Annotated in this window: 115 protein-coding genes and 1 pseudogene (1 of these 116 cut by a window edge); 36 read left to right on the top strand and 80 right to left on the bottom strand. The window is 45.8% G+C overall.

Annotated elements, in window-relative coordinates; translation table 11 throughout:
- The 3 genes from ABJ225_RS13650 to ABJ225_RS13640 form a co-directional block, all read right to left on the bottom strand.
- Positions 1-1131 (bottom strand): IS110 family RNA-guided transposase (locus ABJ225_RS13650; RefSeq protein WP_347320793.1); only part of this gene is annotated, 1131 nt, incomplete at its 3' end.
- A 261-nt stretch (positions 1132-1392) separates the two neighbouring features.
- Positions 1393-2802 (bottom strand): MFS transporter, encoded by a 1410-nt coding sequence (locus ABJ225_RS13645; RefSeq protein ID WP_347320792.1) that lies wholly within the window; start codon positions 2800-2802, stop codon positions 1393-1395.
- A gap of 314 nt (positions 2803-3116) precedes the next feature.
- A complete protein-coding gene (locus ABJ225_RS13640; protein ID WP_056533799.1) occupies positions 3117-3365 on the bottom strand; it encodes a hypothetical protein in 249 nt (82 codons plus the stop codon).
- Positions 3366-3470: 105 nt separating this feature from the next.
- On the opposite strand from ABJ225_RS13640, the gene ABJ225_RS13635 reads away from it, so the two are divergent.
- Positions 3471-3665 carry a hypothetical protein gene (locus tag ABJ225_RS13635; RefSeq protein WP_347320791.1) on the top strand — a complete coding sequence of 65 codons (195 nt, stop codon included), beginning with the start codon at positions 3471-3473 and terminating at the stop codon, positions 3663-3665.
- An 83-nt stretch (positions 3666-3748) separates the two neighbouring features.
- Here the strand turns inward: ABJ225_RS13635 and ABJ225_RS13630 are convergent, their stop codons facing one another.
- The 6 genes from ABJ225_RS13630 to ABJ225_RS13605 all read right to left on the bottom strand — a co-directional run bounded on the left by ABJ225_RS13630 (position 3749) and on the right by ABJ225_RS13605 (position 7296).
- Positions 3749-4612 carry a GNAT family N-acetyltransferase gene (locus tag ABJ225_RS13630; RefSeq protein WP_347320790.1) on the bottom strand — a complete coding sequence of 288 codons (864 nt, stop codon included), beginning with the start codon at positions 4610-4612 and terminating at the stop codon, positions 3749-3751.
- Between the two features lie 153 nt (positions 4613-4765).
- Positions 4766-5446, bottom strand: coding sequence for a metal-dependent hydrolase (locus tag ABJ225_RS13625; protein ID WP_238284379.1), 681 nt, complete (start codon positions 5444-5446; stop codon positions 4766-4768).
- A gap of 174 nt (positions 5447-5620) precedes the next feature.
- Positions 5621-6202 (bottom strand): histidine phosphatase family protein, encoded by a 582-nt coding sequence (locus tag ABJ225_RS13620; RefSeq protein ID WP_347320789.1) that lies wholly within the window; start codon positions 6200-6202, stop codon positions 5621-5623.
- A gap of 3 nt (positions 6203-6205) precedes the next feature.
- Positions 6206-6622 carry a GNAT family N-acetyltransferase gene (locus ABJ225_RS13615; RefSeq protein ID WP_347320788.1) on the bottom strand — a complete coding sequence of 139 codons (417 nt, stop codon included), beginning with the start codon at positions 6620-6622 and terminating at the stop codon, positions 6206-6208.
- Complete coding sequence (locus tag ABJ225_RS13610; RefSeq protein WP_347320787.1) at positions 6615-6815, bottom strand: hypothetical protein; 201 nt, start codon at positions 6813-6815, stop codon at positions 6615-6617. Before ABJ225_RS13610 ends, ABJ225_RS13615 begins: the two co-directional genes overlap by 8 nt.
- Positions 6816-6957: 142 nt before the next feature.
- Positions 6958-7296 carry a YolD-like family protein gene (locus ABJ225_RS13605; protein WP_218245501.1) on the bottom strand — a complete coding sequence of 113 codons (339 nt, stop codon included), beginning with the start codon at positions 7294-7296 and terminating at the stop codon, positions 6958-6960.
- Between the two features lie 203 nt (positions 7297-7499).
- On the opposite strand from ABJ225_RS13605, the gene ABJ225_RS13600 reads away from it, so the two are divergent.
- The 3 genes from ABJ225_RS13600 (at position 7500) to ABJ225_RS13590 (ending at position 9847) form a co-directional block, all read left to right on the top strand.
- On the top strand, positions 7500-7934 hold the full coding sequence (locus tag ABJ225_RS13600) for a YybH family protein (protein WP_218245500.1): 435 nt from the start codon (positions 7500-7502) through the stop codon (positions 7932-7934).
- A 174-nt stretch (positions 7935-8108) separates the two neighbouring features.
- Positions 8109-8561, top strand: a complete 453-nt coding sequence (locus tag ABJ225_RS13595) for a VOC family protein (protein WP_347320786.1) — start codon at positions 8109-8111, stop codon at positions 8559-8561.
- A gap of 290 nt (positions 8562-8851) precedes the next feature.
- A complete protein-coding gene (locus tag ABJ225_RS13590) occupies positions 8852-9847 on the top strand; it encodes a DUF4236 domain-containing protein (protein WP_481900623.1) in 996 nt (331 codons plus the stop codon).
- Between the two features lie 61 nt (positions 9848-9908).
- Here ABJ225_RS13590 and ABJ225_RS13585 read toward each other — a convergent pair whose 3' ends face one another.
- The gene (locus ABJ225_RS13585) at positions 9909-10568 is read right to left on the bottom strand and encodes a DUF4097 family beta strand repeat-containing protein (RefSeq protein ID WP_347320784.1); all 660 of its coding nucleotides are present in this window, start codon (positions 10566-10568) and stop codon (positions 9909-9911) included.
- A 194-nt stretch (positions 10569-10762) separates the two neighbouring features.
- Between ABJ225_RS13585 and ABJ225_RS13580 the strand changes: the two genes are divergently transcribed.
- The 3 genes from ABJ225_RS13580 to ABJ225_RS13570 are packed head-to-tail and all read left to right on the top strand — an operon-like array spanning position 10763 to position 12301.
- A complete protein-coding gene (locus ABJ225_RS13580; RefSeq protein ID WP_347320783.1) occupies positions 10763-10915 on the top strand; it encodes a hypothetical protein in 153 nt (50 codons plus the stop codon).
- A gap of 5 nt (positions 10916-10920) precedes the next feature.
- The gene (locus tag ABJ225_RS13575; RefSeq protein ID WP_347320782.1) at positions 10921-11664 is read left to right on the top strand and encodes a MerR family transcriptional regulator; all 744 of its coding nucleotides are present in this window, start codon (positions 10921-10923) and stop codon (positions 11662-11664) included.
- Positions 11654-12301 (top strand): GAP family protein, encoded by a 648-nt coding sequence (locus ABJ225_RS13570; protein ID WP_347320781.1) that lies wholly within the window; start codon positions 11654-11656, stop codon positions 12299-12301. Before ABJ225_RS13575 ends, ABJ225_RS13570 begins: the two co-directional genes overlap by 11 nt.
- Before the next feature lie 44 nt (positions 12302-12345).
- Here ABJ225_RS13570 and ABJ225_RS13565 read toward each other — a convergent pair whose 3' ends face one another.
- From ABJ225_RS13565 to ABJ225_RS13550, 4 genes are all read right to left on the bottom strand, one after another.
- Positions 12346-13737 carry a GntP family permease gene (locus tag ABJ225_RS13565; protein ID WP_347320780.1) on the bottom strand — a complete coding sequence of 464 codons (1392 nt, stop codon included), beginning with the start codon at positions 13735-13737 and terminating at the stop codon, positions 12346-12348.
- A 78-nt stretch (positions 13738-13815) separates the two neighbouring features.
- Positions 13816-14829: a 4-hydroxythreonine-4-phosphate dehydrogenase PdxA gene (gene pdxA / locus ABJ225_RS13560; RefSeq protein WP_079515040.1), complete on the bottom strand. Its 1014-nt coding sequence runs from the start codon at positions 14827-14829 to the stop codon at positions 13816-13818.
- Positions 14826-16133, bottom strand: a complete 1308-nt coding sequence (locus ABJ225_RS13555) for a four-carbon acid sugar kinase family protein (protein ID WP_347320779.1) — start codon at positions 16131-16133, stop codon at positions 14826-14828. The genes pdxA and ABJ225_RS13555 overlap by 4 nt, the downstream gene beginning before the upstream one ends.
- A gap of 22 nt (positions 16134-16155) precedes the next feature.
- Positions 16156-16914, bottom strand: a complete 759-nt coding sequence (locus tag ABJ225_RS13550; protein ID WP_347320798.1) for a DeoR/GlpR family DNA-binding transcription regulator — start codon at positions 16912-16914, stop codon at positions 16156-16158.
- A gap of 408 nt (positions 16915-17322) precedes the next feature.
- Here ABJ225_RS13550 and ABJ225_RS13545 point away from each other — a divergent pair, with 408 nt between their 5' ends.
- From ABJ225_RS13545 to ABJ225_RS13535, 3 genes are all read left to right on the top strand, one after another.
- The gene (locus tag ABJ225_RS13545; protein ID WP_347320778.1) at positions 17323-17733 is read left to right on the top strand and encodes a hypothetical protein; all 411 of its coding nucleotides are present in this window, start codon (positions 17323-17325) and stop codon (positions 17731-17733) included.
- Between the two features lie 139 nt (positions 17734-17872).
- On the top strand, positions 17873-18349 hold the full coding sequence (locus ABJ225_RS13540) for a DUF2975 domain-containing protein (protein ID WP_347320777.1): 477 nt from the start codon (positions 17873-17875) through the stop codon (positions 18347-18349).
- Between the two features lie 10 nt (positions 18350-18359).
- Positions 18360-18578, top strand: coding sequence for a helix-turn-helix domain-containing protein (locus tag ABJ225_RS13535; RefSeq protein WP_218245493.1), 219 nt, complete (start codon positions 18360-18362; stop codon positions 18576-18578).
- A gap of 409 nt (positions 18579-18987) precedes the next feature.
- On the opposite strand, the gene ABJ225_RS13530 is transcribed toward ABJ225_RS13535, so the two are convergent.
- The 5 genes from ABJ225_RS13530 to ABJ225_RS13510 form a co-directional block, all read right to left on the bottom strand.
- Positions 18988-20271: a TIGR02679 family protein gene (locus tag ABJ225_RS13530; RefSeq protein ID WP_347320776.1), complete on the bottom strand. Its 1284-nt coding sequence runs from the start codon at positions 20269-20271 to the stop codon at positions 18988-18990.
- On the bottom strand, positions 20249-24358 hold the full coding sequence (locus ABJ225_RS13525; protein WP_347320775.1) for a TIGR02680 family protein: 4110 nt from the start codon (positions 24356-24358) through the stop codon (positions 20249-20251). Before ABJ225_RS13525 ends, ABJ225_RS13530 begins: the two co-directional genes overlap by 23 nt.
- A complete protein-coding gene (locus ABJ225_RS13520) occupies positions 24351-25523 on the bottom strand; it encodes a TIGR02678 family protein (RefSeq protein ID WP_286188129.1) in 1173 nt (390 codons plus the stop codon). Before ABJ225_RS13520 ends, ABJ225_RS13525 begins: the two co-directional genes overlap by 8 nt.
- Positions 25495-27006 carry a TIGR02677 family protein gene (locus ABJ225_RS13515; protein WP_347320774.1) on the bottom strand — a complete coding sequence of 504 codons (1512 nt, stop codon included), beginning with the start codon at positions 27004-27006 and terminating at the stop codon, positions 25495-25497. Before ABJ225_RS13515 ends, ABJ225_RS13520 begins: the two co-directional genes overlap by 29 nt.
- A gap of 223 nt (positions 27007-27229) precedes the next feature.
- Positions 27230-27463 carry a hypothetical protein gene (locus tag ABJ225_RS13510; RefSeq protein WP_347320773.1) on the bottom strand — a complete coding sequence of 78 codons (234 nt, stop codon included), beginning with the start codon at positions 27461-27463 and terminating at the stop codon, positions 27230-27232.
- Between the two features lie 156 nt (positions 27464-27619).
- Here ABJ225_RS13510 and ABJ225_RS13505 point away from each other — a divergent pair, with 156 nt between their 5' ends.
- Positions 27620-28042 carry a helix-turn-helix domain-containing protein gene (locus ABJ225_RS13505; RefSeq protein WP_347320772.1) on the top strand — a complete coding sequence of 141 codons (423 nt, stop codon included), beginning with the start codon at positions 27620-27622 and terminating at the stop codon, positions 28040-28042.
- Positions 28043-28124: 82 nt separating this feature from the next.
- Positions 28125-28604, top strand: a complete 480-nt coding sequence (locus ABJ225_RS13500) for a hypothetical protein (protein WP_347320771.1) — start codon at positions 28125-28127, stop codon at positions 28602-28604.
- A gap of 26 nt (positions 28605-28630) precedes the next feature.
- Here ABJ225_RS13500 and ABJ225_RS13495 read toward each other — a convergent pair whose 3' ends face one another.
- The 4 genes from ABJ225_RS13495 to ABJ225_RS13480 all read right to left on the bottom strand — a co-directional run bounded on the left by ABJ225_RS13495 (position 28631) and on the right by ABJ225_RS13480 (position 31505).
- Entirely contained in the window at positions 28631-29968 is a 1338-nt protein-coding gene (locus ABJ225_RS13495; RefSeq protein WP_347320770.1) for a replicative DNA helicase, read from the bottom strand.
- A complete protein-coding gene (locus ABJ225_RS13490) occupies positions 29925-30227 on the bottom strand; it encodes a replicative helicase loader/inhibitor (RefSeq protein WP_347320769.1) in 303 nt (100 codons plus the stop codon). Before ABJ225_RS13490 ends, ABJ225_RS13495 begins: the two co-directional genes overlap by 44 nt.
- Positions 30217-30936 carry a hypothetical protein gene (locus ABJ225_RS13485; RefSeq protein WP_218245481.1) on the bottom strand — a complete coding sequence of 240 codons (720 nt, stop codon included), beginning with the start codon at positions 30934-30936 and terminating at the stop codon, positions 30217-30219. The genes ABJ225_RS13490 and ABJ225_RS13485 overlap by 11 nt, the downstream gene beginning before the upstream one ends.
- 134 nt (positions 30937-31070) lie before the next feature.
- Positions 31071-31505: a hypothetical protein gene (locus tag ABJ225_RS13480; protein ID WP_347320768.1), complete on the bottom strand. Its 435-nt coding sequence runs from the start codon at positions 31503-31505 to the stop codon at positions 31071-31073.
- Between the two features lie 142 nt (positions 31506-31647).
- Here ABJ225_RS13480 and ABJ225_RS13475 point away from each other — a divergent pair, with 142 nt between their 5' ends.
- The gene (locus ABJ225_RS13475; RefSeq protein ID WP_347320767.1) at positions 31648-32316 is read left to right on the top strand and encodes a haloacid dehalogenase type II; all 669 of its coding nucleotides are present in this window, start codon (positions 31648-31650) and stop codon (positions 32314-32316) included.
- A gap of 136 nt (positions 32317-32452) precedes the next feature.
- Here the strand turns inward: ABJ225_RS13475 and ABJ225_RS13470 are convergent, their stop codons facing one another.
- The 3 genes from ABJ225_RS13470 to ABJ225_RS13460 all read right to left on the bottom strand — a co-directional run bounded on the left by ABJ225_RS13470 (position 32453) and on the right by ABJ225_RS13460 (position 33841).
- The gene (locus tag ABJ225_RS13470) at positions 32453-32689 is read right to left on the bottom strand and encodes a hypothetical protein (RefSeq protein ID WP_347320766.1); all 237 of its coding nucleotides are present in this window, start codon (positions 32687-32689) and stop codon (positions 32453-32455) included.
- A 580-nt stretch (positions 32690-33269) separates the two neighbouring features.
- The gene (locus tag ABJ225_RS13465; RefSeq protein ID WP_347320765.1) at positions 33270-33605 is read right to left on the bottom strand and encodes a hypothetical protein; all 336 of its coding nucleotides are present in this window, start codon (positions 33603-33605) and stop codon (positions 33270-33272) included.
- Between the two features lie 59 nt (positions 33606-33664).
- On the bottom strand, positions 33665-33841 hold the full coding sequence (locus tag ABJ225_RS13460; protein ID WP_347320764.1) for a hypothetical protein: 177 nt from the start codon (positions 33839-33841) through the stop codon (positions 33665-33667).
- 173 nt (positions 33842-34014) lie between these two features.
- On the opposite strand from ABJ225_RS13460, the gene ABJ225_RS13455 reads away from it, so the two are divergent.
- The 4 genes from ABJ225_RS13455 (at position 34015) to ABJ225_RS13440 (ending at position 38427) form a co-directional block, all read left to right on the top strand.
- On the top strand, positions 34015-34695 hold the full coding sequence (locus ABJ225_RS13455; RefSeq protein WP_347320763.1) for a response regulator transcription factor: 681 nt from the start codon (positions 34015-34017) through the stop codon (positions 34693-34695).
- Positions 34692-36536 (top strand): sensor histidine kinase, encoded by a 1845-nt coding sequence (locus tag ABJ225_RS13450; RefSeq protein WP_347320762.1) that lies wholly within the window; start codon positions 34692-34694, stop codon positions 36534-36536. Before ABJ225_RS13455 ends, ABJ225_RS13450 begins: the two co-directional genes overlap by 4 nt.
- A gap of 139 nt (positions 36537-36675) precedes the next feature.
- Positions 36676-37191, top strand: a complete 516-nt coding sequence (locus ABJ225_RS13445; RefSeq protein ID WP_079515020.1) for a hypothetical protein — start codon at positions 36676-36678, stop codon at positions 37189-37191.
- Positions 37192-37491: 300 nt separating this feature from the next.
- On the top strand, positions 37492-38427 hold the full coding sequence (locus ABJ225_RS13440; RefSeq protein WP_347320761.1) for an LCP family protein: 936 nt from the start codon (positions 37492-37494) through the stop codon (positions 38425-38427).
- Between the two features lie 70 nt (positions 38428-38497).
- On the opposite strand, the gene ABJ225_RS13435 is transcribed toward ABJ225_RS13440, so the two are convergent.
- The 5 genes from ABJ225_RS13435 to ABJ225_RS13415 form a co-directional block, all read right to left on the bottom strand.
- On the bottom strand, positions 38498-39046 hold the full coding sequence (locus ABJ225_RS13435) for a GNAT family N-acetyltransferase (RefSeq protein WP_347320760.1): 549 nt from the start codon (positions 39044-39046) through the stop codon (positions 38498-38500).
- A 55-nt stretch (positions 39047-39101) separates the two neighbouring features.
- A complete protein-coding gene (locus ABJ225_RS13430) occupies positions 39102-39572 on the bottom strand; it encodes a GNAT family N-acetyltransferase (RefSeq protein ID WP_347320759.1) in 471 nt (156 codons plus the stop codon).
- A 188-nt stretch (positions 39573-39760) separates the two neighbouring features.
- Positions 39761-40183: a hypothetical protein gene (locus ABJ225_RS13425; protein ID WP_347320758.1), complete on the bottom strand. Its 423-nt coding sequence runs from the start codon at positions 40181-40183 to the stop codon at positions 39761-39763.
- A complete protein-coding gene (locus ABJ225_RS13420) occupies positions 40180-40737 on the bottom strand; it encodes a hypothetical protein (protein ID WP_347320757.1) in 558 nt (185 codons plus the stop codon). Before ABJ225_RS13420 ends, ABJ225_RS13425 begins: the two co-directional genes overlap by 4 nt.
- 29 nt (positions 40738-40766) lie before the next feature.
- Entirely contained in the window at positions 40767-41540 is a 774-nt protein-coding gene (locus ABJ225_RS13415; RefSeq protein ID WP_347320756.1) for a DUF7683 domain-containing protein, read from the bottom strand.
- 139 nt (positions 41541-41679) lie between these two features.
- Here ABJ225_RS13415 and ABJ225_RS13410 point away from each other — a divergent pair, with 139 nt between their 5' ends.
- From ABJ225_RS13410 to ABJ225_RS13400, 3 genes are all read left to right on the top strand, one after another.
- The gene (locus ABJ225_RS13410) at positions 41680-42030 is read left to right on the top strand and encodes a hypothetical protein (RefSeq protein WP_347320755.1); all 351 of its coding nucleotides are present in this window, start codon (positions 41680-41682) and stop codon (positions 42028-42030) included.
- Positions 42031-42247: 217 nt separating this feature from the next.
- A complete protein-coding gene (locus ABJ225_RS13405) occupies positions 42248-42871 on the top strand; it encodes an HNH endonuclease family protein (protein ID WP_347320754.1) in 624 nt (207 codons plus the stop codon).
- 63 nt (positions 42872-42934) lie between these two features.
- Complete coding sequence (locus ABJ225_RS13400) at positions 42935-43177, top strand: hypothetical protein (RefSeq protein ID WP_347320753.1); 243 nt, start codon at positions 42935-42937, stop codon at positions 43175-43177.
- Positions 43178-43238: 61 nt separating this feature from the next.
- Here ABJ225_RS13400 and ABJ225_RS13395 read toward each other — a convergent pair whose 3' ends face one another.
- A complete protein-coding gene (locus tag ABJ225_RS13395; RefSeq protein ID WP_079515012.1) occupies positions 43239-43673 on the bottom strand; it encodes a DUF4275 family protein in 435 nt (144 codons plus the stop codon).
- Between the two features lie 189 nt (positions 43674-43862).
- On the opposite strand from ABJ225_RS13395, the gene plsY reads away from it, so the two are divergent.
- Together plsY and ABJ225_RS13385 are read left to right on the top strand one after the other, a co-directional pair.
- Positions 43863-44450: a glycerol-3-phosphate 1-O-acyltransferase PlsY gene (plsY, locus tag ABJ225_RS13390; protein ID WP_347320752.1), complete on the top strand. Its 588-nt coding sequence runs from the start codon at positions 43863-43865 to the stop codon at positions 44448-44450.
- A gap of 334 nt (positions 44451-44784) precedes the next feature.
- Positions 44785-45021: a hypothetical protein gene (locus ABJ225_RS13385; RefSeq protein WP_347320751.1), complete on the top strand. Its 237-nt coding sequence runs from the start codon at positions 44785-44787 to the stop codon at positions 45019-45021.
- 567 nt (positions 45022-45588) lie between these two features.
- On the opposite strand, the gene ABJ225_RS13380 is transcribed toward ABJ225_RS13385, so the two are convergent.
- The gene (locus ABJ225_RS13380) at positions 45589-46494 is read right to left on the bottom strand and encodes a helix-turn-helix transcriptional regulator (protein WP_347320750.1); all 906 of its coding nucleotides are present in this window, start codon (positions 46492-46494) and stop codon (positions 45589-45591) included.
- Between the two features lie 81 nt (positions 46495-46575).
- On the opposite strand from ABJ225_RS13380, the gene ABJ225_RS13375 reads away from it, so the two are divergent.
- From ABJ225_RS13375 to ABJ225_RS13360, 4 genes are all read left to right on the top strand, one after another.
- A complete protein-coding gene (locus ABJ225_RS13375) occupies positions 46576-47019 on the top strand; it encodes a VOC family protein (RefSeq protein ID WP_318340807.1) in 444 nt (147 codons plus the stop codon).
- Between the two features lie 121 nt (positions 47020-47140).
- Positions 47141-47698, top strand: a complete 558-nt coding sequence (locus tag ABJ225_RS13370; protein ID WP_318340806.1) for a DUF2239 family protein — start codon at positions 47141-47143, stop codon at positions 47696-47698.
- A gap of 21 nt (positions 47699-47719) precedes the next feature.
- Positions 47720-48262 (top strand): GNAT family N-acetyltransferase, encoded by a 543-nt coding sequence (locus ABJ225_RS13365; RefSeq protein ID WP_347320749.1) that lies wholly within the window; start codon positions 47720-47722, stop codon positions 48260-48262.
- Positions 48263-48361: 99 nt separating this feature from the next.
- Complete coding sequence (locus tag ABJ225_RS13360; RefSeq protein ID WP_347320748.1) at positions 48362-48628, top strand: hypothetical protein; 267 nt, start codon at positions 48362-48364, stop codon at positions 48626-48628.
- A 322-nt stretch (positions 48629-48950) separates the two neighbouring features.
- On the opposite strand, the gene ABJ225_RS13355 is transcribed toward ABJ225_RS13360, so the two are convergent.
- The 7 genes and pseudogenes from ABJ225_RS13355 to ABJ225_RS13325 form a co-directional block, all read right to left on the bottom strand.
- Positions 48951-50177, bottom strand: a complete 1227-nt coding sequence (locus ABJ225_RS13355) for a DUF819 family protein (protein WP_347320747.1) — start codon at positions 50175-50177, stop codon at positions 48951-48953.
- A 151-nt stretch (positions 50178-50328) separates the two neighbouring features.
- Positions 50329-50781 carry a hypothetical protein gene (locus tag ABJ225_RS13350; RefSeq protein WP_347320746.1) on the bottom strand — a complete coding sequence of 151 codons (453 nt, stop codon included), beginning with the start codon at positions 50779-50781 and terminating at the stop codon, positions 50329-50331.
- Between the two features lie 3 nt (positions 50782-50784).
- Positions 50785-52815, bottom strand: a complete 2031-nt coding sequence (locus ABJ225_RS13345) for an AAA family ATPase (RefSeq protein ID WP_347320745.1) — start codon at positions 52813-52815, stop codon at positions 50785-50787.
- On the bottom strand, positions 52812-52982 hold the full coding sequence (locus ABJ225_RS13340) for a hypothetical protein (RefSeq protein WP_347320744.1): 171 nt from the start codon (positions 52980-52982) through the stop codon (positions 52812-52814). The genes ABJ225_RS13345 and ABJ225_RS13340 overlap by 4 nt, the downstream gene beginning before the upstream one ends.
- Positions 52979-55009 carry a DEAD/DEAH box helicase family protein gene (locus ABJ225_RS13335; protein ID WP_347320743.1) on the bottom strand — a complete coding sequence of 677 codons (2031 nt, stop codon included), beginning with the start codon at positions 55007-55009 and terminating at the stop codon, positions 52979-52981. Before ABJ225_RS13335 ends, ABJ225_RS13340 begins: the two co-directional genes overlap by 4 nt.
- Positions 55010-55019: 10 nt before the next feature.
- Positions 55020-58697 (bottom strand): sigma factor-like helix-turn-helix DNA-binding protein, encoded by a 3678-nt coding sequence (locus tag ABJ225_RS13330; protein WP_347320742.1) that lies wholly within the window; start codon positions 58695-58697, stop codon positions 55020-55022.
- 306 nt (positions 58698-59003) lie between these two features.
- Positions 59004-59479 (bottom strand): annotated as a pseudogene (locus ABJ225_RS13325) (DUF819 family protein); the annotation flags it as partial.
- Positions 59480-59723: 244 nt separating this feature from the next.
- Here ABJ225_RS13325 and ABJ225_RS13320 point away from each other — a divergent pair.
- Positions 59724-60464, top strand: a complete 741-nt coding sequence (locus ABJ225_RS13320) for a uracil-DNA glycosylase family protein (protein WP_347320741.1) — start codon at positions 59724-59726, stop codon at positions 60462-60464.
- Positions 60465-60479: 15 nt separating this feature from the next.
- Here ABJ225_RS13320 and ABJ225_RS13315 read toward each other — a convergent pair whose 3' ends face one another.
- The 8 genes from ABJ225_RS13315 to ABJ225_RS13280 all read right to left on the bottom strand — a co-directional run bounded on the left by ABJ225_RS13315 (position 60480) and on the right by ABJ225_RS13280 (position 71719).
- Complete coding sequence (locus ABJ225_RS13315; RefSeq protein ID WP_347320740.1) at positions 60480-61760, bottom strand: hypothetical protein; 1281 nt, start codon at positions 61758-61760, stop codon at positions 60480-60482.
- Between the two features lie 31 nt (positions 61761-61791).
- Complete coding sequence (locus ABJ225_RS13310) at positions 61792-63432, bottom strand: hypothetical protein (protein ID WP_347320739.1); 1641 nt, start codon at positions 63430-63432, stop codon at positions 61792-61794.
- A 202-nt stretch (positions 63433-63634) separates the two neighbouring features.
- Complete coding sequence (locus tag ABJ225_RS13305) at positions 63635-64759, bottom strand: DNA cytosine methyltransferase (RefSeq protein WP_347320738.1); 1125 nt, start codon at positions 64757-64759, stop codon at positions 63635-63637.
- Positions 64756-65817: a DNA cytosine methyltransferase gene (locus ABJ225_RS13300; protein ID WP_347320736.1), complete on the bottom strand. Its 1062-nt coding sequence runs from the start codon at positions 65815-65817 to the stop codon at positions 64756-64758. The genes ABJ225_RS13305 and ABJ225_RS13300 overlap by 4 nt, the downstream gene beginning before the upstream one ends.
- A 2084-nt stretch (positions 65818-67901) precedes the next feature.
- The gene (locus ABJ225_RS13295) at positions 67902-68879 is read right to left on the bottom strand and encodes an HNH endonuclease domain-containing protein (RefSeq protein ID WP_347320734.1); all 978 of its coding nucleotides are present in this window, start codon (positions 68877-68879) and stop codon (positions 67902-67904) included.
- Between the two features lie 19 nt (positions 68880-68898).
- Entirely contained in the window at positions 68899-69222 is a 324-nt protein-coding gene (locus ABJ225_RS13290; protein ID WP_347320733.1) for a nucleoside triphosphate pyrophosphohydrolase, read from the bottom strand.
- 39 nt (positions 69223-69261) lie between these two features.
- A complete protein-coding gene (locus ABJ225_RS13285; protein ID WP_347320731.1) occupies positions 69262-70629 on the bottom strand; it encodes a M20/M25/M40 family metallo-hydrolase in 1368 nt (455 codons plus the stop codon).
- Positions 70630-70687: 58 nt separating this feature from the next.
- Complete coding sequence (locus ABJ225_RS13280; protein WP_347320729.1) at positions 70688-71719, bottom strand: tetratricopeptide repeat protein; 1032 nt, start codon at positions 71717-71719, stop codon at positions 70688-70690.
- Between the two features lie 339 nt (positions 71720-72058).
- Here ABJ225_RS13280 and ABJ225_RS13275 point away from each other — a divergent pair, with 339 nt between their 5' ends.
- Positions 72059-72232, top strand: coding sequence for a hypothetical protein (locus tag ABJ225_RS13275; RefSeq protein WP_347320727.1), 174 nt, complete (start codon positions 72059-72061; stop codon positions 72230-72232).
- Between the two features lie 824 nt (positions 72233-73056).
- Positions 73057-73530 carry a CBO0543 family protein gene (locus ABJ225_RS22385; protein WP_367259237.1) on the top strand — a complete coding sequence of 158 codons (474 nt, stop codon included), beginning with the start codon at positions 73057-73059 and terminating at the stop codon, positions 73528-73530.
- On the opposite strand, the gene ABJ225_RS13270 is transcribed toward ABJ225_RS22385, so the two are convergent.
- The 6 genes from ABJ225_RS13270 to ABJ225_RS13245 form a co-directional block, all read right to left on the bottom strand.
- Positions 73525-74625, bottom strand: coding sequence for an L-dopachrome tautomerase-related protein (locus ABJ225_RS13270; RefSeq protein ID WP_347320725.1), 1101 nt, complete (start codon positions 74623-74625; stop codon positions 73525-73527). The genes ABJ225_RS22385 and ABJ225_RS13270 overlap by 6 nt on opposite strands.
- A gap of 146 nt (positions 74626-74771) precedes the next feature.
- The gene (locus tag ABJ225_RS13265; protein WP_347320723.1) at positions 74772-75281 is read right to left on the bottom strand and encodes an SDR family NAD(P)-dependent oxidoreductase; all 510 of its coding nucleotides are present in this window, start codon (positions 75279-75281) and stop codon (positions 74772-74774) included.
- Positions 75256-75741, bottom strand: coding sequence for an antitoxin YezG family protein (locus tag ABJ225_RS13260; RefSeq protein ID WP_347320721.1), 486 nt, complete (start codon positions 75739-75741; stop codon positions 75256-75258). The genes ABJ225_RS13265 and ABJ225_RS13260 overlap by 26 nt, the downstream gene beginning before the upstream one ends.
- A gap of 158 nt (positions 75742-75899) precedes the next feature.
- Positions 75900-76553, bottom strand: coding sequence for a hypothetical protein (locus ABJ225_RS13255; protein ID WP_347320719.1), 654 nt, complete (start codon positions 76551-76553; stop codon positions 75900-75902).
- An 18-nt stretch (positions 76554-76571) separates the two neighbouring features.
- The gene (locus tag ABJ225_RS13250) at positions 76572-78239 is read right to left on the bottom strand and encodes a T7SS effector LXG polymorphic toxin (RefSeq protein WP_347320717.1); all 1668 of its coding nucleotides are present in this window, start codon (positions 78237-78239) and stop codon (positions 76572-76574) included.
- Positions 78240-78250: 11 nt separating this feature from the next.
- Positions 78251-78532 carry a YwqI/YxiC family protein gene (locus tag ABJ225_RS13245; protein ID WP_347320715.1) on the bottom strand — a complete coding sequence of 94 codons (282 nt, stop codon included), beginning with the start codon at positions 78530-78532 and terminating at the stop codon, positions 78251-78253.
- 597 nt (positions 78533-79129) lie between these two features.
- On the opposite strand from ABJ225_RS13245, the gene ABJ225_RS13240 reads away from it, so the two are divergent.
- Positions 79130-79939 carry an STAS domain-containing protein gene (locus tag ABJ225_RS13240; protein ID WP_347320713.1) on the top strand — a complete coding sequence of 270 codons (810 nt, stop codon included), beginning with the start codon at positions 79130-79132 and terminating at the stop codon, positions 79937-79939.
- Positions 79940-80146: 207 nt separating this feature from the next.
- On the opposite strand, the gene ABJ225_RS13235 is transcribed toward ABJ225_RS13240, so the two are convergent.
- The 8 genes from ABJ225_RS13235 to ABJ225_RS13200 form a co-directional block, all read right to left on the bottom strand.
- Positions 80147-80647, bottom strand: coding sequence for an LURP-one-related/scramblase family protein (locus tag ABJ225_RS13235; RefSeq protein WP_347320711.1), 501 nt, complete (start codon positions 80645-80647; stop codon positions 80147-80149).
- A gap of 134 nt (positions 80648-80781) precedes the next feature.
- Positions 80782-82536, bottom strand: coding sequence for a dihydroxyacetone kinase subunit DhaK (gene dhaK, locus ABJ225_RS13230; RefSeq protein ID WP_347320709.1), 1755 nt, complete (start codon positions 82534-82536; stop codon positions 80782-80784).
- A gap of 143 nt (positions 82537-82679) precedes the next feature.
- Positions 82680-83453: a response regulator transcription factor gene (locus ABJ225_RS13225; protein ID WP_347320707.1), complete on the bottom strand. Its 774-nt coding sequence runs from the start codon at positions 83451-83453 to the stop codon at positions 82680-82682.
- Between the two features lie 2 nt (positions 83454-83455).
- The gene (locus ABJ225_RS13220) at positions 83456-85126 is read right to left on the bottom strand and encodes a sensor histidine kinase (RefSeq protein ID WP_347320705.1); all 1671 of its coding nucleotides are present in this window, start codon (positions 85124-85126) and stop codon (positions 83456-83458) included.
- Between the two features lie 64 nt (positions 85127-85190).
- Positions 85191-86018, bottom strand: a complete 828-nt coding sequence (locus ABJ225_RS13215) for a hypothetical protein (protein ID WP_347320703.1) — start codon at positions 86016-86018, stop codon at positions 85191-85193.
- A 16-nt stretch (positions 86019-86034) separates the two neighbouring features.
- Positions 86035-87696: an ABC transporter permease gene (locus tag ABJ225_RS13210; protein WP_218245432.1), complete on the bottom strand. Its 1662-nt coding sequence runs from the start codon at positions 87694-87696 to the stop codon at positions 86035-86037.
- A complete protein-coding gene (locus ABJ225_RS13205) occupies positions 87689-88795 on the bottom strand; it encodes an ABC transporter ATP-binding protein (RefSeq protein WP_347320701.1) in 1107 nt (368 codons plus the stop codon). Before ABJ225_RS13205 ends, ABJ225_RS13210 begins: the two co-directional genes overlap by 8 nt.
- Before the next feature lie 63 nt (positions 88796-88858).
- Positions 88859-89848 (bottom strand): ABC transporter substrate-binding protein, encoded by a 990-nt coding sequence (locus ABJ225_RS13200; RefSeq protein WP_048013878.1) that lies wholly within the window; start codon positions 89846-89848, stop codon positions 88859-88861.
- Between the two features lie 328 nt (positions 89849-90176).
- On the opposite strand from ABJ225_RS13200, the gene ABJ225_RS13195 reads away from it, so the two are divergent.
- The 5 genes from ABJ225_RS13195 (at position 90177) to ABJ225_RS13175 (ending at position 93458) form a co-directional block, all read left to right on the top strand.
- The gene (locus tag ABJ225_RS13195; protein ID WP_347320699.1) at positions 90177-90710 is read left to right on the top strand and encodes a sigma-70 family RNA polymerase sigma factor; all 534 of its coding nucleotides are present in this window, start codon (positions 90177-90179) and stop codon (positions 90708-90710) included.
- A complete protein-coding gene (locus tag ABJ225_RS13190) occupies positions 90703-91725 on the top strand; it encodes a DUF4179 domain-containing protein (RefSeq protein ID WP_347320697.1) in 1023 nt (340 codons plus the stop codon). The genes ABJ225_RS13195 and ABJ225_RS13190 overlap by 8 nt, the downstream gene beginning before the upstream one ends.
- Before the next feature lie 156 nt (positions 91726-91881).
- Positions 91882-92199 carry a DUF3784 domain-containing protein gene (locus ABJ225_RS13185; RefSeq protein ID WP_347320695.1) on the top strand — a complete coding sequence of 106 codons (318 nt, stop codon included), beginning with the start codon at positions 91882-91884 and terminating at the stop codon, positions 92197-92199.
- A gap of 20 nt (positions 92200-92219) precedes the next feature.
- On the top strand, positions 92220-92639 hold the full coding sequence (locus ABJ225_RS13180) for a PH domain-containing protein (RefSeq protein WP_347320693.1): 420 nt from the start codon (positions 92220-92222) through the stop codon (positions 92637-92639).
- A gap of 12 nt (positions 92640-92651) precedes the next feature.
- A complete protein-coding gene (locus ABJ225_RS13175) occupies positions 92652-93458 on the top strand; it encodes a hypothetical protein (RefSeq protein WP_347320690.1) in 807 nt (268 codons plus the stop codon).
- Between the two features lie 154 nt (positions 93459-93612).
- On the opposite strand, the gene ABJ225_RS13170 is transcribed toward ABJ225_RS13175, so the two are convergent.
- The 17 genes from ABJ225_RS13170 to ABJ225_RS13090 form a co-directional block, all read right to left on the bottom strand.
- Entirely contained in the window at positions 93613-94854 is a 1242-nt protein-coding gene (locus ABJ225_RS13170; RefSeq protein ID WP_079514977.1) for an MFS transporter, read from the bottom strand.
- A 14-nt stretch (positions 94855-94868) separates the two neighbouring features.
- Entirely contained in the window at positions 94869-95555 is a 687-nt protein-coding gene (locus ABJ225_RS13165) for a CPBP family intramembrane glutamic endopeptidase (RefSeq protein WP_347320687.1), read from the bottom strand.
- 48 nt (positions 95556-95603) lie between these two features.
- Complete coding sequence (locus ABJ225_RS13160; RefSeq protein ID WP_347320684.1) at positions 95604-98681, bottom strand: efflux RND transporter permease subunit; 3078 nt, start codon at positions 98679-98681, stop codon at positions 95604-95606.
- Positions 98678-99919: a beta-ketoacyl-[acyl-carrier-protein] synthase family protein gene (locus ABJ225_RS13155; RefSeq protein ID WP_347320681.1), complete on the bottom strand. Its 1242-nt coding sequence runs from the start codon at positions 99917-99919 to the stop codon at positions 98678-98680. The genes ABJ225_RS13160 and ABJ225_RS13155 overlap by 4 nt, the downstream gene beginning before the upstream one ends.
- Positions 99920-100072: 153 nt before the next feature.
- Entirely contained in the window at positions 100073-100483 is a 411-nt protein-coding gene (locus tag ABJ225_RS13150; RefSeq protein WP_053428474.1) for a 3-hydroxyacyl-ACP dehydratase FabZ family protein, read from the bottom strand.
- A gap of 19 nt (positions 100484-100502) precedes the next feature.
- Positions 100503-101600 (bottom strand): beta-ketoacyl-[acyl-carrier-protein] synthase family protein, encoded by a 1098-nt coding sequence (locus ABJ225_RS13145; protein WP_079514973.1) that lies wholly within the window; start codon positions 101598-101600, stop codon positions 100503-100505.
- Positions 101601-101657: 57 nt separating this feature from the next.
- Complete coding sequence (locus tag ABJ225_RS13140; protein WP_053428476.1) at positions 101658-101915, bottom strand: acyl carrier protein; 258 nt, start codon at positions 101913-101915, stop codon at positions 101658-101660.
- A gap of 7 nt (positions 101916-101922) precedes the next feature.
- Positions 101923-102969, bottom strand: coding sequence for a 3-oxoacyl-ACP synthase III family protein (locus tag ABJ225_RS13135; protein ID WP_079514972.1), 1047 nt, complete (start codon positions 102967-102969; stop codon positions 101923-101925).
- A complete protein-coding gene (locus ABJ225_RS13130) occupies positions 102969-104633 on the bottom strand; it encodes a thiamine pyrophosphate-binding protein (RefSeq protein ID WP_347320676.1) in 1665 nt (554 codons plus the stop codon). Before ABJ225_RS13130 ends, ABJ225_RS13135 begins: the two co-directional genes overlap by 1 nt.
- 3 nt (positions 104634-104636) lie before the next feature.
- Positions 104637-105863, bottom strand: a complete 1227-nt coding sequence (locus tag ABJ225_RS13125; RefSeq protein WP_347320673.1) for an aldehyde dehydrogenase family protein — start codon at positions 105861-105863, stop codon at positions 104637-104639.
- Positions 105851-107287, bottom strand: coding sequence for a class I adenylate-forming enzyme family protein (locus tag ABJ225_RS13120; protein WP_347320670.1), 1437 nt, complete (start codon positions 107285-107287; stop codon positions 105851-105853). Before ABJ225_RS13120 ends, ABJ225_RS13125 begins: the two co-directional genes overlap by 13 nt.
- A gap of 2 nt (positions 107288-107289) precedes the next feature.
- The gene (locus ABJ225_RS13115) at positions 107290-108201 is read right to left on the bottom strand and encodes a hypothetical protein (RefSeq protein WP_347320667.1); all 912 of its coding nucleotides are present in this window, start codon (positions 108199-108201) and stop codon (positions 107290-107292) included.
- A gap of 7 nt (positions 108202-108208) precedes the next feature.
- Positions 108209-109153, bottom strand: a complete 945-nt coding sequence (locus ABJ225_RS13110; RefSeq protein WP_347320664.1) for an ACP S-malonyltransferase — start codon at positions 109151-109153, stop codon at positions 108209-108211.
- A 17-nt stretch (positions 109154-109170) separates the two neighbouring features.
- A complete protein-coding gene (locus ABJ225_RS13105) occupies positions 109171-109923 on the bottom strand; it encodes an SDR family NAD(P)-dependent oxidoreductase (protein ID WP_079514966.1) in 753 nt (250 codons plus the stop codon).
- The gene (locus ABJ225_RS13100) at positions 109920-110561 is read right to left on the bottom strand and encodes a GNAT family N-acetyltransferase (protein ID WP_053428484.1); all 642 of its coding nucleotides are present in this window, start codon (positions 110559-110561) and stop codon (positions 109920-109922) included. The genes ABJ225_RS13105 and ABJ225_RS13100 overlap by 4 nt, the downstream gene beginning before the upstream one ends.
- 137 nt (positions 110562-110698) lie before the next feature.
- Positions 110699-111343, bottom strand: a complete 645-nt coding sequence (locus ABJ225_RS13095) for a LuxR C-terminal-related transcriptional regulator (RefSeq protein ID WP_159645996.1) — start codon at positions 111341-111343, stop codon at positions 110699-110701.
- A gap of 45 nt (positions 111344-111388) precedes the next feature.
- A complete protein-coding gene (locus ABJ225_RS13090) occupies positions 111389-111526 on the bottom strand; it encodes a hypothetical protein (RefSeq protein WP_159645999.1) in 138 nt (45 codons plus the stop codon).
- 116 nt (positions 111527-111642) lie between these two features.
- Between ABJ225_RS13090 and ABJ225_RS13085 the strand changes: the two genes are divergently transcribed.
- Positions 111643-112650: a helix-turn-helix domain-containing protein gene (locus tag ABJ225_RS13085; protein WP_347320660.1), complete on the top strand. Its 1008-nt coding sequence runs from the start codon at positions 111643-111645 to the stop codon at positions 112648-112650.
- A gap of 6 nt (positions 112651-112656) precedes the next feature.
- Here ABJ225_RS13085 and ABJ225_RS13080 read toward each other — a convergent pair whose 3' ends face one another.
- Positions 112657-113605 carry the 3' portion of a GntG family PLP-dependent aldolase gene (locus ABJ225_RS13080; protein ID WP_347320658.1) on the bottom strand. The gene runs 104 nt beyond the window's last position, so 949 of the gene's 1053 nt are visible here — the last part of the coding sequence; its start codon lies off the right edge, out of view — the gene reads right to left on this strand; the stop codon is at positions 112657-112659.

Genomic DNA, 113605 nt, shown 5'->3' with positions numbered 1-113605 from the left:
GCGATGTTCACTATAGTAATCGTACAGGGACCGAAACGCTGGTATGGCGTGTAAAATCGGGAAAATCGCCTTATATATCAAGGAGCGTAGCCGTTTCCGCCCGCGTTTCGATAATCGTTTGTTCCCTTCTTTTTTTCCCGAGGAATTGGTGACTAACGTAAGACCCGCTAATTTAAGAATTTGGCGTGGACTCTTATAGTGTGAAAAGGCTCCTATTTCTGAAAGGATTTCTACTACGGTGTTTTCTCCAATACCAGGGACCGAAAGGAACAGATCGAAATCTGTCATCTGTTTCGCCAACGTCACTAACTGCTTTTCTATGCTTTCCAGTTGTTCTTCAAGCAGCTTCATCTGTGTCAATAGAATTTGGATCTCTGCCCGTGCCATTTCAGGACTCTCCTGATAGCCAATAGATGTGGCCGCGACATCAAGAAGCTTAGTAAGGTTTTTAACCGAGAAATGCTTACCTCCCAGGTTCTTGAGGTTCTCCAAGAGCTTCTCAGGATCTTCTCTCACAAGGTCTTCCGGAAGAGGATAAGAAGAAAGAACAGTGGAGGCGTTCATTCCAATGGACTTATAAACCGAAATAAACTCAGGGAAATATAGATCAATCCATCGCTTGATCCGGTTTTGAGTCGACGCTCCTTGTTTTTTCAGACGAGCCCTAAATGCCGAACCATGACGCAACTCTGCTTCAATAGGAGTCATGTCACGAGGAATACTGTAATAGCCTTGCGGTATCATCTTGGCAATGACACGAGCATCTTTCGGATCGTTTTTACTCTGTAGGTTGTCATCCAATTCTTTGGTTTGCTTCACATGGAGAGGGTTGACGAGAACAAAGCGAATGCCCCGATCCGTAAGGTACGAGGATAAATTCATCCAGTAATGACCGGTAGGTTCAAATCCAACGACTACATTCTTCTTTTGATGAGATTCCATCACCTTTAGGATGGTAGCGTAAAAGGTTTCAAAGCCTTGTCTGGACTGACGGAATGAGAAGCTTTTCTTGACCTCCCTACCTCGTTCATCCACTGCGCAGGCATAATGTACACACTTGGCGATGTCGACTCCAATCACCAATGTGTCCTCAGAAATTTGATTAATGCGTTCATTTCGATTATCATGCATGTTAAAGATCCTCCTTTTTGTGTGTGGCTTCGCACCTGCATCATAAAGGAGGATCTTTTTTTGTGCAATAGGTCCATACTTTCCCCACAGGAATAGCTCCTGCGGGAAGAGTAGCTGATGTGAGACCCCGCAGGCTTGCCGAGGAGGCTCACAGGCTACCCGCGGAAAGCGAAGTCTTGCACGGAAATCATGAGCGGTATTAAAAGGATATAGTTATCGTCATTAAAGGGTTCTCTTTTTTCAATCCTTTACTGAATATCCTTACCCTTTTTCATCCTGCTCATCCTTCCACCATAGTGATTCTTCAGGATTCTCTACGGCTTCTCTGTAATCTGATTTAGTCGCAACAGTCGGATACGATCCTTTGAGGGACTTACCGGACGTACTCGTGAACATGAACAAGATGATGAAGAAACCGATGACGCTGACAATGGTTAGATACCATGCAGGTGCCAAGTTGTTCCCTGTTTGGTGTACAAGCCATGTGGCAACCAAAGGGGTCGTCCCACCAAAGATGGAGACCGAGACATTGAATGTGACGGATAAGGTGCGATAGCGTACATCACTGAAGAACATGGAAGGCAACGTTCCAGGCATGGTTCCTTCATAGCTCGCCAGTAGTATACCTAAGATCAAAATGCCCAGTGAGACGAAGAGCAGACCATTGAGGTTGACTAAGTAAAAAGCAAAAGCGGACAGGAGCGACAGGCCACCCAAACCAATCAAGATGGTCGCTTTGTTGCCGATCTTATCGCTCAGTTTCCCGAACATGAGGGCCAATGGAATCATGATGACCATGACACCTGTGATCAGGACCGTTCCCGTCGTGCTGGACAATCCGACGATTTCATCTAGATAAGAAGGCATATACGATAACAGCATATAATTCGTTATGTTAAAGAATGCTACTGCAACGAAACAAACGATAATGTCCTTTTTATGGTTCTTGAAGATCGACACAAAACTTTCTTTTTTCTCATCCTCATTATCATTGGCAAGTTCATTTTCGAAAATCGGTGATTCCTCCAAGCTCTTCCTTAAGTACAATCCAACAAGCCCCAAAGGCAAACCAAGCAAGAATGGAATTCTCCAGCCCCACGAACTCATTTGATCATCTGATAGCGTGATGAAAAGGATACTCGCAAGGAGAGAGGCCAAGATATAGCCGGTAAGGGTTCCGATTTCCAACCCACTAGCGAGGATATTCCGTTTATTATCCGGTGAAGATTCTGCAATATACACCATGGCTCCAGCATATTCACCGCCAGTTGAGAATCCTTGGATGATCCTTGCAACAAGCAGCAATATCGGGGCCCATACCCCAATCTGATCATAAGTAGGAAGCAGCCCGATCAATAAAGTGGAACAAGCCATCAAGATGATCGTGGTCGTTAGTACGACCTTCCTCCCTAACTTATCACCGATCCGTCCGAAAATAATACCGCCAAGCGGACGCATCAAAAAGGCAATGGCGAACGTTCCGAATGTGAAGATCAGCTTCAGTTCATCATTCTGGACAGGACTGAAAAAATTCTGACTGATGATAACGGCTAAATATGAATACAAACCAAAATCAAACCATTCCATCGCATTCCCTACACCCGTTGCGAAGACACTCTTCTTGGCCTTTTCAATACTAACAACGTTGATCTTCTTCTTATTGAATTTCATATACTATTGTCAACTCCTTTGATGTGGATGGATTTCTACATGAAATACCAGGTTGCCTGAATAATCGTTTATGGTTTTACTTCTACTTACTGAAAAGGCCTGTTACTGTATGATAGTACCCTCTATTCAAGAAATGTATTCCTCCTTAATAAACAGGCTTATTGTCATGTGTAAAGTATGCCAGCATAGAAATCCAAAGACAGTTACCTTAGTATTTGCCACAACCCCTATTGCTATTAGCAACGCGAACCCGATATAAAAAACAAAGCAGCCTCCATTGGGAGACTGCTTTGTTCGGGTGGTGCATGCGTCATTTATGATTTCTTTTTCTGATAAAACGAATAGCCTGTGAATCCAATCCCCACCACAGCCATGAGTATCGAAAAGACTAACGGAACGGTTCCGATCCTGCGAAACGCCGTCCCGAACACACCGTAGCGCGAATCCCAACCAAACCCTTCTTTGCTAAGAACCGTGGAATAAATCGCTGCGGTAATCAACGTCGATCCATATAAAATGGCACTGGATAAGATCAGCACCAACCCTGTCGCAAGTTTCTTCATGAGTATTCCCCCGATGTCTGATTTTGGACGACGCATGGGGACGGTTCCCATGCGTCACGTTTTTGACACACAGGAACCGTCCCCACACGTCATGCATAAAACCCAATGGCATTCAAGATCGCGACCCCGACCACCGTCACCAGGATCCCCGTCAACGCCGCAACGAAGGCCGACTTCATCTTCCTCGTATCCCACCATACCGTCACCCCGACGATGACCGTGAAGATCAACCCGAAAAAGATCGACGCCATGGGATTCGTCGGCGTAAGCCAGTCGTACCAGGATAGAAAGTCCATATAACTCACCCTCACTCCGGAACACCTTACATATATAATTTCACATAAAGGAAATAATTCCTTTTTACTAAATGGGGTCGGTTCACATCAAGCCTGCGCCGTCAACGGATGCTTCACCCCCTCGGGGATCCCTTCCCCAATCTTCATGGGCAGAACGAACAGCACCTCATCCCCTTCGAATACATCTGTCCGCATCCCTTCCGTCTCCTCCGGTGTGAAGTGAAAGACGATCTGCCGCGTATCATCGTCTGCAAGCTTTTCGGCAATCTTTCGGACATCCACGGTTTCGCGGCATGCGACATCAAACAGATCAAGCCGCTCCCCGTCACGCTGGAACATCACCACCGTGCCTTCTTCCTCAAGATAATAGAGATCCAGGAAGGAATAGAGAGCATAGAACATGAACAGCTCACCTGTGTTTCTCATCCCGAAGCGAGTGGATACCGGCAGCCTGTCCCTGGCGATCCCATATGCCAGATCGCGGTCTGCTTTCTCCTCCATATCAAGCTTCCTCATGCTCACTTCACCTGCGGTGCCTGGCACCATGCTGAATAGCGTTTCCTGCTGTGCCCGGAAGCCAAACTTCGGATAAAACTCCAAGACGTTTTGGTTCGCAAACAGATAGACAAAATCGACTTGATCCCGGTACTCATCCAGCACTTTCACCAGAAGGTCCTTAGATAACCCACGATTCCGGTAGTCGGGATGGGTCATGACGGTCCCAATTTGGATCGCCTTCTTTTCTTCTCCTTCTATAGTAAAGTCGATCAGGTTCACGGACACGTTGGCAATGACCCGGTCTCCTTCGATAAAGGAAAATGGCACGTATTTCTCTGTCCAGTATCCCCTCTCATACCACTGCCCAAAATGGATGCCGAATGTGTCATCGGCAAGCTGGTTGAAGCTGTCACGTAAGTTCTGATTCTCCCGAACGTTCTTCCTGAATTCCACGTACATTCTCCTTCGCTTTGTCAATTTCAACTAACGCTGCTACCTGTTCCTTCTATCATAACAAAAGGAAAATTATAACAAAACTATTTTTTCACTCAACAAAAAATCACCCGGAACCTCCTGTGAAGGTCCCGGATGATTCCGGTGATGATCTTATAGATCGATGGTGTCTCCTGCTTTCATGACGCGGCCTTTGCTGTCTTCAAGCATCTCGACGAATTTATGCGGATCCTGCTTGATCGGCGGGAATGTATCGTAATGGACAGGAACGACTTCCTTCGCTTTCAAGAACTTAGCGGCAAGTGCTGCATCCTCTGGTCCCATCGTGAAATTATCCCCGATTGGAAGGAAAGCAAGGTCGATCGGATGGCGTTCACCGATCAGCTTCATGTCGGAAAACAAACCTGTATCTCCTGCGTGGTAAATCGTCTTCCCTTCAGCCATCAAGAGGAAGCCTGCCGGCATGCCGGTATAGATGATTTCGTTATCTTCTGTTGTATAGCTTGAGCTATGGAATGCCTGGGTGAATTTCACCTTACCGAAGTCGAACTCTCGCGCTCCGCCGATTGACATCGGATGAGTATTGAGGCCCTGAAGGCCAAGATAGTTCGCCAGCTCGTTCGGTGCAATCACCAAGGAGTCATTCCTTTTCGCGATGGCGACAGTATCACCCACGTGGTCGTTATGTCCGTGGGTCAGGATGATCACATCAGCTTTGACGTCATCTGCATTTAGATCGGTATATTCATTCCCGTTGATGAACGGATCAACAAGGATCGTTTTTCCGTTGGTTTCGAATTTCACCACTGAGTGGCCATGATATGAGATCTTCATCATTATCTCCCCGCTTCCGTAAATGTTTACAGACGTAGTTTACCCGTTTGATCAGCCGGTAAAACAGAATGGCCCTTTACAATGAACACTTCTTCGGATTGCTGAACCGATTGAAAATCATCCGTGAACAGAACGCATGACTACCGGCTGCTGTGAGGCAGCCTCTTGTAGCGTTCACTGTCCATACTGCTCCCTGATCCAGCCCGCATCATTTAAGAAGTCGGCTCTGGATAGCGTTTCTCTTCTCAGTCGCTCCCGGTACGCTGTGATCGTCCCGTCATGGGATACCACGTACACGTGATGGGCGCCCTGATCCTCGATCCATCGTAAAAAGATGTCGGCCCATTCCGAAAACTCGTCATGAGGCATGACATTGATTCCCGACGCACACATATCCGGGTCCATCCCGAATTTCACTTCAAAGTCAGGGAACTCGTTCCGGATGGTCTTCAGGTCCAACATCCGATCGCATGGCAATGTCACTGCCCCCGGCTTTTGCGGGAACATCCTCGGGGACACCAACGGATGCACGACCCGCCTGCACCCCGATTCACCGGCAATCAAGGAGGCCGTTTGCAAGGTTCTCCGCACAGGGCTCACAACCACCAGATCATCCTTCGTAACAGTGAAGACCGTTGAAAGGCTCCTTGCCTGTTCCTTCCCCGCTTCCGTCAATGACGGATCCTCCAACTGCAAGCTTTCCGGCAGGCTCAGCGTATGCTCCCCCTGCCCATGTCGGATGAATGTGATCTCCATTGGCTACCCCTCCTTTGACGCTTGCGTCATTTCCATGATCACATACGCCTTGTCGCCTTTGGTGAAGTGGCGGTCGGTTTCACGCAACCCGAACCGGCTATAGAAGCCGGCTTTTTCAGTACGTGCGTTGCACCAGATGCGGCGGATGCCCTTAGCTTTCAATTCTTCAAGTACATGTTCAAGTAGTCGGCTCCCGTAGCCCTTTCCCTGCTCTTCTTCAAGGGTGGCAAACTTCCTGAACTGACACTCCTTTTCCTCGATGAAGAGGGAGATGACGGACTTCAGATCACCTTCATGAAAGAGTCCGTAGTGCAGGGCCGATTCATCGCCCTCTACTTTGATATAGTCATAGGGTCGGTCCGGCCACATGACGGTGTGGCGGAGCTCCCAGGCTTGCGGATGCTCGATTTGTTTAATCATGTAAGGCTCTCCTTTTGGATGCACGTTTGATTGTTAAAAAGTTGGAACTGATGGCCACTAGGGCACCGATGATCAACCCCATCTTCCAATAACCTTCCTCAGTGAATTCTGAATACAGAAAAGAGCTTAGTACAAATAGGATGAACCCCATCGTAAAAAGAATTTTCCCCGTCATGGTGAATTTCTTCAACATGATTTCACCCCCCATTATCTCTTCTTGATCAATAACCGCTCGTAAAAGCACTTCTCTATTACCATATCATATCCTCCGTATGATTTCCTTTTATTTCCCATAAACAAAGACACTCACGATTACGCAAGTGTCCCTTCCTTTCTTATTCCACTACATCCACCGAAATCAGGTCCTCCACGCGTACCCGGACGAACCCCTCATCGCCGCACTCAAGCATCACATTCCGGTCCCGTTCATTCAGATAATGAATCGTACCCGTCTTCATTTCACATTTCCCTTTCAATTCATTCCATATTTTCATCCGCAGGGGAAGGTGGTACTCCATGGCATAGCGGATCCGCTCCTCCATCTCGCTCAAGGCGAAGATGTCGACCTCAGGCTTCGGGTCGCGCTCGAATACCTCCCATATATCCCTCAGTTCCTTGACGTGCTCCGGGAGCATGAGCGACGTCCATTTGATTTTCCCTCTGTCTCTTATCATTCCAATCACCTCTGTCCGTTAGTATAACCGAACGTTTGTTCCTTTACGAAATGAGACGTATTGAGACAGAAGGCTTATAGGCTGCCAATTTTCCCCACCTATTTACCTAGATGATTAAACGGGATAATTCCTTTTAAAAAAAGGAATTAACCAGGTAGCCTCGAATGACTAGTCGAGATGCTTTTTAGAGAGGGGTACTCAAAATGAAAAATGGTGCCGCAAAAGATGTTCTTGAAGTATACAAAACGGCCGTTTACGAACAGGATGTGGAGAAATTCTTATCTGCGCATGCCGAGGATGTTCACATTTATGATTGTTGGGGCGACTGGGAATGCAGAGGGATCTCCGAGTGGAGAAAGAATGTGATCGAATGGTTTACAGGTTTGAATGAGGAAGGCGAGATCCTCAAAGCCCTATTTAATGAAATAAAGGTGGAGGAAAGCGATACAGTCGCTTTTGTTCATTGTGAAGTGGTGTTTGCTGCGTATACGAAAGAATCGGAAGAAAAACTTCGACAGATTGCGAACCGGTTTACATTCGGTCTCAAAAAGATTGAGGGGTCTTGGGTCATCGCCCATCAACATTCTTCGTTGCCGATCGATATGAACACCGGAAAAGGAATGTTCCACCTGAGATGAAAACCGAAAAAGCTTCTTCCCTCCACACAATTGCTGAAGGGACGAAGCTTTTTTCTAATGGGAGGAACCTCTCTATCCCCTTGACCTCCACCTTATGTCTCATACCAACCCGGCCATTTGCCCGTCGAATCCACCCGTTCGTCAAGGTACAGTATAGAAAAGGAGGTCATGACCATGATCAAAGGATTATACGAAGCCCATCTTCCCGTAAGGAGCGTAGATCGTTCCATCACCTTCTACGAGGGGCTGGGTTTGGAGCTCTCCCACCGCGCAGGGGACGGGCTTGCGTTCATGTGGATCGAGAAAGAAAGAAGCTGGCTCGGGCTATGGGATACGGATTGCGTGGAACTCGCGTATCACCCTTCCATCCGACATGTTGCCTTTCAGGTGGCCCTCGACGAGCTGAAACAATCCGTCGCTTGGCTCACTGAACGGGGATGTTCTCCACGGCGGGCGTTCGGCTTTGAGCCGGTGGAACCCTTCGTGATGGCACACAACGGGATGGCCCACGCAAAAATCCACTTCCCCGATCCCGATGGCAACAGTCTGGAGCTGATCTGCCCCCTTGAAAATCCAGGAGATGTGAACGGGATGATGTATTTGAGTGAGTGGGAGGCAATACACTGAGTGGCGCATGGGGACGGACCCTACGCACAGTTTTTTAAATACATAGGGACCCTATGATGTTAGGGAAGCGTTGTGCCCAGCAAACGTTCTTCTGTTCAGGGCAGGTACCTATTATTGATTCCAAGTATTCTATCTTTTACATATAATCGAAAATTCCATTTCAAAACCCCTGCTAAAATTCCTGTATGGTTTAATGGTATAGTAAGTTTACCAAACTCTAACATTTACTATACACTGACTAGGTATGACGAAAGGAGAAGATGAAAGTGGGTTTCCGTTTTAGAAAGAGCATGAAGATCGCACCGGGCGTACGGATGAATCTTAGTACAAAAGGTGTCGGCATGTCGGTCGGCGGGAAGGGATTGAGGGTTAATACAAGTTCTCGCGGGGTGAGTGTCGGGGCAAGCATACCAGGAACCGGATTATCTTATCAGAAACGCCTGTCATCTACGCAAAACAACCGAAACCATGTCCAGGTACAATACAACGGTGTTCAGGTTGAGGAGTACGAAGCCTACATTGCTTCCATTACGCATCTACATGAAGACGCCTTGCAACCTGTCGATTGGCCGGGTATTAGGGATACGCTCCCTCCCTTTTCACAAGGAGAAGACGGTCCCCGCGTGGTCGAAGCAAAGCAAAAACTTGCCTCTTTCGAACCCAACTGGATCGACCGCTTGTTTAAAAGAATAGAAGCACGACAAGCAAAAATGCAAAAAGAACTGACTGATAGCCAGAAAGTTGATGACGCATCGTACGCGGAATGGGTAGCTAAGACGTCCCTTGCCCAGAATGTTTTGAATGGTGACAGGGACGCATGGATCAGCGCTCTAGAGCGTCATCATATTTTCACCATCTTTGATGAACTGGGAAACGATATCGCATTTACCATCCTCGATAATGAGAGTGTATTAGTGGACTTGACCATTAATGTGGATCCGATTCCTGAGAATGCCTTGTCCCTTACGAAGACTGGTAAGCTCTCATCTAGAAAAATGGCAAAAGGAAAATACCTTCAGCTCCTGCAAGATTATGTGTGCAGTTCTGTGCTCAGAATTGGCTTGGATCTTATCCACTGCCTCCCGGTTGAAAACGTCGTCGTAAATGTCCTTGGTGAATCCCAAGCAGAAGAAGGCGCATCGGGGTGCCTCCTCAGCGTCAGCCTCAACCGCACCGGACTTTTAAACCTTACTGAAACAAGCCCATCCACCCTGATTGAAACCTTCCATCCCAACATGAAATTCCTAAAAACCAAAGGCTTCAAGCTAGTAGAAAAGTGGCACTAAATGTATGGCACATGGGGACGGTTCCCATGTGCCATTTTTTTGACATATGGGGACGGACACTTCACTCCACCCGCACCCCACCAGACCTTGTCTCAATCTTCACCTCATGGCTTCCGCCTCCCGACACCCCACTGACCCCTTTTTTCGAGGTCGATTTCCCGTCCAGGTCCACGCCGATTGACTGGCTTCCACTGTTCGTCGACACATCAAGCTTCAAGTCGGGGCGTTCCTCGTCAAACCTCACCGATGCCTTGCCACTTCTCGTCTTCACCGAAACCGGCGCCTGAAGTTCTGCCACATGGAGATCCACATTGCCACTGCTCGTTTCCACCTCGATCCGGTGACGCCCGAGCTCTTCTCCTGAAACATTCCCAGATGAACCATCAAGAACGAGTGTCCCATTGAAGCTCTCTGGGATTCGCACTTCCAGAGAAGGCTTCTTCTTCAGATTCACCAGTCGAATGGCATTACTGTCCACCTTGATCGTCAATCGGTCTCCGTTCCGGTCAAGGCTGACGCCGGGACCGCTGTCATACACCGTCATATGGGTCTCCACCTCATCCCCCTCGCCAACCGTGACCTTCACATTCGTACTCGCAAAATCGACGGCAACCTCCCCCAATTCCGCTGCCGATTCCTTCTGTACAAATACCTCTTCCGATCCTCCTCGGCAACCCGCAAGTATCACGGCACTCAAAATCATCATCATGATCTTTTTCATACTCCTGCCTCCTTTTGCGCGTAAGTTCATTGGGATGATTCCGATGCTTCAAAGAAGTGGCGCATCGGAACCGTCCTCATCTGTCATACCCATTATAAAAGATGACGCTGCGTCACCTTCAACTGATAAGGTGTTTCGTTCTTGCAAGTGACGTACCGTCATCTTTTATACTGAAAAAAAGGAGGAGATTCGGAATGAAGAAAGAAGATATGGTGATATACGGATGCGTCATCGTCGGTGCCGGGATCGGACTTGTATTCGATGCGGCCATTCCTGGTGTGCTTGTGGGACTCGGACTGGGCTACTTGCTAAAATCGGGAATGGCGACGAAGGATAGAGAGGAATGATGAGGGTGCTTCATATCAATGAAGTGAAGAAAATGAGCGGGGTGTCGGTACGGACGCTCAGGTATTATGATCAAATCGGCCTGCTGATTCCTGCAGGGAAGACGAACGGCGGACACCGTCTCTATACATCGGCGGAACTGAAGAAGCTTCAACAGATTCAGTTCCTTAAGTCGATCGGATTCCAGCTTTCCGAAATCGGACAGATCCTTGTATCAAAAGAGTGGGACTGGGCGGAGAGCCTGAATAAGCAACTGTCCTATATCCTCAATGAAAAGGACCGGTTGGCTGATATTGAAAAATCCCTGCGAGAGCTCATGAACGGCCTCGCGATTGACGGGGAAGAATTCCAAATCTCGAAGATCATGAGCCTGTATGCCAGGGGCAAGAAAGATTCCCTCCTGAAGTCGCGGGATAACTGGGATGTGCATGACGAACGCGTACTTGAGCGCCTGCCGAATATGAATAGCACCGACCCCGATTCCCTTGAGTGGATCGCCCTCCTCGGTCAGCTCAAGAAGTATATGGACCTCGGGCCATCCCACCCCAGAATCCAGGGCATCATCCACCGCATGGATGAGAAGCGCGCCCTCGACTTCGACGGCGAAGATGCGTTCCTCGATCAGCTCTGGGAGATCCGCATGTGCCCCGAGAAATCCGAAGAACACCGCCTCTATCCTGTCGATCAGGATGTCCTCGAGCTGATGGCCGAAGCGTACGACCTCTATCTGGAGGAAACGGATGGAAACTGAACTCCTCCTCTACCTCGGCGGCCTGGCCCTTCTAGACACCCTGAGCCCGACAATCATCGGCGTCACACTCTATCTGCTTTTAGGGAATCCACCAAAGAGCGCATCCCGTCTCTTCGTCTATCTGTTCACCGTGGCCACCCTTTACATAGCCCTCGGCATTGTCATGATGCTCGGCTTCACGACGATACTCGACGCCTTCAGCTCACTGACCGAGCATGTCATCGTCAGCAGGACCCTGTTCGCCATCGGGGTAATCCTCTTCATCGCAAGCTTCTTCATCCCTACCAACAAGAAGCGCACCATCCCGCTGCCGAAAACGGAGAGCCTCCTGTCGATCACCCTCATCGGCCTCACCACCTTCGTCATCGAAGCCGGCACCGCCTTCCCATATTTCGCGGCCATCGGGCTTATGACGTCTGAAGGAATTCCCCTGTATCTGTGGCTCCCCACCCTGATTGTCTATACCTTCATCATGATCCTGCCAGCTATATTGATTTTCATTGGCTATCGACTGATGGGGAAATGGCTGGAGGGACCTTTAGAGAAACTGAGGCTGAAGCTTGCGGAGCATTCGAATTCGGCTCTGAGCTGGGTGATGTGTATCGTGGGAGTGGTGTTGATCTTGAATACAATCTAAAAAACCGGATCGAATGGAGTTCGATCCGGTTTTCGTTGTATAGATCAGAAGATGAAGTCAGCTACCAACAGCATGACGAGGGATACACCCCAAGCGATAGTGGTTGGAACCGACCAGACAAGGATCTGTTCCTTTACGTTTTTGATTCCTAGCATTCTATTCAATACCCAGAACAAGCTATCATTGAAGTAGGAGAAGATCATCGCCCCAAGGGCACATGCTTGAGCAGCCAAGACAAGGTTCACATCAAGCTGGGCAATGATTGGCGCGGAGATGGATGCTGCAGTAATCATCGCAACCGTCCCACTTCCTTGAACAAGTCTTACAATCGTAGCAATCAGGAATGGCACGAGGATTGCAGGCAATGCCAGTTGAGAGATTTGCTCTGCGATATAATCTCCAGATCCACTTGCACGAAGGATGTTTCCTAGTGCTCCACCGGCTCCGGTAACGAGAAGGATGATTCCAGATGATTTAATTCCTTCTTCCATACGATCCAATGTATCCAGGCGTTTCATATTGTTGGTCAAGGTGTAGATGGCAATGATCAGACCGATTCCTACAGCGGTCACAGGGTTACCGAAGAACTTGATGTAGGATAGGAGCTGCGCGTTAACGCTCACCGTCCCCGCGTCTGCCAAGGCCGTCAGTGTAGTATTAAAGAAGATTAATAGAATCGGGAAAACAATCGGCATCAGTGACTTTGTCAAAGATGGGAGGTCCTTCGTCCGTTCCGCTTCAAGCTCTAAAAATTCAATATAGGCTTCTTGCTTAGAAGGCCGGATGAACTCATCCCCTTCTTCGGCAGGTAACTGATAGATCTTCTTCCCGATCCACTTCGCATAAAACACCCCTACAATTACAATACCCAGTCCGAAAATCAATCCAGAAAGAATCATCATCCCAATATCAACACCGAAGATTCCCGCTACTCCCAATGGACCTGGTGTCGGCGGAACCGCATGGTGGGTCGCAACGAGACCTACCCCAAGAGCCACTCCAAGTCCAACGACAGATTTACCTGTTTTTCTTGAAAGCGCTTTAACTAAAGGGTTTAAGATAACGAAGGCAGAGTCAACAAAGATCGGGATGGAAATCAGATAACCCGCTGCCGCCATGGCCCACTCTTCCTTCTTCTTTCCTAATGTTTTCACCAAGCTGTATGCCAATCGTTCAGCAGCACCCGACAGCTCGAGGATTTTCCCCATCATGACGCCAAAACCGATGACCACACCGATCGACCCCAGGGTCGTTCCAAATCCGGCCGATATCTCACCTACGACATTCTCAGGTGCCATCCCCCCGATGATTCCTGTTACGGATGCGGATATAATCAGTGCAAGGAATGCGTGAATCTTTGTTTTCACGACAAAAAAGATGAGTAAAATGACTCCGACAACTAAACCACCGATCATCTGCATAGCTGTTGCTTCCATATCCAAGTCCCCCTTGTTCGTCCTGTATTTTTAATAAGTCAAAGGCAGGACCTCTCCTGCCCCTGACGTTCCACTCTTTTATGCCATCGTTTCCCTCGTGAAGCTCGGTGCATACTGTGCTGCCAGGTGGATACATTCTTCCATGCTCTCGCTTGAGGCAATGTTTTTTCCAGCGATATCAAAGGCAGTACCGTGATCGACGGACGTGCGCAGGAACGGAAGACCATTGGTGATCGAGATGGTTTTATGGAAGTCCGTCATCTTCGCCGCGATATGACCTTGATCGTGATAGAGTGATAGAACCGCATCGTATTTACCTTGGAGAGCTTGGAAGAAGACAGAGTCAGCAGGTACCGGGCCGACTGCGCTGATTCCTTCTGCAACGGCTGCTTCGATTCCCGGCTTGATCTCATTGACTTCCTCCATGCCGAACAATCCATTCTCACCACTATGTGGGTTCAAACCGGCAACGGCGAAGTGGCGCTTTTCCACTCCAAGACGTTGAAGGGCTTTGTCACAGCGGATCAAGTAATCTTTCACACGCTCTTTTGTCATTTGATCTATGGCATCCTTCAATGAAAGATGGCGCGTAAGGAAGAAGATCCTCATGTTCCGTACTTGGAACATCGTGAGGGGATCTTTTGTATTCGTCAGTGATTCTAGCATTTCCGTGTGACCGATATAGGGCACCTTTGCCGCTTTCAGTGACTCTTTATTGATTGGAGTCGTTGCCATGGCCTGAACGGATCCTTCTGTCGCAAGCTTGACCGTATGCTGGATATATTCGAACGCAGCCTTTCCGCACTGAGCTTGTACTTCCCCATACTTCATCTCTTCAATATCGATGTTTTGAAGGTCAATGACATCAATCGTTCCATGTTCGAACTTTCCATCTTCAGGGTTTTCGATCGTATTGATCTCGAGTCCTGTCTGGGTAATGGCGATCGCTTTTCTTAGGACCGACGCATCTCCTACGACAACCGGCTTACACTCTTCGTAAATTTTTTCTGATGCCAGTGATTTAACTGTGATTTCCGGACCGATCCCTGCAGGATCTCCCATTGGAATGGCGATGATTGCTTTTTCATTCATAGTTGAACACTCCTCTTTGTGTTTTTGGTCATTAGGTATTTCACACTTGTATAAATGGCTTTTTTATCCCCGATCATGCCACCTTTGGTCACGACAGGCAATCCGTCGAGATGGCCACCGATGAAAGATCCATATGCGGCAAGTGGCAACACTTCATCCTCCAGGCGAATACCGCCTGCACGGCTGATGGCACATAGAGATGCTGTGACGTCTCCCCCACTGGAGAAGCAGCCTTGAATGTCGTTCCTTCTCTTCTCGATCACTACTCGGGTGATCTTCGCCAAGCCATCGGAGATCCTCTTAGCAAGTGCATCCTGACTGACTCCTTCTTCCAGGGCCAGCGTACGCAGGTCGAGGATCTTAGGATTGGTTGAATAAGTCGTGATGAGAAGGACCGTTTCTTGATCGATGCGCTCCAACGCTTCTGCCGTCGCCCGCTCGATCTCTGTCTCCCATGATTCAGAGAATGTTGCAAGTTTCGCAGCGTCCACGAACACCGACGAGGTATTGGTTTTATCAATCAAATAATTGATCTGTCTTCCCGTATGGGTGGTGACACTTCCGATGGTCACGACGATTTTCTTCGAATCGACCATTCGGTGGTGTGCAGATCGTGCATAGGCTGCCGTCAGCGGTCCCGGATCGATGGGGATCAATCTGCGGTCTGTGATTTCTGCCATTGCTTCGGCAATTGCTTCGATTTCCTCATCGGTGACAGCATCGAACACAAGAATACGGGTCCCCTTATCAACCTGTTCTTTTATAGCGCTTACAATTTTCTGTTTGCCTGCCAATACGGTTTCAAGACCAACGTGGCTTACTTTATTTTCACTCTGCTTTTGAATCAAGCCTGGCACGTAAGACTGGGTGATCGGCATGACAGGATCTTTTGCCACATCGGTCTCTTGCACGGGTACACCATCGACAAGAAGGTAACCGCCTGATGTGATCCTTCCCGAGCTCGGGAAGGAAGCGACCACGATGCCGATGGTGTTCTCACCTAACCGACTCAGCATCGTGTCGATCTCGTACCCGATCTTCCCCCTGACCGTACTGTCGATCCGCTTACATAGGATGCCTGCTCCCCATCGTTCCAGCTCGTCCATTGCCCGGTTGAGCCGTCGGTCGATCACCTCGTCCGGGGCGTATCGGCTGTCGGTATCGATGCAAACCGCCTCTACACCAGCATCCGCTATGATTTCCCGATCATACACAATCGTCGAAGCCGGGAAGCCCGTCTTCGTAAGGCGAACGCCGGTTGCGTTCGCTCCAGTTAAATCATCTGCTATAACGCCAATCTTCATAATCACTGCCCCCTCTGTGCTGCTATATGACTTCCACCATGTTGGAATACCTGTTCCGCATTTCAGGATTGATTCCCTCATCGACGATCATGCCTGCCAGCTCTGAGATCCCGCATACCTTGGCAAATGACTTATGCTGGAATTTACTCGAATCCGCTACAAGCCAGGTTTGCTGTGCTGAAGCCAGCATCGCTTTCTTGATAGCCGCTTTCTCATAGGTAGGGGCGGTCACACCGGCTTTTTCCTCAACGGCGTGGGCCCCTAGGAAGAACAGATCTACATGAACACCCTGGAGAAATTCTTGTGCAGATGGTCCGAAGAGCGCTCCCACTTCTGACTGCAGCTCTCCCCCGGTCACCATCACTTTGGATTTCGCTTCAAGAAGTTCAAAGGCAATACGGATATCATTGGTGATGATCGTCAGCCCTTCGATTTCTTTAATTTGCTTCGCAATTTCCAAGGTTGTCGTCCCGGAATCAAGGAACAAGGACGAACCCGGTTTTATAAGTGGGATCGCTTTGGTTGCGATCTCCCGTTTGTACTCAATGTTCTTGCTTTCCTTCCACATATACGGTGTTTCCGCTATGATCGGGTCCGGTAATACCGCGCCCCCATGCGTCCGGATCAACTTCCCTTCCTTTTCTAGAAAGGCAAGATCCCTTCGGATCGTCATGGCCGATACTCCGATATTGTCCAATAGCTCTTCCAACTCGACCTTCCCAGTCTGCTGGAGCTTTTCGATGATGATGGAATGCCGTTCTTCAGGTATCAAGAACTTCACCTCCATTTCGTTATCTTGATTTCATTATGTTCGAAACGAACAAGATAGTCAAGTTTATTTGTTTATTTTGAACATAAACAGTTAAATGATTGTTTGAATCAATCATAACTTAGAAAAAATAATTGTTACACACCCCATGCTCCTGAGACTTGTAGGGCTATCTTGATCGACTATCGTTTGTTAATTAAGTGGCTGGAGGGACCTTTAGAGAAACTGAGGCTGAAGCTTACGGAGCATTCCAATTCGGCTCTGAGCTGGGTAATGTGCATCGTGGGGGTGGTGTTGATGTTAAATACAATCTAGGATGTTGAAAAAAGAATATCATCCTGGAAACTCCCCTCTCTAATTGAAAATCTATACATCTATTTTTTCTAAATATTGTATAATGAACAAAAACGGGGTGTTTCTTTGAAACAATCAATCATTCTTTTTCTCATCATCGCACTGGTTCTGATGGCAGGCTGCGGCAAGGAAGATGAATTCCATACACATGAGATAACAGAATACAAGGATCCCCCATCCACTTACTATATGAAGGTACAATTCACTCCTAAAAACATCGGAAAAAATACGATACTCGAAGCCATCCAAGTGGGAAGCGTAGAACTCAAAGATGCTTATGTATTAGATGATCAGGACCTCAATACCGTTGAAGAATATACCACCAGAAAAATTGCCTCTCTTCCAGTCGAAATAAAGCAGGATGAACGATACTCGGTCGTTCTGATATCAGAAGATAAAGCGCTGTTTGAGACAGAAGAAATTGATTTCAGCTACAAAACGGGCTCGAAAAAATTGATCTACACTCATGAAAAGTAAAATACATCAACGAAACAGGAGTAACGTGTGCTTGAACAAGCATGGTTACTCTTTTTTATCTTTTATTAACAATTATTTATTGTAAATCAATAAACAAGGTGATATATTCATTTATAAGAAATCATAAGAGGTGACCAACATGAAACAACGTTCAACACTATTCCTCAAGGTCGTCCTGTTCTGTATGGGCATCCCCGTCTTGGTAGCATGTATCGCTGGGGCCGTGCAATTGATCCGGCATCCGGCCAATCCGGAGTACGCACCATTACTCTATCCAGCCGTTGTGCTGATCTATATCACCGTGATCCCTTTCATCATGGCACTGGTCCAATCCTATTCGCTCCTTGGGCTCATCGATCGCCAAGAGGCGTTCTCCGCTCGCTCCGTGACGATCCTGAAGAAGATCAAACGGTATGCGCTCACGGTCAGCGTTCTCTACGTTGCCGCGTTCCCGTTCGTCTTCATGGTCGCTGACAAGGATGATGCACCGGGTCTGATCCTTGTTGGGTTTGTCCCGATTTTCGCCTCCGTCGTCATCGCCGTCTTCGCTGCCGTCCTCCAAAAACTACTACGTGAAGCCATTTTCATTAAAACTGAAAATGATTTGACGGTGTGAGGAGGATACGATGGGAATCATCATTCATATCGATGTCATGCTGGCCAAACGGAAGATGAGTGTCACGGAGCTGTCCGAGAGAGTCGGCATCACCATGGCCAACCTCTCCATCCTCAAGAACGGGAAAGCCAAAGCCATCCGCCTTTCCACGCTTGAAGCCATCTGCAAAGCGCTGGACTGTCAGCCCGGCGATATTTTGGAGTATGTGAAAGAAGACGAAACATCCTGAAGAAAAACGCCATCTTCCTAACAAACGGAAGATGGCGTTTTCCTATTATGTATGCAATCTTTTATCCATCGCCTTTAAGAGAACATGCTGAATAACTTTTTTACCGCCCAATAGACCAGGCTTACACATAGTCCAAGAAAGAGTAAGATACCCAAAACAGCGACAATCGTTTCGAACATAGAAGCCTCCTTTTTACTATCTAGTTCTCATAAGATATGTATCTCTTGCTACCTAATGGCTCTGCTTACTCCTTCTCCCCCCTATTCCGCCACTTAGATCGCATGTTATAAAGAAACGATGGAGCAGGCTTGAACACTAAAAAAGAAAAATCCGAACGAGTTGGAATTCCATTCACTCGCTCGGATTTTTCTATGGTTGAAACTCTTGTGTCGTAGCCCCTCTTTGCTAATCAATCATGTATCTTCCGCATATCCTCAACAAGCCTTCCAATCAACGCTTCCTGATAACCGGCTCGAGGCTCCTCCCTCATCCGCATAGCCACTTCCTTCAGAGTCGGATGAACAAGCCCTCTTACCTTTTGCAACCTTTTCTCAGAAATCTCTTCATCCGACACGCTTTCTCCATACGCCTGAACATCCATGCGCCATAAATGCACCTTTTCCGGAAATTTTCTTATAAGCCGTTCCGCAATCATCATCCCTTCCGGATCGAGATCTCCGGAGTAATGAATATGAACGTCAGCCTCCCCGGCCAGCAGTTCAAGCAATCGCCAGCCGGCCAAACGGATCTGGCCGTGGGTGCAGACAACCGGCGCATGGGGGACAAGGTCCATGAGCGTCGAAGCGACGGATGAATTCTCCACGACCCAGACGTTGCCTCCTCCTGCGGGATACACGCGGTCCAGGCGCAACAGCTCCTTCATCGGTACATTCAGGACCGTACCGGTTTCGGCAGCCGCTTCCCAGACGGGATGGAGCTTCCCACCCGCTTCCGTCAGCAGATTCCTAAGCGTGACGAAGCTCCAAAGATCATCGCGGATCAATCCGTACTGGCCAAGGAGATCCATGTCTTCTCCTGTTGTTTTCTGGAAAATCACTTCTGCACCCTGATCGAGTTGATCGACCGTAAGGAAGTGGCTCAACCATTTCCCCAGCACCGCACCTCGATCGAAGGCATGGGGGTTCCCCGTGACCATTTGGGCAAATAAAGGGATGCGCAAATACGTGTGGTCTTCTTGAAGAAGAGAGTATCCCTTTTCCAACACACCAAGCCCGTCTTCCACAAATGCGCGGTCATTCCGGTACATCGTCCAGATCCACCTTGTATCGGCTGATTTCCCCTCGATCCACTCGATATACCATGCAAGCATCGGATGCCTGTCCTTCAGTGACGTCCAGAACGCAGCATCCCGCTCTTGTTCATCCCGCTCACGCTCTTTATTCGCTATCAGTTCTTCTCCAAAATACGCTTCCAAAAAAGCACGGAGGGAATCATAGCGGTACTTCGTCTGGTCCAACGTCTTTTCAAATGAGAGAAGAGTCATGGACCTTTTGGTCTTCAATTCTTCCACGGGTACCCCGGTCAGTCCGGAAATCGCACGGAGCTCTTCATCATCATATCGCTTCAAGCTCACCGACCCGCCGATCCGGCCGAGGGATTCATACTTCTTCTTGAAAGCGAGGAACAGCTTCTGAAAAGCCGGTTCCTGCTTAAGTGAATTCAAATCGCTCATGCTCTTCTTCCTCGTCTTTCATCGGTTTTCGCTCCACGCCGTCCCATTCATAGCGCATGACCGTGACGAAATCTGCGTTCTTCGGTCGCAAGAGATCGGCGATGGATAGGGCCGGAACCGTATCGTAGTCCCCCCATAGGGCCTGGGAGTTCATGATGTAGTTGAATCCGAGCTGCTCGATCACCTCGAACATGTCGCGGATATTTTGTTCATCGACCCCGGCGAATGCTTCATCTAACGAAATGATGTAAGGGGCATCTGGCGCTGCATCCTGATAGCGGGAATAGGCAGCAGTGAACAGCGGGATATACATGGCCATCGCCTTCTCTCCACCTGAGAAGCGGAAGAAGTGGTTGTTGGTGAGCTCGCGTTTGACGCCTTCATTTTCCCTTTTGTATGAAAGGACGAAGGAGAACCACTTCCGGTAATCTAGGACTTCTTTCAGAACCTGATGCAGGGTCGAGCCTTCATTCCGAAGTGAAATCAGTTCCTTTGCCCTTGCAATCCGGGATTGGAAGTGGCGCGTAATCTTATCAAGGTCATCTTCGTGAAGATGCTTGCTGTCACGCTCCAGGAGCTTCACGAGCTCCGCCGTATCCATCTCCTCTTCCATCTCCGCAGTCTGCGCCTTCCAAGCAATGGAGAAGATCAGTCTCGATGAATTATCGCGCGCCGACATGATCCGGTCCATCTCGCGTACCCACTTTGCAGCCCGTTTGATCCGGCTTCGGAGGATGGTCCCGATATGATTCAACATGATATCTTCGTAGAGCTTGCGGTCCTGATCATCTAGATTCCTCTTCCGCTGTTCATACATCTTCCCGAGGGCATCGGCAAGAAAGTATGGGCTCACCTGGCTGCCGTTGTAGGAGAAGCGGATCAAGCGCCGATCCTTGAGCCCATGGTATTCACCGAGGAAGGCTTCAAAACGGTCATCCCCAACACGATTCATCCATTCAGGGACCTCCTTCCGCTCACCACCTTCACTCATCCTGTACTCCGACAGCATCGATTGTTCTTCAAAGAATGCTTTCGTGAGCTGTTCCTGGACTTTTGCTTTCTCATAAGACGCCAGCACGTCTCCGAACACATCCAAGATTGCTTTTGGCTCCCGTTCTTCCACCTCGGCAAACCCGTGGGCGACCTCATCGGCCACTTGGTGATCCCACTCATCCTGCATATTTTCCCAAAATGCCGCTTCTGCTCTGGTATCTGTTAATTTTTCCTGAATCCGTTTCAAGTCGGACGCGGTTTGCGGGAGATCCTGGTGGATTTGCTTCAGACCAGATTTAGCCTCGGCAAGCCTTTTTTGTACGCTGTGGATTTCCTGTCTGATCTCTTCAGCCCCTTGAAGGGCAAGCTGCTCATCGATCGACCTCATTTCGCGGGAAAGGCGCTCCAGTGCGTCACGCTCCTGATCGATGTCCCCTTTCAGATGATCAAGCTCCTCTTCAATCTCTTCCAGGTAGATGAGGAGATCCGCAAGCCTTCGCCTCGTTGCTGCGAGTTCCACCATGGCTTGACCGAGGGTATTGAGGTCCTCCTCATAATCCTTCATATCTTCCTGCGCCCTCGTCACGCTCTCCACGTTCACATCAAATGAGAAGGGACGGCTGAATTCGTATAATTTCTGCTTCAATACGCTCAGCGGAGACTGGACCTGCTTCCATTTCCGATCGGTCTCTTCAAGGAGAGCCTGTTCCACCCGGCGATCACGATCAAGGGACATCCACTCTTCCTGTACCTGCCGGAGGGTCACGTCGGAAGGAATCGTGCGCTGCCATTCCAGGCTTTCATCCAGGTTTCCCTGAAGGATCTCAATGGCTTGTTCCACTTCCGCCAGGACCGACGTCCACTGAGCCAGCTCTTCTTCAAGGGTGGCCATTTTTTCTTTCATATACCGCTTCCTCGATGTGCGACCGATGAAACGCGCAGGCCCTTCATTAGGTGCATGACCTTTGATCAACCCCATCGTATACGTTCCGTCTGGATCGATGACGAACGCTCCATCCGTTTCTTCTAACGGGATCGTACGGAGGACATCGTCGACATTCTCCCTGGATATACCCATAGCCGGATCGACGTCGGGCTTCAGATAATCAGCCAGGGTCTGAGCCATGAAAAGAGGCTCGGGAACGAGGATCCCATCCTGCTCCGGGGTGATGACTTCTGATGTGATGAGGCTATCAAGTACCCCGGTCTTCCGTAAGACCGATTCGATCCGAGCCCGTTCTTCCTCAGGCACGTGATCGAGAAACTCCACGGCCTCGAAGAACGGGACCGCCCGGACGCCCGCTTCCTTCAGCGATTCCCGGTGACGAGTGGTTCCTTCATGGCGATCAGGCTCGATCATCTTCTGTTGCTTCAGACGATCGATTGCATCCTTCACCTCACCAATTCTCTCACTAGTCCGCTCACCCTCGTTCTTTTTCTCAGCAAGACGGCTCCGCACAGACTCCTTATATGCATCCAAGCTTTCCTGGAGGGCATCCTTCACCCGGCCATACTCATTATCTTCATACAGTCCCTGGATCGACCGGGCAACGCGCTGCCTTTGTTGATCGCTGAATGAAAGGGAACCATGCTCCTTCATCCACGTGAACACAGCCGATTCAAGCTTTTGCTGTTCCTCCGTGAACCATTGATCTGTGTGCTCGATCTGCTGAAGGATCCCATCAAGCTTGAGTTTCTTGGCAGACGACTCCCGTTCCAGTTCCCTGTAGGATTCTTGGAGGCGCTCGCGTTCCTCGAGCATTTTCAGCCCATCCGCCAGCATCTTCTGATGTTCCCTCAGCTCTCTCTTCCAGACGGCAAAGTCATACCCGCCGTCCTTTAAACGATGAAAATCAGCTTCATTCACGGCATGGGCGGCAAAATCGGCTTCCAAAGCGAGGTTTTGCAATTCTCCCAGCAACTCATCCACCCTCCGTTGCCTATTCGATTCCTCATACTCAAGGGATCCTCTTTCGGTCCGCTTTTTCAGATAATCCCCTTCTTTGCGATCCAAGGTTTTCTCAAGTCGTTCCCTCGCAGCCTTCTTATCGACAGACTGCCTGCTGAGCTCCTGCTTCCGTTTTTCAAGGTTCCAGATCTCATGGCGCCCCAACTGATCACGCTTTTCTTCGAGTACTTCCTCTTCCATCGTCAGCTCTTTTTCTCTCATAGAGAGACGGTCCATCGTTTCGACCAGTTCCTTCTCCGATGCGATGAACGAAGCAACCTGATCTTCCTTCTTCCTGAAGCGGTCGGCTGCTGCCTTCCATTTCTCTGCCTTCTCGGCAAGAATATAACGGTTGTAGAGATCATACGCATTCCGTACTTTTTCAACGGATACCTTCTGAGCCGACAGCCGCTCGAGTTCCTGCTGTGCCTGGTCCATATGATCGATGCTGTCCGACAAGTAGCGGATTTCATCATCCGTCAGAGGTGGCAGGGCCGACTCGAGGATTTCGTAGATGACCGTCGGTTTGAAGTCCTTGGAGAGCTTTGGGCTCCTCAGCTGGATCAGGAGTTTGATCAGATCTTCATAGGCATCGACAGACTGGAACTTGAATAAGTGCCGGTTGACGAGCTCCATGTATTCTCTCTGGGACGAAACGACCTCGCCCCCGGCGCCGAGGCGGTTGGACAGTTCTTTTTCGGACAGAGGAATCTTTTCCCCGGAATGAGTCTGGGTGAGATGCAGATCCCAGCCGATGCGGCGGTTGTCCGTGATGACGAAGTACCACGATTTCATCTGTTTGTTCCGCTTCGCCTGCATGCCGATCCCCGTCGTCACATACTGGCCGGTTTCCTTCTTCACGTATTCCATGAACAGATAGCCAGTCCGCTCATCACGGTTGACGATTTCCTTTTCACCGAGAAGATAATCCTCCATCCGGCGGGCCTTCGATCCGAAGGGATCCAGCCGATCGGGTGATTTCCTGCCATCGAGGAGGACAGGGAGGAAGCTCTGCATCGTCACCGATTTCCCCGATCCGTTCGCTCCCCTCAGTAGAAGCTTCCCGTCTTTGAACGTGAAGGTTTCCTCATCGTAATACCAGAAGTTCACCAGTCCTGCACGGTTGATTTGCCATTGATCACTCATGATCCTCACCCTTTTCTTTGTAGTCGTCCGGGTATTTCCCCGCCAGGATCCCGAAGAGCGGCTTGATATAAATCATGTCGCCTTCATCATCCGTCTCCGCCATCATCCAACTCTCCATGGCCCCAAGGCACTCACGGCGCACGGCGTCAATCGAGGCATCCCTGAAGTACTTGGACCACCCCGATCCGTTCTTCTCCTTCAGCTTAAGGAGGATTCCATCGAAATCTCCCCTCGTGAGCAAGAGTTCCCCGGTTTCCGATGGGACGAACGCTGCTGGATGCTGATGAAAATGGTAGGAGAGCTGAAGCAGGATGTCGGTCACCGCTTTATTGCTTGGATAATAATCATACCGGTAGTTCGGCTCCATCGATGAAAGAAAAGCCGTATTTTTAAAGAGCCTCAGCTGATAATGGGTATGCTTCTCGATATCCTCCATCATCCGGTTCCGGAAGTTCCGTATGTAGGCGAAATCAAGCTCGTTCTCTGGACCTCTGTGCATGCCCGGTGAAAAGAAAAGTTGCCGGTAGACACGCTTCCGTCGTTCATCTTCCTGCTGATATCTCCAGTCCTCTTTCAACAGATCCTGCCAGCCTGTGAACATGGTCAAATCTTCTGGGAAGGAACGGATGAAGTACTTGCTGTACACGGTGGTTTCGTACAAAACCTCATGCTCTTCATCCGTATCGAACCGCTGAATATTCCCGTCCACGGTCTGGATGAGATGCAGATCCGTCATCGTCTTGATCGTGCGGATCAGGGACTTCCGGTGCGTATACACCGTCCAGTCGATGCCTTCTTCCCCCGCGTATTCATGGCGGATCTCTTCTGATAGCTCAGACAATAGGAACTGCTCCCCAACCGTTTTGTCCTCGAGGAACGCCATGGCATAGGAAAACAGTGCATAATCCCTTTGCTCCTGGAATGAAGGGATTCCCATCCACGGCTCAGGCTCCACCGGGATCTTCTCAAGCTTGATGAAATGCTGATGCACGATGAGGAGGAGACCGAATTTATCGTCCAGGTACCGCCTCAGCACCTTCTCCCTTTCACGGACCAGCTGGTATTCCCCCGGATTTTTATCACGCAGGATCCAGAATTCATGAAGGAGGATTTCAAGCCCTTGTATTGCTTTATCATCAAACTCCACGCTCGTTTTTGTTTCCAAGCCCGGTCCCCCCTTTCATCTCGAACATCACATCCGGCATCTTCATGATGCCATCCTCAGAGCGGAGAAGCGTCGTCCGTTCACGATCCACCGTGACCTTCAATGTGAATCCATAGTCCGTCTTGATGACCCCGTCTTTGCTCGTCAACCCTTTCCCGATCCAAGAGAGGATCAGCTTCCGCACAAACGGGCGCACTTCCCCCATTTCAGACAACATCAGGGTCTCTTCGGTGAATAATTCCCTTACCACCTCTCGCTCCTCTGCCATTTCAGCGAGATGCTCCTCGAACAAGGCCTTCTTTTTCCCTTCATTTGACACCATCGCACCTGGTTTTGTCTTATCCTTATACTCCCGGATCCGCGGCTTCACCGTCAGGACGACGGGCTCTTCCTCCCAGATGTCGGCATGCATATTTTCAGTTGAATCCTCCTCGATCTTGAGGTGGCGGATCGTCATGGAGCCGAACACGACGGCCGAGAGCTTATGGGCATCTTCAAGAGATGCACTCTCACTGAAGAGTTTCGCCAAGTGCAGATAGTCCTTCTTGCGGCTGTGAAAACTGTGATGGCGCTCGCTCATCCTCTGCACGGAGCGTGTGATCCGCCTGATCATTTCATTCGTCTGGAGCTGAAGCATCTCGAGCTCGCTCGACTGGCTCTCACCTCCGATGAACCAGGAACGCATCACCCGCCAAAAATCATGGAATTCCTGATACCATTCAAGGACCGTTTCCTCCCCGATCTCTTCCAGTCTCGGAATCTGCCTCCTGTACTCAGCAAGCTTATCGAAGAAGGGAGACACCTCCCCCTGGCCCATCCGCTCAAGCTGATCGGAAATCTGGAACGACGTCTTCTGTAGAGATACGATAAAGTCGCGCAGATACGTGGTAAATTGATTCTTATACACAAGAAACGCCTCGCTCTGCATGCGCTGGTCCGTCTGTTCGCTATTGATATACGCTATGTAATCGGCCGTGCTCGTCCGGATCGTCCGGAAATACTGAAGCAGATCTTCCCACAGGAGCATGTACGTCTCAGACGATTTCACCAGACCGTCCTTCAGCTCCGACTCCAACCGGTTCACCGCCTCAAGCAGCCTGTCGAATTGGGATTTCTCCAGAGAACCACCAAAGCTCTCTCCGCTCTTCCTCTCAAGGGTCTCGACCATCCTCTCAATCTCGATCGTGTACGGCGTCGGCTGATAGCGGAACCGTTTCTTCTTATATTCTTCAATCGTCTTCGCATTGGTCATATCCTGCCTGGCATTCAAGTTCTTCCACTTCACAAGCTGAGCCAGCTGCACAAGGAGCGCCTCTTCCTCATACTGCTCATAATGCGGTAGCGACCGCATGTACCCCAGTACCTCTTCAGGCGAAATAAAATCCCGCATCCGCTCATGCTGCAGGTAAAAGTATCGCAGGATCGTCCGGTAATCAGACGCATTCTCCGCCGTCAGGTAGCTCGCTTCGATCAGTTTTTTCATCTGTCCATGCATGGATGCCACACCTCTTTTCACTAGGAGAATAACGAATCTCAACTCCCCTTGTATATAGGAACATTATACCAGTGGGCAGATGGGATTCCCATTGATCTTAGAGAAAATCAATGGGCATGAGGATTAAAAAAACAAGGATGCTGAGAACCAGCATCCTTATTTTATGAATATTTCGGTAATCAAATATGCGTACAGATCCTGTACTACCATGTCATTCAGGCTCCCCTCTATTCCGCCACTTAGATCGCATATTATAAAGAAAATCACTCCCAAAATACACCGCTACTCCCACCAGCATAATTGTAAATGAAGCCCCTGTCTCGGACGTCTGTACATACGTATAAACGGAATGCCCCAACAAGACGATCAATATAACGGAGAAGGCCGTCCCACTCGCTTTTGTTGAATTCCCCTTTTCTTCCTCCGTCATGTTTCTGAAGAACATGTTTCGTCCCCCTTTTCGTTTTCCTCCACTATACATCTTTTTACAAAAATTGTATCCCTCCCCTCCCTTCAATCCCATCAGTGGCATATTCAGGAGTCTATTGGTATGATTAGCTCCGGCAAAGGGAATTGAACATCGATTGGAGAGACAGAAGAAATGAAGAAGATTGAAGTGGATACATTGATTGAAGGCGGTCACAGCATGATGAACAGTGTCGTGGTGGATACGGCGATGGAACTGAGCGGGGCTCACTTTGTGGTGAAGCTTGATGAGCTGTTAAAAGAGCGGGGCGTCACCCAGAAGCAGCTGGCCGAGATGACGGGTATGAGGGTCGGAACGATTTCCGAAATGGTTAATGGAAAGGGAACCTCCATCAATAAAACACAGCTCTTTTCCATCATGGCAGCCTTGAAGGTCACACGCCTGAGCGACCTCTATGAGGTGGTCCTTCCTGAAGATATGCGCAAAGAGTATCTGATGCTCAAAGACGAATGGGTGAACGAACGCAAGATGCCCCTGGCCGTCAAAGAGATGTATAAGAAGAACGTGTTGAAGGCTTCGGGCCTTTCACTTGATTGATCAACCATACGCCCCATGTGCAGGGCGTATTTTTTTATGGAGAAAAGACATCCTATACGAAAAAAGGGACGAAATATGAAAAATGAAATCATGGTATGTTCTCTCCATCTTATTAGGTTTCATCCATCCTCATACTATTGCAGAAGAATCCACGCCTGAACAGGCTCTGCTCGAAGACATGTGGGAAGACGGATATATAGGGATCGAGGATGCCGTTGCTGCGTTCGAAGATCAACAACAGATGGATGTCAAGCTCCCCCGTCTCCCATTTCACGCCACGATCGCACTGGGGAAAGCCTCCCCTGACACACTGACCCTCCAGTGGTTCGACACGGTCAACCATACCCATATCCGGGTCACCATCGGCAGCGGGCCATCCCTCAACAAGAGCCATGCCGTTGCTGTCACTCTGAAGAACGGTGTCAAAGCCTTTTACAGGGAGGATCCGCCTCATCACACCCTGTCATTTATCAGCGGCGGGCTCACGTACGACATCTACACCAGTGAACCGGTTGTCACGAATCAACGCGAGATGGTGGAATTCGTCAATAGCTTCAACTAGCTACGGCCCTGTTTTCAGGGTCTCTTTTAGTGCTCCATCGTTCTCCCCTTCTTCCCCACAAACCGCCCAAATTCCTTCATGAACTCCACCTTCACCGTCCCCACCGGACCGTTACGATTCTTGGCGATCTTGATTTCCACTTCCCTCCCGCTCTTCGTGTCGGTGTGATAGTAGTCATCACGGTAGAGGAACAGGACGACGTCGGCATCCTGCTCGATGTTGCCGGAGTCGCGAAGGTCGGTTAGGCGTGGGCGCTTGTCTTCCCTGGATTCGACGCCCCGTGACAGCTGGGAGAGGAGGATGATTGGGATGCCGAATTCCCGGGCCATTCCCTTCAGCTCCTTCGTGATGTAGCCGATGGCAAGGTCGTGGCGGTCGAACCGGCCTTTCACCGTGATGAGCTGGAGGTAGTCGATGAGGACGAGGAACGGCTTGTCGGGATGCTCCTGTTTCAGGGTGAGGATCTGCTGCCTCATCTCCTGGACGGTGATCATCCCATTTTGCGACAGCTCGAAGTCCGATTTGTACACGTCGTTAAGGGCTGCATGCATCTTGGGCATTTCGTCGACGGTCAAGTACTTATAAGGGTTATTCCACTTCATCATATTGATGCCCGTAAGGCTTGAGAGCAGGCGCTGCATCACCTGACGCGACGACATTTCCAGGGAAAAGGTGAGGGAGACGCCGTCTTGTTTGATGCACTCCCACGCCAGCTGGATTGCGAACGCGGTCTTCCCCATGGACGGGCGCGCCGCCAGGATGATGAGCTCCCCTTCCTTCCAGCCCCCTGTGAGGGCATCAAGGGACTCGAACCCCGTCGCGACACCCGGCAATCCTTCCCGCTCATGATAGAGAGATTCATAGAGCTCCACCATCAATTCCTTCTTCGACTCTTCCTGATGCGTCATATGGGTCTTCATGCTCGCAAGCGCCTTGTACAGATCATGGGCCGATTCCGGCGTGTAGTCCCGGAGGAATTCATAGGCCGAGTCCCGTATAAGGGCGAGCTCATACTGCTTCAGGACGAGGGATTCGAAGTGGGCGACATTCGCCGCTGTCGGGCAATGGGCTGCAAGCTCCAAGAGGAACTGCACCCCGCCGACCTGCTCCACATCTTCCCGCAGCTCGTCCACGAGGGTGACGGGGTTGACATCCAGCCCCTTTTCCTCCACCGCCCGCATGGCGGCGAAGATCCTCCGGTTATGCCATTGGCTGAAATGCTCCTCCTCCAAGGTGATGTCCCCGATTACACCCGGCTCCAGAAGCACGGCCCCAAGGATCATGCTTTCTGCCTCAAGGATCTGACGCAGCATCTTCTCCTCATTCCCAGGGTGGTACTGCTCGATATCCCTTACACTGTTCAATGCGTTCCGCCCCTTCCTTTTCCCATTTCAAGATCATGTCCTTCAGGCGCGTCTCCTCGACAGGCTCCTCGTACAATTCACTGACGCTCGGTAAAAATCGGCTTTCACGAATGTGCACCGTCAGCCTTTGTTGCACCCGTTCATACGTACATCCCTTCAGCTCTTCCGCCCATACCTCAAGCATCGACCGCGATAAGGGCTGATTTGGATAGGCAGCCTGCATCCTCTCCAACACCTTTCCCAGTTCATCACGCGTCATGGTGCGGGACTACATCATCGAACAATTCGTGGAACTTCGCCATAACGGTATCCCCCTGTTCCTTCCGTGACTCCCACACCTTCTCGATGTAGATGGCGCTATTGATCGTCCCCTTCTCGGCAAATAACGCCTCCATGAACGCCAGCAGTTCCTCTTCAGATTCCTTTTCACACAGTCGTTCCAGTGCCATGGAGTCGGCAGGTGAAACGCTGAGCCCCTTCCCCCGCTTCAGGATGAAAAAGTCCGTCACCTCCTGCAGCTTGCGCGTACTCATCAATCTCTTCTCAATCTTCTCTTTCTTTACGATCTTCTTTATGTTTTCACCTTCATTTCGTAGCCCTTTCACATCCATTTCACGTTTATTTCGCAAAGAAGCCTTCCAATGCTCAGGGGCACGGAGCGTGACGATCAATCCATAGGCAAATGCTTCAGTCGTCAGAACCCCCACCTTCTCCAGGCGCTTGATGGATCGATGGATCCTGGACAGGGAATACACCTCTTTCTTCCGGCCGTCATAAAACCACAGATCCTTTTGGAGCTGCTTCAGCGACGTCACATACTGCCTCGAAGACAGCTCCACTTCCCCCACGCGCAACCCGGCCTTGAACGTCACATGAGTCAGCAACCAAATGAAGATCCGCATATCCTCCTGATGATGGAACACATTCATCTCCACGATTTCATTCTCAAACTTACTCCAACCTTCCATATCCACACCACTCCCATTTCAACGTATGTATCTACTCTGTATATAGGCTCAACTTGCCGAAATGGGTACGGTCGACGAAAAAAAACCTTTTCCACGGAAGAAAAGGTCGAGAATCCTCATTCAATTTTTCATTCTTACGCGGGCTCCTTCTGCCTGAGCATGCGTCCTGTACCATAACCCATCAACGAGACACCAAGCCCCACGAACGGCGCTACAAGTTTGAGTAACATTGTATTCCCAAGTAGCAACCCCAGTCCATGTGCCGGCACACTGTACCAGATACCGAACAGCAACAGTTCCTCGTATGGAGCAAAAACGGCCAACAAACCCGCCACCAGGCCTATTCCCCAATACACCCCGACGAATACAAGGAATGCCCCCTCCCCTTTGATTCCTGATGGAATGCCGATCAAAAACCATACGAGGAAAAAGCACACCGCCACCAATAGATCGAACGCCGTTGCCGGATATCCTGCCATGGCCCCGGGTGTATTCATCCAGATCGCCACCATGGTGAGAACAAACGCCATCAGGAAAATCGGAAACCATCGTTTAGACGAAATAACCATCATACCCTCCCTTTCACACACTGGTAATAAAAGTATAAAGCATAACCAGGTCCTTCCACTACACCCTTTTCAGCTTTCCGTCCTGTTTACCACCACCCAAACAGGGAAACATACACCCATCACACCAAAGGAGACAAAACCCATGATCAAACCAACCATCAAAGTATTCATATTCGACGTCTACGGTACCCCCTTCGACGTCCATTCCGTACAAGACACATGCAACAAACTCTTCCCCGACAAAGGCGAAGCCATCAGCCAATCGTGGAGGAAAAAACAGCTCGATTATTTCTTCCTGAGACAAGTGATGGGCACGTACGAAGACTTCGTCACGGTCACCCGCGAGTCCCTCCGCCATGCCCTCATGGAAAACGGAGCCGAATGGACGACGGAAGCAGAAGATGAATTGATCGATGCCTACACGCACCTCACCCATTACGCTGAAGTGGAGAGCGTCCTCGCTGAGCTGAAGGATAAGGAGCTTGTCATCCTGTCGAACGGCACACAGCATATGCTCGACAGCCTGATCGAAAACGCCGGTCTTGATCACCACTTCGACTCGGTCCTGAGCGTCGATGACGTCAAGCAGTTCAAGCCAGCCCCCGCCGCCTACACCCATGCCCTCAAGGAGCTCGACGTGAAACGTGAGGAAGTGCTCTTCATGTCCTCCAACGGCTGGGACATCTCCGGCGCCAAGAACTTCGGCTTCCACACCGCCTGGATCAACCGCGGCCACGCCCCGACTGAGCAGCTCGGACTCGAGCCGGATGCGGTGTATGACGATTTAACAGGCATTCTTCAGTGGAAATAAGTAAAAGGATCCGATGCTGATATCGGATCCTTTTTACGCGTTACAGGAAAACAGATACAATTCATTACCTTCTTACTTCACAACCTCGCTATGATCCAATTCCATAATCATCCCCTACTCCCCCATACTCCTTGCATCAACTCACACTCATCACATAAACCAACAAAAACCCGATCGCATATGCCAGCACCACACTGAGAACAGAAGCAATCATCAGGGCTCCTCCCATCTTGCGGTCCCTGAAGTGATGCCAGAGGATAAAACCAGCCACCAACGCTACAACCGCCAGCACCATGGATGACAACAATGCGGCAGCAACCGTAGCGACCCAGCCTACAATCGTCGTGAATGTCTTTCCTCCTGTTTCGTTCATGCGTTGACCCCTCTTTCGGATTTTTCTTTTAACCTATACCTATGCGTACAGTCCACCCATTTCCCGGATTCAGAAGAAAAATAATGAAGATCGCAGCTTTTCCTAAGGGTTATTTTCATGCAATTAGTGTGTGAGGAGCGCAACCAAGACGGGAAATAATAATGCGTGGATGTATGATATCAATATCCTTTTATTAGTGGGTAGTTTCTTGTACATGTTTAAATGTCCATCTTCATAAAAGACCTTCAACATAACATGTTTTTCTTTTACAGGCATGCAGATATCACACATGCCAAAGACAATCATCACCATAAGAATGGCGACTTCAAGCTTGGGTTCAAAAAGGACGATTCCACTATAGATCGTGACTGACATAATCGAAATGATTACCGGGATGATTACATATGCCGTTACTTTATTCCACTTGGACAGTACATCTAATTTTGCCTCCGAATTCAAGTCAGCACCTTCTATTCTCTAAAGCGATGTTGGACTTTATGATCGTCTCGGAATCGTTAACTAACAGGATACTTTGTAAAAGTATGACAGGTTACATACCATCTACCCTTACGTTCTTCCCTCAATGCATGTTTATTGCAAAAAAAGCTGTAATGGCCGTGACCATACAATATTTCATCAAAGTTCCTTTATGTTTCTTGAGCTTCTCTTTTAAACGTAAGTCACCATCGGTCCCATATACATTCATACATTCATCCTTATCAAAGATGGGTTGATACAACACACAGTAAAGAAAAGGTGTCACGATCAGGGCCAGAACGCTCTGGCCGTGGATGTCTCCAAATGAGTAGACCAGATAAAGGACGCCTGCCCCTGCTGACATGATCGTCGGCACGAGTACGAAGGCCAGAAATTTGTTGCGAATGGTCATATTTACAGTTGATGATTCGTTACTCACCCTATCGCCTTCCCCTCTTTCATTTGCTAGAGCGTTAGATCCATCTACGCCCACACCACCTATAGCACTCTACCAATCAACCAAGGCACCAGATTGATGCTGATCACGCCCCACACCGTGACGGCAGCGATCCACCAGATCATAAACCGGGGCGATGGCTGTTTCTTTCTCTTACGGATAATAACCAGGGTGATGAGTCCAAGTGGGATCATGATGGTAACTAACCATGAGACCATATCATGCACGCTCCCCTCCGTTTCTTATACCCAAACTTTACCATGCAACTGGAAGAAAATGAAGGGAAAAGAGGAGGCACTCTTCTAAATGAAGATTTGAATCCTCCCCCCAAGAAGCTTATAATGAGGTGGAATTTGGAACGGTAAACAAGATCCGGAAAGGTTTAGATAGGATGAAACAGACAGTGTTAATCGCAGAGGATGAAGAGATCCTCCGGGAAATCAGTAAGAATTATTTTGTGAATGAGGGCTATGAGGTGCTGGAAGCCGGCGATGGTGAGGAGGCGCTGGAGCTCTTCGGGTGCCACTCCGTCGATCTGATCATATTGGACATCATGATGCCCCGCCGTGACGGTTGGGACGTGTGCCGGCAGATCCGGAAGCAGTCGGCGGTGCCGATCATCATGCTGACGGCACGGTCCGATGAGGAGGATACGATCCTAGGATTCGAGCTCGGGGCGGATGATTATGTGACGAAGCCCTACAGCCCGAAGATCCTGCTGGCGCGTGCCAAGCGCCTCCTCCAGCAGCGCACCCAGCCTACTACAAAGGACGATGACGCTTTGACGACGGGCGGTCTGCAGGTGAATCTCGGGTCCCGGACGGTGAAGGTGGCAGGTGAAGAGGTCTCCCTCACCCATACGGAGTTCGAGATCCTGTCGTACCTCATGCTCAATGAGAACATGGTCATCTCCCGGGAGCAACTGATTATCAAGATCTGGGGCTATGAATACCAGGGGGATGAGCGTTCTCTCAACACCCATATCCGGAACCTGCGCTCGAAGCTCGGGGCATGCGCCGGGATGATCAAGACGATCGTGCGGGCCGGGTACAAGTTTGAGGGACTGGTATGAAGAGCCGCCTCTTCCTCAAGCTCTTCTTCCTGACCCTTGCCCTGTGCATGCTGATGGTCGGGGGAATCTATGTCGGTCAGACGCTTTTTTTCGATGAGTATTATGAATCGAGCAAGATCGGCGAGCTCTCCGACTCCATGGATGAGTTCCAGAAGGAATACCTGAAGCTCGACGATGGGGAGCGGGCGAACCATGAGCTGGAACGCGGCTTCCATCAGGAGACGAATGCCTGGATCACGGTCCTCGATGAGAAGGGCTATGTGAAAACCCTGGAAGACTACACCCTCACGATCACAGGTGGATTCGTCGAGGAGGGCGGCATCGTGGCCAATATGGACCAGGAGTACACGATTCCCCTTGCCTATCTCGAAAACTCGTTATCTGATACGTCGATCCTCGAAGCCCTGGAAAACTACCGGGATCACGTCCTTGAGGTCAAGGCGATTGCAAAAGGCGACGAGCTGTATCCTTACGAAATGGTCGTGGATAAAGAACATCACCTGAACAACCGGGAGAGCCCCTTCGAGATCTTCGACGGCGGGATCGACAGCTACATGGACTATATGCGGAACCGGGTACTCGATGACCGGATCGATCATACACGGGAACAATCCCTCAAGAAGAAGATCCTGTACGGGAAGGTCGATGCCACGCATACGCCGGAACAATACCCGTTCCAGATGAACCCGGTGTTATCGAATCGCGTGTTCCTGGAACAGGTCAAAGCATTTCAGGCGGATCTGCTCCTCCGCCCGGGTCATGATCCCGTCGAGTCCTCGCCGAAGAGCTATGAGCGGAATGGCGTCTCCTACAAGATCCTCGTGGACAAGAAGCTGGATGAAGACGGGAACCCCCTTTATTTCATCTCGATGACGTCCCTCCAGCCAATCGATGAGGCAATGGAAATGCTGAAGGATTATTACATCTACGTGATCATCGGAGCGGTCATACTGGCCCTACTCGGGTCCTTCTATTATTCAAAAAAGATCACCCAGCCCTTGGTGAACATCAACAAGACGGCAAAGGACATGGCCAATCTTCAGTTCGAACAGCGCATCCCGATCAAGACCACCGATGAGATCGGCGAGCTGTCGGAGAGCATCAACAATCTATCCGACAACCTCCATCGACACATCAACCAGCTGCAGCATGAGATCCAAAAGGAAAAGCAGCTTGAACATACACGCAAGAACTTCATCGCCGGCGTGTCCCATGAGCTGAAGACACCCCTCAGCATCATCCAGAGCTGTACGGCAATCCTCCAGGACGGCCTTGCCAAAGACCGCACGGATCACTATTTTGAAGCCATCAACCGGGAAGTGAGCCGCATGGACCGGCTCATCGTCGATATGCTCGAGCTCGCCAAGTACGAGTCCGGCACCTTCCAGCTCCAGCCGGAAGCGTTCCCCGTCAAAGAGGTGATCCAAAACGTGTTCAATCAGCTCATGATGAAGATCCAGGAGAATAATCTCCAGGTCCACATGGACGTGGCAGATGTCACCGTGCTCGCCGATCAGCACCGCATCGAGCAGGTGCTCAGCAACTTCCTGTCAAACGCCATCAAGCATACACCGCCAGCCGGACAAGTGAAAATCGAAGCCCATCCCGACGGCAACCACGTGCGGATCAGCATCATCAATGAAGGCGAGCCTATCGAAGAAACCCATCTGAAGAGGATCTGGGACCAGTTCTATCAAGAGAAGAAAGCCGGACGTGCCAAAGATGGCACCGGCCTCGGACTCGCCATCGCTAAGAACATCCTGAAGCTTCATGACGCAGAGTATTCCGCACAGAACACGGACCGCGGCGTTTGTTTTTCGTTTACGTTGAAACGGATTTAGCTATCAAACGCTATAATACTTTGCTCTTTTGCGAATAAATGATCTCCTCCAAAAGACTGTAATCTAAATGATTTATTTGTAAATAAACTGATACAAAAGGTCGAATCATGTGATACAATCTTTTGGGAGGTGCGTAAGTATGAAAAAATTCTTAGTAGTCGTACTTGTTGCCCTGCTCTTGGGAGCTTGTGGCACCACGGAAACGAAGGAACCAAAGTCTGTCGATTCCAGTGAAAAATCCAAGAACGAAACCAATAAGGAAGAAACCAAAAAGGAAGAGCCTAAGAAGCTCAACCAGGAAATCGCTGACACAGAAAACATCAAAGCAACCTTGATTTCTGTGGAAAAGAAAAAAGACGATGTGTTTGGTGATACCATTGAGGTAATGTTCGAGGTTGAAAATAAACGTGATGATACCATCGAAATTCAAGCGAGGGAAGTTTCCGCTGATGGCAAGATGGTCGATGAGGGAATGCTCAGCATGAGCCAAGAAATTTCAGGTGGCAAGAAAGCCGATGCTACCCTTACCATTCAAAGCTATGACGATGGAAAAGAGATTCCTGAGCTAAAAGAAAACCTTGAAATGATCCTTTATGCGTTCTCATGGGATAATATGGACTTTGAAGAAGAGCACAATGTAAAAATAGACTTCTAACATAGGGGAGGGCGACTTGAAAAAGTCCCTCTTTTTTTGTTTCAATCAATGCAACGCCACACCCCTCTCCTCTTACTCTCCGGGCTTTTCTGTCCCCATGTAACATTTATATTTCCTCTACTTCACTATTCCCTTCTCAACATTTCACTTTCACTCTGAAGATTTCCCTCGCCATCTTCACCTCATCTTTATCTCCCTGCTATACAGTGAGAAATGATGCGGATACGCGCATATGGGATTTTCGACAGTCGTGAACGACCACATAGAGAATGAATTTCACACATGAAAGGTGGATACACAGTGAAGCGTACAGTCAGACGTAAACGAATCAGAAAAAGAAGGGTCGGTCTTCTCCTTATCGTCGCCCTCCTCCTCGCCTTCGGGGTCAAAGGGTATATCTTCGCCAACGGGAATTCGCCCCTTCATAAGACCAGCGCCGAAGAGGAAACGGAATTCAACGGATCGGACGAGCAGGTCGACAACACCAATGTCCTCATCCTCGGAAGCGATGCACGCGGGGACGAGCGGGCACGGGCCGATACGATCATGATCGCCAACTACTCCTCGAACACGAAGGAGCCTAAGATCGTCTCGATCATGCGGGACACCTACGTCCATATCCCGGAGCACGGATACAACAAAATCAACGCCGCGTATGCCTTCGGTGGTGCGGAACTCATGAGGCAGACGATCGAGGAAAACTTCGGCATCCCCATTCACTCTTATGCCGAGGTCAACTTCAACTCGTTTGAAGAGATCGTCGACGCCGTTGCACCGGACGGGATCGAATTGACGCCGACGTATGAAATGACCCAAGACAAAAAAGCCCTCGGCGTCCAGCTGACCGAAGGCACGCAAAAACTCCACGGCAAGGAGCTTCTCGCCTACAGCCGCTTCCGCCACGACGGTAACGGCGACTACGGACGCGTCGAACGCCAGCAGGAAGTCTTCGGCAAGCTGAAGGAAGAAGTGAGCAGCTTCTCCACCATCACCAAGCTACCGAAGATCGTTCGCATCGCCTACAACTCCGTCGACACCAACGTCCCTTACCGCACCCTCCTCTCGGTCGGAACCGATGTGGTGCGCGGCAAGACCAAGGACGTGGAAACGATGCGCCTCCCGATGGATAATACCTACCATAACACCCGTTATGACGTCGGCGCCGTCCTTGAATTTGATGAAGGCGGGTTGGAAGAGAATGCGGCTGAAGTGCAGGCGTTTTTAGAGGAATCGTGATGGCGGCAATATAAAGATCGTTAACCTAACAAAACCCAGAGTTGATGACTCTGGGTTTTGTATGATTCCATTAATAAAGATAGCCTAATAAATCTAAACATCCATTTTCCCACTTCGCATTTCCAATCTCCTTCATCATCAGTTCATTCATGACTTCCTTTCCCACACCTAAAGATTGATGATTTTCATGATCTATTTTGAGCCATGTACATTCGCTCATTACGGATCGGTATCCATTTTTCAAATACAAACCCTTATGATCTGCAAATAATAGTAAGAAATCAATCGACTTATCTCCACTGAATTTTTCAATTTCTGAAAGCAATAAAGAGCCTAATCCATTTGAGCGGTATTCCTTTTTGACACATAGATCAATGACTCCAAGAACGTTTACTGGAAGGCCATTGAGATTCATCACTCGATAATCCAGCCCTACTTGAGCAACTAGCATATTGTCTTCATTCAAAACCAGGTATCTAAAATGGGGCAATTGCTTAAAATATACTCTTTCCTTTGGATAATCGTCTCCAAAACTCTCCAACAGTAACTCTTGAATACTACTTCTTAGCGCACCATCAACCTCATACTCGTGTACTCTTTTGATTTTCAACTTTTTCACCTGTCCTCTAGTTATTCCAATCTATTTAATTCTATTCCTCATTGACCAAGGAGACTTATACCATACGGGAATAATAAGCGACATCGGTAACCCTGCCCATTAGATTCGATTCAGGCAACACCGCTACCAACGTAAACCCAAGCTTTTCAATTAACTTCTTTGACTGTACATTTTCATTATCGATCGTAGCCGATAGGCGTTTAAGATGTAAGGTGCTTCTACAATGCTCGATGACCGCGGACACCGCTTCATGCGCAACCCCACATCCCAAATGCTCCCTCATGAAGCGATACCCGATTTCGCCAAGATACCCTTCTGCTATAGTTGGGATCATGACATCCCCGATAAATTCATCTGTCTCTTTTAATGCCACCGTCCATTTTGTTTCCGTACGATTCCTGATCATTTCTATCATGGCGTGTTCATCACGAGGGGGATTGATTCCAAGGTATTTTCTTACTTCCTCGTGGTTAAACATTTGAAGCATGTTGGGAATGTCTTTTTCCGCTCTCGGACGTAAAACCAATCGATCTGTATGATGATTGGTGCTTCTTTTTTTTCATGATGGGTTCCAGCCTTTCTTGCATTGTGTAAATAAAAATGGTCACATTATCTATATGCTAGGTCAATGTTAAGATCCCTGTTTTTCTGAAGCTACTTAACTCTTCAGGGGTGTGTAGCGTGGACAGGCTTTTACACAGGTAGAGTCAACCATTAGCCTTTATCAAATATCTCTTGTTTGTTTTCCATTATTCTGGCTACTTTCATTTTGACACGTGGAACTCCATCTTTTTGATAATAATCATTTATTATAGGCTCTACTTCATAGTTGTCTGTACAAAGGATCTTAGGAGAAAATTGCTCAACATACATGTCGCCATAACCTTTGACACAGTTCGCCATTGTATCCAGTGCAATTAAACTTAGAGGTCTTCCTTTGTTCAGCCACGTTTTCATTCTCTCCCAGGTTGGGAAGCATACGGCTGCCAGCCTTCCCCAATTATCGTTAAAACTCATGGAAGTTGACTCAATCCAATCAAGTACATTACTTGAACGGAAGCGGTGTAAGCAGGTAAAAGCCGCTATTGGCAATTCTTTTTCACCTACCAGTTTCAATTTCCCAAAGATATTACTCAATCCCTCTTCGGATGGCAAACTACTGGCTGTCGCCCAAGAAATCGGGTAAAGTAAATCTTCCTCATTACCCACCCTGAAGCAGAAGCACCTAAAACATCAGCTACAATTTCCAACATTCTTGTTTTCACTTCGTAATTTCTGGTTACATAAAATCTAGATATCACTGAACTCAAAGTATTTTGGATATCGTGTATTTTAAGGGCATTTATTACATCATCCTCAAGAAACCATCTGGTTATCGAAAAGTCTAATAAAGACTCCAAATTATCTCGAACATCTCGTAATGTGGGTGCTTTATCTTTTTTTGTTACAACTATATCTTCTTCTGGTTGGAAAGCCTCTCCGTTCTCTTCATAAAAATCATCATGCAATGAAAATTTATTAGGGGAATGAACAACCGCTAAGTTGTACCATTCAATAGGTCGTAATGAATATTTCACTAACCTTTCGTGACATTGATTGCATAATTTATAAGGTTGACTAGAGTCATCAGATGTTTCTACAACGTTAATCTCGTTTCTTTTACAGGCTTCACACAAATCAGTTATCGCCACTGATACCACTCCCTTTTATTGCATATATATTAATGCCCACCCCAAAAACGATACTCATAAAGATTAAAGTCCATTTCATGCTCCAGAAAACGTTGAAAAAATTCCTTCACTTCACGTGGAATCTCAAAGGAGCCAGTCACCGGATGCGCTGCTGACAAGCGGAAAATCCTTCGGCACTCATCCAGGGGAATGCCGGTCACGCCCTCTTCCCCCACGAGGATCTTGGACTCATCGTCAAGATCATTCCATCCAATCTCCCAGATGGCGTCTTCTTCGGAAATCCCATACGGAGATAGCTCCGATTCCAAAAAAAGGCCGTGGGTGGCAGACCATTCGATGGCCGATGGACAGTTCACATGGGAGCCAATATACATATAGTAATCCGTCCCCAAATGGATGAAGAAACGATCCCCGTCATACAGCTGGCACCAAATGAAATCCCGTAGCACCAACTTCATGATCAAGCGCAGGTCACCCAGGTCGACCAGGGAATCTTCCTTCAGCACAATGCCTTCAAATTCACTCTCATATAAGAAAGATGCCCAATCCTCTTCTGTTATGCTCCCTTCCAACCCCAGAACACGCACGGATTGGATGCCGCTCTCCTCCATAAATGCATTGGCAGAATCAATATAAGCCTCCTCTACCCGTAGATAGTCATCGAGCATCAATTCGTTCCCATCAAAGGTCTCCCCTATATCAGAAGGTGAAGTCCACTCCTCTACCAAAGTGTAGTAGCCATGTTCATCCCTGAACGTTGGATTGTACTTCGTGACACGCCACTGGTGCTGTATGTGTTTCACGATCCGACTCCTCCATTATTTCTGTCATGTGCGTATCTTTCCTTCACTATACCATATATTTTTCCAATATTATCAAATCAATTGTAGTATAATGGAAACAAGATCCATTTGCGGTAAGGCAGATCAACAGGGGGTATGTATGAATAAGAAAAAGGTGATTCGGATTGTCTCGGTTCTCTCTCTAGGGACCATTCTACTAACGTTATGGGCTGTTTTTTCTTACCAAGAATCTGATAAATTCGGTGGCTTTCCAGTCCCTCAATTGGCGAAAAAAACAGTGAGTCGGGATGACTTTGAATCGTACAAATGGGCTGGCACTTCTGAAGCGAAGGAAGATGGCCTTCCCTTCCTTTACCGTTCGCATATCAAAGCGGGAGGATGGAAAAAAACGTTTACAGAAGGGACTCTGACGACGTATGAAAAAGGTGAACATAAAATTGATGTGATCGCGCAAACAGGCTATCTTTCCATAAACGTTAGTAGAGAGTAGTCGTGAACCAATCCCTTAATAATAAGGTGGTTGGTTCTATTTCATTTCAAGACATTCTTCTACCACCAATTTAAAAATCCGAAAGAAGTCTGAATCTTTACAAAAAACCTCTTGTAAACCTATCACTCCCTCCCCTATCATGGCAGTAGTGGCACCTTAATCCAGTATGCGCATCGTGCTGATGTTCATATAAAAAACTACATACAGGAGGCTCTCCATGTTCAAGAAAACCATTTTGTTTGTCGTTGCCCTTGTCCTTTCCTTCTCCCTGTTCCTGCCGTCCGCGTTTGCCACTCCGCCTGTCACACCGTCGAAAGCGACGTCCCAGTCCCAGTTGAACGGACTCACGGTGAAGACCGAGGGGGTGATGACCGGCTACTCTCGGGACAAGTTCCCCCACTGGATCAGCCAGGGCGGCGGATGTGATACCCGCCAGGTCGTCCTGAAGCGCGATGCCGATTCGTACAGTGGCAACTGCCCGGTGACGTCGGGAAGCTGGTACAGCTACTATGACGGCGTCACGTTCACCGACCCGTCCGACCTCGATATCGACCACATCGTCCCACTAGCCGAAGCATGGCGCTCCGGGGCCAGCAGCTGGACCACCGCCCAGCGCGAGGCGTTCGCCAATGATCTGAGTGGATCCCAGCTCATCGCCGTCTCCGCGAGCAGCAACCGCTCCAAGGGTGACCAGGACCCATCCACCTGGCAGCCGCCCCGTGCCGGTGCGAAATGTGGCTACGCCAAATGGTGGATCAGCACCAAGTCCAAATGGAACCTGAGCCTGCAATCGTCCGAGAAGACCGCCCTTCAAGGGATGCTGAATAGCTGCGTATACTGATAGAATAAAAGAAAAACGGACGATCCTCATCGGGATCGTCCGTTTCAAACAGGAGGCCAAACCATGGAAACCAAATCAACCACGTTCAACGCAAGCCACGGCGTCATGACTGAAGAAGTCGGCGTCATCAGCGGGGAGCTTGAGCTCGTCACCACCTGCGATGAAGATGGCATCCTCTCCCTCAAGATCACCTATGTAGGTGCACAAGAATGGTACACCTTGCCTGGTGAGGAGTATCGGTTGTTTGATGCCCGGGATCATGAGGTGGTTCATGGGATGCTGGTGAAGGTCCTGGAAAGAAGCTGAGTTTCTACTAAAATATAATCAATGCCAAAGACGCTTGGAATCCGAAGCGTCTTTGTCTTTTCTATCTCCTACTGAAATAGGGCCCAAGCCAACCGGTCTCATGCGTAAGCACGAACGTCCAACGGAACTGTTTGTCTACGACATAAACGTCGCGGCCCACTTCACTTAATAAGTCCTTCACATCAAAACCCGACGCATTCTCAAGAAGCAGGGCGTCCTCCGTGTCCTGAAAGAAGATGAAACACTTCTGTTTCTGTTGATCCCTGAAAGCACCTTCCGCCTTCTCACCTTCAAGACATGTCCTCTTCTTGTAACTGAACAGATGCCACAGATATCCACCGAATCCATCTTGGTCAGACAAATAGATGGACTGTTTCTCCTTTTCGCTGAGGTGACCGGCAAAATGGGTTTCCCATTCTTTCTTCAAGTACGCTCCCCATCCAGGGATTTCTCGGACCTTGATGTTTTTTTCTATTAATCGATCGATCATATTCATTGGTACCTCCGTGATTTTTTAGAGTAGTGCCCAGACCATGTCTCAAAGCAGTGCCTAGCCGGCATTTGTTTGACTCGACACCTAAGAAAACAGCTATATAATATGTAAAAATATGTTATACTACGTTCGAAACATGGTTTACGAACAGGACAAACCAAAACAAAAAATACACTGGGAGATTATACAAATTTGAACATACTCACTTTGGTATTAAGTTATGTTATTGGCTCCATTTCCTTCGCACTTGTCGTTGGTAAGATAGTTTACAAAAAAGATATTCGTCACTATGGAAGTGGAAATTTGGGAGCAACCAATGCTTATCGGGTGTTAGGGATGAAAGCAGGTCTGTTCGTTGCAGGTGCGGATATCGCAAAAGGGGTATTTGCATGTTTCCTTCCCGTCCTACTTCATTCCACGGTCAACCCCATTGCTTGTGGGTTGCTGGCTATCGTGGGACACATCTTTTCTCTATTTGCCCGTTTTAAAGGCGGGAAAGCCGTCGCGACATCTACGGGCGTATTTTTATTTTTGTCTCCCTTGGGTGTTTTGGTCGGTTTTGTAATGTTTGTCTTAACATTGTTCATTTCCAAATATGTATCCCTAAGCTCGATGGTGGCAGGTATCTCCTTATTCATTTACAGTATACTATTCGAAGACAGCGTGATCATAGGTATTTCTCTGCTGGTAAGCGTTTCATTGATCATTCTTCATCGTCAGAATATAATAAGGATTCTCAACAAAACAGAGAGTAAAATAAACACGTTTCATTCTTTATAATCTGTGAAGGAACCACCCATCACGTATATCAACCTGAAACCTAAAAAGCTTCCCAGAGAAACGGACCAACCGTCCACTCTCCAGGAAGCTTTTCTTCATCTTATTTTCCGCTGTTGGTTGAAGACGTGGGTCTCGACCTGGTTGACCATCGGGGGGACCTCACTGAATTCGGCGATGTCGATGAAGCGGTCAGGGTAGAAAAGGCCAAAATAGCTAGGTGTTCGTTAATGGAAGATCGATATTGAATGAATGACGTATGTAAGGTTCCATCCCACTCAACTTTATTCTTATAACCATCTGATTTATAATGAATACAAATCAGGAAAAGTGGGTGATGAAATTGGATCCTATTCGAATTGATCACGCTGATGTAAAAAAAGCCATTCAATCTGGGCATCCGTACATCCAAGTTGATAACAAGAAATTCTTACTTATGGAAGTAGAAGAAATGTCGGACGACGGCGGGTACCACGTTACCGATCCTGATGAGGAAAAGCAACTAGTTACAGCGTTGGAAGAAGACAACCCAATCCTCTCAGAAGATCAAATTAAAAAAATGCTTGGAAGTTAACAAATGAAAATAGCTTGGAGAATGTCAGCCATCTCATCTCTTTTATCCCTCGATCAATGGAGAGAATCAATAGACCTTCAACCGATTGCCGCATATTTAAAGGACGCTGTTGAATCCTATTTTCTTCATAAAGACTTCTCTATTCACCTTCCTGGAAGACATATTCTCGTGAAAGGAATGCCAGTCGACTTACGAATGGTGTTAATATCGTTAGGAAAATCTGATCCCTATAAAATATTTTATAGGGTAAAACAAAACCAAGTCGAAATCTTTCTGATTCGTCATCCTAATCAAAAGTCGCTCTAATAAAATACAAATCCCAAAAAGCTTCCCAGAGAAATGGTCCAACCGTCCACTCTCCAGGAAGCTTTTTCTTCATCTTATTTCACGTAATTCACTAACATTTCCGCAGTCTCTGAATAGGGAACTCCATCCGAACTAGAAACCAGCTTGTCCATAAAAGAAACTCCACCTTCTTTACCTTCGTCATCGAAGAAATTGAAGGTGTCGATACGACCGCGGGATTGAACGAAGGTTTGAGCCGAGAAAAAGGCTGCAACCTTAGCCTCATTGATACATCCTTAACGCTTCTTCTAAGAATTCTTTAAACTGTTCTACATACCTTTGGGGTTCCACAATCCTCACCTTATTGCCAAACCCGGCCAGAAACTGATAAGCAAAGTGATTCTCAGGCAGTTCCATCGTGGCTTCATACGTTCTTCCACCAGCGTGCACGACGGACTGCTTTCCAAACCGCTCAATGAATTGATCCCTGACACTAATATCGATTTCGGCTTTCACCATCATAGACATCATCGGTGGCTGCTCCATGTCATTTCCTTCAGGAGGTTGGGGACGTGGTGTAAACGAGCCCTTTATCTTGAGATCCGTCATCCTTGTCACCTTGAACGTCCGATGATCCTCACGCTCCATACTGTACCCGGCCACATACCATTTCATCTCATGGAGCTTCAAATGATAAGGCTCCACGGCTCGGCGGCTGATGGCCCCTTTCTGATCCACGTAATCAAATTCAATCAGCCAGTGGTTTTTAATGGCGTCCATCAGAGTGGATAATTCCTCATTCAATCCGCTCTGACCCACCCTATCAGAAAAGGTCATGAAGAGGGTGGGAGTAAGATCGATATGACTCATCCCCTTGATCTTCCCGATTGTTTGTTGAACCTCTTCATTCGATGACAGCTGACCGAATCCATCCAAGGCCACGACGATATGCTCAATGTCCTTGTGGGTCAACAACCGCTTATCAAATTTATATTCTCCCATCAATCCGTATCCGCCCTCCCGCCCGTGCATGGCATAGACCGGTATATTCGCATAGGTCAGGGTGTCCATATCGCGCTGGATCGTGCGCTTCGTGACCCCGAAAAGCCGGCTCAGCTCAGTGGCAGATACCCGCTCCCTCTGCAGAAGCAACATCACAATTGAAATCAATCGCTCAATTTTTTGCATAACGCCCTCCCAATGGCGACATATAGTTGTCACCTTTCCCTCATTATACTACCGGTAGACCCATAAAGGAGGCAACACACAATGAAATCCATCGTTTATCTTCAATTCAACGGCCAGGCACAGGAAGCACTCTCATTTTACGAAAAAGCCCTACAGGGAACGGTCCAACAAGTGACCTTCGGCGCGATTCCTCAAGAACCCCCGCTCCCGGCTGAAGAACAAACCATGATTATGGAGTCGCGACTCGACTTCTCTGGAAACACCATCATGATCTCCGACGTTCTTCCGTCCATGCAATCAGTCACGGGTCCCATCAATCCCGGAACCAATGTGATCATCAGCCTGATCGACGGCGATCCTGATCTGAACCAAACGTATTTCGACCATCTGTCTCAAGGAGGAACCATCCTCATGCCCCTCTCGTCCGTTCCCTGGTCATCAAGCTTCGGCATGGTGAAGGACCGCTTCGGCGTGATATGGAAATTCAACAGTGACGCAAGTACGTTTTTGAACCAGCTGGTTTGATCACCATCCCCCACTCCACTTCTAGTATCACAAGTGGGGTGTTTTTTTATTTTAACCCGGGTAATATTGACGACACCATTTTACCCGGGTATAATACACTGTAGTAAAGGAGTTGGAAAACATGACGAAAACGTATACCGCATTTTCAGGCGTCAAAAACGTTGCCCGTGGACCATTGGATCAAGTTGTCTCCACCATCAAAGATCAACTAGATAGCAACGATTGGCCCCAGGTCCTCATCTTTGACGATGCCACCGGCAGACAAATTGATGTTGATTATCACGGTCCGATCAATCCAAAGGCAGAATCAGGAGAACAAGCGGAAGCAGCCCAGCCACGACGGGTCGGCCGGCCGAAGCTCGGCGTCGTATCCGGCGAAGTGACCCTCCTCCCACGTCACTGGGAATGGCTCAAGAGTCAGCCCGGCGGCGCATCCGTCACCCTTCGGAAGCTCGTCGAAGACGCCCGACGCGGAGGAGCCCAGCAGGCCAAAGCATCCCAGGAAGCCACCTACCACTTCATGACCTCCATGGCCGGGAACTTCCCTCATTACGAAGAAGCGCTGCGCGAGCTCTATGCAGGAAATCAGTCGGCGTTTCACCAGCATATAGAGGACTGGGCCGTTGATGTGAAGAAGTATATGAAGGAGCTCTCCAGTACAGCATTCACTGAGGAGTGATTCACATTTGGAGGTACTCATATGAACAGACCCTTCACCCTGGACTGCGGCAACATCCTGTTAAGAGAATTTCAACCATCGCACGCAGATGCCATCTACCACTTGACGTCCCAGCCGGAGATCTATGAATTTCTGCCCGACTGGCGTTCCACAAGAGAGCAGCGCCTGGACTGGCTCACGAATTACGAAGTCCCCGATAACGAGGCATTCCTCTCCTCCCTCCCCACCATCGGTAACGGGTGGCTCAAGCTAGGAATCATTGAAAAAGAGAACGGTGCCTTCATCGGCTTCTGCAATACAGGGATCAAGGAGGAACTCCCCGAACCCAACAGGGAAATTGCCTTTGCCATCTCCAAGCACCACCGGAATAAAGGCTACACGACTACGGCCGTAAAAGGACTCATCGCCTTCCTGGTTGAACAGACCGATGTGAAGCAGGTGAATGCGGTGGTCCTGCCCCGGAATCATGCTTCGAGAAGGGTCATTGAGAAAAGTGGCTTCAGGTTTTGTGGGAACGTGGAGATTGATGGCGAGGTGCATGGTCACTATACAGTGGCTACTTGATATAGCAGGTAACCCCTAATCAAAATAATGAAAGCAAAGGGTTGGAGGAAAATGAATAAGGGTGTTAGTGCCATACTTACGTTAATTGCGGTTTGCATAATGGCTTTTATTGCACTCAACCTACTTGATGAAAAGACGGTGAAACTGGAATCCAGCCTTGAACTGGTTTCAAACGAAGATGGGATCCAAACATATGAGTTCATGGTTAAACCCATTGAAAAGGGTGACCACACGATCCAGTTCGGTTTGATACAGGATATCGGGTATGCCTTTGGTGCAGTCGATGATAACGGGAAGGAATCCTATCCTGAAAACACCATTAAGGCCGAGATCCCGAATCGAGAAAAGGTGAGACCATCACCTTAACGCAACAGGATGAACTGATCTATCCCATCAGTATTGATACCAATCAGTTAGATCCTGGAGTGTACGACTTGAATGTATCCTTTTCAGGAGCTGAAAACGTTGAAGTCAGTGACCAGACTATCAGCATTGAAATTGACTAACACTAAGCAGAGACGAGCTAGTAGTCTGTAACTAGTAGACCCCCTCCTTTATAGAAGGGGTTTTCCTATGCAAACTAAGAAGCAAGCTACCGATTGGGTAGCTTGCTTCTTATCTTTCTATTAACACTCATAAAGACTCTCTCCACATGTATTCTAGTGGATCGTTCTAGTATCAGTAGCCATCACACAAACCCAGCAAACCACAATCCTAACGTCGTCCCAACATAATTCCCGATGATATACCCAAGCGTACCGACCACGAGGATCGGCCCGATCAAATCCTTCCATCCCTTCGCAATGGCCATGGCGGCAGCCGTCGTCGGGCCTCCGACGTTGGCATTGCTGGCTAAGAGGATTTCTTCAAGGTCATATTTCAATAGCTTCCCTGCACCGAGTGAGATGCCCAAGTTGATGATGACGATGATGAGCACGAACACAAGGAGCAGTGGTGCATTCTGAATGATCAACGGAATGGAAGCCGGTATGCCGATCACGACAAAGAACAGGTAAATGAGGAACGTCCCGATCTCCTGGCTGCCGTTGATCGATTCGAAGTACTTCGGAAACAGGGCCAGTGCCAGGAAGGTCAATGTCGTGAGCATGAGGTACTTATCCCCGAACAGCCCGTTCATGAGATTCAGGAAGAAGGACGCATCGTCACCGGACGGGATGAGTCCGGCAAATAGTTCGGCGATCTTGAATGACACCACCACAAGCAGGAAGGCGGTCCCGACCGACAGGGCTATATCCTTGAGGGACATTTCCTTCCGCGACCAGAATCCTTCGGCAAGCGTCTTGCCGTCTTCCTTCATGCCCCCGTTCTCCACCTTTTCCACATGGGGCGCACGGAATCGTTTCCTGAAGAAGCCCATGGTCGGGATCGTCATCAGCACGATGAAGTAGATGGCCATCATCAGATTATCCGCCACCACCGCAGACGACACCATCTCTCCCGGCGGTGCGAACTTCGCGGCCATGGCGGCAAAGTTCACCCCTCCCCCGACATACGAGGCACTGAGCATCGCACCGAGCTTATCAAGGTAGGGAATGTGATCCTTCAATAAGAAGAAACTGATGATCGTCCCCGCCACCGTCCCGACGGAACTGATCAAGAACAGAATGAGCAGCCGCCCGCTTTCCTTCCACACCTTCTTGAAGTTCACATGGAAGAGCAGCAGCGGAATCGCAAGGGGAATGATGAAGGTCCACACGGCATCATACACCGGTGACTCAGTCGGGATCACCCCCGTATTCGATAGAATGATAGCACCCACCAGGGCAATGATGGCTCCCGATATCTTCGCCGCCCAGCTATAGCGCTGTTCGAGGAAGATGCTGACGGAAGCCCATACGACGATGATCCCCCACAGGGTTATGTAATCGTCTGGTTGAATGAGAGCTTGGTTCATGGGGTTGCCTCCCTTGGTTGATTTTTGTACATATATATATCATATCGTACCTATAAAAAGTTAAAAATTCAAAATTTTATTATATAAAGGGAAAAATGTTGCGCACAAAAAAGACCTCTACCTTGAAGGTAGAGGTCGCTCTTTAAAAGACTTAAAAAGGTACTGCTACAGCATCCTCATAAATATAGCTCAACACATCAATCTCATATTCCTTATAGGTAGGATCCAATTTATGACCGTCCCAATGGATATTGAAAACATCCTCAACAAGAATGTCCATTCCGCCCTCTGCATATGCTTCAAGCTTCTTTCTAGCCTTCAATCGAAAATCTGTGTCTTCAAAGGACTCAATATTCCGTCCAATTTCCATGTCGCTAAGAATAATCGAATAAGCCGCTGCTTTCTGCTTGGTGTTCAAATAGTTAGTACGGAACTCTCTTCCATGACGAGAGAATTGCACATCCCGATTTCGTTTAAAGCCCAAACTTGCACAGATAAGGAAAAGCTCTTGATACTTTATTTCATATTCCTCTCTGAAGAGAACATAGATTGATTCGTACTTTTCACTTGTATATAGTAGTGCCTGATCCATTAAGAAATCCATGATTTACCCCCTTGTCGCCATTGCTTCAGTAGTCTCGATCTTAACAATATTCGTGTGGCCGCTTGATAGTTGATCAAGCTTGTACCATTTTCCTAGTTTCCCTGTGGCTTTAAATCTCATCTCTTCTGTGCGGGACAACTCCGTATCGGTCAGCAGGAGAATCCATTGAGAGGTTAGGTTAGGAATATGATCGATCAGATGATCACGGTTATTTCCGCTGATTCGTCCAAAGGGAGTATCCATAAACAATGGGAAGTTAATGTCGCTGGATCCACCAGCAGCAACCTTAGCCAGAGCCGTAATAAACGACAGGGCCACCACTTGCCGTTGACCTTGCGAGATATCCTGGGTAATATCGACGCCATCCCATCCCTTTACCTTTATCTCATATTTTTCATTCACGTCGATCGTGCTGACCAGTTCTTTGTCTTTGTGATCAATTAACGATTTAAAAATCGTAGTGGTTTCTGCTGTAAGTTTTTTACGCATCTCATCGCTATAATCCTTGAACACATTTGCGAAATGCTGGGTCAGATCTTCAATGTACTGAAGCACTTTTGAATCAATGCGTAAGCTTTCATTTTCACGCATCAGTTTTGAGAATTCCTTCTCTTTGGATGCCAGCACTTTTTCATTTTGCACATTCTCTTTTTTCAGGCTATCGATTTCGACACCTAGTTCATGAAGCATCATTTTTTTGGACTTTAATGTTGCTTCGAGATGTTTCAGATTTTCCTGCTCCTGCGCCTTGTCGGCAATCTCTTCTTCAAACCGTTGCAGCTGCTTATCAATCTCTACGATTCCCTGTTTAATTTCTCTGTAGTCTGCCAGTTTTGCATTCATACTGGTCTTCACATCTTCTTCTTCCAGGGAGAAATCATGAATACTTGATGAAATCATCGAGATCAACGGTGTGAGTTCGGAACGCTTATAATTATGTTTGAGCTGTTCAATATGCTTAAGATTTTCCATATGGACACTCAAATCATTCTGACAGCAAGCACATGTTTGGTCACGTAGGGACTTCTCAATGACTTCGATTGGAATAAGATCCTTCTGATCCACAAGGATTTGATCCAAATAATTTTTTACAGACAGGTAATCGTCTTTCATGACGAGGTTATAGCTGTCCGTCGTCAGCACACCACGAATGTCATCTTTTATCCGGGTGGCCAATCGATTTTGAATGGCCTTCTTCTCTGTCGTAGCAGCGAGCTTTTCTTGAATTAAACGAACGCCCTCATTTTCAGCAAGTCTGCTCTCAATATCCTCGATTTCATTAGCACAAGCGACTGAATTGCTGTTTTTTAAGATGATTTTCTCTTCATTGTTTTCAATCCTTGTTTTGAGTTCATCGATTTCGTTTTGCTTTCGGTTTAAGTCCAGGCTTTGAGAACCTTCAAGTACCCTTCTTTTCTCTGACTGCTGTAGCTTCTTCAGGATGCTAATCGCATTCTCCAGTTTGTCAATCTTGAGCAGTTTGACGATCCCTTTTTTCACTTCATCTCGTACACGTGCATCACTTTTGGCGAGTGTCTCAATCTTCTCTGCATCAAAGAGGAAGAAATCTTTAATCCCCTCATCCAAAATGCCGTTCATCAGTCTTGAAATTTCGCTGACATCTGTCAAAGACTCTGCCCCGTAGTTGCCTACCTCGTCGGTGACATTCAGCGTAACCTCTTGAACTCGCTCTTCAATCGCATTGCCGCCCGTTTTCAATCCCATAATTGTCCGTTGAAGCTCATACTTTTTACCCTCGTACTCGAAAACCACCCTTACCTTCGCTTCAACAGGCATATTCATATTTTCTTCCAAGGCCAGAAAATTGACCAAGTGAATCGTTTCCTTCGGATTGTCCTGCTGAATATGAGTACTGCCATACAGCCCGAACATAAGAGCACGGAAAATCCCCGTTTTCCCTTTTCCGTTCTCCCCAAAGATAATGGTTATATTTTGATCGTCATGAGAGAATTCAATCGTTTGATGACCATAGTATTGTCTGAAGTTTGTCATTGAGATTTCTAAAAGCTTCATTCCTCTTCCTCCATTATGATTTCACGGATTTCATCACGGATCAACGATTCAATTTGAGTGTTCGATTTCACTCCTGATTCCAGTTCCCCCATTATCAACTTTGCTAAATACGAAAGTTCTTCCGGGAATTCTTCAAACTTTTTCTGTAGGTCTTCATTAATCTTCATTGGTCTACCTCCATCTTTTTGAACTCGTTATATACTTCCCACGGCAGCTTGTCCATGAGGTATTCCAGGGAGTGCGGTCTGAGTTCAGATCCGACTGTTTCCCTTGCATTGAAGTTGTTAATGGCATAGCGTGAGAACTCCGCAAATCGCGGAAGCTCCTTCGCCGCAATTGATTTAAACATCTGATCGCTAGTGTTCGCTGGCAACACGACATAGTCATATATCTCCGCCAAATTCTTGTTTGGATACTTCCGCAGAATACGCCCCCTTCTCTGCACAAATTCCCGAGGATTGGACGTACTTGCCAGGAAGTAGGCGGTCTTCGTGCTCGGAACATCCACCCCCTCATCAAGGCATTTGATCGCAACTAGAACCTGAATGGTTCCATTGTCAAAGGCATCAAGAATTTTCTTCCGTTCCTCTAATGGCACCTGCGAGTCAAAGCGATGCACCCTGTATCCTAGGCGGGACAAATTACTCGTGATGATCTCTACTTCGCCAGGAGCACAATAAACGAGGGTGTGCGAAACCTCTTCTCTTACTTTTTGATCAAAGGTTCTGAAGAGTACCTGTTTCTTATCATCTGCTTTACTGATAATGAGGCTTCTCTTCCGGTTTACCTCGCTGATCTCTTCTTTGTTTGCTTTCTTATCACTTAAGAGATGAATCAGTCTCTTCGTCAATTTTTCATATCGGCCAATCTCATCTTCAGTTAAATCAACCACTACCGGATGATAGATGTACTCGGTCAGTGCACCATTTTGAATAGCCATTTTCATATCGTACTCATAAACAGTCGGCCCAAAGAAGTCTTCTATGTACTTCGTCCCCTCTTCATCCCACCAGCGATCCGGTGTAGCTGAGAGACCAATTTTCGCCTCCAAACTCCCCATTTTATTTTCTCTCAGGCTCCTGACTCCAAAGTAATGGCACTCGTCGGCAATGAGAAAGCTTTTGCCCCTGACCCGTTCCATAAAATGATTAAACTCATCAGAGGATGCCGTCCTGTAGGTAGTAATCACCACTTGCTTCTTCACCAGTCCCAAGTTAAAATCCCGCACATCGGCCTGAAGCTTATTCATCCATTTTTTCTTCGTCCCAAAACAATACGTAAATTGTTCGTATCCAGCCTCTTGACAATTTTCTTCCCACTGACCTATAAGGTGGGTGAAAGGAACAATTATTACGAGAAAGATACGCCCTTTTTCTTTAAAAAATTCGTTTGAAATAAGCAGACTCGTTATGGTCTTTCCCGTTCCGGTGGCCATCTCCAATATTCCGTGCCAGTTATTGCTTATTACAGCATCAATCGCTTCCTGCTGGTATGGGCGCGGTTTTAGAACAGCCTTGGGTGCTGCCATGACGCCTCCCTCCTTCTTATAGCTAAGAATCTCATCTTTTACGATATTGGGAATATCGATAACGGATAACCCGTTCGTTTGATTGGCCCATAGATTACTAAAGTCATTCTGCATATCTTCAATCCGTTCCAGATCATTCTCACGCCAAAACACATCAATCTTCTCGAAATTATTCTTCATACCGCCGACCGTTTCATTGGCAGAACCCGAAAAGGCCACTCTGTTTCCATCTTCGTCATAAAAGAGACCGAACTTCTCATGATACAGGCTGTCATTCTGAGTAAAGGCGATTTTCATTTCTAACTTTCCCTGATAAATCAGCCAGGCGAGCGTATTCAGCGAGTCTTCCCTAATAGAAGTCTCACATAATTCAAACTCACGTAAAATGGATTGGGATATGACATCCGACTTGGCCTTGTAACCAAACCGAATGGCTTCAACATCTTCCCGCGTCAAGTACGGGTTGGCAATCATTCGAATCATGCCGTCTTTTGCAAGAAATTCCTCCAGGCCATTTGAAATAAGACCCAGACTTCCACTAGTGAAATACCCGACCGCTCTGTCATATTGCACAGATTTCTCCAAACATTTCTCATAAAAGTCAGCATGAATGGAATCGGCATCCGAACGATACTTAAACTTTAAATCCACTTCTTTTAGCGACATGGCATCCTCCCTACACTAATGAAACAATACCGATTTCATCAACATTCACAGAATTTTGTACATTCCTCAGTTCATGAGGCAGAACTTTACCAGAAGGACTATCCTGCTCTCTCACTATCCCCTTCTCCGAAAGGAAATCATAGACACTCCGCTCGTGCATATTTCCGGAGTACTCATTTTTCAGCACGCGGTAGACCAGTTGTTCAAACGTTTTAATGTCACTTTCCTGCTTGACCAAAAGGATTTTATCATAGCGGTAGTCATTCATTATCTTGGTAATTTGACGGTAGCCATGTTCAACAAGGATACTCTTCATTAAAAACGGATTCCATCTTAACCCGATATCCGGCAGCTTACGCTTATAGCCTTTGAGCTTATGAAGAGAAATATATTCCTTACCGCTAGTTTCATTATCGATATACTGTACTACTGCTTTTGCCTCTTCATCAGTGACTTGAAGCTGCTCACTCGGGTACAAAACGCCCAAATCAATTTCAATATAGAGCCGTTGTGTCATGAGATTAAATAAAATGTTATTCGGCGTAATCCCTTTGTATCCAGCTTGTTTTAGCTCGTCCATCAACTGCTTACGAGTAACCTGACCGTTGAATTTTTGCAACAGATAATCTTCAATACTTTTACATTTAGAGTCTTGTACATACATGAAGTTGTTCTGTGTCTTTACTTCAGGCAATAGGATTCTGATAATCGATGCCAATTTCCCTGTGTCGTCTATTTCATTCTCCTGGATCACAGTAGCAAGTGCGGGATTAAATTTCATATCCGTGAGCAAATCCCCAACAAATGCATACCCACCGTTTTGCCTTATCTTGCTGTAGGTAAGGTCGATCATCATCTGCTTCACAGCATTTGTTAAACCCAGGCGCTCAAAGGTGATCACTTTGCTGTTCCCCCACCCAAGAATCTTTTTCGACTGAGAAACGGTCAAATCCAGTTTATACTGTTGCCAAAGAAGACGTTCCTTCAGATCTGATTTGTCACATAGTCCCCCAAGCTCATTAATCAACTGTATAAGAGCGGTCTCAGCATCAAGCTTTTCTGCATCAGGCCGATAGATATTCAACGTGTTCCCTTTGCCTATGTCGTATTGGTCCTGCAGGAAGTACTTAATAATTGAATACAAATGGAGCTTCGTCATGACGCCTCTTGCTTCTAATTTCTCTTGAAAATGATTGTAAACCTGTTCAACATTAACAACGTCTGTTCCCTTGAAACGTTGATTCAAATACGTTTCAACCTCTTTCAACAAATCCATATCAAACGTGTCTTGATTAAACCATTGGAACGTATTACTGTCTACGAGGATAATATTTTCACAATCTCTCAGCCTTGCATCTAGACTTCGTACGCTTGAAGGAAGTTCAAAGTTGAGATGTTTTATACTCAAGGACTGTAAATACCGGTGCCCCTTTTCATCTATTAACACTGATCCACCAATATAGGTGCTGAATAATAACTCTAATGCGTCAACGATCGAGAGTCGTTTTCTTGAATATACATCTCCATTAGCAGTGTATCCACTCGCAACCAGAAGCTTCTCAATCAAATACGTTTCAGGCTGGTCAATCTCCAAGAATTCTAATACCTCTTCTAGCAAATCCTCATACTCATTGAGGAAGAATGTCGTCGGTAAGTCATTCATAAACCCTTCTACCGTTTCAAAATCAATCGTTTTGCCTGCTTTATAGAAAAAAGCATCTAATTTGTCGAAATAGACAAAAGCACTTTCTTGCTCTTTTAGGATCTCCACGAGATAGCGGCTCTCTTCCCCGACTAAGCTGAGTAATTCATCTGCAGAGATATAGGATGGGGAAGATCCCAGCAGCTGAGTGACTTCGAAGAAAAAATACTGACGAAGGAGAGTCATCACTCGAACAATCGCCTTCTTGGCGATCTGCCTTACTCTCTCCCTTGTCACACCAAAATGTTCACCCGTCTCTTCAAGCGTCAGTTTCTGACCATAGCGGTAAACAAGGACTTCATACTCATTTCCTTTCAGCGACTCTCTGATCACTCTGTCCATATCCTCAGGTGTCACGCTTTTATCAATCCTGTACACCAAATCTAAAAGAGTTTCCAATGGCAGAAATTCCTGTACTTCTTCTCTGGTTTTGCCGTTCAACTCCTGAAGAGAGAGATTGCTTTCCAACGTGACGTCCATTCCAAAAGAAGTGATCAGCATGTTCACCCTGAAATCTTTAAGGAGAGAATACAAATGCAACGTATCTAATTCAAAAACATCCGGAATTCCCTGTCCCCAGTTGTTGGCCGTTAGAACGTCAACGATTTGCTCCACTTTCCGCTTTCCAACCTTTGCTCGCCTCGAGAACTCATTAAGGTGCCGCTCGGTCACTTCACTTATCTTTTGCAACCCTTTCTCTTCACAAAACTCCACAAAAAACGCAAGCTTGGTGTTTCTGAACAACCCTGCAATGTCCGGACCGTAGCTCATTCCATTTAACGGGGCTTCAGTTTCTGTACCAAGACCATACTCCGCCACTTTTTCTCTTATTTGCTCATACCTTCCCATTCCGACACCCTTTACGGTGGAGAATTCATCTAGCAGTTCAGCCGTTAGATCGTGTATAGCAGATAAACCTTTTAGGGTACAGAACTGCCTAAACATCGTGTACTTATTTTCAGCGAAAGCAACCGAAATCAGGGATTGATCGATTTCCCCATGTTGTTCACTTGATAGATTGTTAAACCGTTCGTACAAATCAATTAACTTTTTGTACCCCACGCTGTTAGCTCTGGAAAACGCTGTTAGCTCCGCATGACCAAATTGACCTAAGATCTCAATTGAGTGAACGGAACAGAAGGACCGGAACAGCTTAAAACGATTCTCATGAAACACATCTTCAATCCGCAGTGATCCTTTAGACAGGTCTTTCTTATCAATCCTATACCCTTCCAATTGAGGGTATTTCGCTTTTAACTCCGTCATCGAAAGAAGAAATAGCTCTTGAATAGCGTCCTTCACTTTTCCTGGTTGGGGCACTACTTGGACAATGGAATCAGTAAGGTGACTTAGGTAATGCACCCCTTGTTCTTCGCAGATTCGTATGAAATCTGAGTACGAATCATCCTGGAGGGCGACTGACACCGGTGTTACAGCAAATAGTTCTACTTTTGATAAGACAGAGTCATCGTGATCACCAACCGATTCTCCGCTTTCTTCTACTTCTCTCTCTATACTATGTAAGGACTCTACCACTCTAAATCCTGCCCGCTCAAGATCATACTGAAGCGCAACAAGATCGACACTCGCATTTAAACACTTGAACCCTTCCAATGGAACCAGATGAAAGAACACATCACTCTCAATGCGAAAGCGATTCAACAATCCGGATAACCCATACTGGCCAAATTCAATAGACTTATATTGGTCATGGTCTACTTGAGATACGATCCAACCCGTCGGTTCCATCTGGTACCCTGGTAAAAGACTAGTAGGCTTTTCAGTATAAAAACGAAAACCCCTTAATAATAATTCATCCCGTATATTCATAAACAGCGCTCTGTCCTGCACGTAGAGCGTTCGCAGAAAGTTCAACGATATCTTATCGTCTGCATACTCACTATTCTTTAAGAGCAGCTGCACATTTTCACTATGTATTGCCTCTATATCTCTAATGACTTCTGGAATTCTAATAAACCCTTCCATAACGACCCTCCAACTAAACTGGTTCTTACACCCATTTTACTACAACGACGATCATGGATCTATCGACATAGGCAAAATGATGGTTCAATTGGTTCTAGTTTACAGGGGACCCTTGGTGAAATTTCGAGAAGGTACTGGGACAAGCAGACCTTTCTTACCTACGCAAAAACCCAGAGCCTTTTAACTCCGGGTAGTAAACATTTATGTTCCTATTATGTTGTAAGAGGGTGAGGGGTTCACGCATTAACCTTTCATTAGATAAAGGGTTTGAAACCTTCCCCTTCTTAAAAACTCTGATCATCAACCCTACATAAACCCAGCAAACCACAACCCAAGCGTCGTCCCAACATAATTCCCGATAATATACCCCAGCGTACCGACCATGAGGATCGGTCCAATCAAATCCTTCCATCCCTTCGCAATGGCCATGGCGGCAGCCGTCGTTGGGCCTCCGACGTTGGCGTTGGCGAGGAGGATCTCTTCAAGGTCATACTTCAATAGCTTCCCTGCACTGAGTGAAATGCCCAGGTTGAGGATGACGATGATCAGCACGAATACAAGGAGTAGCGATGCATTCTGAATAAATCAACGGAATCGAAGCTGGTATACCGATCACGACAAAGAATAGGTAAACGAGGAACGTTCCGATTCCCTGGCTGCCGTTGATCGCGTCGAAGAAGTTCGGCGATCTTGAATGACACCACGACAAGCAGGAAGGCGGTTCCGACCGACAGGGCTATATCCTTGAGGGACATTTCCTTCCGTGACCAGAATCCTTCGGCAAGGGTCTAGTCGTCTTAATGCCCCAGGTTTCCACCTTTTCCGCGTCCTCACAGGGTTATGTAATCATCTGGTTGAATGAGGTCTTGGTTTACGGAGTAGCAATTTGATCTTCTCTCATTTAAATTTATTAAGAAAACTCCGGCAGAAACCCAATTAAAGTTGTGACTAATTGTAGAATGAAATTACTTTTCCAAATAGTGTATTATATAATAGATTTAGAATTATCTCTCAGGAGGAATAATAATGTCTATTGCTACCTATTCTAAGTTCACCGACTATAAAGTTAAAATTCAATCATTAACTTTACCAATAGAAGATTTTATACTTGATGAAGCATTCCTTCTTAAAAAAGATCCTAAGAAGAAACTAGAGATTTTCTACGCTCCCTTTGAGTATCTCAATGTCAAGGCTAAAGTTGTTATCTTAGGAATTACTCCAGGTTCCCAACAAATGGAAAATTCTTACGAAGTGGTATGGAATTTGAGAGAAACAAACTTTACGGATAAAAGGATTCTCCATGAAGTCAAAAAAATTTCAAACCTTGAAGGGGCAACGAGAAAGAACCTTATTTCAATGCTTGATGAACTCAATCTCCCTAGGTATTTGGGCATTACTTCCACTAGTGAGTTATTCTGTTCACACAACCATTTGCTTCATACCACTTCCGTTCTTCCATATCCGGTTTTTCATAACGGGAAAAACTATAGTGGATCTACACCCAACCTCGTGAGCACAGATTTACTACGTACATATATTACACAATCTTTTCATAGAGAATTAGATCATTTAAATAGTCCACTAATAATTCCTTTAGGTGTAAACGTTTCAGAAGCCCTAAGCTTTCTTTCAGATCAAAAATTAATTGATACAAAACATATTTTAGACGGTTTCCCTCATCCTTCTGGGAGGAATATACACCGGCATCAACAATTTGCAAAAAATAAAAAGAGTATGGTGGAAAAGTTGGTAGCCTATTTCAAGTGAAAATAAATAGGATTTTTAATTTATGTAACTTGACATAATGATTTTTACGTTACAATATTGTTCTTTTATACTAAAATCTTTCTCATTATCATTAAATAGAGGGTTTAGTTGAAAATGATTTACATAATTCCCTTGATCGGAATTTTCTTTATACGTTGGTAGTAATAAAATATTATAAGTATTAACTATGTCAATACCGTTAAAATTTTTTTCATAATGCTTCAATAGAAAATAATAAGATATTTGCTTATAATTTAACTCTTTTATTTCGTTAAAATACTTCCCATCAAAAATATATCTTACATTCCCTTCCAATAAATAGTAATCAGGTTCAAATCGCCTACCTTTCTTCCCTGCAATATCCGGATAAAAGACCCTTTTATTAAAAGGTTTTTGCACAGGGTTTTTATCGCCTGAGAATTCAATATAACCATGTTCGTTTATTCTTTTAAAGTAATTTTGAAGATATGAGCCCACCATTGCTTCCCAGATTAATTCGAAATTTTGTGTTTTAATTAATATCAAATTTTTTCCTGTATTTTCTTTTTGGAAAAACTTAATAAGACTATTTATTAGTTTCACATGTATATCTTTAAATATTGATTGCTTTATTTCTCTTAAATGCCTAATGATTAGTTTATTATTATTCCAATTTATTTCTTTAAAATCTAAATTTGTTCGCTTAATATCAATGAATACTGAAAGAAATTCTGCTGTTGAATCAATAATGTAAGCCATGCATTTACTAATAAAGGCGTGTTCATTTAATTTTTTTTTGATTACCATAGGCATGTAAATTAAGTTATTGCTGGTTAGAATCATAGGGGACTTTAATATTGTTTGCTTCCAGTTTATATTTCCTGAGTAACCTGATACTTTAATATCTCGTTCGTTAGTATACAAACCGTATTTCAAATAATAATTGTAAACTTCAAAAAAAGATTGAAATGGGTAATTATAGTTTATTTCACCCTCCATTCCTATACTTTGTATAGATCTTTGATTTGCACTTTTTTTAATAACATTAAATAAAAGCTTTAAATCCTTATTTAAAAAGACCTTGTCACTCTCCTTTACTGGTTGAAGTTCCTGCAAAACGCGAGGAGAAAAGTAATGCTTTGGGAAGCTTATTAGGCATTTATCTTCCTTCAGGATAAACCCAACAAACTTTGATATATAAGTATTACCAGGTTTAAGCCCAATATCTCCTATTTGAAACTCCTCTTTAAAAAGCTTATATAATTCTTTAGGGAGAAGACTACCCTCTTGAATGATAAACCATTTACTTTTTAACAATTAATGTATACCTCCCCCTCATTGATTAGCCTTAAATATCTAAAAATTGAGATGAGAAAAAGTTTTCCTTTTTTTCAGCCATGCTATACAATTTACTAAAACTTGAAGCTTCTTCAACGAATAGATTTTGAGGTGAATAAGAAGCTCCTTTTACATCATGCCATAGATATTGCAATAATTTACCTTTTATTTGATTGTAATTATACTCTTCTAATTGTTTTATTATGTTTTCGTCTGATTCACCAGTATTTAATTTAAATTTAATAAAGAATTGCCCTATTTGTTTATCTTCGCTTAACCCTAATCCACCGTGTTCTTCGCTTTTAACAATATAGGCATTTAATTTAGATATTAAGGTTATCCAAGAGAACTCTAGTAATTCTTCATTAAGCTTTAATGAAAATTTAAAATCATTTAAACTCCCGATTATCCTCTCCGTTGAGACATATTCAAACTCAAACCGTCGCTTAAATGCTGTATCCATTACATAGACATTTTGGTCACTAGTGTTAACCGTTCCCAAAATAAATATATTTTCCGGCAAGTAGATTTTATCATCACTTCGGTCTCTCCCAAAAATTGATTCTGCAATAAGCGCATTATCCACCCTATATTCACTAACACCCTGTTCATCTCTATCTAGTAATTGAAATAAATCGCCAAATACTCCTGCTACATTTGCTCGGCTCATTTCTTCTAATATCAAAAATACTGGTTCTTTACTGCTTCTAATCCTGAAAGCTTTATCTAAAGCTTTGGTGAAAACCTGAGGGGAAAATTCATATTCTATAATTGATGAACTACTTTCTTCATCTAGTTTCACTACTGGCATAACTTGACCTACAAAATCATTGTACCCATATTCAGGGTGTAAAGTAGTACGAAATACATTAGGATATGCATTCTTGTCATTATAGTCTGCAATTCCGTGTTCTCTGATGAATTCTTTTATACCAAAAGATTTCCCTGTGCCTGGCGCCCCAAAATAAATTCTATTAATCCCAGGTTGTTCTAGGTATTGTGGGGTATGATAATCAATGATTGAATCTCGTACTGTTTCTTCTACAAGTTTTTTTTCAGTTTTTTCAAATTGATGATCGTGAATCCATTCTGAATTTTGCAAGTAAAAAAAGATAAACTCCTTTCTAAATGCACATACATATTCATTTTTTGTTTTTGCAATTGCAAATCCATTTGTTATCGCCTCTGCTATTGTTTCTGCTTGAATTTGCTTTGAAACTGGTTTATCACTCTCTTTTTGAGATGGCTTCAACTTCCATGCACAATAAATTGGTTCTGACAACTCTTCAGTTTTGTAAATACCTAATAATATTCCTTTAACATTATCCTTATTAGCAATTTCGTATGCATCATTCAAGTAAGAAGGTTTTTGTTGTATACGAAACTCGGATGGATATTTATCTGCTCTTCCACCAGGTGTTACTCCTTTTAAGCAAACAACCATTTTACTGGGATTGCCACTGTTTACGTTTGATGTCTCTATCGAATATATATATTTTTTTATCTCTTCTACTTTACTATTATTATGTAATTGATTCATTGCATCTTCCAAAAAGTAGATAAGACTACTTTCAACAATCTGATAATAAGAGATTTCTACAGATTTCCTTTGTAATTCTCCAGTTTCTAACACCCATGTATATTCTGCCAAAGTACTTCCTCCTAGTTGTCACAAAATATTCAACCACTTTTTTTCTCAATATGATAATTTTACCACAAACAAAGTTTTTATAGGACCGGTAATTTTCGATTAGTATTTTAATATATTTTCATTTTGATTGATTAGATATTTAAAACTTTAGTTATTCCTAAAAGTTACTTCCCAAAATCAATGTATAAAAAAAGCAACCCTCTCATACCGGGTTGCTACCTAAAACATGATCTATAGTCAATTGTTCATTTTGACCTCTTCTATACTTGAAATCTTCATCTGAAAAGTATTGTCTCTTAATTTCTTCTGCTATTACTTTTACTAATAATGGGGGAACAGCATTACCAATCTGCCTCCACTTAGTTTTCATATCCCCAATGATTTCATAATCATCATCAAAAGTTTGTATCCTTTTAATTTCAGATATTCTTAAGAATCTATTCTTCCAGTGAAAAGGTCCCATGTTGTTGGAGAAGCTAGCCTGTATAGTCCATGATGGCCTATCGGGAGACAGTTTCAAGAGAAAAGACCAATATCTCGATCTCCACTTAAAAATTGGATTCGGATATCCTCTCTCTTCTGTAAAGTATAAATAGTTTTCACCTGGAGGAACTTCTTTTAATAAATCCTTATGTTTTGAACCTGCTTGCATCTTTTCATCTTCTGGTAAATCAAAATCTAAGTCGCTAAGTACTTCGCCACAAGTTACCCATGGTTTTTTATTTTTATCTTTAATAGAATCGTACTTCTCAGGAATATAATGAGACGCTTCTGGAAAAACAAACTTTGATCCCACATCTTTTTTTACACCGATACAAATAAATCTTTCTCTAGTTTGAGGGACTCCGTACTCCGCAGTGTTAAGGATTTTCCAAGAAATTGTGTACCCCAATTCTTCTGATTTTCCCACCAAATAATTAAATGCTGCTTGATGTGGTTTAAATATAAAGCCATGTACATTTTCAAAAAAGAAGACCCTAGGATTTAATTCTTCAATACCTCGAAAATATTCATATAGTGTAAAAGAATTTTCGTCTTCTAGGGCTCTCTTTTTATCTTTTCTGTAGAATCTTGATTTTGAATATGCAGGACATGGAGGTCCACCAACATACAAATCCACTTTATCAATATTTAACTTTGCAAATAGCCCCTTAAAATCTACTTCCCTTATATCCTTACATTCTACAATTTCTCCAATTTCATTATGTTCAAGTGTATCGCATGCTTCTTTAAAAAAATCAGTAGAATATAATATATCGTATCCAGCTTTCTTAAAGCCAAGATCTATCCCTCCACCCCCAGAAAACACACTTACAACATTTGTCATTTTACTAAACTCTCCTTAAGAAAATTGATCATGGCTTTTGCCATAAGTGGGGGAACAGCATTACCAATTTGTTTTTGGATTGATCTTCTACTTCCATAAAACAAATAATCTTTGGGAAAAGTTTGTATAGCAGAAATTTCAGGAACTCTCAATCTTCTGGAATTCCAGTGGAAGGGTCCAACCCAAGGGCCTGGTTGAGCAGTAATTGTCCAGGATGGCTTCTCTGGATGCAGTTTCAATAAAAAATTCCAAAACCGTTTATCAGCAACGAATTTAGGGTTAGGGTAACCTGCCCATGCGGTTAGAGCTTTATAGTTCATTCCTGGAGGTACTTCTCTTAATTCTTCATGATAAGTTCCTCCACTAGTTAATTCCTGCTCTTCAAAATACTCTTCCTCGTCATATTCACTCATTACTTCTCCTACATTAACATAACTTGGAAGGTTTTCACTGTTTGCTATATCAGCAGGAAAATGAGTCTTTACAGGTTCTTCTGTTTTAAATGTACCTTTTGTTCCTATAAGAAATAGACGTCTTCTCTTTTGCGGAACTCCATAATCTAATGCATTTGCTCTTACAACTTTAGTTTCAAAACCCTCAGATGATGCAATTTCTAAAAATGAATCTACAATCACTCTATTAGTTGGATGCAACAAACTTTCTACATTTTCAAATACAAAACCATCTGGCTTTGTATCTATTAGGACTCTAAGATATTCGTTTACTAATAGCGCTCTAGGATCATCAATGCCTTTTCTTACTTTATTAGTGACCCAATAACCATTTTTTGAAAATGGTTGGCAAGGAGCCCCTCCAATTAAAATAAATTTCCCTTTGAATTTTTCTCCCAGAGAATCTTTTATTTCATCGCTAGATATGTTAAATAAATCTCCATGAACTTTTTTAGTATATTTAAAAATATCATTCAATTTAAGTGTTTCAACACAATCTTTTTCAATATCAACACTAAACACTACCGGTACATTTGCCATATGGCTCCCTATATCAAACCCACCAGCACCCGAAAAAAGACTGATTGCTCTTAATTCTTGTGTCATTTTCCAAACTCCTTTACTCCTATAGACTAATATAATATTACCAAACATTAGCTCCCATTAAAAGCAAAGAGTTCTTTCAAAATTTAGTAATACCTACATGTATGTATTTATTTATCCATTATTATTCTACTCATATCCCTCATTTTTTTCAATGCCCTTATATTTACATCCATTAGAAGATGTTTATCAATATTCGATCACTAAGTGCCTTTCGATAATAGTTCATTGACCATTCTTTAAACCAACGGGAGCCATTAGCAATCTGGGAGACCACCAATTTCCGTTCAGAAGTCAAAGTGAAGACTCCCCTTTCAGACAACTTAGGATGTATGAACAAAATGCAATACCATTTTCTTTAATACCTAGTCCTCCTTTGATGCCATTTAATCTAGCCCCACAATAATTTACATTGAATCCACACCTCAGCAGACTTTTTCTGGATTTCCGGATCTGTTTTACTTCCCATAATTAAAATATTTTAAAATTCAGGGAGGTTGTTGTCTAAAATATCTTAATGAATCGGGTATAATTCCTTATTAACCTTTGTTAATTTTATTTTCAAAAATTATCAATACTTTCTATTTACTTGAGGTCTATAAGAAATCATATCATTCGGAAGAGCCATTTATGAGGTTACAGAGAAACAAAATATGGATTCATAATAAAGAAATAATTATCAAGAGTCCAAGTAACTGTCAGCTATTTATCGAGGAGGTATCCGGGGATTTACCCCCGAAGGTTATCGTTTATTGAGAGGTGACCCAGCTTTATTCAGGAGATATTATTTCAGATATTCACTTAAAGCGCACATTTTTTACATTATGGTATATACCGGACCCGGTCACTGCTTATCCTTCAATATTATGATCTTTAAACATTGATTAAATCATAATAAAAACCATAATTATTTGAGGGGGAATATTTGATTTGATTTCTTCTTCTAAATCAAGTTGTTCTTCAATGGTCTTATCTATTATGCATCACCTTATTTTAGACATATGATATACGATTCGTTTTTTAACTAAATCTTACACTTTACAGTTTTATAAATCATCATATAAAATTTAAAAATTCATATATTCCCATTATATAGAAATGCAAAAGCCACTTTCCTTATCTAATGCAAATGATGATTGTTTTAAAATTATATATTTATTAGTTCATAATGTAATTTAAATCATTCATACTTATCATTATATATGTACCTATCATTAAGAAGGGAGATGTGCTTTGCCTAAGATCCCGCTCTTGGAGAAAGCAGGTCTGAGCAAAACTGTGATTAGTAAAATTAAAAAACAATGAGTGCTAACTCTTTTACACTTTACTCTGTAACCAGCGCAATGAAAATCAGTATAGATTGACTAAATCAAGACATAGACATTGCTCTATCCATTCATATAGAGACCTAATGAAGCAATCCCATTTTCCATGGAGGTCATCAATCATCTTCAGGAAACCACAATGGACTAAGATGATGGTAATACAAAATAAGAAGAACCTTATCTATGAATTCATCGGGTTCATATGAGAACTGTTGTATGGAGAGAACTATGTCACGAATAACGATTCAAAACTTCCGTCTTCCGGGGGAAAGGATTGAAGAGAGTCATGTGGGATGCGAAGAAAGGAAGCTGCAGGAGTTGAACTGCAGCTTTCTTTCTTTTCATATCTTAAGTCTTTAAACCTTCAACTTTTTCATAATCCCCGCCACCAAAGGCGTAAACACTTCCCCTGGCAAAACTCTCCCCGTCTGCGTGATCATCGACGAAGAACATGCATTCTTTCACCAGAGAGGGGAAGGCGAATTGACGACCTGTTCTGCTGTCCGCATCTTTCCGAAGACCACGTCTCCGACATCTTCCAATAATGAGGTAACTATTTTGCTATGGCTCCCGCTCAAAGGGCGAGTACTTGATCACCTTCTTTCGGTAATCTCCCTAGAGAATTTCGATAAATGAGTGGATAAAGGCTATGCTTGCGCTATAAAGTTCTATATTGGACGGGTGCAACCTCCAAGTAGTGTTGAAGACTTTCTGCTTCTTTATAATCTGTTTACCTGCTTATCCGGCAAGCGAATTAATGCTTTACAGCCCCCACAAAACATCATAACCATTTTTAATTGAATAATCATACATCCTTTCTAGCTTTTTCTCATTATAATTACCCATCTGTCTTACCAATAATGGATCCGTTGCCAACGCCTCATTCCGGGAAACAATAGTAAACAAGTAATCCTTCCTAGGCAACTTATCACTCTTTGATGTATTGCACGTGTTACACGCCAAAACCAAATTCCAAATCTGATCCGACTGCACAAACGACCAAGGGATAAAATGATCGACATGTGTTTCTCGCTTCTGTCCGGTCAACTTCTTACCGCAATAAAAGCACTTTGCTTCGAAGTGGGATAATAGTATCTTCTCGTAAGGCCGCAAGGATCCCCTTTTCGCAATACTTTCCACTTTCTCCAACAGATGATTGATATGAGGAACTTCGTTCAGTTTCTCGATCATGGCTGCCATGTGATAATTGGTCAATTGGACGATCAGCCTCTGGTAGTTCATCATGAACACATGGACTGCCGGGCTGAATCGTAACCGTTCTGTCCGGTGATCAAATGCATAGAAGGTAGCACCCGTGTCCCCATATAGGGCCCCAAAGACGTTTTCTTTCATGGTGGTTTTGACTTTGTTGATCAGACTAATCTGTAGGGAATCGGGGATCTTGTCAAAAACCATTTGTGGTGGAATGGAATGACGCGCCTGTTCCTCTTTCATGATCGTGACCACCCTGGCTGTCTTCCCCCGATTTTGATAAATTAGATTATGTTGGGCGATAAGGTTCCAATATACCTTAGTGAACGTGTATGCCAGTTGATCATAGGTCAGTTCCAGATCTTCGTTGACCTGGTATAGATTTTCGATCAACGCCTTCATAAGGGCATATTTATAGGTTGATGATTTAACAGACTTTGAAGAGAGGACGATGGTGAACGTCCTCCAGATTTCTTCATCCGTCAGATAGTCTGCCCGCAATTCTCCGACTTTCAATTTATGACTCATTTCATTCAATCCTTTTGGTTTATTCCTTTACATCCATCAGGAAGATCCGTTCCTGGAATCCTCCCCGTGCCTGCTTCTTTTGGAGTCGTATGCTTTCGATTTCTTCCATGGAAGATCCGTGTGTTTTGGCGATGGCATGTAATACTTCGAGGATGTCAGCCAGTTCTTCTTTTGCTTCTTCATTTGTTGTGGCATTCATATATTCATCGACTTCTTCCAAGCACTTCGACTTCAACTCTTTTATATACTCCTCATTCGACAGGATCGTCGTTGAGACCTCTTTCCCTTTTGCTTCGATGATTTCAGGTATCTTGTCACGTACCAGTTTATTGTATGTTGGCAATTCATTTACCTCCTCATTCCTTAATCCTTTCATCGGCGTTTACAGAGCTTCCCTTAAGATATTTGGCCTATTGATTTGTCTGATGATCTGCCTGAGTTGTCTTCCACTCTGGAGGATTGTTTTCAGGAGTTGAACCGTACTGTAGCAAGCGTTCACATCCAATGACTCCTCTTCCGTATGCTCATCCCGATATCCCACAGAAAGATTTACACTCTGAATTCCATGAGAAGCCCATATCCTTGTATCACTGCTTCCTCCTTGTACCGTTTTCCAACCATCCAGTCCCCCTCCGGAAGCAAGGCTTTCCAAGAAGTATCCGTATGTCGGGTCACAGAATGGGATGGTTCCACCGCAGGAAGTGACGATATCGTCTGTACCACGTCTGTCGACGACGAAGGCAGCATCCGTACCCCATAGGAAATGGTCGCTGACTTCCCTTGCTCCAAGGAGTCCGCACTCTTCCTGGATTGTAAAGATGAACTTGACCTTTCCACTGAAGCAGGAAGTTTGGTGCAGTATATTGGCAAGCTCAAGTAGGATGGCAACACCTGCCCTGTCATCGGCTCCGAGGATGCCTCTGCTGCTCGACCAGATGGGGCCGTCTTTAAGGATGTTCCGCCCCAGTTCGATTGGTTCCACTGTATCGAGATGTGCATTCAGAAGGATGGTGGGGCCATTGCCGTTTCGATAGGTTCGCTCTGCCAGGATGTTCCCTGCGTGATCAACAGTGAGATGATCGACAAGCGGGCTCAGTTCTTCCATGACATATACTCTTACTTCACTTTCGTTCCCGCTATCTCCTGGGATTTCGAGTAAATGCTCGAGTCTGTGCTGGAAGAATGTTTCCTGGATGTGAGCCGGTCCTTTCTTCAGCAAATCTGAATCCAGGATGGCAAGCCGCTCTGCCACATCCAGTAGCGTATTGCGCTCCCGACATTCTAGTTTAAGTTCCCCGCTTCGATGAGATGGTCGGACTCGGTCGAATCCTACAATAGATAGTATTGCTTCATCTTTCTCAGTCAGTCGTTGTGCCACCACGAGCGACCTCCTCATTCCATGTCCGTCACATGACGTGATGGTTTTGAAGCCCAGTCGGTTTAACTGCCTGACAACCCCAGCGACGTATATGTCCAGATCTGCTATCCTTGAATTACGATATGCAAGACCTTCCCCAATTCCTCGTCTTTTGAACTTGATGGCTTCAATGAGTAACTCCTCTTCCACGGCAGGTCCAAAAATCATCAGCCGATCACCAAGGAAGGTATAATCCACCCCGACCGATTTGAGACTGTTTTGTAAAAACATCCTGTTTTCATCCGTTTCCTGTGCAAAATCAAACGTCCCATCTGCCAACTCGACCACTAACCAACCATGTCTAATGAATAACTGATTCCACGTTTTCGTCATCCAATCATCTCCCTTATGTTTGTAAAGTCATTATCGCAAAAGGGCGATGACACCCCTGTCATCGAAGGAGGAAAACGTCATCGGAGCGATGAAGGATCATGTACGGGAATGGCCCGGCATAATAGTAGGCTGTCTCACCACCTACATTTCGATTGGGAAGTACATCTGCAAGGCCGATCTCTGCAAACTTTCTTCGCAGGCGCCCGACTGCCTGGATATAAGTATTGCGCGGTACTTCCCCACTGGCGTCTGAAGCTGTGAAGAGATCGAAGAAGGACTGCCGGGGAAGAGGGTTCTCATCACAACTCTTCAAAAGAAAGTGACGGATGATTTCTGCCTGATTTCCTGCGAGAGAAGTCATCCTACTATTCCATGTCAGGGTAACTGTCCGATCAGTGAAGTCCAGAATAAGGGTATTTAAATCATCCTTGTATGCTTCACAGGCGTCTTTTCCGATATAGTCTTCCCCCTCCTCCGTTACCTTGCAGTACTCATGACCGACCAGATATTCTTCGGTGCCGGCAATCATGGGATAATACGGTGACATTTCATAAGGAAGGGGGAGTTCATCACCTTTCTCCAAGGATTTCAGTGAATCTTGTGCTTGCTGAGCAAGGAAAAGTCCGCAATTCACCAGGAAAAGATGTGCATTATACATCTGTTGCTCATTTAGTTGGAAGATCTTGTTCACTTGCTCTTTTTCGTATTTTACTGCCTGTTCAAAATGCAGTAGGGCAACAGAGTGACTCCCTTTTTTATATGACAAAAAACCAAGACGGTAATGGGCAATAGGTAGTTTATGATCATACTTCAAGGCTTCCTGTAAACATTTTTTTGCATTCCGATCATCTTTTTGGTGTACGGTTTTGAGATACGTACCATGTGTCACTAGATGATACACAAGTTGTCCTTTTATATGGAACAGACTGGACCGGTATTCTGATTCCCGATCACTGCTTATCCTTCTATAGAGTGTTTTATATAGATCGATCAATTCATAATAAGAGCCATGATCACTAATCTGGATATTTGTTTTGATTTCTTCTTCTAAATCAAGAAGTTCTTCTATGGTTTTATCTCTAAGCCTCACTTAACCCACCCCTTCAGACATATGACATACGATTCATCTTTTAACTAAATTTTACACTTTACAGACTTAGAAATCATCATGTACAATTTAAAAAAATCACTACATTACCATTATATTGAAATTTAATCATCGATTACTTTCCTTACCTATCGCAACGTGATGACTACTTCAATTAAGTTTTTATACTTTGTTAACCAGCGCTATGGGAATCAGCATAGACCAGTTGAATCAAGACATTGCCCGATCCATCCATGAAGAGACCAATGAATCTACATAATTGCAAGCAATCCATTATCACGGAGGTGATCAATCATCGTCAAAAAACCACAATGGACCAAGATGATGGTAATCCAGAGTAAGAAGACCCTCACCTATGAACTCATCGGCTTCAAAGACGAACAATCGTATGGAGAGATCTATGTCACCAATGACGATTCGAAGACCTCCATCTTCCGGGGGACCGGATTGAAGCAGGTCATTCGGGATGCGAAGAAAGGAAGCTGCAGGCGTTGAGCTGCAGCTTCCTTTTTTATTTCCTATGCGTAATCCTAGGTATCCAATGCACCATTCCTTTATCCATGAACCAATTGTTTAACGAATTCATTCACAACGTATGCGGCTTATGATACGCTTATCTTATCGGTATTTCCAAATTAATCCTATTAGATATTGAAAGAGAGGCTAATCCACATGCAAAACGCCCCAAGGTTTAGACCGGAGTATATTCCACTCTCGATAATGGTCATCATGAGCATCGTCTTACTATTAACACTGTTTTCGGGTCTTGCCTCAATAAAGGATATCATCACAAATATCTTAGTCATCATTTTGCTTGGGTTTATAACTGTAGATGTCAAGAATCATTCTTTAGAGAGCGAATCGTTAAGGCCCGCTTATAAATATTTTGTCGTGATCATTCTGCTCTCTCTTTTAAATGTATTTTAACTAACACATCTTGCTAGACTACACTTCTTTACTTCTTCATAATCCCCGCCACAAATCGCGTCAACACTTTTCTCAGAAGTGATCGATTACTATCACGAAACCACAATGGACCAAGATGATGCTATTCCAGAACAAGAAGACCCTTACCTACGATTCGAAGACCTCCATCTTCCGGGGAACCGGATTGAAGAGAGTCATGCGGGATGCGAAAAAAGGAAGCTACAGGCGTTGAGCCGCGGCTTCCTTTCTTTGCGTAATGTGGTGGAGTACTACATACGTCGCACGCTGATATTTAAAAAGGTACTACCTAACGCTCACTAGTATAACCATTTGAATCAGGGATAACCTATTCGGTGGAGGTGCTATAAGTGAGAAAGAAATTCGAAATCAACATGATTAAATGGCTTTATTTCTTTGGTATTGGTTCCTTTATTTTGTTAGTTAATAAACCTCTTGCAAAGGACTGGCTCCTTGTTTTCTTTATAAAGAGTTATTATGCATCGTTGGTCGATAAGTTGGTTGTATATAAAGGGTATGTTGAATATCCCACACGGTTTCCGAAACGTGTCAAAACGAGCGTATTGTTCGATTACATCCTTTTTCCGATTACATGTGTTTTTTATAATCAAATCACTAAGGATTCTCCTATCCTTCAGTGCCTGATAAAGGTTCTGTATTTAAGTGTACCCTTGACCCTTATTGAGCTATGGCTAGAAAAAAACACTCAGCTTGTAAAATATAAAAAAGGATGGAATGGGAGCACTACTTTTTATTCACTTTCCTTTTCCTTTTTAGTAGTCAGGTTTTCAATGTATGTTATAAGACGTTTATTTGATAATCAAAAAAGACCGGATCACACCTTATAGCGTGTATGTGGAAGCAGGAAGCTCATCAATTTTCATACGAAGTAAACTATACGGTTTCTCTCGCAGGTCTTTTCCATAATGGAACCTTGCCTGCCGATGTAATTGATTTACAATGACATATAGGTATCGATCCGGACCAATTGAAAAAGTATCCGGCCATAAGATTCTCGGATCATGTGCAATGGTTTCCATTGTGCCATTCGGCCATATCTTTCGGATACTATTGTTTTCATAATCTCCAGCATAAACCGTCCCTTTTGCATCTGTAATCATGCCATCCGATGCACCTTTTTCTCCCCAATACTCCACATGATAAGGTAGATCCGTGTCCGGGATCGTTTTGTCTCTAAGGGCTTCTGTCGAGATCGAGAACAAATGACGGCTGGTTAGTGGAGCAAAATATACTGTCTTCCCATCGGGGGAAATCGCAAGACTATCAGAAGCTAATGTAAATCGGGAAGTGGAACCATCTTTGTTTCGATTCATTAAAATCCGACCTTCAACCTTCGGTAAAAAATAGGGATCGGGTGATGTTGAGTTTGCCCCATTTAACCGCCTGAATGCGTGTCCAGTTGATAAATCCACAACGATAATAGCTCCTGGTCCTTTCGATGATGAATCCGTGATATATGCATAACCCGCTTTCCCTACACGGAAATCAAATCGTACATCATTCAGATACGTTGTGGCCAGGACAACATCTTCCGAAAAGGTATAAACCTTTCTGATTGTATTGGTTTCTAAATCAACAGCGACTAATTTCGCTCCACCTTTAATCGGTTCGGAAAAATTGGGTGCCGCTGTATCCAATACCCATAGCGTTCCCCTTCCATCGGCAACTACACTTTGGACACTGATGAACGTCATGGTGATATCCTCGTAGTTCTCCACATTCGTTTGTACATCAGGATAAGGCTGTAAAGTATTCTCAACAATTTCCCCCACAGTAAACTTGACATCGTCTCCCCACTTCGGAAAACAAACGAAAATACGACCCGTTTCAGAAACAGTAACTCCTGTAGGCATAGCCCCATAAAATGAATGAATTAATTCTAATTCACCGAAATATGTTTCACTAGGTAAGAAAGGCTTCATGATATCCTCCTTAAGCAACACGGATATCACCTATATATGTGATAAGTTTCTTCTAGTGCATGTTTGAATTTACTTAGTCATGAGGTCATACTCGAATGATGCTCCCGAGTAAAGTAAGGCACTTCTATTATGGAATGGAAAACTCTCTATTTCTTCATAATCCCCGCCACAAATCGCGTCAACACTTTCCGCGGCAAGAATCGCCCCATCTGTGTAGTCGCATAGTTCGACTTCCCGTCGACGACGAAGCTGGTTCCTTTTGCCAGTGCTTGGAAGGCGGATTGAACGACTTGTTCAGCTGTCCGCATCTTCCCGAAGGAGACGTCTCCGGCCGTTTCAAAGAATGAGGTGGCCGTGGCTCCTGGGCAGAGGGCGAGTACCTTGATCCCCTTCTTCCGGTATTCTTCCCAGAGGGATTCGGTGAAGGAGAGGACGAAGGCTTTGGTTGCGCTGTATACGGCCATGTAGGGGACGGGCTGGAATGAGACGACGGAGGCGAGGTTGATGATGGTGCCCGAGCCTTTTGCCACCATGTCCTTCAGGTACAGATGCGTCATATCCACCACCGACGCCACGTTCACCATGACCTGGTTGTGATCGGTCTCATGGTGGTTGGAGAGAAATTCACCGCTAGTGGCGAAACCGGCATTGTTCACCAGGTAATCGATCGATTAACGCTTTATATTCTCCATCACTTGACACCTCACCCAAGTACTTATTTTTCCAAATCATCATTTGGTCGCCAAACCCATAGTCTATATCAAACCAATTTGTATAATCATAATGCCACTTAAATTTCCCGCTACGCTCTAGGGACAGTGTAAAGGAATACCAAGGTTCCTGTTCATTATCTTTAAAAACTGTTCTAAGTTCCTTACTCAATTGATATAAAACATCTTCTTTCCTCTCAAATTCATCTTCATCAACCTGACAGGTGTAAGGAATTTCCACACTATATTTATAATGCTTATTTTCAAGTGTATTATAAAAAAAGTACGTTCCTCCTCCAGTATCCGATATTTGAGCATAAAAATAAAATTTCTCCCATTCCTCTGGGATCATTTCATTAACCGTTTCAGCTATTTCTCTATACAACTTGTTCATTTCGTTTTCCACTTAAATCCGCCTCCTCCCATGTCCATAAAAATTGAAATGAGATCAGCACAAACTTTATCAGATTATATGAATAGTTAGAATGTATTTTGTGGGAAGTATTCGGCACTCTTCCGTACTCTAACGAAAAGACGGCTATCATTCGATAGCCGCTACTAGTGTTAAATTGGTAAACAATATTCATTCCCTAAGTGAATATATAGATTATCTTCACTATCTTTTCTTAAAACCTTCCACTCCTCAAATAAACCCTTATCAAGATAAGCAACAAAGCTTTCCCAATTGTCTTTACCTTCTATGATCTTACCTTCTTTTAATACCCACTGATTTTCAATAAGATCATAAAGAATTGTATCCAGTTCTTCTAAACTCGTAGAAAGTGCAATGGTATTTTTTTTAACTGATTTAATTAGACTTGACATATCATCAATTCGTTCTGTACCTCTAGCCCCAGTCATCCAAATTATTTTTAATTCATCTGCACTTATATTTTTTATAAAACCTAAGTCATCTTCTGCATCATATTTTAAAAATGTCCATAAATCTGCAAACTGACCCAAATTAAAAATAATCGTGGTATAGATATAATCTGAGTCTAAAGGGATTTTTGGTATCCATACAATATGTTCATTACATTTTCTAGCGATTACTGAAGAAGTATTAATCCTACCATGATTTAATCTTAACTCTAGGTCACCTGTTACTGAAGTTATTAAGTCATCTGTATATCCCTCGTAGATTACTTGTCCGTCATACTTTAGAAGCAACATTTCTTCTGTAAAATCTCCGTAAGTTTTATAATCCAGCTTTTTCAAGTCCTCAAAACCTCCAATTTATGGGCTAACTTGGGAAGGTAATTCCCAACGGTTAGAATACCTTTTCCAATCGCTCTTCGGAATAAATGATCGATGGGTGACTACACCGTCTTTAAGTGTTATATGATAGACACCTTGTTGACCGTTGATAGTTCCTTTGTGTAAATATTCTGCACGACCATCTGGTCTAACAACTGATGGCTTGTTAGATAAAATTGTTTTGTCAAAAGATGTAGGGAAGTTATGATGTGTTCCCGAATCTTCTTTCATCCTTTTTAAAACTCTGTTATCATATTTCAGATTATCTTTACCCTTACTAACCCCTTCAACCTTCTTCGTATCCTTTACCTTATCTTTTTTTACCTTCTTTTTACTTACTCTTTTCACGAAGGATTTCGTAACGAACCTAACCCCTTTTCTCCCCATTTTCATAGCGAAACCTTTTGGATTTATCCACTCCAAAAACTCAAGTGGCGTTTCATCTAATAGAGAGTCTAACTCCCTAGCCCCTCCCACTCGACTTTCTGGAACCTCATCCACTTCTTTGTAAAATACTTGGTCAGAACGTGTTATATGTTCCCAAATAATCTGTCCATTTGAATAAACGTAATAAAACCCGTCGATTTTCCCTTCAATTTCGTCGAATACCTGAACCTTTTTGGTGACTTGAACGTCATTGGGATTTTGAATCTGATTGTCTACGATTGTTACTTCAGAGCCATTTGACTCGTCAGCAGTGCTCATGTTTTCAACTTGATTTGATCCTGTATATTTCGGTTCATTTCCTCCATTCTGACGATCCCCATCTTTTGAAGAAACCTTCGCATTCTCATTCAATACTAGTTTTTCAAACCAAGTATAAACGCCTTGTCTAGATATTCCCCATACGGGAAGAGAAGCCACTATCTGATACGTTTTCTCCATTATCATTTGAATTTTTTCCGAATTCAAGACATTTTTTGTCTTTTCTAGTAACGCTCCTAGATTTCCGGAGTCGTTGATCAATCCATTCACATTTTTCCCGACATTGGAGAAACTAAGTTGTTGAGGCATGCCTTCTTGTCCACCATAGATTGAAAGTACCGGTTTAGCGTGCAGTTTCTGAAAAGCAGGGTGAAGCTGCATAATCTGTTTTTCCAAAGCATCGACCTGCCCTTGAAGTGATGAGAGTGAAGCGGTTTGAGCATGGTCGAACTCATACAGCTTTTCGATACTTTCGTCGATTTCCCTCTCAGCTTTGGCCACATATTGCACGCAGGTTTCATCCTCAATCTTTGGTAGCGTGACGATGTCGGAGACACTACCTATCGTATTATTGGCTTCACTGGTGAGTTGTTCGGTTGTTTGCTTCGCGAGGCGAAGACCTGCTTCCAATTCATTTTCCAAGAATCCCTCATTCATAAACCCATCAGGTGCAGGCTCCAGGTTATGAAGCGCGTCATTCATTTGCTTGACAACTGCTTGGTAGTCGGATAGAAATGTCTGATACTGTTTAAGTAGGGGAAGGTGCTTACTGCGGTAAAAATCCCGGATGGCGTTTCCACCTTTTCCCTTGAATGCCTCATCTAGATCGGTAACTCCCTGTATGGCCTTCTGGATCTGCTCCGCCTGTTTTTTCTGAGAGGATAAGGTCTCCTCTATTTCTTTTATTCCCTTTTGAAAGCCGTCTACATCTAGTATTTTCATAGAGTCCCCCCTTATCGGCCCATGGAAATCATGGAATGGAGGCTTTGGTCGGTATCTTCCATGTCTTCAATTGATTGCTTCGATGTTTCCTGGTTATCCATCAGAAGTTCTTGGTAGGTCTCAAGCATTTTCTGGCATTGCGCATTGAGCTCGTTCAGCTTGTTGATGACTTCAAGCTTATTCGCTCCGCCAATCTCTTTCGGAAATGATGTGTCCCAGGAATCGACTGACTGACGCAGCTTTGACAGTGCCACTTCCGCCTCTTCATACTGAATCTTGATCTCCGTGCTCATGTGATCGGTCCTTTCTATATGGATCTAGTCTCCCACTTACAACATCCAATTAAATTCCAATTTGTTCAATATCGTACCATCAATACCATTTATATACCACTAATAACCAGAGTTTTAACAAAAATAGGTATTTCTTGCGGTTAATTGGTCTTGATTTGGAATCCAATTAGGAATTCGGGACAGAAGGCAAAAAAAAGAAGTACGGGATATCTCCCGCTCTTCTAGTTAAAATCTAATAATGAATCAAAGACGACTCATCCTAATTCATCAATGACGTTGACTATCATGACCGTCTCCATCTCACCTTGTAACTGTCACCCCATGAGAATCATTCCTTGGCCAACTCACCAAGGACTTCCCCGTGCTGAAGGATCTGGAAGTCCACGCCCCATTAATTCCCACTCACTTCAATCCTGCTACCTCGAACGTATAGCAGTCCTTGAAGCAGGATAATTCTTTCTTGATCGTCAGGGCCTCTTCGTCGCCCACCTCTACGTTCTTCTATATAATTTCTCCGACCCATATTTCCAATTATATTTTCTACTATTATGGTAAAATCAATGTATAGCCCAAGATTAAAAAGAGGAGGCATCAGTATTGGAATCGGTCACAAAAGTTAAAGAAGAAATTGCTCACAAGGTCTTATCTCTAAAGCACGAACTAATTAGCCAAAAAGATGGGACCAAATCTAATAAAACCATCCCTACTAATCATCTACAAAGTTGGCGGGAAAATATCATTACCATTTATGCTGCATCCATAGCCGAAAACTTAGATACCACGTTTGAAAAGTTAGAAGTATGGGGAAATGAAGCTGTCCATACGTTGGTCAATGCCAACCTTCCGATAGAAGTTGCATTGGATGAAGTAAGAGACTATAGAAATTTAATTGGCAAAATCCTGATGGAAGAAAGCAGCATATACAAACTGACTATTGAGCAATTTTATGAAATTATATCGAATTTTGATTCAGTCGTGGATCGGGCCGTTCAATGGTTAAGTACATCATATACGGAGAGCTACTTTAAAAGAATTTATGCAGCAGAATCTACGGCACTAGAATTATCAATCCCCATTATCCAAGTAACGGATGACGTAGGTGTATTACCATTGATAGGCGATATTGATACTCAACGAGCACAGGAGCTAATGGATAAAGCCCTGACTAAAAGCAATGATTATTCTTTAGAGCATTTAATAATTGATTTATCCAGCGTAACGATCATCGATACGATGGTTGCAGGTCATATCTTTAAGGTGGTTGAAGCCTTAAAGATGTCAGGTGTAAATTCCATTTTAACAGGAATTAGACCAGAGGTTGCCCAAACGATGATACACTTGGGAATTGACATTACGCATTTGAATATCTCATCTACCCTACGGTCTGCATTGAAAGATATTTATTAATCGAATTCACTCAGATATGTTTACGTCTAATAAGTTAAGAAGCTCTCGAAAAGGGATTCTTAGCTTATTTTTTTAGCACTAGACAAGTAAATCCTCTCATAACCGTTAATCGTATCCTTCCTATTCTGTCCTAGTGAAGGCAAAAAAAGCATGGCAATTGCACCCACACTTTCTCCTCCTTTAAAGCACGGGATATCTCCCGCATCTCTAGTTAAAATCGATTGATGAATTCGCAGACGACTCATCCTCTTTTACACAATCAATGGCGATGACGATGGCGATCATGACCGTCTCCATCTCATCCTGGAGAACGTTCACCTTATAGCTGTCACCCCATGAGAACCATTCCTTGGCCACCTCGCCGACGACTTCTCCGTGCTTGAGGACCTGGAAGTTCATGTCCCACCAGTTGCCCTGTACTTCGATCCCGGCTGCGTCGATCGTATAGCGGTCCTTGAAGAAGGATAGTTCTTTCTTGATTGTCAGGACCTCTTCGCCGCCCACTTCTACAAAGAACTTCGGAAGGAAGCTGAGAGTCTTCTTCGTGATGAGGGCGACCTCTTCCTTGCTTGTATCCATGATTGAAAACGTCTTGGGGATCCGCAGGAAGCTCCCCTCCACATAGAATCGGTCCTGCTCATCCTGATCCTTTACCGTGAATTTATCATTGAAGCTGAACACCTTCTGCTTAATGTATAGCTGTCTCATGAAACTCGCCTCCATCTTGTCTAATGACTCTATATACGATTAAAAGGCGAAGTTGGTTTCATTTGTGGCATGGGGACGGTTCCGGCTCGTCAAAAAAGTGGCGCATGGGAACCGTCCCCATGCGCCACTACTTATTACATCAGACTCTCTGATAGCTCCGTGAAAATCACCCCAAGGGCATAGGCACCGGCATCGGGATGACCCAGGCTGCGTTCGCCGACGGTTCCGGCGCGTCCCATCCGGGCGACGATGTCCTTGGTTTTCTCGGCTCCCTCTACTGCGGCCGCTGCTCCTTTTTCAAATGCCGCTTTGACGTCGTCTCCGTTTGATGCGCTGTCCGACCAGGCGTCCGCACAAGGGACGAGGGCGTCGATGAGGGTTTTGTCGCCCACATCCGCTCCCCTTCCGAAGGATCGCTCGCCTGTATCCTGGATGCCCTTCACTGCCGCCTGCAGCATGTCGGCGAATTCTGACACTGTCAGTTCGGTTCGGTCACCGGCTGATTTCCCTGCTGCGCGGAAAGCGGATCCCCAGATCGGACCGGACGCCCCGCCGCAGTATTCCATGATGACCATGGAGCTTGCATCAAGGAAGCTACCGATGGTGAGATTGTCTTGGTCCAAGATCGATTTCCACTCCCGTTTCAGCTGCTTGAAACCCTTCGAGACGCTCATGCCGAAATCCCCGTCGCCGGCGTGGGAATCGAGCTCGCAGAACGGGACTTCATTCCGGATGATCACGTCGCTCATCTTGTCCACGAGATAGATCATGTTCTGGAGGGATAGCTTGTTATCCTTGATCTTCGAGTGCTCCTCCGCTGTTTCCACCTCGAAGGATACAGGAGTCGATTCTTCCTCTTCCCCGAAGTCGACGTACTCGACCCCTGGAACCGGTCCGTCCACCCTGAATGCCGGAGCCAAGCTCTCACTCGACAGCAACGTGCGCAGTTCATCATCGAGTTTCATGAAGGTCAGGGACACGCCCGCCATATCGATGCTCGTCATATAGTTGCCGACGAAAGCTCGATTGATGGCAATCTTTATCCCCGAAAGGATCCGGGTGACGGCGTTATTGAACAGATAGAGCTCCTGCAGGGGTGTGCCCCCGAAGCCGTTCACCATGACGGCAAGCTCGGTTGAGTCGCCTTCAAGCTTCATGTCCTTCAGAAGATCATTCACCATGCGCTCTGCCAGTTCATCGGCGGATGCTACCTTTTCACGACGCGTGCCGGGTTCGCCATGGATGCCGACGCCGTACTCGATTTCGTCGTCGGCAAGCTTGAACGTATGCGATCCGCTTGCTGGTACCGTGCAGGAGGTCAGGGCGAATCCGATGCTGCGCACGCTCTTCGCCGCTTTCTCCGCCACGGCCTTCACTTCCTGCAGGCTCCTGCCTTCCTCTGCTGCCGCCCCGGCGATCTTATGTACAAACACGGTTCCCGCAACACCCCGGCGTCCCACCGTATACAGGCTGTCTTCCACTGCGATATCATCGTCGACCTTGACGTATTCCACCTCGATGCCGTCCTCTGAGGCCAGGTGGGCAGCGTTCTTGAAGTTCATGATATCACCGCTGTAGTTCTTGATGATGAGCAGGGCACCCTTCTTCCCGGCCGTCGCCTTGATCGCCTGATACACCTGAATCTGCGAAGGTGAGGCAAACACGTCACCGCACACGGCCGCGTCCAACATCCCTTTCCCCACAAGACCCGCATGGGCCGGCTCATGTCCGCTACCGCCGCCGCTGATCAGCGTGACCTTCTCTTCATTTAACTCCTTCTTCTTCATCACCTTGTACTTCTTCATGAACTCAAGCTCCGGATGAGCAAGCGCCATCCCCTTGCACATCTCCACCACCAAGTCCTCGGGCTTATTCAACACCTTCTTCACATCCAACGCCTCCTTGAGATTGTCGTTGGGTAAATTATCTCACTGGGCAGATGAAAATGAAAGCGTTACGCATGGCGGATAGTGGCGCACAGGGACGGTTCCGGTGCGTCAAAAAAGTGGCGCATGGGAACCGTCCCCATGCGTCATCTGGTTCTCCCTCTCGCCATGAAATCGCCTGGAGAGGTGGAGAAATATTTTTTGAATACGGTACTAAAATGTTTGTAGTCTGAGAATCCTACATCATTTGCGATTTCATAGATGCGGTAGTTCTCGGTTTGCAGGAGGGAGATGGCCTTCATGATCCGGTAGCGGTTTAGGTAATCCATGATGGTCAGGTTCGTTTCCTTCTTAAAGACTCGGCTGAGATAACTTGTGCTGACACTCAATGATTCCGAGATATCTTCGTTGGACAGTTTCTCCTGGTAATGTTCCTTGATGAATGACACACACTGGGTTACGTAATGGTTCGAATGATGGCTCAGATCCTTATCTAGCAATTCTTGGTAATAGGAGATCGTTTGGGTTTTCTGTTTATCTTTCTGCTGGTCTATCATTTTCTTTGTTAATTTTTGAAAGGTCTCATGTAAGATTCGATCGTCTACAGGCTTCAAGATATAGTCATAGACCCCCAGACGGATCCCCTTCTGTGCGTATGAAAAATCGCTGTAGCTCGTGAGGATCAATTTCTCACATTCATGGAAGCCTGCCACTTCTTCGAGCATCTGGATACCATCCATGACAGGCATCTTGATATCGGTCAACACGATGTCCGGCTTAACTTCCTTGATTCTTTTAAGCCCTTCTGCCCCATTGCTCGCCTCCCCTACGATGGTGATACCGAGACTGGTCCAGTCAATGGTGTAGATCAAACCCTGCCGTATGATACGTTCATCTTCCACAATGACTAATGTCAGCATCGTTACACTTCCTCTCTATAAGGAATGGTGATCAATAGAAGGCTTCCTTTGTTCTCTTCACTAAACACTCTCACTCCATACGATCGGCCATATTTCAATTGGATTCGTCTGTGCACATTGTAGATCCCGATATGGTTGGAGGGATTTTGAGTAGTGTGTAACAAGTCTCTGATTTCCTGTAACCGGGACGGCGTGAATCCACTCCCCGTATCTAATATCATGATGATGAGCTTATCCCCTATTCTGGATGCCTTGATCTTGATCAGCAGATGATCGACATGATCAATGCCATATTTCACTGCATTCTCCACCAAGGGCTGCATAATCAACTTCGGTATCGGAGTGGTTCCCAGTTCTTCCGGTATCTCCACGGAGAAATTCAATCGTTCTTCAAATCTTGCCTTCTGGATATCGAGGTAATCGTAAATATACTTGATATCATCCTTCAACGGGCTGTCCTGATCGGTATTATCAATCGAGTAGCGAAGGATCGAGGATAACTTTAATAGAAGCTCCTCGGCAGATGAAGGATTCATGCGGATCATAAATTTGATGTTTTCCAGCGTGTTGAAGAGGAAATGCGGATTGAATTGCATCTGAAGCTGCTTGATCTCGGCCTCCGTCTTCCGAATGTGGATTTCTTTATTCTCTGAAAGAAGAAGGTTCTTGGAAAGGATCATGTCATGAAGATAATAATTGATGGTTTCAAATTCATCCTCTTCCTCCAGTTGGTTATAGCCTTTATACCTTCCTTCGTTGACGTCCTGAATCGTTGAAAGGAGAGTATCGATGGACTTGGTTTTCTTCCGGGCGATGCGATTGGCAAAGAGCCTCGTGATGATCACCATCAGACCACAAATGACGAATAGACCTAGGAATCCGAAAAAGAATCCCTTTTGTAACAGTCCTTCATAGCGTATGGAGTGAACAATGAATTCATCCTGGACAATGGATGAGGAAACGGTATGGTACCCCTTCTTGGATAGCACACCAATCTTGCCATTATCCAGGATCAGCGATCGTTTCGATGAGAATAGCTGGTTACCGAAGGGATCGGTAATGACGATATCTGTATAATTCATATTCTCATAGAATCGCCTCAACTGATTGGACTGCAGATCAAAGATGATGAATCCGCTTACCCTATTGCCATCGTAGATTGGTGCCGTCATCTTTAAAAAGGTGAAATCTGCCGCATGATTATCCTTTTCATTATAAAAGGTAATGTCTCTATCCTGATTCTTATTAACCTTTGTCAGATACTTATCATAGTAAATCTGTGCCGTGTTATCCTTATAGGCATTCGTTAAAAGGATGTTCCCTTCTACATCGACAATATAAAAATTACTCTTCAGTTGGTGATCCGTGACCACTTGATAGAGTTCCTTGTACATGTCGTTATGCACGTCATTCGTCTGGAATACCCGGGACAGCCTGGGATCTTCTTGAAGGGATTGAATCTCTTTTTTGTACGACGTGATTTCGCTCGACAAAAACGAAGACAATTCCTTGTTTTGACTGGTAAGTTCCCGATCGCTGATTTCATTGATAATCATGAAGAATAGTTGAAAGAAAACTCCCGTTACGAGAATCGTAGGGATAATCGCAAACAGGAGCAGGGACCGGCTTAGTTTCTCACGATACAGTTTGTTAATCGTTGTGTTTCCTATCATGATGATCACACCAACTTATTGGAAGCATTGTATCTCTTATTATAAGAGAGCCACTACAAGCTGACTACACTTTCATTCTTAAAAAAGCCCGGTCGTCAAACGAATCTTTCCCTTTCTCTAGCCCTTTTGTGTTTGGCTTCAGAAAATAGCATAGGGGATCGTTTTTAAGTAAGTGAGCGAGTGCCGCTTCCGTTTGGGCAAGGTCTTCCTTCAGGACGGGATACCCGTCACTTGCCAAGATCACGTCTTTTGCCTCTTTCACATTGATCACTTTCAGCTGATCCCGAATGACCGGGAAGCCATCGATGACGGTGTAGGCTAGTGGTGAATCCGTTTGGTTGTTCTGGTGATGGTACTGCTGTCGTAGAAACGGCTGGATGTGCAGGGTGCTGAGATCTTTTCCATACAAGTCCTCGACGTTTCTCGTTTCCAGATAGCTCCTGAGAATGGTGATCCTCATATCTGTCATCAATTGATCGACGAGCTTTTCATTCGTGGTCACCACCCCATCGATGGAACACTGACAGTCCCCGACGAACCACACTTCCTTGCGATGGTCGCTGTACAGGATGATATTGGCTCCCATGCGCTTATGGGGATGGCTGCTGACATCTTCGAGAATGTGATGTTCCCGGTAGTAATCCGCGATACAGTCCGTCAGAGCCGTAACGGCATCATAACACGATATCTCCTGAGCAAAGCGCCCGATGCACTCGGAGAGCCGTTCTGTACAGATCAGGGCAGGGGATACTCCGGAATAAAGACTCTTATCCTGGGGTGTCATGCCATCGATCACCGCGGCAAAACCGGGCACAGTCACAATACGGTCTTCGTTATCTTCTTCCCGCCCCGTCTTGGCGTGGGTGTAGGATTCCACTACAGTGTATGTCATTCTCTTCCCCCCCTCTCTAAATACTGATTTCCTTGGTCTTATTGAATGTAAAGAAGATGATCAGCGTGATGATCGTCGTGACCGTCAAGATCGTGGATAATGCGGCGGCCGTCCCGTAACTTGCCCGGATGACCTCGGAGTAGATGGCCACAGACATCGTCCTCGTACTTCCCGTGAAGAGGATGATCGATGAACTCAGTTCGTTGATGACGGTGATCCAACTGAGAAGTGCACCGGCAAGCACCCCCGGCATCATCAGTTTCGCCGTTACATTCAGGAAGGTACGAAGCTGCGAATAGCCGAGACTGATCGATGCTTCCTCGAGACTTGGACTCAGCTGATAGATGATGGCCGCACTCGAACGCATCGTATACGGCAACCGCCTGATTACATACGAGATGATCATGATGGCTGCTCCACCACTCAGCAACAATGGTTCGTCATTGAACGCAACCAATAAGGTGATCCCAAGAACCGACCCCGGAATGATGTATGGGAACATCGCAATTGTATCGAGAAGGGATGTGAAGAAATTCTTCCGTCGCACGGAAACATAGGCAATCAACATCCCAAGGATAATGATGATGATGATGGCAATCAGTCCGTACACGAACGTATTCATGATGGAATCTCCCATACGATCCATCACGGTGATATAGCTGTCCAGTGAAAATCCAGGGACAAAGATCGATCCCTGCGTCTTCAAGAATGACGTGTAGATGACCGTGATTTGAGGAATGATGGCGATGGCAATCGTTACATAGATGAAGAGATGTGCCACTATATTCCTGAACCCTTTTACTTTCACAGGTTTGATAGGGCGCAACGAGCTCATTTCAAACGACTTCTTGTTCACAATGTATTTTTGACCGATGAAGATGATCGCAGTAATGATGATCATGATCGTACTGAGCGCCGCGGCAAATGACGCATTGCCTCCGACTTCACTGATAAATTCCGAATAGATCAGGACCGGCATTGTGGAGAAGCCTTCCCCAATCAGCATCGGCGTACCGAAATCAGCGAGTGCATTCATGAATACGAGGAGAGACCCTGCAAGAATCGTTGGCAGAATGAGCGGCAGGATGAGCGTATAGACCTTTTTCATTCCAGTCGTCCCTAGACTTTCAGCTGCCTCGATCAGGGACGAATCCATTTTCTTCAATGCCCCTGATACATACAGATAGATGAACGGAAACAGCTTGAAGGTGAAGACGATCAGAATGCCCGCAAACCCATAAATACTCGGGGTTTGAATATTAAAATGTTCCTTGAAGAACGTCGAGACGACCCCGCTTCTCCCCAACAGGAGGATCCATGAATACGCCCCGATAAACGGTGGGGACAGGACGGAGATGATGATAAGGACTTCAAGAATCCCTTTCCCCTTGATCTTCATCGTCGTCATCAGATAGGCAAGGGGTACTCCAAGCAGGACGGCGAAGATCGTGACCAGAATGGTAATCGAGAAACTGTTGAAGAGCGATTCATAGTAGTACTTCTTTTCAAAGAATGTTTGATAGTTGGCCCACGTGAAGCTGTCTGAGCCCGGACTTTTGAAACTATTGATGATCAAAGATGATAATGGATAGACGAGGAACAGGACGAAGATCGCCAAACAGAGAATGATCATAATGTTCCAGAAGTCGAGTTTGAATCTAGGGAATCGCTTATTCATATTTCACAACCCCTTCAATCAGACTGTGCTCCCCGTCCTCTGTGAAGACATTGATCTTGTTCACCAACAGCTGGAGCTTGACCGTCTGGTTCACTTCAAAGAAGTGCTTAGATGTGTTGGTATCCTGACTGAGTTCCACCTTGCTTCCATCTGGAAGCTGAATCTCATAGTGAATATATTTTCCGAGGAAGTTCCGGAATGTAACCATCCCATCAATCCCTTCCTCTGATTCTGAAATGATGAATTCTTCAGGACGGACGGCAACCGTCACCGCCGCTCCGTCCTTCGCCTCACTCTTGAGATTCGTCATCTCGAACGTGAATCCATCAGCCAAGGTAATCAGGGTTTTCCCACCTTGGTGTGACACCTTCCCGCTGAATAGGTTCGAGTGTCCGATGAACGTAGCCACGAACTGATTGGCCGGGCGAAGATAGATATCTGTGGGAGAACCGACCTGTTGGATTTCACCGTGATTCATGACGGCAATCCGATCGGAAATGGCGAGTGCCTCCTCTTGGTCATGGGTAACGTATACCGTCGTGATGCCAATCTTCTTCTGAATCTCGTTGATAGCACGACGCATATCAATTCTCAATTTGGCATCCAAATTGGACAGGGGCTCATCCATGAGCAGAACCTTCGGATGAATGACGATTGCACGGGCGAGTGCCACCCTTTGCTGCTGCCCTCCGGAAAGTCGTGCCGGAAGCCGGTCCTGATATTGGGTGATCTGAACCGTCTCCAGGATTTCCTCCAGCCGTCTGGATTTTTCATCTTTCGGAAGCTTCCGTGCGTTCAGCCCATACTTTACATTATCCTTCACCGTCATATGGGGGAAGATGGCGTAGCTTTGGAACACCATTCCAATGTCCCGCTTATTGACCGGGATCTCATTGATCACCTGTTCGTTAAACGAAATCTCTCCCCCATCTACACTGTGGAACCCTGCAATCATCCTGAGTAGCGTGGTTTTCCCACAACCTGAAGGACCCAGCAGTGTGAACAGTTCTCCTTCTTTTATATCCAATGAAAGCCCATCAATGACCGTTGTATCTCCGTACTTCTTGGTTACATCATTAAACGTGATTTGAGTCGGCATGTCTCATTCCCCCTGGTTTAAAAAGGACCGCCTCCTCTTCGTGAGGGAGGCGGCCTATTCATCTTAATTGCTTGTAAAGATGTCCTTGTATTTGCTCAGCAATTCCTCTTTATTATCATTGGACCATTCTTCATCGTCCTTGATGACTTTCACATCGTTTAAGTCTTTCATTCCTGACTTGGGATCGATTTCGATCCCCTTTAAGACCGAACGACGGTTCAATTCAGACGTGATTTTCTGTTGCACTTCTTTTCCCGTTACATAGTCCACAAATTTTTTGGCATTCTCCAAGTTGTTGGCATCCTTGATGATGGCCATTCCATCAGCTTTCGCAATTGTTCCTTCTTCAGGATAGACGACTTCCACAGGTGCCCCATTTTTCACATAGTTCAGTGCTGCTTCTTCAAACGTCAGTCCAACCGTATACTCACCATCTGCTACCCCTTTGTACACTGCGGACGAACCACTTAATAGCTTCCCATCGAGATTTTTCACAAAGTCAGACACATAGTCCCAGCCGTCATCGGGTACACCTTCACCCATTGCATATAACTGGTTGATCAGGTGCTCGAATGAAGATGAAGATTTGGAAGGATCCGCATTCGCAATCGTCCCTTTTAGTTCTTTGTTCAAGAGGTCTTGATAGCCTTCCACCTTCACATCACCGATCAGGTTCGTATTCACCATGATGACACTTGGAACAACAGAGAAACGTGTAATATATCCATCCGTATTCTTATAGGAATCAATGACATCCTCTTCATTAGAAGACTCATATTTCTCAAACAAGTCTTTCTTGGAGCTCAACGTAGAGATTGAACCTCCCCAGAGGACATCCGATAATGGGTTCTTACTTTCTGACTCAACACGCTTCAATAGTTCACCAGATCCAGCCGAGATCAACTCTACTTTGATACCGGTTTCATTTTCAAAGTCTTTAACAAGAGGCTCTGTGAATTCGAGCGGATGAGGTGAATACACCGTCAATTCCTTGGAGTCGCCTCCGGTCTTCTTGTCCCCTGACGAACACGCGGCAAGTGTAAGCGTTAACATAATAAGGCATAAAAATAAACTAGTGCGTTTTTTCAATTCCTTCACTCCCTTAACTGATCTTATCTCTACTTTAAACCTATCCCCAACCACCCACAATCCGAAATCCAACCCAGAATATCCGGAAAAATGAACACATAGCGACGGTTCCGTTGCGTCAAAAAAATGGTGCACGGGAATCGTCTCCATGCACCACTACTGATAGAACACACGAAACAATCCGATAAAACAATGAAGGAACCACCCGAACCTATTAATCTCATTTTACACACCTTGCAACCAAATAGGCCACCACACACGACTATATAACGTAACAGAAAGGAGAACATACATGGATATCGCATCACTAGTGAAAAAGGCCAAAAAGGGCGATGATGAATCGTTTGAGCTGCTCATCGGTTCTGTCAGGGAAAAGCTGTACCGGACGGCGTATGTATACGTCCGGAATGAACAGGACGCCCTGGACATCTATCAGGAGGCGATCTATACCGCTTTCACCTCCATCCACACGTTGAAGAAGCCCGAACGGTTTTCGAGCTGGATCACGAAGATCCTCGTTTTCAAGGCGATCGATTTCATCCGGAAGGAGTCCCGCCATTTCACGACAGATGATGAAAATGTCTTTGCCGGGCTACTGTCATCTGATCATGCCGATTCGAGCCTGCATTCCATGGACCTCACGGAGGCCTTTACCTCGCTGAACCCTACGGCAAAAACGATTGTTCTGCTGAGGTACTACCATGACCTGACCACGAAGGAGATCGCGGCGCTCATGAAGTCCCCCGAAGGAACGGTGAAGTCACATCTGAACCGGGCGAAGAAACAGCTGAGACCGATATTAAAGGAGGGCTATCTGTATGAATAAGGATCTATTTGAAAACATATCTGTACCCGTTGAAAAGCTTGTGGCAAGGGAAAAGGAAGCAATGCTGCAAGCGAAGCGAAAAAGGAACGTGAAAAAGGCGACGATGCGCTCCCTCATGGTGGCGTGTGGCGTATGCCTTTCCCTCCTCGGCTCGGGCTTTGTATCGACGGGCATGGCGGAAGCACTGTCGAGCATCCCCCTACTCAGTCCGATCTATAAGGATTTCAGGGACATTGCATCGGATAAAATCGAACAGGATCACCTTGCCACCCCCATCGACAAACAGGACAGCCACAACGGACTCACCATGACGGTAAAAGAAGCCGCTTATGATGGCAACCGCCTTATCGTGACGGTCGTGTATACCGGGGCAAAAGGCGTGACGCTGAAAGAAGAAAAAGTCGGGCGGCAGGAGATCACCATCAACGGACAGACCATCAAACCGGCAATCGGCTCCACGGGGCAAGATAGCATAGAGCCGAACACCATCATCGAGCACCACCAGTATACCCTCTCCAACTTGGATGAGTATGGTGATGAGGTTGATATCGAAGTACAAGGAGACAATCTATTCGGCTATGAGGGCCAGTGGAATGTCGCTTTCCCCCTTGAGAAAATCAAGCGTGACGTCACTGCCTTCTCCCCTGATGCCACAGCGAAAACCGACGATGGGACTTATGCCATCACCGCCGACAACGTGATCTTCTCTCCACTCTCAACCCGGATCGACCTCTCCGTCGACTATCCGGCGGAACTGGATGAAAACGACCGCTGGCCATGGTTCGAATACACCGTCGTCGACGACCAAGGCCGCGTCTACGATGGAATGAAGCTGCAAACCGGCATGGCCGACGGGACGAATGGTCATCACATGGTGCTGACGTTGCCTCCGATGGATGAAATGCCAGCATCCCTTACACTGAAGCCTAGTGAACAAAATCGGGATGTGTATGGTAAGGAGTTGGGTGAACTTGAACTGCTCATTCCTTTAAAGAATCTTAATTCCCAAAACTAATGAAAGAACAAAGCCGGATACCATTTTCAACGGAATCCGGCTTTCTGTCGTTCTTGCTGAATACTCTGACCAAGATTAGAATCATCTCCCTCTGTATCACCCATATATGAAACTTCTCATTCATTCCCGACGTAAATAAAGCAAGGAGGCGATGACATGTTGTGGGGCGCAATCGTAGGTAGTTTATTTGCAAGCTTATTCCTATTCGGATCCGCCTATCTGATCTGGTACAAAAAAGACCTCACCTTCATCGCCAGATACGATGAAAAGAAGTTCAAGGGAGACAAGGACCGACTCGCCAGGGCCTACGGCATCTTCTGCTTGGCAAGCGGGATCCTGACTGTCATCCTCCCCTTTGCATTGGAATTGATTGGCTCTTATGCAGGAGCCATATTCGGCATATGGATCACAGTGGGGGTCCTTGTGTTGTCGTTGTATTCGCAGTCGTTGAATAATGAAAGAACAGATAACTAGTTTCATTGGAGGTGAACGTCATGAAACACCCATCAAAAGTAGACCCATGGCTTGCCATCCTCATCTGGGGAAGCATGCTCGGAACTATCGGAATCGGCCTTTATGCCATGTTCTATGAATCTTCTTCCTTTTGGGAAGTGATTTTTCTACTACTTTCTTGCGTGCTTTTTCCCATGTTTATATTATGGGGGTGCCTTACCACGTATTATCTGTTCAGCGATACCCATTTGATCATCCGATACGGTCCGTTCAAGAAGAGAATTCCATTAGACAGGATCACCTCCGTCAAGAAAACGAGCAACCCCTTATCGAGCCCTGCCCTTTCCCTCAAATGGCTTGAGATTTCGTACAATACATACGATATGGTTCTGATTTCACCCAAGGATCGGGATGAATTCATCAAGGTCTTATCCGAACGATGTGAACAGCTTACTAGTTAAGGAGGAATATAGATGAATACAGAAGAATTTTATGAGCTTTGCCATTCCACTGATCTCTACAAAAGGGTGGAGAAGAAAAATAGCGACATCACCGGAGGCAACATCACACGGGAAGAGATCGATCTCATAGAAGAATGGGAAGGAGTGGAGCGGGTGATGATCTCCGGCTTAAAGCAGGATACATTCGACTACTTCGTCCAACACCATGCCCACAAATTCAAGGCCATTCTATTCTGGAAAAATAAGCTCGTGGAGGACTGGTCCAGTCTTTCCACCCTGAAGGATGTGGAATTCATCGGGTACTTCCATAATCAGCGGATCACGAAGATGTGGGATATGACGGGGAATCACGCCCTAAAAGGGCTTTCCATCAGCGACTTCACCAGGCTGCATTCACTTGACGGGATCCAGAAAGCCCCTGTCCTGGAGCGGCTCCACTTCGGTGATGCCGTCTGGCCAGCCAGTGTGCTGGATGACTTGAAGCCGCTGGAGGGCTCACGCTTGAAGGAATTCACCTTTTCCGGCAAGAAGATCAAAGATGAGGACGTATCAGTGTTTACCACGATGCCAGATCTGGAAGTCATGAACTCACCGACAAACCACTACACAACGGAGCAGCTTGCGTGGCTGGTGGCCAAGCTCCCACACGTCGAAGGCTACGCGTTGAAGCCCTATATTCAATTTGAGGACCGCGAAGAAAAGGACATCCTGATCTGCGGGAAACGGAAGCCCTTCTTGTCTTCAGGGAAAGATGAGGCGAGGATTCAGAAGTATGCTGACAAATTTGAAGTGTTGGTCCGGCAGTATAAAGAAGAATAAAACCAAAACGCATGTAGGCCACTTCCCTACATGCGTTTTTTAGTATATGTATGGAACGTCAGTCTCATCGTACGTTACCAGGCGGATGAGACTGATCGTTACCAAATCGGTCATTCCAATCATAGACCATTAAGGTTCTGTGAGTTAAAGAGTATCAATGAGTCGCCCGAATCTGTCTGGCACTCAAGATAACGCCAATCGTCACGACGATTAATATCAAGCTGCTCCAGAACATGATGTCCTGGATCGTAAGGCCCACCGTTAAGAGCATCGATGTGACCCCATATGAAATCGGAGTAAGACCCATGGAACTGATCGTCATCAAGCTCATGATCCGACCGAGGTATTCCTTCGACACTTGCCTTTGAATGATGCTGATCACCGGTAGCGTGGTGATCTGAATGAATCCACCCACAAGAAATATAGTAGCCAGTCCTGTTGTGAAAGTGGTCGTCTGGGAGAATAAAAGGTAGCTGAACGAAAGACATAGCAAGGAATACAAGGCGATCTTGCCACGATGGCGATTGGTGTTCCACGCGAACATGATGATCGAGCCAATCAACAGACCGATTGATAAGGAGCCTTCAATCAGGCTGTAGGATAAGGCTGTACCGTCGAGGACGTTCCGGACGAAAATGGGAAGTCCCATGAACAACGGACCGACGATGATAAGATTGATCAGGACGGAGATCAGGAGCAGGCCTTGGAGGAGACTTGAGCCTTTTATGTAAAGCAGCCCTTCCATAAGTTCCTTCTTAAGGGGTGTCCCCTCCACCCTTTCCTTCTCGACCTTGCTTTCGCGCATGAAGTAGAGTGGCAATGTGCCAGCGGCAAGAAGGATGGCAACGATGAAGAACGTAGTCTGGAAGTTGAAAAGCGTAATCAATACGCCGCAGACGAGCGGTCCCGCCAGCATGGAGAGCTGGTTCGTTCCTTGGATCAATGAGTTGGCTTTCGTCAAGTTATGATCTTCCGTGATCATCGGGATGATCGAGTCTCTTGCAGGGTAGAAGAAGGCACCCAATACCCCGAATGCGACGGCATAGATCACGAATATGAAGATGGGGATTACAGCGTACGCAACAAGCACGATGACCAAGCTGAAAATCAAGATCACCCTTGTAAGATCCGACCAGAACATGAGCCTGGTCTTGTCCCATCTATCAGCAATGACACCGCCGATGAACAATAAGAAGATCTGGGGCAAGGTGGATCCGATCATCACGAACCCCACTGCCGCTTGGAGATTGAGAATCGTTACGATGTACCAGGATTGTGTGAATAGGAACATGGAAGCACCTAGACTAGAAAAGACGCTGGAGGCCAATAGATAGATAAACTGCTTGTTCTTCCAGATGGAATCTTGCTTGACCTGGAGCTGGATCGATTGTTCCATTTTCATTTTCCTCCTTAACTAACCAAATAGACTAAAGTCATTAAGCTGAGATTGAACAACGCATGGGCGACCATGGGAACGTAGATAGAGTTTGTCCGTTCATAGAGTATGGCGAATACCAATCCATTCACAAAGTTGACGGGGAGGATATCAATGGATGGAAGGTGGACCAGAGAAAAAATGAGCGCGCTGAACACAATGGCTTTCTTTACTCCGAACCGATTGCGTAACGTCGGATAGATAAATCCTCTATATAAGATTTCCTCGTAGATGGGGGAAACGATGACAGAGGAGAACACGGCTAGAAGGATCGCAAAAAGATACGTGTCATCCACAGCATTCGATCGACTATTGGGTGACACACCTATGATGCTGTACATGGCGAACAATAATAGGAGCGAAACAATCAAGGCCCCAAAGGTGTACAGGAGAATCATCTTCTTATGCTGAATGATCTTCTTCGCATTGAATATGCCGATTACTTTCCAACTGATGCGGTATTGTCTCACACCCCACAGATAAACAGTCGCAAAAGCGACGATTGCGAGGAACATTCCACCAATCGTTCCCGCTTCCAACGAGCTCAGTCCCATCCGTGATAGACCCGGCTTAATGAATAGATCGGCAACCACGAAGCCAGCGACCAGATTGATCGCCAGTACGATCATGGCATCCTTTAACTTCCAAAATGCACTTCCCATGTTGACACACCTCTTCCTGAATTTTAAAAAGAAAGGCTTAGCAACATGCTAAGCCACTTCTCCTTTCTCATGTCCTTTCCGGTTCTTCCTCCCCAACTTCATCTTCATCTTCGCTAAGGTTTCATAGGCAACCGGAACGATGAACAACGTCAGGACCGTAGAAGAGATGAGTCCCCCGATGACTGTGATCCCTAGGCCGCTTGAGATGAGTCCGCTTCCGTCGGATTCTCCTGTAATAACCAGCGGTGCAAGAGCCCCGATGGTGGCAAGGGCGGTCATGAAGATCGGACGTAGTCGTGTCATGCCCGCTTCTAGGATGGATTCTCTTGTGGAGTACCCTTGTTTTTCCTTTTGAACAATGCGATCGACCAGAACAATGGCGTTGGTGACGACAATCCCGATCAGCATCAAAGCTCCGATCATGACGGAGATACTGATGGGTTCGTTCATGACGACCAGCCCGACCAAGCTGCCGATGATGGCATATGGTAATGAGAAGAGGATTGCAAGGGGGGCAAGACCGCCTCCGAATGTCAACACCAATACGAAATACACGATCATAATGGCACTGATGATGGCTATCCCTAACTGGGTGAACGATTCATCGATCTGATCGGCCACTCCGCCGACTTCTACTTCAATACCATCAGCGAGATCCAATCGATCGACCTCTTTTTCAACCTTGGATGTTACAGCTGCCACATCATCACCGGTGATACTAGCAGTGATCACACCGTATACCTTCCCGTTACGCTTCGTGATGGAGGCTGGAGCCGTTTCTTCCTCTACCTTCACGAGCTCTGACAGCTTGACATTTTCATTCGTCAGCGTTTGGACACGTTTATCTTCCAGGGAAAAGGCAGATCCCTCTTCTTGACCTTGGGAAACGTTGACCGGGATCATTTCTCCCCCCTCATTTAAGCTTGTGATCTGGGTGGAGGACGACCCTTGACTGAGAACATCAAAGATTTGGAGAGGCTGGATATTAAGGCTCGCGATCTTTTCAGTATCAAGGACGAAACCAAGTTGCTTTAAGGATTCAGACGTACTGGCCTTCAATCCAGTCAACTCATTTTCACTTTCTAACGTTCCATTTATCTTTTCTACTGCTTCGTTGACTTCTCCGCTGTTGTCCCCGTAGACGAATAGGGAAAGGGTATTGTAACCTGATCCGGAACTTTGAATGTCCCATTCTCCTTTATTCACATCTTTTAACTTGGATGCCAGTTCATCCTGTTCTTTGGTGATATCAGCCAGCTCCGGGTGATAATTGATGATGAAGAGCACTTGCTTGGTGTCTGACGGGTTCAGGGGGTTCCCTTCCCCGAAGGAAGCCTGGACGTCATTAAGATGGTCCCTCTCCAATAATACATCTTCCGATTTTTGGATTTCTTTCTTTATATCATCATTTGTTGATCCTGGGACAGGATTATAGGATGCAATGATGACCTTGTTCTCGCTGTCAGGGATGAAACTCACCCCAATCAGCGGAAGAAGGAACAGGCTCCCGACCAAGAGTACATTCACAATGACAAAGCTGATGATTTTATGGTTCAGGCTCCAGTTAAGAAGTCTCTTATAAGGGGACTTCCTTCTCTCTTTGGAGCGTTTGCTGTTGTGCTGGATGTTCTTGCGCAACAATAAGTGAGCCATCATCGGCACGATGGTGATCGATACTATTAGAGAGGCCAGCAAGGCAAATACGATCGTCAACCCGAACGGTAGAAACAGCTCACCCACCGGTCCATCGATCAAACCCAACGGTAAAAATACGGCGATCGTGACAATGGTGGAAGACACAATCGGTGAAAACATTTCAGCCGTGGCCTCTTTGATCAATTCAAACCCCTTCAACGTTTCACCCTTCAATGTCATCCTTCTGAAGATATTCTCGATCACCACGATGGAATCATCAACGACACGGCCGATTGCCACAGTCATGGCCCCGAGTGTCATCAGATTCAGCGTGATGTCCAAATGATTCAAGATGATAAGGGAGATGATGAGCGACAGTGGGATGGACACCACCGCTATGATCGTCGTTTTGATGTTTCTCAGGAACATCAAAATGATCAGGATCGCAAACGCCGCCCCCATTAAGGCCTTTTGGAACATCACATGCACCGAGTCCTTGATTGGATCACCTTCATTCAACACAGAGGTGAAGGCCAGTGAATCCTTCTTCTTCTCAAGCTCTTTCATCTTCTCTTGGATTCCATCGACCACTTGGACCGTATTCCCGGCCGCATTCTTGTAAACCTGGATCCCAATGGCCTCCTTGCCATTCATCCTGGATACGGATTTTTCCTTTGTGACCGCATTGATCGTCGAGATTTCACTCATCTTGACAAATGTCTTCCCATCCCCTGATTCACCTGGAGACGGTACAACGGGAATTTCTAAGTTTTTGAGATCCTCTGCAGACGTAACGGAACCTTTGATCACGGCAGACTGCTCTTCATCATCCACCACTTGTAAGCCTAAGGGAGCATCACTACTGATGGATTGGATATAGTCAATGACATTTTGTTCAGTAAGATTGAACGCATTCAAATCCTTATCGTTGAACGACACTTCCAGTTCTTTTTGGATCGTTCCGACCACTTTAATGTCTGAAATGCCTTCCACACTCTCAAACTCGCTTTTGATGGTCGTTTCTGCATAATGACTCAACTCTTGCAAGCTTTCATTCTCATCAGTCAATGCCAGAACAAGAACCGGCAAGTCGTTATAGCTGACCCTGGCCACCCTCGGCTGTTCTGCGTCCGACGGTAAGCCGAGGGACTGGACGGCTTCTTTCACTTCCCCTTCTGCATCTTCCATATTTTTCTTCAGATCATACTGGATCTGAATGGAAGAGGCATTTTCGAATGAAGTGGACGTGACGCTTTTGACACCTTCGAGATTTGAGACCGTATTCTCGATAGGCTCGGTCACTTGTTCCAGGATCTCATTCGGTGAAGCTCCTGGATAGACGGTGGTGACATCGACGACCGGCTCATTGATATTCGGCAATGTTTCAAGCTTCATTGAGTAACCGGAATATGTACCAAAGAGGATGACGAAGATCGTCAGTATCCAGAGGGCGAGTTTGTTGTTAATAGAGAAGCTTATCAGTTTTTTCATGTGTATGGATCTCCTTTAACGTCTTGTAGGATTAAACTTGCATTATGTCCGCCGAATCCAAAGGAATTAGTCATGGCCACGTTGATCGATGTATGCAACGGAGCACCCCTGACGACATTCAACCTGAGCTTCTGATCTACTGGATCCGTATTGACCGTTGCGGGGATCAAATCATGGACGATGGAAAGGACGGTGGAGACTACCTCTGCCGCGCCCGATCCTCCCAGCATGTGGCCGGTCATGGATTTGATGGCATTAATAGGGATCCGGTGGCCATCCGGACCGAAGGTAAGATGGATTGCTTTTGCTTCCATTTCGTCGTTTAACTTCGTACCTGTCCCGTGTGCATTGATGTAATCGACATGGCTTACTCCTGCTTCTTCCATGGCCTTTTCCATTGCTTCAGCTGCCAGCAATCCCTCCGGGTGAGGTGCCGTGATATGATAGGCATCTGTTGTGGCCGCGTACCCGACCACTTCAGCGAGGATTTCAGCCCCTCTGGCGACGGCATGATCATATGCTTCCAATACGACCATACCGGCTCCCGCTCCCATGAGAAACCCGTCCCTATCCTCACTAAACGGCCTGCTGGCTGAACCTGGATTCTCGTTTCTCCTGCTCATGGCGTGAATCCGGTCAAGACCCGCCATGTTCAATGGCTGGATGCCATCATCCGTCCCACCTGCAATCATGATATCGGCGTAGTCGGACTGAATATATCGGAATGCCTCTCCGATAGCATTGGTACCGGATGCACAAGCAGTAGACATCGAATAAGCAGGCCCGGTAGCGTGTATCTTCCTCGCTATTTGGATGGGCGCATTGTTGATCATCGCACCGATATGCTTTTGAGGATCGATTTCGCCTCCATTTAATTGGTTTACGTGGTTTTCATGGAGGAATGGATCTCCACCGTTACTGGACCCCACAATGACCCCAACCCTGCTCGGCTCATGTGTCAATTGAGTCAATCCTGCATGCTCCCAGCCTTCAAGCGCTGCGGTCATGGCATATTGAGCAAAGGTATCCATCCGTTCCCATTCTTCTTTTTCAATAAAAGGATGAGATTTGAAATCTGTCACTTCGGCTGCAATTTTTGTTCCATATCCGTCTGTATGGAAACCGGTGATGAGCCGTCCACCACGTATTCCTTCCGTGAGACTGGTCCAAAAATTTTCCCGGCCAACCCCGATCGGACTGACTACGCCACATCCACTTATGACTACTCGACGCTTCACGTAATGATCTCCTTTCGAGTTCAAATGATCTCACTTCCTCATTCTATTAAAGTGCCAAAAGAAAAAACCTAGAAAATCACGCAAATTTCCCACCATTCTGTAAAATGCGGAAATAGTACCAAAAAAGGCTCCCATGACGGGAGCCCTTCAGTATTATGATCGAAGGTAGGAAACGGTGATTTCTTCAACCTCTGCGACTTTCAATCCATTGACAGATGCCGTTCCCCTCCCTTTAAATGCCTGTGAGCGGAGCTTGATGATTTCAAATTCCAGATCCAATTGGTCACCGGGGTGAACGGAATGAAAGAACCTCACATTCCTCACACCTGATAACAATCCCAGGCTCTTCTCCTTTTCCGGAAGCACGAAGGCCCCCAATTGTCCTATTGCCTCTAAAATAAGAACCTCGGGCATCTTGGGGTTCTCTTCATTCCGATTCATGAACCAGTCCCCTCTCGATACCAATTTGATTCCTTTCGCATAGGTGAGTTCTTCCTTACAGACCACTTGATCTATCAATAAGAAGGGGTATCTGTGAGGAAGGACCGATTGTATATCGATCATACGTTCATCCTCCCTTTCATCAGGCAAGCTTGATAACCAAACTTGCGTTATGACCTTGAAAGTCAAAACAATTGATCATTGCAATTGCTTTATTCCCCCACCTTTTCTGCTCCCTTGTAAAAGCTAGGGTTTGCAAAGCAAAAATGGTATTCGTTACCCCGATGGCTGCCATCAAGTTGCCTGTTTTCCTTTTAAACACGTGAGTCGGGACTGTTGCTCCTTGAAAAACTGCATCCATGGCCATCTCCTCTGCTCGATCATAGGACGGAATTCCCGCTGCTTGCGGGATCACGATGGATACCTCCTTGGGCGTGACCCCGGCATCTTTCAATGCTGAACGCATCGTCGCCGTATACGATTCTTCCATACGATCCAAGCGGGTCCCCATACTGAATCCCATGACCGTGCCGAGTATATCCGCGCCTCTCCTTTCAGCCGACTCCATCGATTCCATCACGATGGATCCTGCACCAGCACAAAGGACAGGCCCTTTACTGTCTTCAGTGTAGGGATGATAGGCTCGCTGATCGGATTGGGAAATATTCAAACGTTCGTATCCCTCACGTGTTAGATCGGATATATCTCCTTGAGTTCCTCCTGCTACAATCAGAGATGTTCCTTCATTCTGAATTGCCCTCAATCCATGTCCGATGGCTATTAGACTACCCGCCTCTCCCGCAATGATGGTGCCGGAAGGGCCATGTGATCCATTTTTAATGGCAATTTCTGCAGGTGGTGAGTTGATCATGGAAGCAGATGAGTAGTAAGGACTGACCCGTTTCGGCCCTCTTTCCAGTAACAAGTGATGGTTATCCAATAGGAATTGATCTGCGCCGTTTCCCGCAGCTCCTACATATACCCCCATCCCTTTTGTCTCGTGAGGGCTGTTTATGTTGGCATGCGTCAAAGCTTCCATGGATGCAACCATGGCATAGCGGGTGAAACTATCGAGTCTTTTTCGTTCTTTCTTCTCAAAATACTCGGTGACATCTAATGGGCGTACATCTTCAATAAATTCATGAGCATTCGATGGTTGGAGGCGGCTCCATGCTTCCTGTACATTCTTTCCTAAATGATTGACCATACCGTACCCGGTTATGGCAACATAAGACCCCATGATTACACCTCCTTCTTTTTAAAAATGACCCCTGCTTAACAGGAGTCATCAAGTGTATCAGCGGGAAGATTCTTCTTGTTTTTGTTTCTCGATAAATTCAACAATGTTGTTGACGGTTTGAAAGCTTGTCGTATTGATTGCTTCCAATTGCAAATCGAATTTCTTTTTCATGAGATTGATGAATAATAGGACGTCCATGGAATCCAGGCCGTATGGGGACTTTTCCCCGAACAAGTGGACATCATCTTGAATCTCCTCTGGAGTCACGGATAGGTTATATGATTGTACAAATTCCTCTTTGATTGCTTGTTTCATTGTTTTATCATCCTTTCAAATCGGTTTGAGTGTATTTTAAACAAAGTGAGCCCCATACGAACCCTGCGCCTATTGCAGAAAACACAACCACATCACCTTCAGTTATCTTCCCTTCATGAAGCGCCCGGTATAGTACAGAGAACAAGCTTGCTGATCCCGTATTCGCATAGTCTTGTACGGTGAAAGTGGTTTTAGACGGTGACACGTCCAATTCCTCAAGTGCTGCTTGTACGATGTTCAGGTTTGCCTGATGAATCAGAAAATGGTCGATATCCCTGACCGAAAGACCGGCCTTGTCAATGACATTCCGAATGGATGATGGAATGTTCTTCGTGGCCATCTTCCATACTTCTCTTCCGTCCATCTTGACGTATTGACTGCTTTCAATTGTTTCTCCATCGGCCAGTGGAACGGTTCCTCCTCCTTCGATTCTAACTGCATCATTCAGAGTAGAATCGATCTCCCAGGAGAGAAGTCCATTTCCTTCACTCGTTTTCTGAAGGATCGCTGCCCCTGCTGCATCACCGAAGAATACCCTGGTTGTTCGATCATTTGGGTCGGTTACTCTCGAAAGAATTTCCGCCCCGATCACCAATACATTGTTGAACTGTTCATTTTGTAAAAGATGCGTGCCGATCACAATGGAGAAGATGCCTCCTGCGCAGGCAGCTTGGTTTAAATCAATGGGAATCGCCTTATGCGCCCCAATGGCTTCCCCTATGACCAAGGCAGTCGACGGAAGGCGTTGATCCGGTGTCGTTGTGGTCAGAATGATGGCATCGATCTCGGCAGCTGTGATATTCGCATTGGCGATTGCTTCTAGACTCGCTCGGATACAAAGATCGGACGTTACTTCCTCTTCTTCTAAAAAGCGCCTTTCTTTTATTCCGGTACGGGTTTTGATCCATTCATCTGTCGTGTCAAGAACCCCGCTCAACTCCTCATTTGTGACCCGATTTCCCGGTACCGAGAACCCTGTCCCGTTGATTGTGACTGGGACCTTCAGACCTGTTCGATTTTCTGTTTTGGGCAGAATGACTGTTTCCACATTCATTAAACATGCTCCTTTACTGGAAAGTCTCCATGGATTTCATTTAAGGGTGGGGGCACATCGTTAATCGTAATCGTTGCTTCGATAATGACCGTTTGCCCTAAAGCGTACAGATCCTGTGCTTTCTCCCAGATATCGTCCAGCTCTTCCTTTGCGGTTAGACACAGGACGGATAACTGCGAATGCTGAAGCTGGACAAGGGGAGTATCCGTGTTGACGAACGGCGAAGGGGATGCATGTTTATTCTGGTACTCCAGCCATCCATAGCCTCCATTCTTCAACACAATATAAATCACGGGAATCTGGTTATGGGCTACTGTCATCAATTCGGGACTGAACAAATTAAATGCCCCATCGCCCACCAATGCCACGACCATTTGATCTTTCTTGGCTTTAGCAGCGCCGATACTCGCCGCACAGCCGAAGCCCAAGCTTGTTTGTTCACTTGGCACAATGGAAGTCTGTCCTTCATTAAGTGAAAGATAAGGATAGAAGTAGGACCACATATCCTGAAGACCGTTCTCATGTACGAAGATACCCGGAAGCTGTTCACCCCTCTGGATTCTCTCCAGTATATGGACGACCTTTAATGGCGACTCCTCATCTATTACTCTTCTACTTTCGGTCACTAACCTATTCTTCGCTCTCTCCACGTCACGCCTGGAAGCAATCTCTATTGCCTCCAAGGCATCGTAGAGTAGGGTAAGGGATTCGCCCACATCTCCCACGAGTTTAAGGCTATTGAATGAATGATTGAAGTGATTTTCATTGAGATTGATTTCAATCAGGTGTTTCTCCTCAAGCATGGCTTCCCAGCCAAAGAGTGCCGTTTCCTCAAGCTTGCTTCCAAGCGATAGAACGAGATCGCTTTCTGCGATGATCTCTTTCATCACCTCTGGACAATACAACCCTGCCAACCCACAAAACAGTGGGTGTGTCTCAGGGAAGCTCCCCCTTCCTGAAGCCGTAGAAAAGACGGGTGATTGGAGCCGATTTGCAAGACGTGGAAGCAGGCCTTGATCCCCGATTGTCCTGCACCCTCCTCCCAGCAGTAATACTGGTCGCTCAGAATGTTGGATGAGTTCTGAAGCTGCATGAATGGATGTTGCGGATGGCACTGGTCTACCGGTGTGCTGAGCAGGTTCATCCCCATCTACATCTTCTATTTCGATCCTTCCTATATCTTCCGGGATTTCAATATAGACAGGTCCCGGCGTCCCATTCACGGTCAGGTAAAGGGCTTTTTTCAGGACCCAGTGAATGGATTCAGCACTTTCCAGCCGGTGACTCCACTTGGCCAGTGGAGATACCATATCCAATTGGTTGGCTTCCTGGAAAGCTTTCTCTTCTCCGTATTTCAACGTACTGGTGCCGGCTGCGATGATGAGTACCGGCACACTTAAGGACCGTGCTTCCAGAACACCTGTCAAACTATTGGTGAAGGCAGGTCCCTTCCCCACATTACAGACCCCGAGTTTCCCCGAAGCAAGGGCATATCCTGCAGCCATGAACAGGGCATTCCTTTGGTCCTTCGTAACGAGGTATTCGATTGCATTCTCCTGCACGTGGTTCATCAACTGCAAGTCATCACTGGGAAGCCCGAAAACAATCTCTGTATTCAGCTGGCTTAACCGGTCAGCTACAATCTTCAGCACACTTTTAGGCATCTCTCATCCCTCTCTTCCCCACAGGTCATGCAGGACCTTCGATAGTAACAGAGGGTGGATATAAAGCTCTCCTCGATAGGAAGCATAATTGGCCATTGGACCGTACCCTCCGAAAGGGGAATTCCCATCTTCAATTTCAAACAGGGTCTGATTGACGGAAACCACGTGCTTCTTTTGTAGATAGGAAAGTAACTCGTCACTTCCATCACCGCAGTAAAGTGAAGCCCCCATCGCCCTTTCCAAAAAGTAGCCTTCCTGTAGCGTGGACTTCAATTGTTCGTCCTGATCGTAAATGATGACGTTGAATATGGGAGAAAAATATTCATCAATCGGGAGCTTATCCGTGATGTGACTCACCAACACGGTCGGCTGAAGTACTTTTTGATGGTAATCAATCGTCCCACCATGTCTGATAAAGGCGCTGTGCTGATTCAAATACTGACCTACCGATTCCAAGGTAGACGTATAGTGGATCTTGCCGTAATCTGCTGTCAGATCAAGATTGGAACCGTATTTGAGCTGTTTAACCTTTGCCAGCAACTCATGAATAAAGGCATCACTAATTGACCGGTGGACGTAAATCGCATCTGGCCCCATACAGTCCTGGCCACTATTAAACATCCTTGCCGCAATCAGATCCTCTGCTGAATGTTCTATGTAGGCTGATTCCGTGAGGATGAAAGGATTGACCCCTTGTCCGAAGTATACAAATAGTTGATCATCTGAAAGTTGGAACTTGATATTCTCAGCATTCTGATATGTTCCAGTAAAGACGACTACATCTGATTTCATGGCCGATTCCTTGATATACTTCCTATGGGAGAGTTCCAATAAGGTGATGGGAAGCTCATGGACCTTCTTTAATAAATCGTGCAGTCTTTTTGCTTGGGGGGACACCATACTGGAACTTCGAAATTCAATTTCTTTCGTATAGTAAGATGGTATCAGCAAGTATAAGACATAAGAGTACAAGAGGACGTTGGAAGGCATGAAAACAGACATGCGGTCGATATCAGGCGGCTGATTCCTTCTGACTTCGTCATACCCTTTCTCCAACGTCTTGATTGAACTGTCAATCTCCTCTTCAGCGGTTCTGTAGGTTGAAACCTCTGTCAGGATGTCACGTATATCCGAACGGTTTCGTTTGATGAATTCAATTGTCTTTTCAATAGAACTCCTCCTACGTTCCATTAACGAAGAATTCCGTTCCAGTATATTTACATTGACCATATCATTTCTTCCTTCCTATTTGCTTCCCACTCATGTGCCATCGCCAGGATGGCTTTCTGATCGACCTTTCCGTTCGAGAGCGTTGGGAATTTCTCCACGCAGGCTACGAAATCAGGTCGTAGTACTGTGCTTAGACACTGATTAATCGCTTTTTTCATGGAGGATTCTTCCTGCATAGCCACTTCGGCAAAAAGGAGGATTCTGGACCCTTTTTTCTCATCTTTAATGGGAAACGCCTTCGTTTTCAATCCGAGTTGATCCTCGAGCTGTTTTTCGATTGAAGCCGGGTAGATCAAGTAGCCGTTCCTTAATATCTCATTCCCTCTTCGACCAATAACATGGAGATTCCCATCCGCATCCTTGAAGCCGACATCCTTCGTCTGGAACCAATGGGATCCTGGTGGGATGAGATCCGGACTCCCTTCCACGATATACCCTTCCATGACATCACCGGACTTCACGAGTATTTCACCGGTTCCCCCTGGAGGCAATTCTACGCCGGACGGATCGATTATCTTGAGCTCAAGACCCGGAAGAGGCTGTCCGCATCCCGTCTCTGGTGACTCTGTGTTGAGCGCCACATTTCCCAGTTCCGACAAACCATACCCATCCAGCAGCTCCATGCCCATCAAACGTCTGAAATCCATTCCGAGTTTCCTGGCCAGAGGGGATCCCCCTATGCACCACATCCTTACTCGGGAACCTTTCAACTCCGCTGCGGTGTCATGGCGTTTGGTAAGCAGTCTATTCAAGATGTAATAAGTAGAAGGGACGGCGTCCACAACGGTTACACCCTTCTCTGTAATCGCCTTGATGATCGGCCGAATTTTTTTGTAGTCGCAGACGACGAGTTCGCATCCTTTCAACCACCAGATGAATAGGAACGACAAGCCGTAAAAGTGTGTGAAGGGAACAAGTGGAAGCAAGACATCCTTCTCCACGTACTTCATTCGCTCCATCGTACTTTCTATATTGTCGAGAAACGAGCGACCTGATTTTACGATTCCTTTTGGAGCACCGGTTGAGCCTGACGAATACAGGATTAACGCATCTTTTTTCTCCTTCCATCGGGAGAGACTTAGAGCGGACTGCTCTGCTGAAGGAGTGATCCTTTCCAAGGGGATGACAATGGTCTTCATTTCGGTGGACGGGGTAAACCATCGATCAGACAGGCACATTCCACACCCCAGTGCCCGTGCAGTGGCCCTTACTTCGGATTCCTTCATTTGTGAATCCACCAGAACGATAGAGCAGTCCTTTTGGATAAGGGCGAAAAGTGTGACGACCATATGATAGGAGTTGTCCGCAGTCACCAGTACCCTTTCCCCTTCTGTTAAACCTGCGGAACAGAGGGAATCGACGTAGTTCCACACGTCTTTCGTAAATGCAAGTCTGTCAGACTGGTACGCTTCTGTATGGATCATGGTTAACGTTCCACCAGCATGTCCACCATTTTTTCCGGGCTGACTTCTATCGTCTGGACGTCTTTCTTCAGTAATTGATTAAATAGATTCTTTGGTCCGACGACATAGATATCCTTCAATCCAAGACGGACGATTTGTTGCTTCACCAAGTCCCACCTGACCGGGTTATCGTAGCCGTCCAATAACGATTGCTTAAACTTCTCAGGGTCTTGAACGAGCTCACCGGACACATCCGATATAAACGTACCCTTCAGCGGTTTAAAGTTGAACTCCTTGAAGATCCCGTTTTTCAATTCCTGATGCAGGGGAGCGAGAGTGCTGCTATGGATCGGTTGTTTCATTGTGTGGAGGGAAAAGCATTTGGGTTTGTTGTTAAGGTATTCCTTTAACTCCTTGATGACACCGGCAGGGCCGCACAGGCAGACGACTTTCTCAAGGTACCCCACCAACTCCAGCGGCTTGTTGTGAGCATGGAATTCTTCTACTATTCCCCTCGCATCCTCCAGTGAAAGATTGTAAATAAAATGAGTTTGATAATCTCCCTCAAGATGATGATAGAATCGTCCGGATACTTTGGCAGACTCATGGGTCAGCCAGACAGCTTCCTCGTAAGTGAGCGTCTCTGTAGCGACTGCGGCCCCCATCACCCCGAAACTCGGTCCGATCGTGTATTCGGGTCTACTGCCATACAGATCGGCATAATGATCCATCAAGGCCACAGAATTAGCTAGAAATGCACATTCTTTCACTTCATATTCCCTTTCATCCGCTTCCCTGAAAGCATCCATCAACGAATATCCGATCGTAGAGCTCGCTTCGGAAAACCGCCGACGTGCATGTGGACTTTGGTGAATAAATGCCTCTACCTCTGAATAGTCAGAAGGAGCTAAGCCTGGTAATAATAATGCTTCCATAAGAAAATCACACCTGCTCCTTCACGTAATGTGGGAATTTCTCCCTGATCTCTTCCATGGTGACGAGCGTCTCTACTTCAAAAGGAATATCAGTAAACTGTAGAGATTTAGAAATGAATTGACCTGGCCCCAGGACAAAAAGCTTCTCTACGCCTTTTGATTTAAGCGATTTAAGGACCTCATACCATTGCACCGTGACCACATATTGCCCAATGATTTCATCACTCACTCCGTCACCATCCGTGATAGCTGAACCGTCTACATTGCTAATTAGTGGCGGCTCGGGGCGCAGTGGGCTGATGGTCGGCATGAATTGCTCTGCTAACTTACCTTGGACATCCGTGAGCAGCGAGCAGTGCCCTGGAGGACCGAATGGGATCGTGACGCCCAACCCTCCTTGGGACATGGCCATCTCGGCGAGTTTTTCCAGTGAGTCGAAATCTCCATTCACAATCATTTGATTGGAACATGCGTACATGCAAGGCTCTGCATATCCTCCCGACTCCCTTACGATCTGCATATTCTTCTCCATGATGGAGCAATCGATATTGTAGAAGAAGAAAACGCCATATCCCTTATTCCGTTCATCCTCTTCTTCCAGATCGCACATACCCTTGACCATGCGGATGGTATCTTCAAAGCTAAGGGCCCCACTGCAATGGATCGCCGTCATTTGCCCAAGACTTGGTCCTACATAGTACGCGGGACTCCCGAACATCTCCTTCAGCATGTCATGTAACGCTGTGCTAATGGTTACAATGCTTGGTCTTGCAATATCTCCCTGGTTGATGACGGCGACATCCTCCGAGAAGAAGCGCTCGGCAAGGTCATAACCCAAGATGGCACTGGACTCTTTGAATTTCTCTCTCACCTCAGGAAATGCCTGATATAAATCCAGGAAGTTTCCGGATTTCAACGTCATCAATGGGGGAAACAATACAGCTGATTTCATTTAAACACCTCCGTTTTTCACATAAGACCGCCGTCGACGACCAGCGTTTGACCAGTTATATATTTTGATTGAGGAGAAGCAAGGAATGCTACCGCTTCAGCGACATCATCGACCTCTCCTAAATGCCCCATGGCAATTTTCTTTTTGAATTCAGCCATCTGATCTTCAGGAATCCGATCCACCATCCCCGTGTTGTTGATATAGCCAGGCGCGACTGCATTGACCCTGACACCAAACCGTGCATATTCCTTCCCAAGCGACCGTGTCAATCCAATCACCCCCGCTTTACTCGCACTATAGGCGCTCAACCTGTCCATTCCCACCAGGCCAGCCAGAGAGGCAATATTGATAATGGATCCCCTCTGTTCGGTTAACATGTGGAGGGAAACTGCATGAATGCAATTGATGGTACCCATGATATTGGTATGGATGATTTCCTCCCATTTTTCGACCGGGTTACTCGGAATCAGTGCCCCTCCATAACTTACTCCTGCGTTATTTACGAGGACATCGATACGGCCGTATGTGGATAGAATACGCTGAAAGGCGCTCTGAACCTCGTCACGGTCATTCACATCAATTCGTTCGTATGCAATTCTTTCATTGCCTGTGGACTCTTGTATCTTCCTGACCAGTTCTTGAATTTCTTCCAGGGAGCTTCTATACCCCAGGATCACGGTGGCACCCAAGGATGCGAAGTGGTTCGCCATCCCGGCCCCCAGTCTCTTGGAAGCACCTGTCACGACAACGACATGACTATCCCAGCTCATTTTTTCTCACCTTTACCAATCAGTTCCGGAAGACAATGCTCTTTCCAATAGCCATTCATGTACTCATGAAGTTCTTCCCGGATCAATCGTTTTTCTTCTTTCGGTATGCTGTCTTGCGGGACATTTTGTTCGTCTGCATAATATTCATCCCGCAGGATGGAAGAAACCACGGCATCATGGTACTCACCATCAATGAAGAAGTGGTCCCGCATAATCCCTTCGATCGTCACCTTGTTCTTAATCAAGAAACGGACCGAACGCAGATTGTACAATCCGTTAATGAATTGGACCTTGTGGGCATTCCTACTATGGAATAAATAGTCCATGATAAGGAGTGAGGCTTCTGCACCGTATCCGTTATCCCATAGTTCCGGTTCCCCGATGACCCCTCCTAGTACATAGCTCCCTTCATACTTCTGGGGTTGCCATGATACAAAGCCAATCTTACGATCATCATGGGTCAATACCATCGCATAGCGCGTATTGCCCGATTTAATATCTTTCTTGATTTCTTCAGTTGTGGCAAACTCCAATGAACCCCTTGCCAAAGCACTAGAAGTAGACGGTATGACCCATCTAGAAAACAATTCGAAGTCCTCTTCTTCTATCGGTCTTAACTTAACCAGATATCCTTCCATCGATTTTCCCCTTTCTCTATGAACATAGAAGTGTTTCTCCATTACATCTTAAAAAAATGTCCTTCTTAATACACCCGTATTTCACGCAATACTAAGAAAAGAGCCCATCATCAGATGGACTCTTTGAACAGTTGGTATTATGATATGGAGGTTAATGAGGATAAATGTTTAGTTGAATGGGCGTATAGTAGATTTGCTCTGGTTATTTTGACTGCCAAGCCCACCCGGGATTTGACTCTTAATTTTTGCATGCTTGCAGCAATATGATATTCTACTGTCCGCTTGCTTAAGTAGAGTGTATCAGCAATCTGCTGATTCGTTTTGTCATTAATCAATTCTTCAGCAACCCGTAGCTCCATTTCAGTCAGAATCTCCGGCAGATCCACCATATGATCCTGCTGTTGACCAGTTAAGGTTGCCGGGAACAATGAATCCTTCAGCTCTTCCGAAATATAGAAGCCTCCATTATTTACAACGGTCATAGCCGTTATCAGTTCCTCCACACTATCCTTCTGTACAATAGCCTGAGTATTTAGGATATAAGGGAGCAGGTGCTTCTCACTTTTTCCTATCAACACAATCTTCTTGCATTTACCAGAAGGCAATTGGTTCACGATTTCTTTTTTATTTAGATTAAAAATGGCTATATCATAAAAGTTTACAAACAGTGAATCGTTAAGAGAGGAAGCATTTTGCAATAGATGACATGAGTAGCCTCTTTCAGACAACGTTCCCAAAATCTTTTGAGAATGACTTTTTTCCTTTATATAATCGACAATCAATACCCTATGCCCCACCTGATTTCACCTCTGTTGATCAAAAATAGTTTAATGGTGACCAATGATTGGATCATCAATATCCTTAAAAATTACTACTACGCTACCAGAATGATTACCATGGCCCACACTTCCCATCACGATTGACGTTAAAAGAGCCACAAACATGAATTTTTTTAGTCCTTTCATACTGTTTTCGCCTCCCTTCCTTTATCCTAGTACCATTATTGTACAAAATTTTGTAAAATTATATATGCATTTACGAAATATTATGACAAGTATTTCACTACAATACAGGAGGAAATATGGATCACATCGGGAAAAAAATTCAAGAAATTCGCATGAAGATTGGATATTCCAGACAGTATGTATCTAAAAACATTTGTGATGAATCGACCCTGTACCGGATCGAAAAATCTCTTCAACTTCCCCGCCTAGATGTTCTTCAGAAAATTTGTCATAAGTTGAATATTTCAGTCGATTTTATCCTCACACCTGACCTTGAGTCTCAATTTGTTCATATGGATAAGATCAAAAAGTTATGCCGAGAAAGTTTATACCAACAAGATTTCGACTCAATTCAGTACCTCATTGAAGAAGCAGAAACGTTCATATCGAAACACCCTAACTTGGAAGACGATGAGTTTCTTCGCTTTGTGAATTGGCAAAAGGCCATCCTCATTCACAAAATAGAAAAAAAAGCCGATCGCGCTGAAACGGCCTTTCGAAAATTACTATACAAAAATAAGATTATCAGAGAAATCGACATTAACATCGCCAACTCGCTTGCATTGGTATTAATAGAGAAAAAAGAGTTCCAGGAGGCGGGTTCCCTCCTCAGGAAATCATTGAAGGCAGCTGAGGACAATAATCTCATAGAGGATAAATCACTCTATCCTCGTCTCGGGTACAACATGGCTTATATCTATTATATAGATGAAAAGTATGACTCCTGCCTTGATCTTGCTCACAGGATACAATATTATCTACTGGCTAATCATTTATTATATTCAAAAGGGGAACTATCTCATTTAACTGGAATCGTCTACGAGAAAAAGAATGATCTGGAGAGTGCTTCTGTCTATTTTTCTGATGCCATATCGGTTTTTTCACTGGAAAATAAAAATGATTTCCTCATTCGCTCCTTACGAGCACTTGCGGAAATTGAACAAAAGAGGGGTAATTCCATAGAGGCTACCAAATTACTTGATCAAGCCGAGGAGAAGATTGACAGACTGGGTGATCATCCAGATGCCGAAGAGATGAAGACAAAAATAAAGCACACCAGGGAACGGTGTGCCGGCGAATCATGACATGATTTAAACGGTTTGTGTCATCTCGATCTCTATTACTGATCGCACAGTAGAGATCGTAGATGCAATATCCTCATCAGAGATATGTCGATGAATCACCGCTCTGATTCTTCCATACCCCATCTCAGAAAATATCAAACCTTGATTCTCATTCAATGCTAAAAATCGTTGCCACGTACATATGTCCTCATCGACGGTAAAAATGACGATATTGGTCTCTACCTCGTCGGGATTGATGTGGATTCCTGGAATGGATGATAGCCCCTGGGCTAATTGCTTGGCCCTTGTATGGTCATCTCTCAATCGTGAAGTCATCTTTTCCAATGCCACCAGCGCAGGCGCCGCCATGATTCCAACTTGGCGCATACCACCTCCGAGCATTTTGCGTAATGTCCTCACCTTCTTGATATGTTCTTTCGATCCTGCTGCAATGGAACCAATCGGAGCAGACAAACCTTTCGACAGACAAAATTGTACAGAGTCGGCGTATTGCATGATCTCCTTGACGTCTACTCCAGCTGCACAAGCTGCATTGAACAATCGTGCCCCATCCATATGGATGGGTATTTTTCGCTTTCGGCTGAACTCATATACGTCCTTGAGATAGCTCAGAGAAAGGACTTTACCACCGCAGCGGTTATGCGTGTTCTCAAGACAGATCAATGCAGGCAGAGCAAATTGGGGATCCTCTGGGTCAAAGGGGAAGACTTTCTCTAAGTCCTGGATGGCCAGTTCACCGTTCGGCTGGGTGGGGATGGGTTCGTACATGATCCCTCCACAGACGGAAGCCCCACCTGCTTCAAAGATGTAGATATCGCTTTCGTCCCCGACCAACACCTTGGATCCCCTGGGACAATGGGCCATAATTGAAGCCAGATTCGCCATCGTCCCACTAGGCATGAAGCAAGCAGACTCCATTCCAAGGAGCTCCGCTGCGAATTCTTCCAACCGATTG

It is taken from the genome of Rossellomorea sp. RS05, assembly GCF_039822645.1.
In the GTDB taxonomy this organism is placed as follows: domain Bacteria; phylum Bacillota; class Bacilli; order Bacillales; family Bacillaceae_B; genus Rossellomorea; species Rossellomorea marisflavi_B.
Note: the sequence above shows the minus strand (reverse complement) of the source record. Positions and strands in the feature narration are given on the sequence as shown.

Bases quoted from the DNA above. Each gene is read 5' to 3' on its own strand.
- ABJ225_RS13645 (WP_347320792.1), bottom strand. From the start codon at position 2,802: ATGAAATTCAATAAGAAGAAGATCAACGTTGTTAGTATTGAAAAGGCC.
- ABJ225_RS13640 (WP_056533799.1), bottom strand. From the start codon at position 3,365: ATGAAGAAACTTGCGACAGGGTTGGTGCTGATCTTATCCAGTGCCATT.
- ABJ225_RS13635 (WP_347320791.1), top strand. From the start codon at position 3,471: ATGGCATTCAAGATCGCGACCCCGACCACCGTCACCAGGATCCCCGTC.
- ABJ225_RS13625 (WP_238284379.1), bottom strand. From the start codon at position 5,446: ATGAAGATCTCATATCATGGCCACTCAGTGGTGAAATTCGAAACCAAC.
- ABJ225_RS13620 (WP_347320789.1), bottom strand. From the start codon at position 6,202: ATGGAGATCACATTCATCCGACATGGGCAGGGGGAGCATACGCTGAGC.
- ABJ225_RS13615 (WP_347320788.1), bottom strand. From the start codon at position 6,622: ATGATTAAACAAATCGAGCATCCGCAAGCCTGGGAGCTCCGCCACACC.
- ABJ225_RS13610 (WP_347320787.1), bottom strand. From the start codon at position 6,815: ATGTTGAAGAAATTCACCATGACGGGGAAAATTCTTTTTACGATGGGG.
- ABJ225_RS13605 (WP_218245501.1), bottom strand. From the start codon at position 7,296: ATGATAAGAGACAGAGGGAAAATCAAATGGACGTCGCTCATGCTCCCG.
- ABJ225_RS13600 (WP_218245500.1), top strand. From the start codon at position 7,500: ATGAAAAATGGTGCCGCAAAAGATGTTCTTGAAGTATACAAAACGGCC.
- ABJ225_RS13595 (WP_347320786.1), top strand. From the start codon at position 8,109: ATGATCAAAGGATTATACGAAGCCCATCTTCCCGTAAGGAGCGTAGAT.
- ABJ225_RS13590 (WP_481900623.1), top strand. From the start codon at position 8,852: ATGAAGATCGCACCGGGCGTACGGATGAATCTTAGTACAAAAGGTGTC.
- ABJ225_RS13585 (WP_347320784.1), bottom strand. From the start codon at position 10,568: ATGAAAAAGATCATGATGATGATTTTGAGTGCCGTGATACTTGCGGGT.
- ABJ225_RS13580 (WP_347320783.1), top strand. From the start codon at position 10,763: ATGAAGAAAGAAGATATGGTGATATACGGATGCGTCATCGTCGGTGCC.
- ABJ225_RS13570 (WP_347320781.1), top strand. From the start codon at position 11,654: ATGGAAACTGAACTCCTCCTCTACCTCGGCGGCCTGGCCCTTCTAGAC.
- ABJ225_RS13565 (WP_347320780.1), bottom strand. From the start codon at position 13,737: ATGGAAGCAACAGCTATGCAGATGATCGGTGGTTTAGTTGTCGGAGTC.
- pdxA (WP_079515040.1), bottom strand. From the start codon at position 14,829: ATGAATGAAAAAGCAATCATCGCCATTCCAATGGGAGATCCTGCAGGG.
- ABJ225_RS13555 (WP_347320779.1), bottom strand. From the start codon at position 16,133: ATGAAGATTGGCGTTATAGCAGATGATTTAACTGGAGCGAACGCAACC.
- ABJ225_RS13540 (WP_347320777.1), top strand. From the start codon at position 17,873: ATGAAACAACGTTCAACACTATTCCTCAAGGTCGTCCTGTTCTGTATG.
- ABJ225_RS13535 (WP_218245493.1), top strand. From the start codon at position 18,360: ATGGGAATCATCATTCATATCGATGTCATGCTGGCCAAACGGAAGATG.
- ABJ225_RS13530 (WP_347320776.1), bottom strand. From the start codon at position 20,271: ATGAGCGATTTGAATTCACTTAAGCAGGAACCGGCTTTTCAGAAGCTG.
- ABJ225_RS13525 (WP_347320775.1), bottom strand. From the start codon at position 24,358: ATGAGTGATCAATGGCAAATCAACCGTGCAGGACTGGTGAACTTCTGG.
- ABJ225_RS13515 (WP_347320774.1), bottom strand. From the start codon at position 27,006: ATGAAAAAACTGATCGAAGCGAGCTACCTGACGGCGGAGAATGCGTCT.
- ABJ225_RS13510 (WP_347320773.1), bottom strand. From the start codon at position 27,463: ATGTTCTTCAGAAACATGACGGAGGAAGAAAAGGGGAATTCAACAAAA.
- ABJ225_RS13505 (WP_347320772.1), top strand. From the start codon at position 27,620: ATGAAGAAGATTGAAGTGGATACATTGATTGAAGGCGGTCACAGCATG.
- ABJ225_RS13500 (WP_347320771.1), top strand. From the start codon at position 28,125: ATGAAATCATGGTATGTTCTCTCCATCTTATTAGGTTTCATCCATCCT.
- ABJ225_RS13490 (WP_347320769.1), bottom strand. From the start codon at position 30,227: ATGACGCGTGATGAACTGGGAAAGGTGTTGGAGAGGATGCAGGCTGCC.
- ABJ225_RS13485 (WP_218245481.1), bottom strand. From the start codon at position 30,936: ATGGAAGGTTGGAGTAAGTTTGAGAATGAAATCGTGGAGATGAATGTG.
- ABJ225_RS13480 (WP_347320768.1), bottom strand. From the start codon at position 31,505: ATGGTTATTTCGTCTAAACGATGGTTTCCGATTTTCCTGATGGCGTTT.
- ABJ225_RS13475 (WP_347320767.1), top strand. From the start codon at position 31,648: ATGATCAAACCAACCATCAAAGTATTCATATTCGACGTCTACGGTACC.
- ABJ225_RS13470 (WP_347320766.1), bottom strand. From the start codon at position 32,689: ATGAACGAAACAGGAGGAAAGACATTCACGACGATTGTAGGCTGGGTC.
- ABJ225_RS13460 (WP_347320764.1), bottom strand. From the start codon at position 33,841: ATGGTCTCATGGTTAGTTACCATCATGATCCCACTTGGACTCATCACC.
- ABJ225_RS13455 (WP_347320763.1), top strand. From the start codon at position 34,015: ATGAAACAGACAGTGTTAATCGCAGAGGATGAAGAGATCCTCCGGGAA.
- ABJ225_RS13450 (WP_347320762.1), top strand. From the start codon at position 34,692: ATGAAGAGCCGCCTCTTCCTCAAGCTCTTCTTCCTGACCCTTGCCCTG.
- ABJ225_RS13445 (WP_079515020.1), top strand. From the start codon at position 36,676: ATGAAAAAATTCTTAGTAGTCGTACTTGTTGCCCTGCTCTTGGGAGCT.
- ABJ225_RS13410 (WP_347320755.1), top strand. From the start codon at position 41,680: ATGAATAAGAAAAAGGTGATTCGGATTGTCTCGGTTCTCTCTCTAGGG.
- ABJ225_RS13405 (WP_347320754.1), top strand. From the start codon at position 42,248: ATGTTCAAGAAAACCATTTTGTTTGTCGTTGCCCTTGTCCTTTCCTTC.
- ABJ225_RS13400 (WP_347320753.1), top strand. From the start codon at position 42,935: ATGGAAACCAAATCAACCACGTTCAACGCAAGCCACGGCGTCATGACT.
- ABJ225_RS13395 (WP_079515012.1), bottom strand. From the start codon at position 43,673: ATGAATATGATCGATCGATTAATAGAAAAAAACATCAAGGTCCGAGAA.
- ABJ225_RS13385 (WP_347320751.1), top strand. From the start codon at position 44,785: ATGAAATTGGATCCTATTCGAATTGATCACGCTGATGTAAAAAAAGCC.
- ABJ225_RS13380 (WP_347320750.1), bottom strand. From the start codon at position 46,494: ATGCAAAAAATTGAGCGATTGATTTCAATTGTGATGTTGCTTCTGCAG.
- ABJ225_RS13375 (WP_318340807.1), top strand. From the start codon at position 46,576: ATGAAATCCATCGTTTATCTTCAATTCAACGGCCAGGCACAGGAAGCA.
- ABJ225_RS13370 (WP_318340806.1), top strand. From the start codon at position 47,141: ATGACGAAAACGTATACCGCATTTTCAGGCGTCAAAAACGTTGCCCGT.
- ABJ225_RS13365 (WP_347320749.1), top strand. From the start codon at position 47,720: ATGAACAGACCCTTCACCCTGGACTGCGGCAACATCCTGTTAAGAGAA.
- ABJ225_RS13360 (WP_347320748.1), top strand. From the start codon at position 48,362: ATGGCTTTTATTGCACTCAACCTACTTGATGAAAAGACGGTGAAACTG.
- ABJ225_RS13355 (WP_347320747.1), bottom strand. From the start codon at position 50,177: ATGAACCAAGCTCTCATTCAACCAGACGATTACATAACCCTGTGGGGG.
- ABJ225_RS13350 (WP_347320746.1), bottom strand. From the start codon at position 50,781: ATGGATTTCTTAATGGATCAGGCACTACTATATACAAGTGAAAAGTAC.
- ABJ225_RS13345 (WP_347320745.1), bottom strand. From the start codon at position 52,815: ATGAAGCTTTTAGAAATCTCAATGACAAACTTCAGACAATACTATGGT.
- ABJ225_RS13340 (WP_347320744.1), bottom strand. From the start codon at position 52,982: ATGAAGATTAATGAAGACCTACAGAAAAAGTTTGAAGAATTCCCGGAA.
- ABJ225_RS13335 (WP_347320743.1), bottom strand. From the start codon at position 55,009: ATGTCGCTAAAAGAAGTGGATTTAAAGTTTAAGTATCGTTCGGATGCC.
- ABJ225_RS13330 (WP_347320742.1), bottom strand. From the start codon at position 58,697: ATGGAAGGGTTTATTAGAATTCCAGAAGTCATTAGAGATATAGAGGCA.
- ABJ225_RS13320 (WP_347320741.1), top strand. From the start codon at position 59,724: ATGTCTATTGCTACCTATTCTAAGTTCACCGACTATAAAGTTAAAATT.
- ABJ225_RS13305 (WP_347320738.1), bottom strand. From the start codon at position 64,759: ATGACAAATGTTGTAAGTGTGTTTTCTGGGGGTGGAGGGATAGATCTT.
- ABJ225_RS13300 (WP_347320736.1), bottom strand. From the start codon at position 65,817: ATGACACAAGAATTAAGAGCAATCAGTCTTTTTTCGGGTGCTGGTGGG.
- ABJ225_RS13295 (WP_347320734.1), bottom strand. From the start codon at position 68,879: ATGAGTCATAAATTGAAAGTCGGAGAATTGCGGGCAGACTATCTGACG.
- ABJ225_RS13285 (WP_347320731.1), bottom strand. From the start codon at position 70,629: ATGACGAAAACGTGGAATCAGTTATTCATTAGACATGGTTGGTTAGTG.
- ABJ225_RS13275 (WP_347320727.1), top strand. From the start codon at position 72,059: ATGATGGTAATCCAGAGTAAGAAGACCCTCACCTATGAACTCATCGGC.
- ABJ225_RS22385 (WP_367259237.1), top strand. From the start codon at position 73,057: ATGATTAAATGGCTTTATTTCTTTGGTATTGGTTCCTTTATTTTGTTA.
- ABJ225_RS13270 (WP_347320725.1), bottom strand. From the start codon at position 74,625: ATGAAGCCTTTCTTACCTAGTGAAACATATTTCGGTGAATTAGAATTA.
- ABJ225_RS13250 (WP_347320717.1), bottom strand. From the start codon at position 78,239: ATGAAAATACTAGATGTAGACGGCTTTCAAAAGGGAATAAAAGAAATA.
- ABJ225_RS13245 (WP_347320715.1), bottom strand. From the start codon at position 78,532: ATGAGCACGGAGATCAAGATTCAGTATGAAGAGGCGGAAGTGGCACTG.
- ABJ225_RS13235 (WP_347320711.1), bottom strand. From the start codon at position 80,647: ATGAGACAGCTATACATTAAGCAGAAGGTGTTCAGCTTCAATGATAAA.
- ABJ225_RS13225 (WP_347320707.1), bottom strand. From the start codon at position 83,453: ATGCTGACATTAGTCATTGTGGAAGATGAACGTATCATACGGCAGGGT.
- ABJ225_RS13220 (WP_347320705.1), bottom strand. From the start codon at position 85,126: ATGATAGGAAACACAACGATTAACAAACTGTATCGTGAGAAACTAAGC.
- ABJ225_RS13215 (WP_347320703.1), bottom strand. From the start codon at position 86,018: ATGACATACACTGTAGTGGAATCCTACACCCACGCCAAGACGGGGCGG.
- ABJ225_RS13210 (WP_218245432.1), bottom strand. From the start codon at position 87,696: ATGAATAAGCGATTCCCTAGATTCAAACTCGACTTCTGGAACATTATG.
- ABJ225_RS13205 (WP_347320701.1), bottom strand. From the start codon at position 88,795: ATGCCGACTCAAATCACGTTTAATGATGTAACCAAGAAGTACGGAGAT.
- ABJ225_RS13200 (WP_048013878.1), bottom strand. From the start codon at position 89,848: ATGTTAACGCTTACACTTGCCGCGTGTTCGTCAGGGGACAAGAAGACC.
- ABJ225_RS13195 (WP_347320699.1), top strand. From the start codon at position 90,177: ATGGATATCGCATCACTAGTGAAAAAGGCCAAAAAGGGCGATGATGAA.
- ABJ225_RS13190 (WP_347320697.1), top strand. From the start codon at position 90,703: ATGAATAAGGATCTATTTGAAAACATATCTGTACCCGTTGAAAAGCTT.
- ABJ225_RS13185 (WP_347320695.1), top strand. From the start codon at position 91,882: ATGTTGTGGGGCGCAATCGTAGGTAGTTTATTTGCAAGCTTATTCCTA.
- ABJ225_RS13180 (WP_347320693.1), top strand. From the start codon at position 92,220: ATGAAACACCCATCAAAAGTAGACCCATGGCTTGCCATCCTCATCTGG.
- ABJ225_RS13175 (WP_347320690.1), top strand. From the start codon at position 92,652: ATGAATACAGAAGAATTTTATGAGCTTTGCCATTCCACTGATCTCTAC.
- ABJ225_RS13170 (WP_079514977.1), bottom strand. From the start codon at position 94,854: ATGGAACAATCGATCCAGCTCCAGGTCAAGCAAGATTCCATCTGGAAG.
- ABJ225_RS13165 (WP_347320687.1), bottom strand. From the start codon at position 95,555: ATGGGAAGTGCATTTTGGAAGTTAAAGGATGCCATGATCGTACTGGCG.
- ABJ225_RS13160 (WP_347320684.1), bottom strand. From the start codon at position 98,681: ATGAAAAAACTGATAAGCTTCTCTATTAACAACAAACTCGCCCTCTGG.
- ABJ225_RS13150 (WP_053428474.1), bottom strand. From the start codon at position 100,483: ATGATCGATATACAATCGGTCCTTCCTCACAGATACCCCTTCTTATTG.
- ABJ225_RS13145 (WP_079514973.1), bottom strand. From the start codon at position 101,600: ATGGGGTCTTATGTTGCCATAACCGGGTACGGTATGGTCAATCATTTA.
- ABJ225_RS13140 (WP_053428476.1), bottom strand. From the start codon at position 101,915: ATGAAACAAGCAATCAAAGAGGAATTTGTACAATCATATAACCTATCC.
- ABJ225_RS13135 (WP_079514972.1), bottom strand. From the start codon at position 102,969: ATGAATGTGGAAACAGTCATTCTGCCCAAAACAGAAAATCGAACAGGT.
- ABJ225_RS13130 (WP_347320676.1), bottom strand. From the start codon at position 104,633: ATGCCTAAAAGTGTGCTGAAGATTGTAGCTGACCGGTTAAGCCAGCTG.
- ABJ225_RS13125 (WP_347320673.1), bottom strand. From the start codon at position 105,863: ATGGTCAATGTAAATATACTGGAACGGAATTCTTCGTTAATGGAACGT.
- ABJ225_RS13120 (WP_347320670.1), bottom strand. From the start codon at position 107,287: ATGATCCATACAGAAGCGTACCAGTCTGACAGACTTGCATTTACGAAA.
- ABJ225_RS13115 (WP_347320667.1), bottom strand. From the start codon at position 108,201: ATGGAAGCATTATTATTACCAGGCTTAGCTCCTTCTGACTATTCAGAG.
- ABJ225_RS13110 (WP_347320664.1), bottom strand. From the start codon at position 109,153: ATGAAATCAGCTGTATTGTTTCCCCCATTGATGACGTTGAAATCCGGA.
- ABJ225_RS13105 (WP_079514966.1), bottom strand. From the start codon at position 109,923: ATGAGCTGGGATAGTCATGTCGTTGTCGTGACAGGTGCTTCCAAGAGA.
- ABJ225_RS13100 (WP_053428484.1), bottom strand. From the start codon at position 110,561: ATGGAAGGATATCTGGTTAAGTTAAGACCGATAGAAGAAGAGGACTTC.
- ABJ225_RS13090 (WP_159645999.1), bottom strand. From the start codon at position 111,526: ATGAAAGGACTAAAAAAATTCATGTTTGTGGCTCTTTTAACGTCAATC.
- ABJ225_RS13085 (WP_347320660.1), top strand. From the start codon at position 111,643: ATGGATCACATCGGGAAAAAAATTCAAGAAATTCGCATGAAGATTGGA.